The following is a 111,522-nucleotide window of genomic DNA, read 5'->3' as shown; positions in this document are numbered from 1 at the left end:
GTATGGCGGGGCGATCGGCATGGTCGGGTTCAATGGCGACATGAATACGGGGCTCACGCTGCGCACCGTGCGCATCAAGGACGGGATCGCCGAAGTCCGGGCAGGGGCGACCTTGCTCAACGATTCCATCCCAGAGGAAGAAGAAGCCGAAACCGAACTGAAGGCCTCCGCCATGCTCTCCGCCATCCGCGATGCCAAGGCCGGCAATACGGCCAAGGCCAGCCGCGACGTCGCCACTGTGGGCAAGGGCGTCAAGATCCTGCTCGTCGACCACGAAGACAGCTTCGTGCATACGCTGGCCAATTACTTCCGCCAGACGGGGGCCGAGGTCTCGACCGTGCGCTCGCCGGTGCCGGAAGAAATCTTCGACCGGCTCGATCCCGATCTCGTCGTGCTTTCGCCCGGTCCTGGCAACCCCAAGGATTTCGATTGCAAGGCGACGATCAAGAAGGCGCGCGCCCGCAACCTGCCGATCTTCGGCGTCTGCCTGGGGCTGCAGGCGATCGCCGAGGCCTATGGCGGCGAGCTGCGTCATCTGGCGCTTCCCATGCACGGCAAGCCGTCGCGCATCCGCGTGCTGGAGCCGGGCCTGGTGTTTTCAGGCCTCGGCAAGGAAGTCACCGTCGGCCGCTACCACTCGATCTTCGCCGACCCCTCGACCCTGCCGCGCGATTTCATCATCACGGCGGAGAGCGAGGATGGCACGATCATGGGCATCGAGCACGCCAACGAACCGATCGCGGCCGTGCAGTTCCATCCGGAATCGATCATGACGCTCGGCGGTGACGCCGGCATGCGGATGATCGAGAATGTGGTGGCGCATTTGTCGCGCAAGGCGAAGACGAAGGCGGCTTGAGGTCGGCTTCGACGAGCGGATAGGGGCCGCCATATTTATTTAAGAGGTTGGCGGGTGTGATACCCCCCTCTGCCCTGCCGGGCATCTCCCCCACAAGGGGGGAGATCGACTCGTTGCGGCGTCATCGCCAAAACGTTGAGGTAGGAGCGGGCGGCCGCGCCCAGCCAATCTCCCCACTTGTGGGGGAGATGGCCGGCAGGCCAGAGGGGGTAATCCTGGCACCAACGCCAGCGACATCCTTAGCCCAGCGCTCTTCACCCCCGCCGCTGCACAATCTTCACATTCATCCGGCTGCGCAGCCTGAAACCCAGCTGCTCGTAGAGCGCGATCGCCCCCGTATTGCTCGCATAGGCGTGCAGAAACACCTCTTCACTGCGCGCCGTGATCTCGCCGGCGACGAAGCGGAAGAGGAGGGTGCCGAGGCCGCGTTTTTGGAAATCGGGGTGGGTGCAGAGGCCACTCAATTCGGAGAGGCCGGGATGGCGCATGCGCTGGCCGGCCATGGCCGCCAGGCGGCCGTCGATCTTGACGCCCCAGAAAGTGCCGAGGCGCTGGGCGCCGAGGGTGAAGGGGCCGGGTTTGGTCAGCAGCGCCAGCGCCAGCATCTCTTCGGCATCATCAGGTGTCAGCGGCTCGATGCTCATGTCGTCGATGCGTTCGTAAGGACGGTCGCCGATCATCTGTACGAGCGTGCTTTCGATGAGCACGTCGTGATCTTCCGGGACTGTGATCGGGCCGGCCTCGACCAGCGCCATGATCTCGCCGGGCGCGGAAAGGGCCGCCAGCGCCCTCAAGCTTTCGGGCGTGTCGTCGCGTGGGGCGGCGAAGGGAACGATTGACGTCGGGTAGCGCATCGCGAGCGGACCGCCTTCGGCGAGATCGGCATGCACGGTCAGAAGCGCGTTCCAGGCGGGACGGTCGAGGCTGTGGGTCACTGGTGGTTCTCCCTAGTCGCGTTGCGGGCGTATCCGGGACGCAGGCCGCTCCGATGCACTTTCACTCAATTTAGAGCCGTTTGCCGATCAACGCCACGATGTCGATCGTTTCAATTTCCGCTCTTTGGGGTCTACTGGGACGGGGCGCAGCTCGGTTTGCTAGGGCTGTGGGTGTGATGCCCCCCTCTGCCCTGCCGGGCATCTCCCCCACAGGTGGGGAGATTGGCTGGGGGCAACCGCTCGCTCCCCGCTCATTGTTCAGGGATGCCGCCGCAACGAGTCGATCTCCCCCCTTGTGGGGGAGATGCCCGGCAGGGCAGAGGGGGGTAACGCAGCCTCGACCCATGCTTTCATCCAACCATACCATTGACATCCGCCCCCAAATCAGAACGTTTCAGGAACGATCAATCGGGAATCCTGCGCGTGTCCACTGGTGAAAAGTTTATCGTGATCCCCTACCGCAGCAATCGCGGCAAGCTGGTGCCCGGCGAGATGCGGCAGGCGTCGAACCCGATCAGCGCGGAGAAGATCGCGTCCGCCATGGCGGAGCGTTTCGCGGGTGTGGCGGCCTACGCGATCACGGTCGACGAAGAGACCGGCGACATGCTCTCGCCACGGCTCTTGGCGCAGTTCGGCGAGATCGCCGATCTCAATCCTTAAGCGTTACGATGGAGACCTCGCTCTATCTGCCGGTGAAGGCCTTTCTGGAGGCGGCGGGGTATGTCGTGAAGGGGGAGGTCGCGAGCTGCGATGTCGTGGGCTTGAGCGAAAGCGAGCCGCCGGTCGTGGTCGTCTGCGAATTGAAGATGTCGTTCAATCTCGAGCTTATCCTGCAGGCGGTCGACCGGGCGGCGATGGCCGATGAAGTCTGGATCGCTGCAAGGGTCTCGGCCAAGGGCCGGGGGCGGGAGGCGGACAGGCGGTATCGCGATCTTTGCCGGAGGATGGGGATCGGCATGCTCGGGATATCCGATACCGGCGAGGTCAGCATCATCGTCAGCTCCGTATCGCCGATGCCGAGGACGAACCCGAAGCGGCGCACGAGGCTGGTGAGAGAACACCGGAAGAGACAGGGCGATCCGGCGCTCGGCGGCGCCACGCGCTCGCCGATCATGACTGCCTACCGGCAGCAGGCCTTGATCTGCGCCTCGGCGCTGCAACAGGGGCTGGTGCGGCCGCGTGACATGAAACAATGGGCGCCGCAGGCGGGACGGATCCTGCTCGACAATGTCTATGGATGGTTCGAGCGGCAGGGGAAGGGCGTCTATGCGCTGAACGAGGCGGGCGAGGCGGCTTTGATGCGGTGGCCGCAGACGGTGGTGTTTGGTGATGCGGGTGTGGGTCAGGAGTAGTGGGGATAAGCCTACTGCAAGCATCCGGACCGGTTTTGGTAGCAACGTCTCTCCGTGTGCCCCCTCACCCTACCCTCTCCCCGAGGGGAGAGGGGAAGAGACCGCAGAGGGTGCCGCTTTCCCCTTCTCCCCGGCGGGGAGAAGGTGCCCAAAGGGTTCAGGTGCAACAAGTTGTACCGGGGATGAGGGGGCTCCGGATGCTGAGTTAGCTGCATCCAAGGGTCACTTGCGCACGAAGGCGCGAACCTCAGTGCGCGATTACATATCTGCGTTGCACAATAAGCAGTACGCGTTTGCCTGAAACAGGAGCATAAAGCGCGCAGTGCCGCACGTAAGGATATTTGTCATGGATTGGTTTCCCATAGTCTTCGTGATTTTCAAGGTTCTCGCGTTGGGCACGGGAATGTATTTCGCCATCAAGTGGCATTACGATCAGGTGGACAAGATCGAGAGAGGCTCGGTACTGCTCGCGGGCGGCAAGATCGCGGGAGCCTTCGTGCTGGCGCTGTTGGGTGTCGGGGCCGTCGCCTTCGTCATGAGCAGCATGCTTGGGTTGGACCTCGGTCTCTGATAGTCGCACCGTCGCCGTCGCCGTCGGTGGCCTTCATTGCGGTCTTTGTCCGCCGACGAAGCCCGTCGTGAAGCCTGCTGTGATTGAGGTGCGTCGGGAATTCTCGTGAAAAGTTCGCCCGGGCGACTTAGGCGCAAACCTAGCTAGGACTTTCCCGACATCAGAGAGAGCGCGGCACCGGGAGCCCTTTGGTGCGCCAGCCATTGCACCGGCGTCACGCCGACTTCGATGCGGAATGCCGTGCGTAGTGCATGGGCATCGGGGAAGCCGCTGCGCACGGCGACGTCGTCCAGCCCGCGTACGCCGGCCACCAACAGCTCCTTCGCCCGTGCCACGCGAACGCGCCTTATCCATTCGCCGAGACTACCTCCGGTCCGTGCCCTGATATGGCGCGTCAGGCTTCGGCGGCTCATGTTCGAGCGCTTGGCCAGTTCATCCAGCGAAGGCGGCGCGATGGGATCGGCGCGCAGGACTTCTAAAAGTTCGGTCACTCGCCGATCGGCAGTCGATCCGATCGCCGGTCGCTCGATCAGTTGCGGTTGTCCGCCCGCGCGCTGAGGGGCGACGACGAGATGGCGAGCGATCCGGTTTGCTTCACCAATCCCGCAAATCCGGCCAAGCAGATGCAGGCAGCAATCCAGCCCCGAAGCGACACCGGCGGACGTCAGGACGCGGCCTTCGTCCACGAACAGCGCGGCCGCATCGACCGTTACACGCGGATAGCGGGCCGCGAAGGTCTCCGCGTGTGCCCAATGGGTCGTTGCGCGCCGCCGATCCAGCAGTCCGGCCTCGGCAAGGCCGAAGGCGCCCAGGCACAAGCCCACGACGACGGATCCTCGAGCATCGGCCGCTTTCAGCTTGGCAACGATATCGGGCGATACGGGCTCGTCCACGCTCCGCCAACCCGGTAAAATGACGATATCGGCGTCATCGACCGCATCCAGCCGATGGGCGGCCTCGATGATCATGCCGCCGCTCGTGTTCAGCCGGAACTGATCCGAGCACACCTGAACCTGATGCCCACCCGCAAGGAGCTGCTCGCCAAACACGGCCAGCGGCGTGGACAGCATGAAAGGGCTGATATGGTCGTAAGCGATAATGGCGATGCGCATTGGCCCGATTTACACGATAAAAGGCAATCAGGCCACTCAACGGCGACGAAATCGGATGTCATCACTGTGAGCGAAACATCAAATGGAGCCTCCCGATGACCCGCACCCTTCTCGTGATCGACGTTCAGAACGACTATTTTCCCGGCGGCGCGCTGCCGCTCTGGGAGGCCGAAGAAACAGAGAAGCGGGTCGTCGAGGCGATCCGGCAAGCACGCGCAAGGGGTGACGGGATTGTTCTCGTTCGGCACGTTTCGACAGCGCCGACGGGCCTGTTTGCCGCCAACGGTGATGGTGTTGCAATCCGCCCGGCTGTTCTGACTGCGGCTGGCGATGCTCCGGTGGTGACGAAGCAGTATGCAGACGCATTTCAGGAGACGAGCCTCGCAGATCATTTGAGGGGAACGACGGAATTGCTGGTCTGCGGGATGATGACGCAGAACTGCGTGGTGTTTACGGCATTGTCACGCGCTGCGGAGAACTTCCAGATCAAGGTGATCGACGATCTTTGCACCGCTCCTCTGGAGGTCGTCCATCTGATCGCCTTGAGTGCCTTGCGGTCCAAGACGCAGGTGATCCATTCTTCCGAGGTTTGAGACGCGGCAAATACCGCCCGTCGACCTCCTGCCGCCACTTCCACTTTGACAAATCGCCATTTCTGGCCCATATCCTCCGCAACAGCCGCCTGCGCGATTTTCGCGCGGGCGGTTTTGCGTTTGAATGGCGTTGTTTCTGCAATTCGTTCGCATCCGCACCGGTATTGGACATCTAAGAAGGCAGAGGGACAGAGATGAGCGAACAGGGAAACCTTACGGTTCGGAAGCTGGCATTCTGGGGCATTCCGATGTCGCTTGGCGTCATGGGCCTGAAGATGGTGGCATGGTGGGTCACGGGGTCGGTGGCGCTCTTGTCCGACGGGCTGGAATCGACAGTCAACGTCGTTGCCGCCTTTATCGCTTTCTTCGTGATCCGCTACGCGCAGAAGCCGGCGGATCATGACCATCCTTTCGGGCACCACAAGGCGGAGTATCTCTCGGCGGTCACCGAGGGCGTGCTGATCGTTGTCGCAGCACTTCTGATCGTCAACGAGGCGGTGGGGCATCTCGCCGATCCCCGTATGCTCGAGGCGCCGGTGCTGGGTCTCGCCATCAACTTCGCGGCCGGCGTGATCAACGCCATCTGGGCGCGGCTTCTGATCACGACCGGGCGCAAGTATCGCTCGGCGGCGCTGACGGCGGATGGCCAGCATATCATGTCTGACGTCGTCACCTCCGTCGGCGTGCTGATCGGCCTGCTTTTGGCGATCGCCACCGGCTATGCGATCTTCGACCCCATCCTCGCCATTCTGGTCGCGATCAACATCCTCTATCAGGGCTGGAAGGTGATCTCGCATTCGATTGGCGGGCTGATGGACCAGGCGGTTGAGCCGCAGGAAGAAGAAGCGATCAAGGCTGCGATCGCCACGCATGCGACGGGTTCGCTGGGCGTGCATGATCTGAAGACGCGTCGCGCCGGCGCCGTCACTTTCATCGATTTCCATCTTGTCGTGCCGGCTGCAATGTCTGTAAGGCAGGCGCACGATATCTGCGATCGCCTTGAGGATGCCATCCGCGCCGTGCATCCGGGCTCCAGCATCGCCATTCACGTCGAGCCGGAGGGCGAAAAGGCCCACGGCATCCGCGTCAAAGTCATCAAGGAGGCTTGAATGCCCAATACAGACGTCTCCAGCCTGTCCATGCTGGGAAAACAGACCGAAGCGCCGACCTCGCCCGAGACGGCGGTGCTGGAAAAGGTGCCCGCCAGCAATGCCGGCACCGATTACGTGGTGCGCTTCACCGCGCCCGAATTTACCTCGCTCTGCCCGATGACCGGGCAGCCGGATTTCGCCCATATCGTCATCGATTACATCCCGAACGAATGGCTGGTGGAATCCAAGGCGCTAAAGCTCTTCCTGCACTCCTTCCGCAACCACGGCGCCTTTCATGAGGATTGCTCGATCTATATCGCCAAGCGCATCGTCGATCTGCTCGATCCGAAGTGGCTGAGGATCGGCGCCTACTGGTATCCGCGCGGCGGCATCCCGATCGACGTGTTCTGGCAGACCGGCAAGCCGCCCGAGGGCGTGTGGCTGCCCGACCAGGGCGTCGCGACCTATCGTGGTCGTGGCTAAGCTTAGTCAGCTTACTTGGCGGGATCGGCGGGGAAACTCGCCCTTTCCATGCGCAGCGGGCGCCGCTCGCTTCGGAGCCAGCCACGGACGAGGTTGCGGGCCTTGATCGCCTCCAGCTTCATCCTGAGCAGGTTCTTGCGCAGCTTGCTCGGCGTGAAGGCGCGGTCGATCGACTTGCGGATGAAAGCCGCCTTGTCGGCGCTGCCGTCGAGAAACTGCATCTGGATGACGGGGGCGGGCTCGATCTGGTAGGCCTTCAGCCAGGCGCGGTGCCACATATAGGCGTCGAGCAGGCCGTAGGTTTCGGTATCCTTCAACATGCGCGCGGCGGCACCGGGGCCGATGACATAGCCGGCCGTGCCGACGCGGTTCTGGAACACGCGCCGGGCGCTATAAGTCCCGTCGGTCCAGAGCGGATGTTTCGCGACGATATGATCGCGGGGCGCGAATTCGAGATCATAGGCGATATCGTCGCCATCGGCGCGCGCCTCGATGCCGGCAAGGGCGTCGGCGAAGCTCTCCGACAGCACGGCGTCGTCTTCCAGGATCAGCATCCGCTCACCGCTATCGATGATCCTGCGCCAGGCGATGCGGTGCGAGGTGAAGCAGGCGACATCTTCGCGCAACGTCGGGCTCGGCCAGCTGTCGGCGGCCTTCTGACATTCCTCGGGTGTGAGGTCGCGGGCCTCGAAGGCATCCAGAAACTCGAAATCGAGGCCCAGCGCCTGCATCTGCCGCGTCTGAAAGCGACGCCTTGTTTCCTCGGCCTTGCGGCTGATGATGAGGGTTTTCAATGCTCTGTCGTCCGCTCTGCGTTTCGTGATGTCAATGATCGCGGCGGACCATATCGATGCCAGGGAGGCTTATCAATCGGTCGCGGGGCGCATGCACCGAAAGCTTGCATAAGGCTGCGTTGCGACAACGACGCCACGGTCAAGTTAGGATTGTATAGATCGCCTCGTTCATTCGTAGGAGCCTCATCCTATCGGGGTAATTGCAGTCCTGAGTTTCATATCTAGTGTGGCGAAGGACAATTTCAGCGAGTGGGCAATTGCGAGCGGCGGTGCCCACTGTCAGCCACACGCTTTCACATATTGGGTGTTCGGATGCTTCGAAATCTTATTTTCGGATGTGCCGCATTGCTTGCGGTTTTTGTCTCCGGCGGCATGAGTGCCAAGCACGAGATGTTTCCCTGGCCCCAGCTTTCGGCGCTGAAACACCAGTTTACCGCGCCGGAGGCGGCGGCGCCCAGCCGCTACACGTTCGATGACAAGAAACGTCTGATCGGAGACGAGACGAAGATGGCGGTGTCGTGCCCGGTTCAGAGCGACCGCACCGCCGTTCTCCTGGTTCTCGGACAATCGAATGCTGCCAATGATGGCGGCCAGCGGCACAGGTCGCAGTATGGTGAGCGGGTGATCAACGAATTTGACGGCCATTGCTTCACTGCCGCATCGCCGCTTCTCGGCTCGACGGACACCAAGGGCGAGTACTGGACGGACATTGGCAATTCGCTGATCGCATCCGGGCGCTACGACAATGTCATCATCGCGCCGGTCGCTTACTCAGGCTCCGAGGTGGCGCGCTGGGCCGAAGGTGGCGATCTCAACCCCGTTCTCGCCGAAAGCACGAAGAAGCTTCACGACGCCGGCTATCGCGTGACCAACGTGCTTTGGGTGCAGGGCGAGGCCGATTTCGTTCTTGGCACGAGCTCCGAGATCTACGAACAGCGCTTCCTGTCGATGGTCGGAACGCTGCGCGGATTGGGGGTTGCAGCTCCCGTTTATATCTCGGTGGCGACCAAGTGCCTCGAACCCGCCAATGGCGGTTTCAAACAGCACACCGAAGACAATCCGGTATTGCGGGCGCAGCTTGCCTTGCCGAAGAGCGGCAACGGCATCGTACAGGGCGTGAACTCGGACGCGCTGCTCAATGGCGACGACCGTTACGATGATTGCCATATCGGCGGTTCGGGCGCGGAGAAGGTTGCGGCTGCATGGCGCGATCTGCTGCTCGCCGGTCCGCAGTTGCAGGCTTCATCGCAATAAGGGCGCGCAAGGCGCTGGCTTGGTGGGGGCCGCTTCAGCGCGGCCCCGATGGCGTTCGCGGCGGTCGTCAGACGTTGAAGCTGTCGTCGTTGCCGAAGTCGGACTGATCGTCGAAATTGTCGTCGTCGTTATCGTAATCGGCCTGCTGCAGGCCGCTGTCGTTGTTATCGTTGTTATCGGCGACGTTGTTGTCAGCGACCGTGCGGGTGTTGTCGGCCTGCTGGCTGCCGCCGTCATTGTTGTAATAGTTGTTGATGACGGTTTCTTCCGTCGGCGCGCTTGATGGCGTTGCGCCCGAGCCGAGGCCGAGCGAAGACATGTGGTTCCCGCTGAAGATGCCGCTCAGCGAATTGGCAAGCAGCATGCCGCCGGCCACACCGGCCGCGGTGCCGAGCGCGCCCTGCAGGAAGCTGCCGCCGGCAGATGGGGCAGACGCCTGCTGGCTCCAGGGGCCAGAGGGTTGCTGCTGCATGCGCGGGGCGGTGTCGAAGCCCTGGTTTTCACGGATCTGCTGGCGCGGGGCGCTGCCCCATGGGCCGCTGGGTGCGGCGTCCGAAGGTGTCGGCTGCGCCCGCTGCTGCGGCGGCTGGCTGCTGCCGAAGATGGAGGAAAGGAAGCCGCCGCCTTGTTCGGCCTTGTGGGTGTCGCTCTGGTTCGCCTCGAGCTGGCGGACGCGCTCTTCCAGCTCCTTGATGTGACTGGCGGCGGCCTCAAGGCCCTTCTCCTGCACGATCACGGCTTGCGCCAGATAATAGGCCGCGTATGGCTGTTCGCGGGTGCTCTGGTCGACCAGCTGTTCGGCGTCGCGGTCGCGCGGCGTTGCGGCTGCGGTGCGGACACGCTCGAAAAGGGCGGTCAGGAGTTGGCGTTCTTCGGGTGACATCGGCTGTCTCCTTTGGCGCTGGGCTCGCATATGGTCTCAAGTGGATCGCTTGAGAAGGACGTAGGAACGGATTGAGACTTTTCAAAGCCTCCACAAGTTACATTTCAGTAAGCCAACGACCCCTAACCATATCTTCACCCGTTCCGTGGCTTGTCTTTTTCACGCATTGTTTTACGCATTGAGTCGCACTATGTGCGGGGAACCCGAATTTACGTGAGAGAGGTTCGAATGAACGACGAAGACCAGGACGACAAGACGAAGGAACTGCCGCTCGGCAAGGAAACGGAGGCGAACCTTTTCAAGTCGCGTTCCATCTTCATCTATGGACCGATCAACCAGGAACTGGCGCAGAAGGTCTGCTCGCAGCTCGTGGCGCTTGCCGCGGCCAGCGACGAAGACATCCGCATCTACGTCAATTCGCCCGGCGGCCACGTCGAATCCGGCGATTCGATCCACGACATGATCAAGTTCATCAAGCCGAAGGTCTGGATGATTGGAACCGGCTGGGTCGCCTCGGCCGGCGCGCTGATCTACGTCGCCGCGCCCAAGGAGCAGCGCCTTTGCCTGCCCAACACCCGCTTCCTGCTGCACCAACCCTCGGGCGGCACGCGCGGCATGGCGTCCGACATCGAGATCCAGGCACGCGAGATCATCAAGATGAACGAGCGCCTGAACAAGATCATGGCTGACGCCACCGGCCAGTCTTACGAAAAGATCGCCGCCGACACCGACCGCGACTACTGGCTGTCGGCTGAGGAAGCCAAGGCCTACGGCCTGGTATCGCGCATCGTGACGTCGCAGAGCGATATCTGATCGGATTGAGATAGAAGCGCCCTCGGCTGCCGGATGATGGCGGGCGAGGGCGCTTTTTTGTGCGCATATCTTCCCCTCATCCCGGCCTTGTGCCGGGATCCAGCTACGGCGCGTTTGCGCCGCGAAAGAGCTGGTTAAAGCCAGGCGCCGAAAAAGAGTCTTCTCGCCGCGCGGACGCGCGTCGGCTGGATTCCCGCCACAAGGGCGAGAATGAGGGAGGTGGGGGGAGGCAACCGGCCCATCTGGCCTTGCGCCCCCGTTTGCGATACGGCTGCATGACGCCATTCTTCGCTCCGAGTCCCCCGCATGCTTAAAGACTTCTCCGTCCAGGCCCTGTTCATGGGCGTTCTCACCGCTTTCGTCGGTTTCGCCAGTTCGTTCGCCGTCGTGCTGCACGGGTTGCAGGCCGTTGGCGCCACGGAGGCGCAGGCGGCTTCGGGGTTGATGGCGTTGTCGGTCTCGCTCGGGATTTGCGCGATCGTGCTCAGCGTAACATCCAGACTGCCGATCAGTATGGCGTGGTCGACACCAGGGGGCGCGCTTCTGGCTGCGACCGGTGTGGTCGAGGGCGGGTTCAATGCGGCCGTTGGGGCCTTCATCATCTGCGCGTTGCTGATCGTGATCGCCGGGCTGTTTAAGCCGCTCGGGCGCGCGGTGGCGGCCATTCCGGCGCCGCTGGCCAATGCGATGCTGGCGGGCGTGCTGATCGGGCTCTGCTTCGCGCCGGTCAAGGCTGTCGGGTTCGATCCGCTGCTCGGGCTGCCGATCGTGCTTGCCTGGATTGTCGTCGGTGCCTTCAAGCGGCTGTGGGCTGTGCCGGCCGCGCTGGCGGCCTTCGTGCTGGTCGTGGTTTTCGGCGTCGATGTGCCCGTGGGCGCGCTTGATACCGTCAAGCGCTCGCTGGTGCCGACGGTCGAATTCGTCATGCCCGTGTTCAACGTGCCGGCCTTCGTGTCAATCGCTTTGCCGCTCTTCATCGTCACCATGGCCTCGCAGAATATTCCAGGCATCGCGGTCATGAAGGTCAACGGCTATGAGACCAAGCCCGGGTCGCTCTTTGCCTCGACCGGTTTCTTCTCGCTTCTGTCTGCGCCGTTCGGTGGCCATGCCGTCAATCTTGCGGCGATCACGGCGGCCATGTGCGCCGGGCCGGATGCGCATCCGGATCCGAAGCGACGCTACTGGGCCGTCATCGTCTGCGGTGTCTGCTATCTCATCCTCGGGCCGCTTGCGGGAGCCGTCACCGCATCCGTCGCACTGGCGCCGCCGATCCTGATCCAGGCGGTGGCGGGGCTGGCGCTGGTCGGCGCCTTCTCGGGCTCCGCCATGGCCGCCTTCCAGGCGCCCGATACGCGGGAAGCGGCTGCGATCACATTCCTGGTGACGGCATCCGGTGTCTCCTTCGGCGGCATTTCCGGAGCCTTCTGGGGGCTGCTGGCCGGCGGGCTGATGATGGCGTTGCAGCGATTTGTGCAGATGAGGAAAAAATAATCGAGCACTTGCCAGTTTTTCGCGCGGCGGCTATACAGGCCGGCATGAAGAGCACGGGCATCATGATTTCTGAGCAGATTGCACGCGGGCGTATCGCCCTGCGCGACAATACGCGCGCCCTGACCTCGCTTCTTCTCCTCGGCCTTACGCGCGGTTGCCGGGTCCGTTGAGGAGCGCCCGGCGGCCCAAAGCCCGCCGGCCATAGCTCCTCTTCACATATCCCAAAAATCGATCAACCGGACGCTTTGCGCCGGATTCGTCATCGCCAACAGGCAGGCCATGCGCTATGACGCGGCCAGATGACGGGAATAGGAAGAGAAGACATGGACACGAAGACCCGCTCCCACGGCATGCCTGACGCGGCGATGAAGTATCGCGCTTATCCGCAGGTCAACATCCCCGATCGCACATGGCCGACCAAGACGCTGACCAAGGCGCCGATCTGGTGTTCCGTGGACCTGCGCGACGGCAACCAGGCTCTGGTCGACCCGATGGGCCACGACCGCAAGGCGCGGATGTTCCAGCTGCTGCTCGACATGGGTTTTAAGGAAATCGAGATCGGATTCCCGTCGGCCTCGCAGACCGATTTCGACTTCGCGCGCTGGTGTGTCGAACAGGGCAATGTGCCCGACGACGTATCGCTGCAGGTGCTGGTGCAGTGCCGCCCCGAGCTGATCACGCGCACCTTTGAAGCCCTGGAAGGCGCCAACAAGCCGATCGTGCATTTCTACAACTCGACCAGCGAACTGCAGCGCCGCGTGGTTTTCGCCAAGGACGTCAACGGCATCAAGCAGATCGCGGTCGACGCGGCGAAGATGATTTCCGACATGGCGGCCAAGGCCGGCGGCGGCTATCGTTTCGAATACTCGCCGGAGAGCTTCACCGGCACCGAGCTGGAAGTTGCGCTGGAGATCTGCAACGCTGTCATCGGCGAAATGAAGCCGACGCCCGACAACAAGCTGATCATCAACCTGCCGTCCACCGTCGAAATGGCGACGCCGAACGTCTATGCCGACCAGATCGAGTGGATGTGCCGCAATCTCGACAATCGCGAAAATCTGATCATCTCGCTGCACCCGCATAACGACCGCGGCACCGGCATCGCCGCCGCCGAGCTGGCGTTGCTGGCGGGCGCCGATCGTGTCGAGGGCACGCTGTTTGGCAATGGCGAGCGCACCGGCAATGTCGACGTCGTGACGATGGCGCTCAACATGTTCACGCAGGGCGTTGATCCGGAGATCGACTGCTCGGATATCGTGCGCATGAAGGACGTGTTCGAATATTCCAACCAGATGCCGATCGGCGAGCGCCATCCTTACGTCGGCGAACTGGTCTATACGGCGTTTTCCGGCTCGCACCAGGACGCGATCAACAAGGGCATGAAGGCGATCAAGGTGGCCAATCACCCTGTCTGGGAAGTGCCGTATCTGCCGATCGATCCGCAGGACGTCGGCCGCTCTTACGAGGCGATCATCCGCATCAACTCGCAGTCGGGCAAGGGCGGCATCGCCTATATCCTGCAGCAGGATTACGGCCTGAACCTGCCGCGCAACCTGCAGGTGGAATATCGCGAGGAGATCCAGCGGATCACCGACGAAGAAGGCAAGGAACTGCCGTCGAAGCGGATCTACGACCACTTCATCGAGCGCTACGTGACGCAGCCGAAGGGCCGCATCAAGTTCGTAGATCACCAGACCTTCGCCGATCCCGAGCGCAAGGGCGTTCGCGTGGTTTCCGCCGAGATCACCGATAACGGCGTGACGAAGACGATCGAAGGGCGCGGCAACGGCCCGATCGACGGCTTCATCAATGCGCTCTCGGAGTATCTCGGGGTCGAGATGGCGGTGCAGGATTATTCCGAGCACTCGCTGCAGCACGGCTCGAACGCCTCGGCGATTTCCTATGTCGAGACGTCCTATCCGGGCGGCAAGCTCTTTGGCGCCGGTATCAGCACCAACATCGTCGGCGCGTCGCTGGAAGCGATCGTCTCGGCGGCGAACCGGGTGCTTGATGTGAGGGCCGGCAAGGCCTGATCGTAGGCTGGTTAGCGGGTCGCATCCCCATCATCTCCTCATCCCGGCCTTGTGCCGGGATCCAGCCGACGCGCGTCTGCGCGGCGAGAAGAGTCTTCCAACCCAAGGACTTGATCGCGCTGGATCCCTGTGACGAGCACAGGGATGAGGGTGGAGAGGTTTGCGGCGAGACACCAGGCGGCGAGCACGTTGACCGCCGCCGTTGACGACGCTTACTTCAAATCGCGGTGGCGATCTGCATGGCGAGCTGGCTGAGCGATGCCTCGGAGGAGGGGCCGATCAGCATGTAGGAGGTGCCGGCATTGTGCCAGGTGACTAGGCCGATCTCGTCGCGGATCGTTTCCTTGAAATCCTCGGCATCATCCGGCTGGTTGTCCTTGCGGAAGGCGATGGTGGCGAGGTCGCCGTCTGAGCTGGTGTAGACCAGCTGGCCGACCGGGCGGCCGTTTGCCAAGGTCACGCGGGCGCCCTGGAAGGTCCAGCCCTCGGAGACGAGATCGGGGACGCGGAAGGCGACGCCGACGGTTGTCGTGAGCCAGGTGGAGATTTCTTCCGGCTGCGTGGCCGGAACTTCGAAGATGTGGCGCGGCTGGCGGGCGAGCAGGCGCTGGTTGGCGAGCATGTCGCCCAGCCATTCCGTCGTTTCGCTCGCCTGCGCGGCATCGACGGCCTGCGCGGTCTGCGCCGCGGTGTGGCCGGTGCCGACGATATAGCCGATGCCGCAGCCGGCGACGAGAAGCACAATGCCGGCCACCAGCGCCTGCGGGCCTGACGGCGCGAATTTGAACGGCTGGCGCGACTGGCGCGGCGCGACCGGGGCCTTGGGCGGCTGCACGCTCTTGATCGAGCGCACCAGCGCCAGCGGAACCGGTTCCTTCAGGATGTCGTCGAGCCGGCGCTTGCCGAAATCGGCGCCGTTGCGCAGCTTGTCGTAGATTCGCCGCGCGCCGTCGTCGGTTGCCAGGCGCTGTTCCAGCTCGTGCTTCTGCTCGGGCGTTGTCTCGCCATCGAGAAGGGCGGTCAGCTGGGCATCGAGCGGCAGTTTCTTGAAGTCGAGCAAATCAGAACCTGTGGGAATGGTCGTCGGCGAGGCTGGCGAAGTGCAGTTTCGCCTGCGCCAGCTGCGACATGATGAGGGTGGGGGCGACGCCCATGATGTCGCCGGCCTGCTGGTAGCCATGGCCTTCGATCGATACCAGCAGGAAGGCGCTGGCGATGCCCTCGGGCATCTCCGCGATCATCCGATGGATCGCGTCGGAATCGACGATGGCGGCGCGGTCGCGCGTGGCCGTGCGGATATCGGTGACGTTGGTCTTGTTGACCGCATGCGGCTTGCGCTTGCGGTGGTCCTCGCTCCATTGCTGGCGCATCAGCGTGTAGACCCAGCTGTCGAGCCGGCCTTCGCCCTGCCATTGATTGCTCTTGGCAATCGCCCGCTGACAGCCGGCCTGTACGAGCTCGTCGGCGCCTGCCGCATCACCCGCGAGCGTCATCGCGAACCGCCGCAACCGGGGCAGAAGACCCACAAGATCGCGTCTGATGTCGATGGTCGTCACTGGTTGACGCATGGTTTTCCCAAGGTGAATGCCTGGCATCGGGAGCCGTTACGGAGCCGTGACCTAGCGCATGTGCGAATTATATCGTCTCTGTGTCCTTTATGAAACAAATCGCCGCTGCTTCGCAAGCAAAAGGCCACTTATCTCACGGGTTCCCAAAGCTTTTTTCGGGTGATCCCTCGGGCTCAATAGGTCCTGTAGCCGTGGAGCGACTGAAGGAGCGAGCGGTAGGCCCACGTGTTCTCGCCGCCGCGGTCGCGGATCTCGACCAGCTGCACGCGCGCGCCCTGCTCATCACCCTGTTCCATCAAAGCTTGGCCCATATATGACCGTGCGAGAATATAGTTACCGTCGGCCTGCAGCGCCTTGCGATAATAGGACATGCCAAGCTCCATCCGGCCGGCCTTGCGGTTGGCGTAGCCGAGGTAGTTCAGGATGCGCGGGTCGTTCTGGTTGCGGGCGAGATTGAGCACGGTGATGGCGTTGTCGTATTGGCCAGCATAGGCGAATTCGCGGGCGGCCTTGTAGAGATCATCGTCGTTGAAGGTCTGCTTGTTCGGCGTGACGCATTCCTTCTTCTTCTTGTCCCATACCTTGCCGTCGGCGCACTTGGTGGTGGTTTCGGTCTTTGGCGGCGGCTTGGTTTCGTCTGTCTCTTCGCCGGCGGCGAAGGCGGGGGCAGAGAAGGTGAGGGCGAGGCAGCCGGCGAGTGCCAGGCCTCGGAGCGGGGTCATGGATGGCATGCGACGTCTCCGAATATAAGATCGCTAATATAAGGAGTGTACGCCTAGATCGGGAAATACCAAGAGGCGATCGGTTGCGATTTATGGTTTTTCGCCCGAGTTCGCGCAGTGATTCAACTTGCCGCGAAACTGATTCCGGAAATGGCGCTAAAGCCTGAAGATATCGACGCTTTCCGGGTTGATGTCGTCGCCCGACGGGCTGAGGCTGAAGCGTTCGCCCTTGAGGCTCCAGGCGCCGGGGCCGCCATCGATGCTGAAGAGATTGTAGGCGGCGGGCGGTTTCGAGCCGCCGGGACCCTGCGAGCCCGAGGCGATGCCGACGACAGGAACCGGGCCTGTCTGGCCGCGCAGCCAGTGCACCGTGTTCAGGTGGGTGTGGCCATGCAGCACGAGTTCGGCGCCGCCGGTGGAGATGACGGCAGCGAAACGGCGGATGCCGATCATGCGCTTGTGGAAGGATGTGGCGCCACGGATCGGCGGATGGTGGATCATGACGACGCGAAACAGCCCGGCTTCGCCGGCGGCGCGCAGCATGTTCACTGTCTCGCGGGCCTGCCGCTCGCCGAAGAAGCCGCTGGCTGCGAAGGGCGGCGTTGCCACTGCCGTCGAGCAGCCGACGATCGCGACTTTTCCGCGAATGCGCAAGTAGGGGAAGATGTGCTTGTTTTCCTGCCATTCGGCAGGCGCGAGATCGCCGCGGACGTTATCGTACCAGGCGCGCATCGACTTCTCGTAGGCGCCGGGCACATAGGCGTCGTGATTGCCGGGGACGACGGAGTAGTCCTTGGGATCGCCGAGCTCGCGCAGCCAGCCGGCCGCGGCGCGGATTTCAAGGCCGCTTGCGAGATTGACGAGATCGCCTGTGATCGCCATGTGATCCGGCTGCTTTTCTCTTATATCGTCGAGCAGCAGATCCAGCGTGCCGCCGAAAAGGTGCTTGCGCCGATTGCGATGCCAGTTCACAAAGCCGGTGATACGCTTGGAAAAGAGTTCACGGAAAGAGATGTGGGGCAGCGGCCCGAGATGGACGTCTGAAATGTGCGCGAGCTTGAACATGGGTGCACACATAGCTCACGGCAGCCGTATTTCAAACACATCTCCTCGCACATCTGCTTGAACGGATTGATGGAATTGGAAGACGCGTGAAAGAAATCCGCCACTGGCAATCGCGCCTGATGATGCGCGTGGTGCATATCTACTTCGCCTTCGCGCGCGGAATGACCATGGGCGTGCGCGCCGCCTGCTTCGATGACAGGGGCTACGTGTTTTTGGTGCGGCACAGCTACGTGCCCGGCTGGCACATGCCGGGTGGCGGTATCGAGCGCAACGAGACGGCCGAGGACGCGCTCGTCAAGGAGCTGCGCGAGGAGGGCAATCTCGTGATTGTCGGACGGCCGGAGCTCGTTCAGGTCTATCTCAATACATCGGCCACGCGGCGCGACCATGTCGTGTTCTACCGCGCCAATGTCGAGCAGACGGCGCCGAGGGCGCCGGACCGTGAGATCGTCGAATGCGGTTTCTTCGCGCTCGACGCGCTGCCCGAGGGGACGACGGCGTCGACGCACCGTCGTCTTGCCGAGATCGCCGGAGAGCGGCAGCCCGACCAGGTTTGGTAGGCCGGGCGGCCTAATTAAGCGGCGGCGCGTTCGCCGCGACCGTGCGGGCGGTCGAGGTCCAGTTCCGGGCCGACGGGGACGATACCGGTCGGGTTGATCGTCTTGTGGCTGCGGTAATAGTGGTCCTTGATGTGGCGGAAGTCGACCGTCTCCTTGATCCCTGGTGTCTGGTAGAGATCGCGCAGATAGGCCGAGAGGTTCGGGTAATCGGCGATGCGGCGGATGTTGCACTTGAAGTGGCCGACATAGACAGGGTCGAAGCGCACCAGCGTGGTAAAGAGCCGCCAATCGGCCTCCGTCAGCCGGTCGCCAAAGAGATAGCGGCCCTTGCCGAGGCGGTCTTCCAGCATGTCGAGCGTTTCGAAGAGCTTGGCCACGCTTTCCGCATAGGCGTCCTGCGCGGTGGCAAAGCCTGCCTTGTAGACGCCGTTGTTGACGGTGTCGTAGATCAGCGCGTTCAGATCGTCGATCTCGGCGCTGAGGTCTTGCGGGTAGAAATCGGTGGTCGAGCCCGTCAGCGCGTCGAAGGCGCTGTTGAACATGCGGATGATCTCGGCGGATTCGTTGCTGACGATGGTGTTGGTCTTCTTGTCCCACAGGACGGGCACGGTGACGCGGCCGGAATAGTGCGGATCGGCCCTCACGTAGATGTCTGAGAGCGCCTTGGCGCCGAAGAGCGGATCGCCGGTGGTGCCGTCGCCGACCTTGAATTCCCAGCCCTTTTCCAGCATCAGCGGATCGACGACGGAGACCGAGATCAGGTCTTCCAGCCGCTTCAGCTTGCGGAAGATCAGCGTGCGGTGCGCCCAGGGACAGGCGAGGGATACGTAGAGATGATAGCGCCCGGCCTCGGCCTTGAAGCCTTCCTTGCCCGACGGACCGGTGCTGCCATCCGGCGTGATCCAGTTGCGGAACTGCGAGGCGGCGCGCTTGAAGTGACCCTTGGTCTCCTTCGTATCGTACCAGACGTCCTGCCAGACGCCGTCGACCAGCATACCCATGGTATCTACTCCTTCGATCTTTCGTTGCCCGTTAGATATCGCGCTTGGGCGGATTTTGCAGTGGGGCAAAGATTGAACAGTGCGTCACGCGCCGAATGCGCCCGGCGGTGCGATTGCTACTTGACGCTCAAAGCGGCGATCAGCGCGCGCAGCGCCGGCGGTGATTGGCGGCGGCTCGGGTGATAGAGGTGGAAGCCGGGGAAGGGCGGGCACCAGTCGTTAAGCACCTGCACCAGCGCGCCCGACGCGATCTCGTCGGCCACGTCGTGCTCCATCATATAGCCAAGCCCGACGCCGGCGCGAACGGCGGCCGCCGGAAGCTCGCCATCATTGACGATAAGCGGGCCGCTGGTGCGGATCTTGATTTCCTTGCCGTCCTTTTCGAACTCCCAGGGGAGCAGCCCGCCCGAGGTCGTCAGCCGGTAGCCGATGCAGGCGTGGCGTTCGAGATCGTAGGGCGTTTCCGGCGGCGGGATGCGGGCGAAGTAGGAAGGCGTGCCGACGACAACGGTGCGCAGTTCAGGCCCGACGCGGACCGCGATCATGTCCTTCGCCACCGTTTCGCCGAGGCGGATGCCGGCATCGAAGCCTGCGGCGACAATATCCGTCAGTCCGTCCTGGATGATCACCTCGACGTTGATATCGGGATGGGCGAGCAGGAAGGCGGGGAGCTTCGGCACCAGCACCATCCTGGCGGCATAGGCGAAGGTGGTGATGCGAACCGTGCCGGAGGGGTTGTCGCGCCATTCGGCCAGCGCGTCGAGGCCGCCTTCGATATCCGAGAGCGCCGGGTTGAGCGATTGCAGAAGCCGCTCGCCGGCCTCGGTCGGCGCCACGCTGCGGGTGGTGCGGGCAAGCAGGCGGACGCCCAGCCGCTCCTCCAGCCCGCGCATCGCGTGGCTGAGCGCCGAGGGCGACATGCCGAGGACGGCGGCTGCGCGGGTAAAGCTGCGCTCGCGGGCGACGGCGGCGAAGGCGAGGAGATCGTTGAGCGTTCCGCGTTCCATTGCTGCATTTTGCTCACAAGTTCATGCGACGGGCAACCGCTAATCCCGTGGAGTGCGTCGGCCTAAATGGTGGGTGTGAACAAGGAGCACGGATATGGACCTTACCAGCTATCGCACCCTCGGACGCTCGGGACTGATCGTCAGCCCGCTGGCGCTTGGCACCATGACCTTCGGCGCCGGGCGATGGGGCGCCAATGAGCAGACCTCGCGTGCGCTGTTCGACGCCTATGTCGATGCCGGCGGCAATTTCATCGATACGGCCGACATCTATTCGGCGGGCAAGAGCGAGGAGATGCTCGGCGCGTTTCTATCCGACAGCGGGCGGCGCGACCGGCTGGTGGTGGCGACCAAATCGGGATTTCCGCGCGGCGCGGGCACGCCGCTCTGGGGCGGCAACGGGGCGAAGAACATCCGCCTCGGCATCGAGGGCTCGCTGAAGAAGCTGCGCACCGACTATATCGACATGTACTGGATGCATGTGTGGGACCAGACGACGCCGGCCGATGAAGTTCTGCAGACGCTCTCCGACGCCGTGCGCGCCGGCAAGATCCTGCATTACGGCTTTTCCAACACGCCCGCCTGGTATGTAGCGCGGATCGCGACGCTTGCCGAGGCGCATGGGCTGCCGAAGCCGATCGGCCTGCAATATGCCTATTCGCTGATCGATCGTGGCGTCGAGCTCGACCTCATGCCCGCCGGCGCCGAATTCGGGCTTGGCATGGTGCCCTGGAGCCCGCTCGCGGCGGGGCTTTTGACCGGCAAATACGGCCGCGAGATGCTGGCCGAGGCCGGGCGCGCCACCGCCTTGCCGGACAAGACCTCGGAGACATCGGAAAGCGGCAGCAATGGCCGGCTGAACGGTGACAATCCTTTCGGCGGCATGCTGTTTACCGAGCGCAACTTCGATGTGGTCGATGTCGTGACGTCGGTCGCGGAAGAGGTCGGCCGGTCGGCAGCCGAGGTGGCGCTTGCCTGGGTGGCGCGGCGCGCCGGTGTCTCGTCGGTGCTGATCGGCGCCAGCCGGGTGGAGCAGCTGCAGCAGAACATCGCTTCGCTGGATGTTGATCTCGACGAGGCGATGCTGGAGAGGCTGGAGCAGGCAAGCGCGCTGCCGCTGCTCAACCCCTATTTCATCTTCCAGATGCCGACCAGCCGGCTGTTCGGCGGCCAGACGGTCGAGGGCTGGCCGAGGGGATGACAGCGCCCGCCCTCGGCCCTTGGTCGAGCGCAACATAGCGCAGGCTGGTCGCGATTGGCAGGTTCAAGACGCGATCAGCCATCCGTCGAGATGGTCAGGGCTTTCCACTCCTCGATCTCCTGCTGCAGCTCGCGAACGCGCTCGGAGACCAGCTTCAGGGCATCGCTGCCAAGCAGCAGTTGGGGCGGCGGTGCGTCGGCCTCGATCAAAGTGAGCACGGCTGCGGCAAGCTTGTCGGGGTCGCCCAGTTGCTTGCCGCTTTTTTCCTGCCGCGCGGTGCGGATCGGGTCGAAGATGGCGTCGTAGTCGGCGATGGACCTTTCCGTCCTGACCATGGAACGTCCGGCCCAATCGGTTCGGAATGAGCCGGGGCAAAGGGCGGTGACATGCACGCCGAAGGGCGCCATCTCGGCGCGCATCACCGCCGATATGCCCTGCAGCGCGAACTTGCTGCCGCAGTAGTAGGCGATGCCGGGCATGGTGATCATGCCGCCCATCGAGGTGACATTGACGATGAAACCCCGGCGGCGCTCGCGAAAGCGGGGGAGGAAGGCCTTGGCGACCGCGACGGCGCCAAAGACGTTGACGTCGAACTGGCGGCGCATCTCTTCGATCGGAGACTCCTCAAGCACCCCTTCATGGCCGTAGCCGGCGTTGTTGATGAGGATATCGATCGGGCCGTGATCGTCTTCGGCTTTCTCGACGACATCGGGGATGCGGTCGAAATCGGTGACGTCGCAAAGGGTGGTGATGACGCCGGGCAGCGCTTCGGCCAGGGTTTGGCGCGAGGCCTCGGAGCGGACGGTACCGATGACCTTGTGGCCCATTTTCACGGCGCGAGCAGCAATGGCGAGGCCGAAGCCGGAATTGGCGCCGGTGATGAATATGGTCTTGCGTGACATGATCAACAGGTCTCCTTGATATTGTGCGGATTGATAAATAATCTTGGAATCTGGCTGTTTCGATTGCGGATTGTCTGAGTATGTTGCCAAATCCTATCAAGATGGAGCGTGATGGCTCGGCGCGCCGCAGGCTGGTGGAACTCGCCGGGGCGCTTGCTCCCGCGCAGGGATATAATCTGACCGTGCTGCCCTCGGTGCGCTTGCTGCGGACGGAGGCGGTGCTTCACGACATCCCCGTGCTCTACAAGCCGGGGGCGGTTTTCGTGCTGCAGGGAAGCAAGCAGGGCATGCTCGAAGGGGAGGTCTATCTCTACGACGAGGATCACTATCTGGCGGTGTCGGTTCCCGTTCCCTTCCGGATGCGGTCGACCGCCAGCCCCGAGCGGCCGCTGCTTGCCGTCTATGTCGATTTCGACATGCAGATGGCGGCCGAGATCGCCATGCGGCTGGAGGCCCATGGCGAACTGGCGGACGAGAAGCCGCGCGGTTTGACGTCCAGCAGGATGTCACCCGACATCGAAGATGTGCTGCTGCGGCTTTTGACTGCGCTTCAGACACCTGCAGAAGTGGCGGTTCTCGGCGATGGGCTTATGCGGGAATTGCATTACCGGGTACTGATGGGCCCGCAAGGCGGAGCGATGATTGCCGCCCTTAAACGGCAGGGGGCGTCCGGCAAAGTGGTGCAGAGCCTGGGCTGGCTGCGGGAGAATTACGGCGCGGAGATATCGATCGCCGATCTGGCCAGGCAAGTAGGCATGAGCATTCCATCCTATCATCTTCGCTTCAAGGAACTGACCGGCAGCACCCCGATGCAGTATGTGAAGGCGATGCGGCTTCACGAGGCGCGGCTGATGATCGCCCGCCACAGCAGCACGATCGCGGAGATCGCGGTCTCGGTCGGCTATGCGAGCCCGGCGCAGTTCAGCCGCGACTTCAAGCGGCATTTCGGGCGGACCGCATCGGAGGAGGCGATGTGGGTGCGCCATCACCTCGGCGAAATCGTCTGAGTTTCATTCCGGGGCGGGGGCGGCTATCTTTTCCCATAGACGACCGATTTTTTTCCTGCTATCGGCCTTTCCACGATTTCAGGAACCCGATTTGATGTCCGCATCCAGAACCCTGCGACGACGCTGATGCTCCCGAACGCCCAAGGGCGTGTTCGAGAACCCATCATTTTGTCTATCCGGTTTCTGTCTCTTCATGCACAAGCACGATCTGGTCTACCTCACTGAGGACGCGTCGCACGACGCCGCTATCGAACACATCAACGAAGAAGCATTTGGCCCAGGCCGGCACACTCGTGCCGCCGCGCGCATTCGCGAGCAGGGGCCGCATGACCTGTCGCTCTCCTTCATCTGCGCCGATGACGGCGAGACGATCGCCTCCGTCCGGATGACACCCGTCATGGCCGGCGATGTGCCCGGCCATCTGCTGGGGCCGCTCGCCGTTCGCCCCTCGCACAAGAACCGCGGCATCGGCCGGGAACTGGTGCGGATCGCGGTGGAAGCGGCCAAGCGCAAGGGGTCCGAGGCCGTCATTCTCGTCGGCGATCCGCCCTATTACGGACCGCTCGGCTTCGAGAAGGTCGCCTATAACGCGCTGACCTTCCCGGGACCGGTCGATCCGGGCCGTGTGCTTGTTGTGCCGCTCGGCGAGGACGTGCATGGCCGGCTGAAGGGCTTAATCGGCTGGCGCAAATAGACCATCTGTTCTATTGAGCTATCTTAGGGTCGCCGGTTTTGGTGGTCTTTCAGATGCTTGAGGGGGAGAAGGCATGGCGCGCATTTCAATCGACGAGGCGCTGGATCGCGCGGGGACCGGACCGTTTCAGCGGCGGCTTCTCGGCATTTTTGGTCTCGTCTGGACGGCGGATGCGATGCAGGTGCTGGCAGTCGGCTTCACCGCCGCCTCGATCGCCGCGAGTTTCGGGCTGACGGTGCCGCAGGCGCTGCAGACGGGGACGCTGTTCTTCCTTGGCATGCTCATCGGCGCGTACGCCTTCGGCCGGCTGGCCGACAAGGTCGGGCGGCGCAATGTGCTGTTGCTTACCGTTGCCTGCGACGCGGTGTTCGGGGCGTTGTCGGTTTTCGCGCCGAGTTTCACCATCCTGCTTGTCCTGCGCTTTCTCACCGGTGTGGCCGTCGGCGGCACGCTGCCGGTCGATTATGCGATGATGGCGGAGTTCCTGCCGTCTAAAAGCCGCGGCCGCTGGCTGGTGGCGCTGGAGGGTTTCTGGGCGATCGGGACGCTGATCGTGGCGCTTGCGGCGTGGGCTGCCAGTGTCGCGGGCGTTCAGGATGCCTGGCGCTACATTTTCGCGGTGACGGCGGTGCCCGCCATCCTCGGGCTGGGGCTGCGCCTCTTCGTGCCGGAATCGCCGCTCTATCTCTTGCGCGGCGGTCGCGGGGAGGAGGCGAAGAAGACCATCAACCGGGTTCTTGTGGCGAATGGCAAGCCGGCACTTGGTGCCGACGACGAGCTGGTCTCGCCGTCGCATGCTGCCTCCGAAGGCGTGTTTTCGGGCGCGCTTCGCCGTCGCACCGTCATGATCCTGGCGATCTGGTTCCTTGTGTCGGTCTCCTATTACGGCGTCTTCACCTGGATGCCGGCGAAGCTTGCGGGCGATGGCTTCGGCTTCGTCCGGGGTTACGGCTTCCTGGTTTTCGTGGCGCTGGCGCAGATCCCCGGCTATGCGCTCGCCGCCTATGGCGTCGAGGCCTGGGGCCGCAAGCCGACGCTGATCGGCTTCTGCCTTCTGTCGGCGGCGGGCTGCCTGCTGTTCGTCGTCTCCAGCGTCGATATCATGGTCGGTGCGTCGCTGCTGATCATGAGCTTCGCGCTGCTCGGCACGTGGGGCGCGCTCTACGCCTATACGCCGGAACTCTACCCGACCGCGGTGCGGGCGACCGGCATGGGCACGGCGGGTGCCGTCGCGCGACTTGGCGGTCTTCTCGCGCCGTCGCTGATGGCGCTTGTCGTCTCCGAAGGGCTCGGCGTTGCGATCGGCCTCTTCGCCGGCTTCCTCGTCGTCTCGGCGCTGGCGGCGGTGGCGATCGATTCGGAGACGCGGCAAGTGGCGCTGAACTAGTCCCGGAGCGGCTGGTCAGGCTTTCTTGGCGCTGAAGAAATTGACCAGGCTATCGGGCGCTTCAGGGCCGAGGCACATCTTCAGGATCTCCGCTGACTCTGACGCTTCCGCTGCGCTGCGGACAAAAAGGTCGGCCTCGTAGGCCATCAGTGCCGCCTCGATATCGTTCGGATTGGCCGCGATCGCCTTGGCAAGTTCGGCGGCATCGAACATGGCGAGATTGGCGCCTTCGCCGGATGGCGACATCAGGTGCGCGGCGTCGCCGAGCAGGGTCACGCCCGGTACCCGCTGCCATTTGTGGTCGCTTGGCAGCGCATGGATCGGGCGCAGCGCGGGGCCGGTCTCTCCATCGGTAATGAGGGCGGTCAGCTCGGGCGCCCAGCCGTCGAACTCCTCGGCGATCCGCGCCAAGGCAGTTTCCCGGTCGGAAAAGTCGATCCGGGCGAACCAGTCCAGCGGCTTGTTCAATTGCACGTAGGTGTGCAACACGCCACTCGGCTCGCGATGGGCAGTGATGCCTTTGCCCGGTGCCAGCGCATACATGGCGCCGCCGCCGACGGCCTTGGCACTCGCGCTGTGCTTCGTGTCGCTGTCGAGCAGGTATGTCTCGATGAACGCGGTGCCGGCGTAGGTCGGCTTCGCGTCGGAGAGAAGCGGACGAACCCTCGACCAGGCGCCGTCGGCTCCGACGAGGAGATCGGTCACGACCGTCGATCCGTCGGCAAAGGCCAAAGCGTGCCGGCCGCCGCCGAGCGGCGCCGCTTCGATGAGCTTGCTTCCCCAGCGGATGGTATCGGCGGGAACGGCGTTCAGGAGGATGCGGCGCAGGTCGCCGCGGTGCACTTCGGGGCGACCGCCGGTGCCGTCGTCGGGATCGTCCCGGAGAACGATGCCGTTCTTGTCGAGGACCCGCGACGCTTGCCCACCGGGGTGGATGATCTCGAGGAACTGCTCGTAGAGACCAGCTTCCTTCAGTGCGGCCTGGCCGTTGTACTCGTGGATATCGAGCATGCCGCCTTGCGCGCGGGCCTCTGCCGATGCCTCGGCCTCATAAACGGTCGCAGCGATCCCGTGAACGTGGAGAACGCGGGCAAGCATCAGTCCGCCGAGGCCGGCCCCGATGATTGAAATTGAAGTGTTCATTCTTCTTCCTCGACTATGGAATGTCATTCCATAGTTGGAATATCGTTCCATTCATGTCAAGGTGAGACATGATAAAAACGGCTCATGGCAAGCAGCGGCGGGAAGATTCGCTTTCACGGGAGCGCATCGTCGAAGCGGCGATTGCGATCCTGGACAGCAGCGGAGAGGGCGCACTGACATTCAAGGCCTTGTCACAGCGGCTCGAAACCGGCGCAGGGGCCATCTACTGGCATATCGACAGCAAGGACGATCTGCTCATTGCCGCCTGCGACGCCATCGTTGCCCGGACGCTGGGTGGGCTGCCGGAAAACGCGGTCCCGGACGCGGCGATCCGCGCGCTCGCGCTCCACATGTTCGATGCGATCGACGCGCATCCGTGGGTCGGAGCGACGCTCGCGCGGGCTGCGGGGCAATTGCCGACGGTGCGGATTCTCGAGCGCGTCGGCCAGCAGGTTCGCGCGCTCGGCGTGCCTGATGACGTGCAGTGGGCAGCGGTATCGGCGTTGTTGAGCTACATTCTCGGCGTCAGCGGTCAGAACGCCGCCAACGCGCAGCTGGCTCGGGAGCGCAACCTCGACCGGGCTGATTTCCTTGGAGAAATGTCGTCCGTGTGGTCGAAGTTGGACCCTGCGGGGTACCCGTTCACGAACAGCATGGCGGCGCGACTGCCTGCTCACGATGACCGGGCGGATTTTCTTGCTGGCATCGACTTCATCCTCAACGGCATCGCCCGCCGCTAGTCTGGAGTCCGCATTGCGCGATGAGGTTCAGGACTGGCCGAGCGCCTTGCGCAGAAACGTCCGCGTACGGCCCTTCGGGAATTCCGGCAATTCGCCGAAGATTTCGTATCCCTGTTTCAGATAGGCCTTGAGCGCCGTTGGGCTGAAGGTGTCGATCCAGGCGCCGTGGCAGCCGCGATTGGCGGCTTCCTGTTCGGCCATCGAGAGCAGGCGGCCGGCGAGGCCGGTGCCGCGTTGTTTCTCGGGGATGAAGAGCAGCTGCGTGAAGAGCCAGCCCCAGGCGGTGTAGCCGGAGAGGCCGCCGATTACTTTTCCATCCTCGTTGCGGATGAGCACCGCCAGTGTCCGGCGATCGGCCGGGCCGACGTCGGCGTGGTTGAAGGCTGTGAGGGTCTCTCCGATGACCGCGAGGTCATCGGGGGAGGGCGTGGCGGTCAGTTCGAGTTGCGGCATTGCTCTAGCGGCCCTCGCGCCACCACATGGCGCCGAAGGCGAGCAGCAGGATGCCGACGCCGGCGAAGCCCGCGAAGAGCGGCAGCGTGTTGATGCCCTTCAGCACGGTCTCGTTGGTCAGGCGGATCTGCATGCGGTCGTTGTCGGCGACGCGGATCTGGCCGCGTACGGGCAGGATCGGCGGGATCTCGACATTGCCGTCGGTATCCGAGACGCGGGCGACGAGGCCTCTCGTTTTGTCCGATATCGGCTTCAGTACGTCAGGCGTCGAGATCATCGCCTTGAACTCCGGCGCATCGACGGCGCCGACATGCACGAGCGTGCTCATTTCACCGTTGCGGATTTCGAACAGGCCGATTTCGTCCATGCGCTTCTCGGCCTTGAAGAGGCCGGGCTCGGACTGGACGAGCGGCAGCGTCTCGGTCTTGCCGGAGGGGTAACGCACGGCGGCGTTGCCGGGATTGTCGCCGATGGTCTGGCGGGTGATCTCGAGCGTGCGGCCGGAGGCGCGGGCGGTCAGCGCTTCTTCTTCCAGCGCCGGTTCCTTCATCAGCCAGTGGGCGACGCGGCGATAGAGCGAGACGTGTGGGCCGCCGCCTTCGAAGCCACGGGCCCAGAGCCAGCCCTGATCGGACAGGAGCATGGCGACGCGGCCTTGGCCGGCGCGGTTCAGCACTAGGAGCGGATTGTTGTCGGCGCCGACCATGACGGTCTCGCCCTGTGGCGGCTCGACGCCGACCGAGCGGAACCAGCGGCCCCAATGCGGCGGTTCGTCGGTGGAGCCATCAAGGCCACGGGTCACGGGGTGCTTCTTGCCCTCGTCGGAGAGGCGCGGATAGAAGGCCTTTTCGACCATCTGGCCGGTCGGAGCGGCGGGGAGAACCGAGGAGAGCGGCGTCAGCGCGATCGAATCCGGGCCGGCATGCTCGGGACCGGCTGCGATCAGCAGCGCGCCGCCGTTTTCGACATATTGGGCGATGTAATCGTAGTAGAGGATCGGCAGCACGCCGCGATGCTGGTAGCGGTCGAAGATGATCAGGTCGAAATCCTTGATCTTGTCGACGAAGAGTTCTCGCGTGGGGAAGGCGATAAGCGACAGCTCGTTGATCGGCGTGCCGTCCTGCTTTTCCGGCGGGCGCAGGATGGTGAAGTGGACGAGATCGACGGAGGCGTCGGATTTCAGCAGGTTGCGCCAGGCGCGCTCGCCGGCATGCGGCTCACCGGAGACGAGCAGCACGCGCAGGTTCTCACGGATGCCGTCGATGACGTGAACGGCGCGGTTGTTGGCCTGCGTCACTTCTCCTGGCAGGGCGGCGACCGAGAATTCCAGCACGTTGCTGCCGCCGCGCTCGACCTTGAAGGAGAAGGGTGTGTCGCGGCCAGGTGTCGCCTGCAGCGTGGCGATCTCGTTGCCGTTGAGCTTGACCGTCACGTCGGCGGTGCCGCCGGGGCTCGGGCCGTCGTCGAAGACGCGCAGCACCAGCTGCTGCTCCTCGTTGACGATGCCGAAGCGCGGCGCCTTGATGACCTCGATGCGGCGGTCGAACTCGTTGGCCTTGCCGGTGATCAGGCCGTGGATCGGAGCGTCGAAGCCGAGCGCCTGGTTGACGCCGGGCACGTCGTGGATCTGGCCGTCGGTGAGCATGATGGCGCCGCCGATGCGGGCGGGCGGCACGTCGGCGACGGCGGCAGACAGCGCGTTGAAGAGGCGCGTCGAGGGGGCGTCGGAATCTTCCGGCTCCGTGGCGTCGACATAGCGTGGCTCGACATTCGGGAAGCGGGCGAGGCGGTCCTTCAGCGTGGCAAGCGCGTCGTCGGTCATCTTGATGCGCTCGGGCGTCTGCTGGCTCTGGCTGCGGTCGACGATAACGGGGACGACCGTCGAGAGCTGCTCGCGGTCTTCCTGCATCAGCAGCGGATTGGCGAGCGCTGCGAGCAGCGCCAGCGCCGCGACGGTGCGGATCCAGGCGCCGCGTACGCCCCTGACGATGGCGAGTGCTGCGATGGCGACGACGATGACGGTCAGGCCGGCAAGCAGCGGCCAGGGGATGAAGGGCGCGAAATCAACCGTCATGTCACTGCCCCAGCCGTTCGAGAAGGGCGGGGATGTGGACCTGGTCGGTCTTGTAGTTGCCTGTGAGCATATACATCATGATGTTGACGCCGCTGCGGTAGGCGTATTCGCGCTGCGCCTCGTCAGGGGGCACGGTCGGCAGCAGCGGGACGCCATTGTCGTCCACGGCCCATGCGCCGGCAAAGTCATTGCCCGTGATCAGGATCGGCGAGACGCCGTCGGCGGTTGCCGCTGACTTGGCGTTGTTGGAGCGGTTGTCCTGGCGCGCCTCGATCCAGAGCGGGCTGCCGGCATAGCGGCCGGGGAAGCTCGACAGAAGATAGAAGGACTTGGTGAGCACGTGGTCGGAAGGGACCGGCTCCAGCGGCGGGATGTCGAGATTGGCCAGAATCTGCTGCAGGCGCTCGCCATTGGCGCTGCTGCCGCCGCTGTTGTCGAGCGCGCTGAACTGGTCGCGCGTGTCGAAGAGCACGGTGCCGCCGGCGCGCATATAGGCGTCGATGCGGTTGATCGAGGCGGCAGACGGCATGGGCGCGGTGGCCGAGATCGGCCAGTAGATGATCGGATAGAAGGAGAGCTCGTCCTTGGTCAGGTCGAGGCCGACGGGGGCGGCCGGCTCCAGCGTGGTGCGGAAGGTCAGATATTCCGTGAGGCCCTCGAGGCCGCGCTCGGAGATGCGATCGACCTCGGCCTCGCCGGTGACGACATAGGCGAGGTGGGTGTTGTCGAGCCGCTGGAAGATCTGCTCGTCGCCGGGCTTGCTGTCGTCGGCGCGTGACTGGCTGGGCTGCACCAGGAAAGCGGCGCTGACGGCGACCGCGATCATCGCTGCCGTGCGGGCGGCCGGGCGCAGGCGCGAGAAGGCGCCGCTCATGAACATCACGATCAGGCTGTCGGCAAGCAACAGCAAGAAGGCGATGAGGAAGAGCGAGGGCTTGGCCGACCACGTCTCGCCGCCGATCAGGCCTTCGCGCACCAGCGTCACACCCGAGGCATCGAGAGGTTTCAGTTCGGCGTTTGCGGGCAGAACATTCAAGGCTGTGAACCCTTCCTCGGAGCCATAGAGGCCCGGCGGATTTTCGAAGCTGGCCACAGGGGCGGCCTTGGCGTTGGGGATCAGCGGACGCGCGGCGCCGGTCTCGGTGGTGAGCGCGCCCTTGGCGGTCAGGAGCCGGAAGGGCGGCAGCGCTTCGGCGGTTGTGGCGCCGCCGGATTGCGAGGTGACGCCACCGGAGCGCGACAGTTGCACGAGACGGCGCAGCATCTCGACGAAATTCCCTGATATCGGCAGGTCGGACCATGTGGCCTCGGCGCTGACGTGGAAGAGCACGATGCGGCCTGACGTCATCGGCTTCATCGTTACCAGCGGCGTGCCGTCGGCAAGGCTAGCCCAGGTGCGCTCGGCGAGATCAGGCGTCGGCTCGGCCAGTACCTGGCGCTTGACGGTAACGTCGGTCGGGCGCGCCATGCCGGCGAAGGGGCCGAAATTGGGGAATTCGGCGAGCTGCTGCGGTTCGGCCCAGGAGAGCGCGCCGCCAAGCGCGCGTTCGCCCTGGCGAAGCGTCACCGGCACCAGCGGATCGTCGGCTGGGGCGGCGGCGAGGCGCGGGCCGGCGAAGCGGATGAGCGTGCCGCCATTGTTGATCCAGCGCTGCAGCGGATCATAGGTCTCCTGCGGCAGGCGGCCGATATCGGCCATGACGATGACGGAGGGGTTCTGGGCCAGCAGGTCGGGAATGGAGGTCGCGAGATCGGGCGCATTCGGCTCGATCAGGTCGGCATAGGGCTGCAGGGCGCGCTGGATGTAATAGAGCGGCGACAGCAGCGGCTGGAAGCTGTCGCTGGCCTCGCCGGACAGAAGCACGACGCGGCGGCGCTTGAAGCCGTCGTCGAGAAGATGGACGGCGCCCGCCGTTGCGTGGTTGTCGATGCTGAGCCGCGCGAAGTCGTTGCGCATCTCGAAGGGGGCGGTGATCGAGCCCGAAGCGATGGACTGGCCGGGCTGGAAGGAGACGGAGCCCGACGCGATGGCGCGGCCCTGCGCGTCCTGGGCGGTCAGCGGCAGGGTGGCGGCCGAGGCGCCGTCGAGGCGGGTCGCGGTGACGGTCATGGCGTCGGCGGCGTTGTTCGCGCCTGTTATTGCAACCGTCTGCGCGGCGTCGCCGGCGATCAGGCGCAGTTGGCCGGGCTGCAGGTCGGAAAGTTGGCGCACCGTGGCGTCGTTGTCGTTGGCTGCTGCGCCGTCGGTCAGGAAGGCCAGCGTGCCGGGATGCACGCCGTTCAGCGCCGCGCGCAACGCCTCGAAGGCGCGCTGGCGGTCGGGAACGAGCGGCTGCGGCTCGGCGGCGCGCAGTTTTTCGCGGGCGACGGCTGCGGTGCCGGCGACGGCATCGTTGCTCGGATCGGCGGTGAAGGTGATGGAGACGGGCAGGCCGGCGCTATCGGCGTCGTCGATCAGCGCCTCGGCGGTCTGTACGCGGCGTTCCCAGTCGGGCGCGGTCGCCCAGCCATTATCGACGAAGAGCACGAGCGGGCCGCCCGCGGCGATCGAGCTGGTGCGCGGGTTGAAGACCGGGTCGGCGATGGCGAGGATGACGGCTGCGGCGAGCAGCATGCGCAGCAGCGTCAGCCACCAAGGGCTCTGCGCCGGCGTTTCCTCGCGCTTCAAAACGGTGGCGAGGATGCGCAGCGGCGGGAAGACCTCCGTCTTCGGGCGCGGCGGGGTCAGGCGCAGCAGCCACCAGATGACGGGAAGCGCCACGAGGGCGCCGAGAATTGCCGGATAGGCAAAGGCGAAGGGAAGCGCGTTCACAGCTGGCCTCCATGCGTTGCCTTGCCGGGCAAGCTCGTCTTGCCGGGCATTCCGGAGAGATGCATGTGGACGGCGACCAGCGCCTCGGAGGCGAGGTGATCGGTGCGGTGGCTGACAAAGGTCCAGCCGAGGTGGCGCAGGCTCTGGCCAAGGCCATCGCGGCGGCCGAGATAGGCGCGCGTATAGGCGTCGCGGATGTTTTCGGCGCGGCCGGAGGTGAGCTTCGAGCCGGTCTCGGGATCGGTGAACTCGGTACGGCCGGTATAGGGAAACAGCTCCTCAGCGGGATCGGCCACCTCGATGACATGGCCACGCAGGCCTCGACGGGCGAGCGGGCCAATGCGGGCCATCACGGCCTCGGCATCGTCGAGAAAATCGCCGATCAACACGAGGTCGCTGGAGCCGCGGATCATGGCGGTATCGGGCAGGCCGCCGGTGAGCGGCGCGTGCATCAGCGCGACGGCGAGGCGTTCGGCGGCGTTGCGGGCGGAGATCGGTTCCATCACGCCGGGGCAGCCGACGCGTTCACCGGAGCGGGCGAGGATTTCGGCGAGCGCCAGCATGATGACGAGCGCACGGCTTTCCTTGGAGACGCTGCCGAAGGTCGACTTGTACATCATCGACGGCGACATGTCGGCCCAGAGCCAGATGGTGTGGGCGGCTTCCCATTCGCGGTCGCGGATATAGGTGTGGTCGTCGCGGGCAGAGCGGCGCCAGTCGATGCGCGCCAGGCTCTCGCCTTCGCTATAAGGCCGGAACTGCCAGAAATTCTCGCCGATCCCACGCTTGCGGCGGCCATGCCAGCCGGCGATCACGGTGTTGGCGATCCGCTTGGCCTCGACGAGGCAATCCGGCAGCAGGCTGGCGCGCTGCCTTGCTCGTGCAAGGGCATCGCTGCCTGGGGTCGGAGTGACGGTCTGTCCGATCGATGCCACGCGTGAGGCTTCCTTCCTGAGCTTCTTAGCCCTTGGCCTGCTTCACCAGCCCGGCGATCACGTCGCGCACCGACATGCCCTCGGCACGGGCGGCGAAGGTCAGCGCCATGCGGTGCTGCAGCACGGGTTCGGCCAGCGCGTGGACATCGTCGAGCGACGGGGCGAGGCGGCCTTCGTACAGCGCGCGTGCGCGGGCGCAAAGCATCATTGCCTGGCCGGCGCGCGGGCCGGGGCCCCAGGCGACGTTCTTGTCGGTGGCGGCGTTGCCCTGGCCTGGGCGAGCGGAGCGCACGAGCGCCAGGATGCCATCGACCACCTTGTCGCTGACGGGCATCTGGCGGATCAGCGTCTGGATCTCGATCAGGCGCTCGGCGCTGAGCACGGCCTGCGGCTTGGTTTCGGCAAGACCCGTGGTGTCGAGCAGGATCTGCCGTTCGGCGGCGAGTTCCGGGTAGTTGACGTCCACCTGCAGCAGGAAGCGGTCGAGCTGTGCCTCGGGAAGCGGATAGGTGCCTTCCTGCTCCAGCGGGTTCTGGGTGGCGAGAACATGGAAGGGCGTCGGCAGGTCGTAGCGCTGGCCGGCGACGGTGATGTGGTACTCCTGCATCGCCTGCAGCAGCGCCGACTGGGTGCGCGGCGAGGCGCGGTTGATTTCGTCGGCCATCAGCAGCTGGGCGAAGACGGGGCCCTTGACGAAGCGGAAGGAGCGGCGGCCGGTCTCGTCCTGGTCCATCACTTCGGAGCCGAGGATATCGGAAGGCATCAGGTCGGGCGTGAACTGGATGCGGTTGGCGCCGAGGCCGAGCACTTCGCCGAGCGTGGTGACCAGCTTGGTCTTGGCGAGGCCGGGGACGCCGACGAGCAGGGCGTGGCCTCCCGAGAGAACGGCAAGCAGCGTGTTTTCGACGACGCTTTCCTGGCCGAAGATCACCTTGGCGACCTCGCTCCTCACTGTGGCGATATCGGCAAGCGCTTTTTCTGCTGCGGCGACGATCGCCTTTTCATCGAGGGGGGCTTCGGTCTTCATCATACCCATCAGGCATCTCTCCAGCGGCTGATCTCATTCGTCGCGAATCGTCGGACTTTTACACGTGTGCCTCATACCCGATAGAGTTATGAAGATGTTGCGGGCTGACAAGTTCGTTTCGAATGACTATCTCGTGACATTCCTGCGTTAAGTGCAAACAGAGACGGAACAATGGCAACCGAAGAGATCAACGCAGCGACCGATGCCGCGGATCTGGCCGCGCTGATTTCGCGCGCCGCGGGCGATGGTGGCGATGCGAAACGCGGTCTTCCGCCCGTCGAGAAATGGAATCCGCCGTTCTGTGGCGATATCGACATGGAGATCCGCGCCGACGGGACATGGTTCTACATGGGGACGCCGATCGGCCGGGCGCCGCTGGTGCGGCTGTTTTCTACGGTTCTGCGCAAGGATGAGGATGGCAAGACATACCTCGTAACTCCTGTGGAAAAAGTCGGTATCCGGATCATCGATGCTCCGTTCCTCGCTGTCGAGATGAACGCCTCCGTCAGGGACGGGCAGGCGGTGCTGACCTTTCGCACCAATGTCGGCGATGTCATCGAGGCTGGCAAGGCGCATCCGATCCGGTTCGTCATTCACGGTGATAACAATGAGTTGAAGCCGTATCTGCACGTGCGCGGTCGCCTGGAAGCGCTGGTGTCGCGGGCTGTGATGTACCAGCTCGTGGAGCTGGGCGAGACTGTTGATGTCGATGGCGTCGCAATGTTCTGCCTGCGCTCGGGCGGCGAGACCTTTCCCGTCATGCCGGCGGCCGAGCTGGATGCGCTGTCGCGATGATCGAGGTCCAGACCAGAGACGGCGCGCTTTATTCCGCAGCCGAATTCAGACGCCGGGCAATGCACCAGATGGGCGGGCCGGTCGACCTGTCGTGGCGCGAGCATGGCGACCATATCCTGAACCCCGAAATCATCGCCAAGGTGGAGAGCTTCAAGCTCCGCGATGCCGCCGTGCTGGTGCCTGTCATCGATGACGGCGACGAGGCGCGGGTGATCTTTACGCTGCGCACCTCGACGCTGCGAGAGCATTCCGGCCAGATCGCCTTTCCCGGCGGCAAGATCGATGGCGCGGACGAGACGCCGGAGCAGGCCGCCGTGCGCGAGGCCGACGAGGAGATCGGGCTGAAGGGTTCGTTCGTCGAGACGGTGGCGCGGCTGCCTGTTTATCTGGCCTCGACGGGGTTTCGCATCACGCCCGTGCTGGCGGTGGTGCAGCCGGGCTTTGCTCTCAAGCTCAATCCCGACGAGGTCGACGATGTCTTCGAGGTGCCGCTCTCTTTCCTGATGGCGCCCGGCAACCACATTCGCGACAAGCGAATGATCGACGGGCTCGACCGACATTTCTATCGCATGCCCTATGAAACCAGAATGATCTGGGGCATCACCGCGGGCATTGTCCGCACGCTTTACGAAAGGCTTTACGCATGACCAACCTTGCTCACGAAGCATGGTTCAACGACCCGGCGCTGAAGCGCGTTTTCTCGCTGCTGAACGCCGATGGCGGCGAGGGGCGCGTGGTGGGTGGCGCCGTGCGCAACAGCCTGATGGGGCTCGCGGTCAGCGATATCGACGTGGCGACGACGCTGACGCCCGATGTGGTGATCGAGCGCGCCAAGCAGGCCGGGATTAAGGCTGTGCCGACGGGTGTCGAGCATGGCACGGTCACGCTCGTCATCGACCGCAAGCCGTTCGAGGTGACGACGCTGCGCGCCGATGTGGAGACTGACGGGCGGCGGGCGACGGTGGCGTTCAGCACGGACTGGCAGACGGATGCCGAGCGGCGCGACCTCACGATCAACGCGCTTTACGTGGGCGAGGACGGCGAGGTGGTCGATCTCGTCGGCGGGCTTGCCGATATCGAGAAGCGCAACATCCGCTTCATCGGCGATGCCGCGACCAGGATCAAGGAAGACTATCTGCGCATCCTGCGCTTCTTCCGCTTCTTTGCCTATTACGGCTCTGGGCGGCCGGATGCGGATGGGTTGCGGGCGGCCGCGGCGGCCCGCTCCAAGCTTTCGACGCTGTCTTCCGAGCGGGTGTGGTCGGAGATGCGCAAGCTGTTGTCGGCGGAAGATCCGGGGCGCGCGCTGTTGTGGATGCGTACGGTGGGCGCGTTGACGGAAATTCTGCCGGAGACCGAAAAGTGGGGCATCGACGCGATCCCGGCGCTGATTGCGACCGAGAAGGCGCTCGGCTGGACGCCGGATCCGTTGCTGAGGTTGGCTTCTATCGTGCCGCCCGACGCCAAGCGGCTGGAGGCGATGGCCGCGCGGCTGAAGCTTGCCAATGCGGAAGCGGCGGTCTTCAAGGCGTGGGCGAACGCGGCGCCCATCAACGACGAGATGTCGACGGCCGCCTTCGACCGGCTGCTTTATCGCAATGGCGCCGAAGGCATCACCACGCGGCTGAAGCTGGCGCTCGCGCTGGCGCGCGGGAAGGCTGAGGGCGACATGGCGGAGATGGCTCGATCGGCACGGCTGAACAAGCTGCTCGATCAAGCCGCAGCCTGGATCAAGCCGAGCTTTCCTGTCAATGGCGGGGATGTTATGGCGGCAGGCGTTCCGTCGGGCCGGCAGGTCGGGGAGACGCTGGCCGCGTTGGAACATCAGTGGGTGGAGGAGAACTTCGCCTCCGACCGGGCGACGTTGCTCGCCCGGCTTTCAGATCGCGTGAAATAAGGCGATCGCATCAGATGATCAGGCCGCGTTCGCTTCGTTGCGGATGCGGGCCTTGATGTTGTCGACCATGTTTTCGCGGATGATGGTTTCGCCATGCGCGGATTTCATATGGTCGACGGCGCGGCGCACGACTTCGGCGTCGTCGGCTGCGCGTGTATGCCAGCTGCATCCGGGGACCAGCGTTCCACATTCGAAAAGTCTCATCGTCTCCTCCTGACTTGAGTTCTCAATGACGCTTATGCGTTTTGTGGGAATGCTCCAGGGACGGGAAGGTTCCGGCCGGTTGTCGCACCGGCCGTAGGGATCGCATGTTTCACGCGATCATCGATGTGTCCGTTCCCCGGACTGCTTGCCCGATTACTCGGGCATCGCCCATGCGCGGTAGCAATCCGTGTGGGCGCTGTTGTTCTGGCCCTTGGTGCGGCGCGACAACTCCTCGGCGGACAGGCCGCCGGCGAGTTGCAGCTTGACCTGTTCCACAAAGCAGGAAAGGGGCAGATCGGACCCGCTCTTGGCTTTCAGCGCTTCGGCCAGCCTGTTGAGCATCTCGGGTGTGTCGATTGGGCGGGGTGGCGGTTGGACACCTGCCGCCGCCGGTGTTCCACTCTGTATCGTCATGACAATCCTCCTCCGATTGTTGAACGCTTACATGCATGAAATGGGTATCCGGTCCGCTTATTAAAAGCCTCTCACGATCAAATTGCCGATCTTTCCTCCCAGTTACGGCCAGCGAACGGCGGGGGGTAGCGATGAGAGAATGGACTCGACATTCCCACCCGTTTTCAAGCCGAAGATCGTTCCCCGGTCATATAGCAGATTGAACTCGACATATCGCCCACGGCGAATCAATTGTTCTTCACGATCTTGTTCTGTCCACTGTTTATTGAAGTTGGAGCGAACAATCCGTGGATAAACCATGGCGAAGGCGCGGCCGACATCGCGGGTGAAGGCGAAATCGGCGCTCCAGCCGCCCGCTTCCTCGCTCGAATGCAGCCAGTCGTAGAAGATGCCGCCCGTGCCGCGCGCTTCGTTGCGGTGCTTGAGGAAGAAGTATTCGTCGCACCACTTCTTGTAGGCGTCGTAATCGGCGACGCCCGCGTGGCTGCGGCAGGCGATTTCCATCGCCTTGTGGAACAGACGCGTGTCGTCGTCTTCCTGGGTGCGGCGGCGGTCGAGCACCGGCGTCAGGTCGGCGCCGCCGCCGAACCAGCGGCTCGATGTCACCACCATGCGGGTGTTCATGTGCACGGCGGGGACGTTGGGGTTCACGGGGTGGGCGATCAGCGAGATGCCGGAAGCCCAGAAACGCGGATCGTCCTTGGCGCCGGGCATCTGGGCGCGCAGGTCGGCGCTGAATTCGCCGTAGACGGTGGAGGTGTGGACGCCGACCTTCTCGAAGACGCGGCCTTCCATCATCGACATGCGACCGCCGCCACCGGCGCCGTTCTCGCGCTTCCAATCCTTGGCGACGAAACGGCCCGGCTCACGATCGGAAAGCGGTCCTGCGAGTTCATCCTCGATCGCTTCGAAAGAGGCGCAGATCTGGTCGCGCAAGCCCTCGAACCAGGTGCGGGCCATCTCCTTCTTGTCCTCGATATCCGCGGGCAGGCCGATCGGAAGTTCGGGTCGTTCCATAGTCGTCGTCTCCGGTACGCGCGCGGGCAAAATTCGAGTCATGCCCGCTTCAATCGCCCCTGATAGCAGGTCGTTTGGCATAGCGCCAACAGCCCAACGGCGTTGGTGAGCAGGCTTCAGATTCGACTCGCAATATTCAGGCGTCGATACTACCTTTCCATTAGAGGTAGGTTGTATGACGAAGATCCCAGGACCGCCGTCATTTGACGGCTTGAAACGAAGGATTGCCAAGCACCGGGCCGAGGGCACGCCGCGCAAGAACGACCGGTTCGTGCGGCAGACCTATTGCCTGGCGCTGCTCGATGCGCGCGCCAAGGCCCGCGAGTGGTTCGACGAATATCCCAAGGCCGCCTACTGGACCGAGGTCGAGAGCTGGCGGCAGCTCGACGGCGACCAGATCGAGTTCACCATGCGACGTCTGCCATCGGCCGACTGAGGTCTATTCGGCTGCGTCGCGCAGGCGGCTTTCGATCAGGAGGCCGCTTTCATCCAGGATCGGATGTGCGACCGAGACGATATGGGCGTTGATGCGCTTCAGATCGCGCAGCATGTCGAGATGCAGCGAGCTCGTCTGCAGGCTGTCGGCGCGGCCGTCGCGCAGGCGCTCCAGATGGCGCTCGGAGGATTGCTTCTCCATGCGGCGCACTTCCACTTTCACTTCCATCAGCTGACGGGCGAGATTGAAATCGCGGGTGACGAAGATCGTCTGGGCGATGCGGAGATTCTCCAGCGTCAGATGGAAGAGCTTGCTGAGTTCCTCGTAGCCGTCCTCGGAGAATTTCAGGCCGAGCGAGACCTTCTTGGCGACCTGCGGCAGCAGGCCCTTTTCGATGATGTCGCCGATATGCTCGAGATTGATGGCGTAGTCGATGATGACGATGGAGCGGCGTCCGTCCTCTTCGCTGAGGCCGCCGCGACCGAGCTTGGAGAGGTAGATCTTCACCTCCTGCTGCAAGCTGTCTACGCGCTTTTCGAGGCTCGCGATCTCCGTCAGCTTCGACATGTTGTTGCGCTCGAAGGCGTCGGCCGCGCGTTGCAGCATGCGCTCGATGAGGTCGCCGACACCAAGCACTTCGCGGGTGGCGCTGGCGAGCGCCACGACCGGCGTCGAGAGTTCCTGTGGATCGAGATAGCGCGGCGCGTTATCCGGCTGCTCGTCCTCGGGGACGAGCTTCAGCATAAGGCGCGACAGCAGCCGCGAGAAGGGCCAGGCGAGGGCTGCGAGCAGGAGGTTGAAGCCGAGATGGGCATCGACCGGCAGCTTGGCTGGTGATAGCGGCAGGGTTTCCAGCAGATCGGCACCGAAGCCGGCGAGCGGCAGCGCGATCAGGCAGCCGATGGCGCGCACGATGAGATTGCCGAGCGTGACGCGCTTGACCGAGGCGGGGCCGGAAAGCGAGGCGATGACGGGCGGGATGGCGCCGCCGAGATTGGCGCCGAGCACCAGTACGATCACAAGGCCGGCCGACAGGATGCCCGTCGAGGCGAGTGACAGGATGAGGACGACGGCGGCGAGGCTGGAGGAGGAGATGAAGGCGATGCAGGCCGAAAAAGCGAGCGCCACCGGCCAGGCATTGTCGAGCAGGCCGATGAAGGCGGACAGCGCCGGCGACTGGCGCATCGGCTCGGTGGCGCTGCTCAAGAGGTGCAGCGACAGCAGCATGAGGCCGATGCCGATCAGCGCCTGACCGCCGCCCTGACGCGAGGTCGAGCCGCCGCGATAGAGCACGATGCCGGCGAGGATGACCAGCGGCGACAGCCACTCGATGCCCGTCGCGACGATCCAGGCGGTGACGGCGGTGCCGACATTGGCGCCCAGAAGCACGATCTGCGCCATGCGCGGCTTCACCAGCTCGCGCTCGACGAAGGAGGCAACCATCAGGGCGGTCGCGGTGGAGCTCTGCAGCGCAATGGTCGCAACGAAACCGGAGACGAACGAGCGCAGGCCGCTCTTGGTGCCGGAGGCAAGCCCGGTCCTGAGCCGCGCGCCGAAAGCGCGCGATACGCCATCCTTCACCTGCGACAGGCCGAACAGCAGCAGGGCTACGGCGCCGAACAGGTTGATCATGACGATTGTGGATTCCATGCGGGCTTGTCTTTTTCTATCTTTTGGCGCCTTCAGTGGCGCGTTTTGCGACTCTCTGGTTGCGGCAAATCATTGAAATATCGGCATATCGTCCGATTTTTTGTTTGCCCGGCTAAAAATTATACGCCTGATCGGCGATTTCACAACGCCGTTCGCGACATTATGCGCCGCTGAACCGGCATTTCCGTGGCAGGGTCAGGACCAGACGGTCTGGCGCATGGCTTCGCCCGTGATCATAGCGGCTGATACCGCGACATTGATCGAGCGTTGGCCCTCGATCATCGGCACCAGGATGCGGGCATCGGCGGTGTCGTGCACATGATCGGGCACGCCGGCGCTTTCACGGCCGAAGAGCAGGATATCGTCGGCGTGGAAGCGGAAGTCGGTGTAGCGGCCGGATGCCTTGGTGGAGGCCAGCACGAGGCGGCGGCCGGTGGTTTTGCGCCAGTCCTCGAACTGTTCGAAATTGACATGGCGGGTGAGGGCGGCGGCGGCGATGTAATCCATGCCGGCGCGTTTGAGGTTGCGATCCGAGATGTCGAAACCGGCGGGCTCGATGATATCGACGGCAAAGCCGAGGCAGGCGGCGAGCCGCAGGATGGTGCCGGTGTTGCCAGGAATATCGGGCTGATAGAGTGCTATTCTGAGGTCCGCCATGATCGCCCTGTTTGATCGCTTCTGTCCGGCCTGACCTAGTGCAAGTGCGGTATTGGTGCAACAGCCTGCTTTTTGGGCGCGAATCTTCGGCTTTCGGCAAGTTTGGGCTGGAAAACCCATCAATTTCGCGTTATCGGTGCACATCTTCAATCGCCAACAAGGGAGCGTCAAGATGAATGCATTGCCGTATGTCAGCCTCCCGTCCGCCAATTCGCGGATCATGGCGACCCGACGCTCCTAAAGCGTCCTTTTCTTTCTGATCTCCCTTTCGTAATCCATTGCGCGGCCATGTTGGCCTCGTCCCTTGAACGTCCACTGCCCATATAAGCCGTTGCGCGTCTGTGCCGGCGAAGGCAGGAACGCTGAAGTTCGGAGCATTTTCATGTTTGGCTGGTTTGAACAGCGTCTCAATCCTTTCCCCTCCGAGGAGCCCGGCGTTCCTCCCAAGGGGCTGTTTGCCTTCTGCTGGCACTATACGAAGCCCGCGGCCCCCTGGCTTGCGGCCATGGCCGTGCTGACGATGCTGATCGCCGTCGGCGAAGTCGCGCTGTTCCAGTTCCTCGGCAATATCGTCGACTGGCTGACGCATGCCGATCCGAAGACCTTCCTCGAGACCGAGGGCTACAAGCTCTACTGGATGGGCGCGCTGATCCTGATCGGCCTGCCTCTGGCGGCGGTTGCGGATTCGGTCATCATGCACCAGGTGCTGATCGGCAACTATCCGATGATCGCCCGCTGGCAGATGCACCGTTTCCTCATGCGTCACAGCATGACCTTCTTCGCCAACGAGTTCGCCGGACGCGTGGCCACCAAGGTGATGCAGACGTCGCTTGCCGTGCGCGAGACGGTGATGAAGATCCTCGACGTCTTCGTCTATGTCGTCAGCTACTTCATCTCGATGATTGTCGTCATCGCGGCGGCCGACTGGCGGCTGATGATCCCGATCCTCGCATGGCTTGGCGTCTATATCGCCATCGTTGCCTATTTCGTGCCGCGTTTGCGCAAGATCGCGGCGATGCAGGCGGATGCGCGTTCGCTGATGACCGGCCGCGTCGTCGACAGCTACACCAACATCGCGACGGTGAAGCTGTTCTCGCATGCGGGCCGCGAGGAGACCTATGCCAAGGAGGGCATGGACGGCTTCCTGCAGACCGTGCATCAGCAGATGCGCAAGGTCACGATGTTCCACGCATCGGTTTATATCAACAACTGCGTGGCGCTGTTCGTGATTTCGGGCCTGTCGATCTGGTTCTGGCTGAACGGCGGCATCTCGGTCGGCGCGATCGCGATTGCCATCGGTCTTGCCATGCGCGTCAACGGCATGTCGCAGTGGATCATGTGGGAAGTCTCGGCGCTGTTCGAGAATATCGGCACGGTCTATGACGGCATGGAGATGATGACGAAGGAGCACGACATCATCGACAAGCCTGGCGCTTCGTCTCTGACGGCCAAGAAGGGCGCGATCCATTACGACCGGATCGGCTTCCACTACGGGAAGGGCAAGGGCATCATCGAAAACCTGTCGCTCGACATCAAGGCGGGCGAGAAGGTTGGTCTGGTCGGTCGCTCCGGCGCCGGCAAGACGACGCTGATGAACCTGTTGCTGCGCTTCTATGATCTCGAAGGCGGTCGCATCACGATCGACGGTCAGGACATCTCGCATGTCTCGCAAGAGAGTCTGCGTGAACTGATCGGCGTCGTCACGCAGGACACGTCGCTGCTGCACCGCTCGATCCGCGACAACATCGCCTATGGCCGTCCGGATGCGACGGATGCGGAGATCATCGAGGCGGCCAAGCGTGCCAACGCCTGGGACTTCGTCGAGGGCCTCGTCGACATGCAGGGGCGCAAGGCGCTCGATGCGCAGGTCGGCGAGCGCGGTGTGAAGCTCTCGGGCGGCCAGCGCCAGCGTATCGCGATCGCCCGCGTCTTCCTCAAGGACGCGCCGATCCTGGTGCTCGACGAGGCGACCTCGGCGCTCGATTCCGAAGTCGAGGCCGCGATCCAGGAGAACCTGTTCGCGCTGATGGAGGGCAAGACGGTCATCGCGATTGCACACCGTCTGTCGACGCTGACGGAGATGGACCGGTTGGTCGTGCTCGACAAGGGCAAGATCATCGAGGCCGGCTCGCATGTCGAACTGGTGGGTGAGGGCGGCGTCTATGCCGACCTCTGGAACCGCCAGTCGGGCGGCTTCCTTGCCGATCACTCGGACGAGGATGGCGTCCGGAAAGAGGCTGCGGCCGAATAACGCGGACCTCCCCGCTCCGCCATGTGTGTGGAGCGGGCGAATTTGACGAATGTCAAAAATAGCACGGCGGGCGTGTGGCAGATCAGCGATTGCGACATAAAAGCACGCGGCGGTGGTAAGTTTTTGTTTAGCGGAGACTGGCACAAGGGTTTCATCAATTTAGCATTGTTTGAAATTTTCAGGTGCCAGCCATGAGCTCTCTCAAGATCAAGATTCTTCTGCCCGTTCTCTTTGCCTTCATCGTCATCATCCTGATCGCCCAGGGCGCTGCCGGCATGCGGTCGGTGTGGCAGCTCAACAGCCAGGCCGAAAGCATCAGCCTGCGGATGGACAAGTCGCTGATGATCGCGGAGATGGAGCGTCGCGTATCGGATGTCCGTCGCCTCTATCTCGCGGTGCTCGCTGCCGTCACCGGTGAAGAGCAGAAGACGCTTCTGGCTCAGATCAAGACCGCCACGGCGGCCCGCGAAAGCGCGATCAAGACGTTTGAAGACGCGCAGTCGGGCGGTCCTCGGCCACGGTTCGAGCAGCTTAAGGGCATTATCGCTGACTACGACAAGCTTGGAGACCAGTTCTTCAGCCTGCTCGGCAGTGCAAGAACCAGCGATGCCAAGGCCGTCATCGAAAAGATGACGCCGATGGGCAACAGCGCCGGTGAAATCCTGCAAGGGATGATCTCAGACAATCGCGCCGCTGCCGGCAACGACAAGAAGGCCGCAGCCGATGCGACCGAGATCGTGACCATCGCAACGATAGCAGGTGTTGCGATCGCCGTGCTTCTCGCGATCGGCGCTGCCGTGCTCAGCCTCGTTCGCGTCACGCGGCCGATCGGGGTGATCACGCAGTCGATGAACGCGCTGGCAGCGGGCGACAACCAGGCGGCCATTCCCTATGCCGGCCGGCACGACGAGATCGGCGAAATGGCCGCTGCCGTTGCCGTATTCCGCGACAACGCGCTGGAGCGCGAACGCCTTGAGCGGGAGACGGAAGCCAATCGCTCGATGAGCGAAAGCGAGCGGATTGCGCGCGAGAAACAGAAGGCGCGCGAGGCGGCAGAAGTGTCGTTTGCCGTCGACAATCTGGCCCGCGGCCTGAAGAGCCTCTCCGACGGCGACCTGACTTTCCGTATCGAGCAGAGCTTTGCCGGTCAGCTCGACCAGCTGCGCACCAACTTCAACGAATCGGTACACGGCCTGGAACGCGTGTTGCGGGTGGTGGGCGAAAATGCTCGCAAGATCGACGCCGGCGCCAACGAGATCCGCGCAGCGTCCGACGATCTGTCTAAGCGCACCGAGCAGCAGGCTGCGTCGGTCGAGGAGACGGCGTCGTCGCTCGAGCAGGTAACGACGGCGGTCCGGGATACGGCTCAACGCGCCGGGCAGGCGGGCGAACTGGTCGAGACGACCCGCAGCGGCGCCGAGCGCTCCGGCGCGATCGTCGAGCAGGCGGTTGCTGCCATGGAGGCCATCGAAAGCTCTTCCAGCGCGATCTCCAACATCATCGGCGTCATCGACGATATCGCCTTCCAGACCAACCTGCTCGCGCTGAATGCCGGTGTCGAGGCAGCACGTGCCGGTGATGCCGGCAAGGGCTTCGCGGTCGTCGCGCAGGAAGTGCGCGAACTCGCCCAGCGCTCCGCCAATGCCGCCAAGGAAATCAAGGCGCTCATCACCAAGTCGGGCGATCAGGTGCGCCAGGGTGTTGAGCTCGTCGGCGAGACCGGCCGGCAGCTTGCGGTGATCGTGTCGGAGGTTCAGGCAATCAACGGCAACGTGTCGGCCATCGTCGGCAGCTCACGCGAACAGTCGACCGGCCTCAGCGAGATCAATGTCGCCGTCAACCACATGGATCAGGGCATCCAGAAGAATGCGGCGATGGTCGAGCAGACGACGGCAGCTACCCACAGCCTGGCGCGCGAAGCGGCAGCGCTGATCGAGCTTCTCTCGCAGTTCAAGCTGAGCGAAAGCCAGGCCGCCGCGATGCGTATTGCTTCGGAGGCGAGCCACCAGCCCGTCCAATCGCCGGCCCGCGCGCTCGGTGCCCGTGTTGCCCGCGCCTACGGCTGACCACTGGACATAAAGCACAATTGAAAACGCCCTCCCTGGGATATCGGGAGGGCGTTTTTATTTTGTAATCAGTCGCTTGGATGTGTCTGCTCAGTGCCTGTCGGCACTCAGGCTGTCCGCCCAATCCATGACGCGGTGACCTTCGACCGCCATGCTGCTGGCAAAGGCGAGCGTACGCAACGTCATGAGCCGACGCTGCTCTTCATTATCGATCCAAGCGGCAACGGCTTCCGCCACGACCTGGTCGTGCGCTACACCGAGCTGCTCAATAACCGCATCGAGTCTTTCCGCCAAAGGCAACGGTATGCTCGACACGAGTGTCCTCTTTTGCATTGTGGCCGTCTCCCGTGAAATCTCATGCTATTCCCACATTGTGGCAGGACATGTCTCATTCAACGACGATGCCGTCGATGTTACCAATCATTACGAAAATATTAGGCTGGTCCGGCGAACGGATTGCTTTCCCCATCCGGCGGATAAGCCTATATCGCAAATATGCTCCTAAATCGACTCTTTCGTGCCTTTGAAACCTGGATTGATCCCTTCCAACCGCGCGACAACATTCAGCCGCCGCGGTCGACGACGGGCTTCATCTGGTTCTATATCGGCCAGGCCAAGCTCCCCTTCATCGCCATGCTGGTTCTCGGCGGCATGTCTGCCGCCATCGAGGCGGCGCTTTTCTGGTTCGTCGGGCGGGTCGTGGATATTCTCGCCAGCATCAAGCCGGATGTTGGCTGGCACGGCCTGCTTGCCGCGCACGGCTTTGAGCTGTTCGGCATGCTCTTCCTCATCGGGCTCGTGCGCTTCATCGTGCAGCTGGTGATCGCGCTGGTCGATCAGCAGGTGATCACGCCGGGATTCTACAATCTCGCCCGCTGGCAATCCTACCTGCATGTGTCGCGGCAATCGCTGTCCTTCTTCCAGAGCGACTTCTCCGGGCGGATCGTCACGAAGGTTTGGTCGGCGGGGCAGGCGACGGGCGATCTGGTGACATCGTTGATGGAGAGCGTCTGGTTCGTCGGCATATATGCGGCGACGACGCTGGTGCTTGTCGCGCGTCTCGACCTTTCGCTGGCGGTGGTTGTGCTCTGCTGGCTGGTGGCCTTCGGGGTTCTCGCGCGCTACTTCGTGCCGCGCATCCGTCGCCACTCGCGCGATACGGCCGAATCCGCCTCGATGCTCAACGGGCGCATGGTGGATGCCTATAGCAATATCCAGACGCTGAAGCTCTTTGCCCGCGACGAGGAGACCGATCGCTACATGCGGCAGGGCTTCGATACGTTCCAGGCGACCGTGCTGCTCTTCACCCGCTTCATCACCGGCGTGCGCGCCTCCATGGCGCTGCTGTCGGGCATCATGATCGTGACCATGGCCGGACTCAGCGTGCATTTGTGGCTGCAGGGGCTTATCAGCTCGGGCGCCGTCGCGTTTTCGCTGGCGCTGGTGCTCAGGCTGAACTTCCTGCTCGGACGCCTGATGACGCAGTTCAACGGCATCATGCGCAATCTCGGCACGATCCAGAACTCGGCGGAACTGATCTCCAAGCCGCTCGGTCTCGTCGACAAGCCGGATGCGCCGGATCTCGTCATCGCCGAGCCGGGCATCCGTTTCGACGACGTGTCCTTCCACTATGGCAAGGGCAGCGGTGTGATCGACCATTTCTCGCTGACGATCGCTCCGGGCGAAAAGGTCGGCATCGTCGGGCGCTCCGGTGCCGGCAAGTCGACGCTCGTGAACCTTCTGCTTCGGCTCTACGATCTTGAAGGCGGGCGTATCCTGATCGACGGGCAGGATATCGCCGGCGTCAGGCAGGAATCGCTGAGGATGCAGATCGGCGTCGTCAGCCAGGACACGTCGCTGCTGCACCGCTCGGTGCGTGACAACATCCTCTTCGGCCGCCCGGATGCGGGCGAAGCGGGATTGATCGAGGCGGCGCGGCGGGCCGAGGCGATGGGCTTCATCCAGCGGCTGGAGGATCAGCAGGGGCGCAAGGGGTTCGACGCGCATGTCGGGGAACGCGGGGTCAAGCTCTCCGGCGGGCAGCGGCAGCGGATCGCGATCGCTCGGGTCATGCTCAAGGACGCGCCGATCCTGGTTCTCGACGAGGCGACGTCTGCGCTGGATTCAGAAGTTGAAGAGGCGATCCAGACGAACCTCAACCGGATCATGGACGGCAAGACGGTTCTGGCCATCGCGCACCGGCTGTCGACGATCGCGGCGCTCGACAGGCTGATCGTCGTCGACAAGGGGCGCATCATCCAGGAGGGCACGCACGAGGCGCTGCTTCGCGACGGCGGGCTCTATGCCGAACTCTGGGCCCGGCAATCGGGCGGTTTCCTGGCGGCTGATCTGGAAGAGGTGTAAGCCTCCTACTTGTCCGCTATCAGCGATCGATGGCGATCTCGGCCATCAGCCCATAGTGGTTGGAGCCGGCATTGTCTTCGATCTGTTTCACCGAGACCAGCCGCAGCGGCGGGCGGGTGAGCACGTGGTCGATGGCGATGCCGAGCTTGCCGGCTCGGGTCGGCCATGTCGCGGGCTCCGGGAAAACGGTGTTGAGGCCGGTGGAGCGGACGAAATCCTGGATATGCGGATCGATGATGGCCGAGTTGAAATCTCCGGCCACGATGAGCGGCCCATCCGTTCTCTTGACGATCCCACGCAGATCCCAGAGTTCGTCGACCTGGAAATCGTCGAAATAGGGCTTGGCAAGGTGGACGGAGGCAAGGTGAACAGGCGTTCCGTCGACATCGATCGTCACCTGGACGAGCCGGTTGGGCCACAGATCGCCGAGGGTCTTGATCGCCTGGTCGATGAAAGGCCGTTTGGAGAGCACCAGCGTATCGCATCCCGGCGTGCCGACGCCGCAGCCGATGCGATAGGGGTAGGTCGCTGACAGCCGGGGAAGTTCCTGAAGCAGCGGTATGGCCTCGAGGATGTTGACGACATCCGCGCCGGAGGCGATCACGGCGTCAGCGATGCGGCGGCTGTTTTTGAAATTGTCGTTTTCGATGTTGAAGGACATCAGCCGCAGCAGGGGGCGCGACGCAGTCTTGGGCGGCGCGGCCTCGAATTCCTTCAGCATCAGCACGCCGTGGCCGGCAAGCACCGCGGAAACGGTGACCAGCAGATAGGCGTACCAATGGCGCCTGATGAGGATCAGCACGAGGCTTGCGGCGAGTGCTGCGAGCGCGAAATGGACCTGGAAGCTGTAGACGAAGGCAAGCAACCAAGTGTGCGTGAGATAACGCAAAGAAATGGCGGCAAGCAGCAGCGAGACGAGAACACTGCCCACGCAGAATAAAGTGTGTCTCATAGGATGGCACCGGGCGTGAGCGAGTAATATTTGGGCGACGTAACACGTAGCCGGATATGTTGCAACGCAACACTGTTGCAGCCGCGCGATTGTCCTAAAGAATCAACTCTCAAGGGGCGCGACATTGTGCCCACTTGCCCTGCCGAGGCTGGACATAATTGATGATCGATAATAGAACGCGCCTTAGTGGGTGGGGAATCTAAGTTCGAATATCTGTATGACAGATTCGTCGCCTTGGAGGGATGGCACGGAAAATTCCGTGAAATTTGGGCAGAGGATGTTAAGCCGTGAGCGAACACGAAACGACAGGCGGGGTCTCTAGCGAGCCCACACGCCGTGATTTCCTTTATTTAACCACGGGTATGGCAGGCGCTGTCGGCGCCGTCTCTGTCGCATGGCCGTTTATCGACCAGATGCGTCCCGACGCTTCGACGCTGGCTCTCGCTTCCATCGAAGTCGACGTGTCGAGCCTCGAGCCTGGCATGTCGCTCACCGCAAAGTGGCGCGGCAAGCCGATCTTCATCCGCAACCGTACACCTGAGGAAGTGAAGGCTGCAGATGACGTTCCCATGGCGGAGCTCAAGGATCCGATCGCGCGCAACGCCAACCTCGCCGCCGATGCGCAGGCGACGGGCGTCGACCGTTCGGCCGGCAAGGATAAGGAAAACTGGATCGTCATGATCGGGTCCTGCACCCATCTTGGCTGCGTTCCGCTCGGCCAGGCCGGCGAATACAACGGGTGGTTCTGTCCCTGTCATGGCTCGGTCTACGATACGGCCGGCCGCATACGGAAAGGCCCGGCACCGCAGAATCTCGCGATTCCGACCTATTCGTTCGTTTCCGACAAAGTTATCAAAATCGGTTGAGGGGGACTGATTTATGAGTGGCCATTCCAGCTACGAGCCATCAACCGGCCTTGAGAAGTGGATCGATGCACGCCTGCCGCTGCCTCGTCTCGTCTATGACAGCTTCGTCGCCTATCCGGTTCCGCGTAACCTGAACTATGCCTATACCTTCGGCGCCATGCTGTCGGTGATGCTGATCGTGCAGATGCTGACCGGCATCGTGCTCGCCATGCATTATGCGGCGGAAACATCCGTTGCCTTCAATTCCGTCGAAAAGATCATGCGCGACGTCAACCACGGTTGGCTGCTGCGCTACATGCACGCCAACGGCGCGTCGTTCTTCTTCGTCGCGGTCTATCTGCATATCGCCCGCGGCCTCTACTACGGCTCGTACAAGGCGCCGCGCGAAATCCTCTGGATCCTCGGCGTTCTCATCTATCTCCTGATGATGGCGACCGGCTTCATGGGCTACGTGCTGCCCTGGGGCCAGATGTCCTTCTGGGGTGCTACGGTTATCACCGGCTTCTTCTCGGCATTCCCGCTGGTCGGCGAATGGGTGCAGCAGTTCCTGCTCGGCGGCTTCGCGGTCGACAATCCGACGCTGAACCGCTTCTTCTCGCTGCACTATCTGTTGCCGTTCGTCATTGCCGGCGTCGTCGTCCTGCACATCTGGGCGCTGCACGTCACGGGCCAGACCAACCCGACCGGCGTTGAGGTCAAGACCAAGACGGATACGGTGCGGTTCACGCCCTACGCGACGCTCAAGGATGCGCTCGGCGTTTCGGTGTTCCTGCTGGTTTACGCCTATTTCGTCTTCTACCTGCCGAACTTCCTCGGCCACGCCGACAACTATATCCCGGCCGACCCGTTGAAGACGCCGGCGCATATCGTTCCGGAATGGTACTTCCTGCCGTTCTACGCGATGCTGCGCTCGATCACCTTCAATATCGGGCCGATCGATTCCAAGCTGGCTGGCGTTCTCGTCATGTTCGGCGCCATCATCGTCTTGTTCTTCCTGCCGTGGCTCGACACCTCGAAGGTTCGTTCCGCGGTCTATCGCCCGTGGTACAAGATGGCCTACTGGCTGTTCGTGATCAATGCGATCATCCTCGGCTGGCTCGGTTCGCAGCCGGCGGAAGGCCTCTACACCACGATCTCGCAGATTTGCACGCTGCTCTACTTCGCCTTCTTCCTGATCGTCATGCCGGTCCTGGGTCTCGTCGAGACGCCGCGCCGGGTGCCGAACTCGATCACCGAGGCGGTGCTGGAGAAGCGCAACAAGTCGGTCGCTGCCGAAGCGGCCAAGGCATGAGCGGGCGGCGAGAGGGAACACACACCATGAAAAAGCTTGTTGCAAGCATCCTGTCACTCGCAGTTGTCGGCTGTCTCGGGAGCGCGGCTGTCGCGCAGGAGGCAAAGCCCGCCGAACATCACGAGGCGGCGACCCCGCACTATCCGCTGAAGGAGCCAAGGGAGGTCGACTGGACCTTCGCCGGTCCCTTCGGCCACTACGACAAGGGCCAGCTGCAGCGCGGCCTGAAGGTCTACACCGAAGTCTGCGCCGCCTGCCACTCCATGCATCTCGTGCCGTTCCGCATGCTGGGCGATCTCGGCTACTCGGAAGCGCAGGTCAAGGCATTCGCCGCCAACTACGAAGTGCAGGACGGCCCGAACGCGGCGGGCGACATGTATAGCCGCAAGGCCGTGCCGTCGGACTACTTCCCGTCGCCGTTTGCCAACGCCGAAGCGGCGGCTGCCTCCAACAACGGTGCAGCACCGCCGGACTTCTCGCTGATCGCGAAAGCCCGCGAAGTCGAGCGCGGCTTCCCGCGCTTCATCTTCGATATCTTCACGCAGTACCAGGAAGGCGGGCCGGATTACATCTACTCGCTGCTGACCGGATACGAAAACCCGCCGGCAGGCACGACGGTGTCGCAGGGCCAGCACTACAACCCGTACTTCCACGCCGCCTCCGTCCTCGCCATGCCACCGCCGCTGTCGGATGGCCAGGTGACCTATGACGACGGCACTGCCGGTACGGTCGACCAGTATGCCAAGGACGTGGCCTCGTTCCTGATGTGGGCCGCCGAGCCGCATCTGGTCGAGCGCAAGCACACCGGCTTCATGGTGATGATCTTCCTGTTGATCTTCACCGTGCTGATCTACCTCACCAAGCGGTCGGTCTACGCCCGCAAGGACCACTGAGGGTATCAAAGGCTTGATCGGAAAGGCGCTCTTCGGGGCGCCTTTTTTGTTGGGAAGGGGACGGGGGCTAGCGGCTAGAGATCACCGAAGGCTTCTTCGTCTTCAGGGCTTTCCCATTCCGGGAAAAGACTGGTCGCGGAAGCCAGATCATCGCTGACGTCTTCCTCGTCCTCCGGCAGGTTCGGGCCTTCGATGCGCTTAGACCAGATCGCGACGTCGGTTATCTTCACGCGTCGCTGCATGGGTACGCCCCCATGGCCTGTCGTATGGTCGATATGGCATGATAGCCCAGCCTGAAATTGAATCAATCGGCTGCCGGCTGCCCGCATTTGTCGAGGATGCGGCGAAACGGCTATGGACAATCGGCGCTCGGCGGATCAGTTTGCGCGCAGACTCTTCTAGGAATAAGGCATTCATCCGCCCATGGCTCACGCAGTAGACAACGAACTCGTCAAGGCGATCCGCTCCATCCGGGATTACCCAAAGCCCGGCATCATCTTCCGCGACATCACCACGCTGCTAGGCGACGCGCGGGCGTTTCGGCGGGCGGTGGATGAGCTGGTGCAGCCTTATGCGGGGATGAAGATCGACAAGATCGCCGGCATGGAGGCGCGGGGCTTCATTCTTGGCGGTGCCGTGGCGCATCAGCTTTCGGCGGGCTTTGTGCCAATCCGCAAGAAGGGCAAGCTGCCGCATGATACCGTGCGCATCGCCTACAGCCTGGAATACGGCGTCGACGAGATGGAGATGCACATCGACGCGGTGAAGCCGGGCGAGAAGGTGATCCTTGTCGACGATCTGATCGCGACGGGCGGAACGGCAGTGGGCGCGACCCAATTGCTGCGCCAGATGGGCGCCGAGGTCGTGTCGGCCTGCTTCGTCATCGATTTGCCGGATCTCGGCGGGCGGGCGAAGCTGGAAGCGCTCGGCGTCGACGTGCGTACGCTGGTCGAATTTTCGGGCCACTGACCTCGCTGTCGGGTGAGCGCGCTATCCGGCGCGCTACTCGAATTCGAGCACGCTGCTTTCGAACCTGACAACCGGGTCGCCCGCGACATATCCTTCGCAGAGGATGGTGTTGAGGATGCGGCCCGGGCGCGAGGCCATCGGACGGCTCGACAGCAGGGTGACGGCGTAATCGACGGTTTCGCCGGCGAAGACCGGGCGGATCCACTGCAGGTTCTTGAAGCCCGCGGCCGGGCCGAGCTTGGGCGGCGTTTGGCCCTCGCGGGCGATTTTCTTGCTCTCGGCGATCCAGTAGGCGACGAATGTCGTCATCCAGCCCGCGCATGTGTGCCAGCCGGAGGCGCAAAGATCGCCGAACAGGCTTTCGCGCGCGGCTTGCCTATCCACATGGAAGCGCTGCGGATCATAGCGGGTGGCGAAGCGGATGATGTTTTCCTCGGTGAAGGCGTAGCTTCCCGTCTCGGTCTTTTCGCCGAGCGCATAGCGATCGAGCATCCTCATGCGCTTGCTCCCGTTTGCGCTTCGGTCGCGGTGGCCATGCGGAACATGATCGGATTTTCCGAGACGCAGACCGTTTCGCCGCGCTGGTTTTCGAGCTCGTGGCGGAACTTGACGATGCCGATACCCGGGCGGGAGCGCAGGGCGCGCGCCTCGAGCACGGTCGAGTGGCCGCAGAGCGTGTCGCCAGCGATCACAGGCCGGCGCCATTCCATGATGTCGATGCCGGGTGCGCCCTCGGAGAGCGAATTCAGCAAATAGCTGTCGATCATCATCCGCATCAGCATCGCCGACGTGTGCCAGCCCGATGCGGCGAGCCCGCCGAGAATGCTCGCGCGTCCGGCCGCTTCGTCTGTGTGCATCGGCTGCGGGTCGAACTCGCTGGCGAATTCGATGATTTCCGCGGCCGAGACTGTGACAGGTCCGAGCGCGAAGCGGCGGCCGGGATGAAAGTCCTCGTAGGCGAGTGTCTGATCGGACAAATTCGTCTCCACGTCATAGGCGTTTCAACACGATTACAATAGCATGCGGCGTCACTCAACGATTCCAGCGAGAATTCCGCATGTCCGAACTGAAGGCGATCCTTGACGAGGCTGAACGAGAAGGGATCATTCCATCGCAGGCTTCCGAGCGGCTGTTGTCGTTTCTCTTGGCGCGTGGCGTCAGGGCGGATGCCGCGGTGTCGACCGCGCGGGATGAAGCAGCGGGTGGTGCCGCGTTTTCGGATACGGAGACGCCGAGCTTCGTGCGCGGGTTCCACGATGTGCTGATCACCATCGGCATCGTCGTGGCGCTTGCCGGGCTCTGGGGCATCGGTTCCATCTACGCGGTGTTTCCCGCCATCATCGTGCTTGCCGAAATCCTTGTACGCCGCCAGCGGCTGGCGCTGCCTGCGGTGGCGCTGACGATTGCGCTGGCGCTCTGGACGGGTGCCGTGTCGGCGATGCTGCTGCAGGGCTCGCCTCAGATCATCGGGATCGGCGACAATAATGAGGGGCTGCAATACACGCTGGCCTTTCCGGTCGTGCTCGGCCTCTTCTACCTGCTTTACCGGATACCGCTCGCCTTTGCGCTGGCGATCATGGGCGCCGTGGTCGTGGCGCTGCAGCTCGTGCTCCGCCTGCTCGGCTGGGTGAGCGGCGATCCGCTCTATGCGGTCACGCATGGCGGCGTGCTGTCGATGCTCGCGGTTGCCTGCGCGGTCGGGCTGTTTGCGCTCGCCATGCGCTTCGATCTCAGGGATCCGCTGCGCCGGACTGTCAATTCCGACATTGCCTTCTGGCTGCATCTCGGCGCCGCACCGGCGCTGCTTTACAGCATCCTGTGGCTCTCCGGCGGCGGGCCGGGGGCGCTCAGCGGGCTCGACACGGTGTCGATGCGCACGCCTGTCGTGGTGATCACAGTCATGGCGCTGATGCTGGTGGGGCTGATCATCGACCGACGCGCCTTCGTGACGTCGGGACTGGTATCGCTGGGGGCAGCACTCTACGGGATCTTCCGCCAGGGCAATGCGCAGGTGGATACCTACATCTTCGTCACGCTGCTGGCGGTGGGCGTGATCGTTCTTGTCATCGGCACCGGCTGGATGCCGCTTCGGCGCGCCGTCGTGCGCCGGCTTTCGCCGCGTCTGCAAAAAAGACTGCCGCCAGCTTAGGCGGCAGTCCTAATGTTCGAAATCAGGTGTTGAAGCGGAAGTGGATGACGTCGCCGTCCTGGACGACGTATTCCTTGCCTTCGTCGCGGCCCTTGCCGGCTTCCTTCGCGCCGACTTCACCCTTGAAGTTGATGTAGTCGTCGTAGCCGATGGTGAAGGCGCGGATGAAGCCGCGTTCGAAATCGGTGTGGATGACGCCGGCCGCCGCCGGGGCCTTGGTGCCGCGGCGGATGGTCCAGGCGCGGGTTTCCTTGGGGCCGACGGTGAAATAGGTGATCAGGTCGAGCAGGTGGTAGCCGGCGCGGATCAGACGGTCGAGACCGGCTTCCGTGAGGCCAAGCGCCGAGAGGAACTCGGTTGCTTCTTCTTCCGGCAGCTGCGCCACTTCGGCTTCGATCGCAGCCGAGATGATGACGCATTCCGCGCCCTGCTTCTCGGCCATCTCGGCCACGGCCTTGGTGTGCTCGTTGCCGTCGACGGCATCGCCTTCGGCGACGTTGCAGACGTAGAGGACCGGGTGCGAGGTGAGGAGGTTGAGGCCCTTCAGGATCTCGATCTCTTCCGGCGCCAGCGTCTTCAGGAGAAGACGAGCAGGCTTGCCTTCGTTGAGGAGCTTGATGACCGCTTCCATGACGGGAAGCTGGGCCAGCGATTCCTTGTCCTTGGATGCGGCGCGCTTGCGGGTCTGCTCGACGCGGCGCTCCAGGCTTTCGAGGTCGGCGAGCATCAGCTCGGTCTCGATCGTGTCGGCGTCGCCGACAGGATTGATGCGACCCTCGACGTGGGTGATGTCGTCATCCTCGAAGCAGCGCAGCACATGGACCACGGCGTCGACTTCGCGGATGTTGGCGAGGAACTTGTTGCCGAGGCCTTCACCCTTGGACGCGCCGCGCACGAGGCCGGCGATGTCGACGAAGGAGATGCGCGTCGGAATGATTTCCTTGGAGCCGGCGATACCCGCCAGCTTCTGCATGCGCGGATCGGGAACGGCGACTTCGCCGGTGTTCGGCTCGATCGTGCAGAAGGGATAGTTCGCCGCCTGCGCCGCCGCCGTCTTGGTGAGTGCGTTGAAGAGGGTCGACTTGCCGACATTCGGCAGACCGACGATACCGCATTTGAAGCCCATGGCTGAAACCTGCTGTTCTTGAATTCCTTGGCCGTGCGTATGGGGTAAAAGCCGCCTCCGGGTCAAGCTTTTCGAGCACATCTTGCGTGATCAAAGCGGCTTTGGCTTGAAAGCGGTGCTTGCGGTGCAATATATTGTGTGGGCTGAGCATGGCTCGCCCTCTTTCCTGTCATCAACGGATGGACTGCCCGATGAGTGACAACGATGTCGCCCTGAAACCGAAAGTGAAGTCGAAGCCGAAGCTCGATCGGCCGAAGCTCTACAAGGTGATCCTCGTCAACGACGATTTCACGCCGCGCGAATTCGTGACGGCTGTCTTGAAGATCGTCTTCCGGATGAGCGAGGAAGCCGGATACCGGGTGATGATGACCGCGCACAAGCTTGGTACCGCCGTGGTGGTCGTCTGCGCCAAGGATATCGCCGAGACAAAGGCCAAGGAGGCCATGGATTTCGGCAAGGAGGCGGGTTTCCCGCTGATGTTTACGACAGAGCCCGAGGAATAGGCCTCAAGAGACGCGTTAGGCGCTTCTTCTGATCTGGAAGCCTGTCTTGTTCTGCACGAAGCCGCAGCTTTCGTAGAAGCGATAGATGCCGGGATCGGTGCGGCCGGTGAGCAGCATCACCTTGTAGCATCCCGCCTGCCAGGCGAGCTCGATCGCATGCGCGATCAGGGCGCTGGCATAGCCGCGCCGGCGATGCGGCGTTGAGGTGGCGACGTTTTCGATCAGCGCATAGGGCGCGCCGCCGCGGGTGAGGTTGGGCATGGTGATCAGCGTGACGGAAGCCGCCAACGCATCGTCGGCCATGCCCACCAGGACGCGCATGCCGGGATAGGCCTGCATGGAGGCGAAGCGCTCCTGGGCTACCGTCGGATCGATGGCGGGGTCGCCGGGGTTCATGTCCTTGTAGAGCGCGAGAAGCGCTGGCAGGTCTCCCGCTTCGGCGGTGCGGATCGCGAGAGGCGAGGGGGACATGGTCAGTCTTCCTTGTTGCCGAACATCTTCTTCAGCATCTCGGCCATCGGTCCCGTCGTCGGCAGCTTTTTCGGCTGGGCGCTGTTGCGGGCCTGATGGATGTGCGACTTGCCGGCAGGCTTCTGAGCAGCTGCGTTCGCACCTGATGGCTTGGCGGGCTTCGGCTTGTCCTCGTCTTCCTTGCCACCGACGGCGAGCGCCAGCTTGTTCATCAGCTGCGAATCCTCGCGTTTGACCAGCATCTCGAGATTGTCGGCGAGCGCGTCGAGCATCGGTTCCAGCCACTGCTGGTCGACCTTGGCGAAATCACCGAGCACGTAGTTGTGCACCAGATCCTTGTTGCCGGGATGGCCGATGCCGAGGCGCAGGCGGCGGTAGTCCCTGCCGCAATGGGCGTCGAGCGACTTCACGCCATTATGGCCGCCATGGCCGCCGCCGACCTTGATGCGGGCCTTGGCGGGCGCGAGGTCGAGTTCATCGTAAATGGCGACGATGTCCGATGGCTGCAGCTTGTAGAAGCGCATCGCCTCGCCGACGGATTCGCCTGAGAGGTTCATGTAGGTCTGCGGCTTGATCAGCAGCACCTTCTCGCCCGCGATCTCGCCTTCGGAGATCTCGGCCTTGAACTTCTTCGACCAGGGCGAAAACGAGTGGCGGCGGTGGATGGCGTCCACGGCCATGAAGCCGATGTTGTGGCGGTTGCCGGCATATTGTCTGCCGGGATTGCCGAGGCCGGCGATAACAAGCATGGCGCGTTCATTCCTGGACGTTTCAAGTTTTCAAGCACGTTCACCACCGCGAAACGGCGCCGGAGTCAAGCGCAAGCGTGTCTATCGTGGATAAAATCAGTTTTGGAGATGCAGGCCATATTTGGCGAAGATCGCGCGCTGCGTGCCGTCAGCGATCAAGTCGTCGAGCGCCTGCTGCATCCTGGCCCTGATATCCTCGGGAAAGCTCTTTTCGCAGGCGATGCCCAGCGATTGGGAGGAGAGCGTTGCGACGCGCACGAGGGGGTGATCGACCTTGAGCTTCTCGAAGTAGATCTCCGAGATGGGCATGAGGTCGATGCGGCCGTTCATGAGCTTGCGCAGCGTCGAGGGGAAGTCGCTGGCGATGTCGACCTTGGCGTAGCCCTTTTCCTTCAGCAGTTTCTCGGTGTAGTCGCCGCGATGCGTGCCGATGACGTAGCGCCGGGTGTCGTCCAGATCGGTTTCGCGAATGCCTGAGGAGGCGGTGGCCACGAGAATGTTGGCGTCCACCAGCAGTGGCTCGACCCATTTGAACAGCTTGTCACGCTCGGGGCTATGGGCCGTGGTGAAGAGGCAGGTCATCGGGGTCCCCTGAGCTGCGGCATAGGCGCGGGTCCAGGGCATGATCTCGATATGCATATCGATGCCGGCCTTCTGCATCAGCATCTGCACCTGCTCGACCGATGCGCCTTTCAGGGTGTCGCCTTCGCGGTAGCTGAAGGGCGGGTATTCCTCGGTGACGAAATTGACGGTGGCGGCGCGTGCCGGAGCCGCGAGGGGCAGGCTCAGGAGAGCGAGAAGCAGCAGTGGTTTGATCATCTCGGCTTCTCTTTTTGCGATTATGAGGCGCGGGCGAGCGTGTGCGCATCCGCCAGCCGACTTGCCAGCTGGTCGACGGTCTGCGGACGGTGGAAGAGATAGCCCTGGCCGTAGTCGAGACCCATCTCGCAGAGCGTGTGGCATTCCTGCTCGGTCTCGATGCCTTCGGCGATCACCGTGCAGCCCATCTTGTGCGAGAGGGTGGTGATGCTTTCGACGAGCGTGCGGCTTTTCTGGCGGATATCCTCGTTGGCATCATTGATCGAGCGGGTAAACGACTGGTCGATCTTGATGATGTCGACGGGGAAGCGGTTGAGATAGCTGAGCGAGGAGTAGCCGGTGCCGAAGTCATCGAGCGCGATGCGGCAGCCGAACTGGCGCATGTCGCTGACGATCTTGCGGATTTCGGGGTTGTTGTGCATCAGCACCGCCTCGGTGATCTCGACCACGATCCGCTCGGGGCGAATGTTGTAGCGCATCAGCAGCGAGGCCAGACGTGCGGGCAGCGACGGCTCGAACTGCAGCGGCGAGAAGTTGATGGCGAGGTAGCTGCTCTCAAGGCCCGGCAGCGCCGAGAGCGTGGCCAGATGCTCGATCGCCTTCTCCATGATGACGTTGCCGACTCGGATGATCTTTCCGGTCTCCTCGGCGACGTTGATGATCGCGGCCGGTGCCATCAGGCCCTTCACCGGGTGATTGAGGCGCATCAGCGCTTCGAAGCCGGCGACGCCGCGACCGTTGAGATTGACGATCGGCTGGAGGAAGGCCGCGAACCAGTCCTCGATCAGGCCGATCTCGATGCAGCTTTCGATCTCGGCGCGGGCGCGGGCGTGATCGACCATGCCGTTATCGAAGTGCTGGGCGCCGTTCTTGCCGTCACGCTTCTTGGCATACATTGCCATGTCGGATTTCTGCAGCAGTTCGGCCGCATTGTCGGCGTGGCGCGGATAGATGGCGATGCCGACGCTGGCGCTCAGATGCATGTCAGTGCCGAAGGGCTCGTTGAAGATGGAGGCGAGCATTTCGGCCATCAGGTCGGCACGCTCGGCGGCGTTGCCGGATGGCAGCAGGATGGCGAACTCGTCACCGCCGAGGCGGGCGGCTACATCCGTCGGCGCGAGCTTGCTCTTGAGACGGCCGACGAATTCCCGCAGCGCCTTGTCGCCCTCGGCGTGGCCGAGGTTGTCGTTGATCCACTTGAAGCGGTCGAGGTCGACGAAGAGGCAGGCGAGCTCCTGGTTGGCGGCGTCCGCCTCGCGGATCTTGCCGTCGAGCACGGTCTCGAAGCCCTGGCGATTGAGGAGGCCAGTCAGATGGTCGGTGATCGCCTGCTTGTGGTTGCGCGCTTCCGAGGCCTTCAGCGCAGTCACATCGGTCATGACGGACAGCGACAGGCCGCCCTGGCCGCCGGTGGCAGCCTTCGATTCCAGGATCAGCACGTCCATGACGCGGCCGTCGGCGCAGAGGAACTTGACGGTGACATCGACAGTCGCGCCGCCATTCAGCTCACCCTTGCGGCCGAGGAAGGCGCTGCGGGTGTCCGGGGTGACGAGATCGATGAAGCGGTTGCCGATGATATCGTCGCGCTCGTAGCCGGTGGCGGCGAGCCAATAGTCGCTGACGGCTGTGATGTGGCCGTTCTCGTCGAGCGAGAAGAGCATCGCGGGCGTCAGATTGTAGATGTCGATTGCGCGGCGGTGCGCGAGCTTCAGCTCCTGTTCCTCGCTCTCCAGCTTGGACTGCATGGTGTTGAAGCTCTTGGCAAGGCGGCCCATCTCGTCGTTGGAGCGCCAATCGACATGATGGCGCGAGCCGAGCTGGCCGGTGGCCTCGATGGCCGCGATCAGGCGCATCAGCGGGCGAACGAGGACGATGCGGTTGCCGATGAGGGCGGCGCAGAAGACGATGAGGACGGCGAAGACGAAGATCGACAGGAAGATGATCTCTTCATTCTTCAAGCCGGAAAACAGGCCCGGCGCGGGATAGAAGACCGAGATCGTGCCCAGTTTCTTCGGGCCATCGAGCGTGGTGTAGGTGATGGCGTGCGAGACTTCGACCAGTTCGCCGTCGTAGGAGGCGGGGATCGTCGACTGGGTGACGTCAAGCTGGCCGGATGCGTCGCGGACCTGAACCTTGACGATCGTGCCCTGCGAGACGACCGCGGCGCTAATCTGCGCGACGCTGTCCTCATCCAGATCCCAGAGCGGCTTTGCCAGCGCCTGCGAGTTCGCGACGAGAAGAACGGAGATGTGGTCGCGGATTTCCTTTTCGGCACGTCCCGAGGACAGGAAAAGGAACAGAACAAAAAGCGGGGCTACGAGCAGAACCAATGCGGCGAACACGATTCCTAGAAATCTGTTCTGAACGGAATTATGCATTTTCCTGCGTCTGCCCCTTGCCGCGAAATTTCTTCGTTCAGAACAAAACCTGCTCTGGAACGATGGGGCATGCTTCCACGAAATGTCTTAATCGAAGTTGAAGCGCTTATCTCTGTAGAAATGAAAAGACCCGCTTTCCGGAGAAAGCGGGTCTTATACTTTACAAAGCGTTCAAGCGATCAAAGGATCAAGCTTCAGCTTCGCCAGCTTCTTCTTCTTCCGATACGCCAGCTGCCGGAGCAACGATCGTAGCGATGGTGAAGTCGCGGTCGATAACCGTGGTCACGCCCTTCGGCAGAGTGACTTCGGAGATGTGGATGCTGTCGCCGATCTTCTTGCCGCTGAGGTCAACGTTGAAGAATTCCGGGATCGCGTCAGCCGGGCAATGAACTTCGACGTCGTGACGAACGATGTTCAGAACGCCGCCGACCTTGAGGCCCTGGGACTTTTCTTCGTTGATGAAGTGAACCGGGATCGCAACGGTAACGGCGGTGTTGCCGGATACGCGCAGGAAGTCCACGTGCATGGTGAAGTCGCGGACCGGATCGAGCTGGTAGTCCTTCGGCAGAACCTTGTACTTCTTGCCGTCGACGTCGATCGTAGCGATGGTGGTCATGAAACCGCCAGCGTGGATGCGCTTCGTTACCTCATTGGTGCTGAGGGAGATCGAAACTGGGGCCTGCTTGTCACCATAGATGACAGCCGGGATGAGACCATTGCGGCGAAGTTCACGGGCGGACCCCTTACCAACCCGTTCGCGCGCCTCGGCCTTGAGCTCGTAGCTTTCGTGGCTCATGACTTTTCCTTCCGAGGTTATTTGGAGAGCTCGGCGCAGGCATCGCCTGTCGCTGAACTGGAGGCGGGTTTCCCCATCCTCATCCGCATTGCCTCCAAGGGTGTCTGTGCGGACGCGTGCGCTATAGTCTAGTTGCGGCGGAATGGCAAGAGTTGCGGCGCGCAAGAGGAGTGCAGATGCAGCGATGCCGCGCATCTGTTCTTTAGCATGGGCTGATGCAACTTAAGCATCCGCGCCGCGCGCCAATCAAAACCCAAGATCAGCCGCCGTTGACGGAGCATTAATGACAGTTGCGATTAGCAATCGTCAAGAATTCTTGGGGTGCCGGAATTATTGGTTTCTTAAGCGGCCGCATATGAAAGCGAAACGGCAAATTGGTCCGGATATCTCATGTTTACCGTTTTTAACTGCATTGCCTACATGCACGATCTCAGGCTGGTCGTTTTGGCCGGATGCCTGTGCTTACTATCGAGCCTCGCCGCGCTGACGCTGCTGCAAAGAGCGCGGAGTACCGTCAAGGTCGCGCGCCTGATCTGGCTTCTGATGGGCGGTGCCGCCGGCGGCTTCGGCATATGGGCAACGCATTTCGTGGCGATGCTGGCTTATGACAGCGGCGTGGTGGTCGGTTACGACACGTCGGAGACATTGACGTCGCTGGTGCTCGTCGTTGTCGCGACGCTCGCGGCGGTGGCGTTTGCGGCTGGCGCGGAGAGCAGGGTGCGGCGGGGTTTCGCGGGTGTGTTGTTTGGCGTCGGCGTTACGTCCATGCATTTCCTCGGCATGATGGCCGTGCAGTTTCCCGGCAGCATGCTCTGGGACCAGTCGCTGGTGCTTGCCTCTATGGGTTGCGCGGTGGTCATCTCGGCCATCGGCTTCTATCTGCTTCCCGATATCAAGGCTGACGCGCGCAAGCTGCTTGTGCCGGCCGCGACCGTCTGCGCCGCGATCGTGGCCATGCACTTCACCGCCATGGCGGCACTGACGATCGTGCCCGGTCCGGGACCGGCGATCGATCCGAGCGAGACGATGTCCACCGGCTTCATGGTCGTCACGCTGCTGTCGGTCTCGTTGTCGATGATTGCGTCCGGTTTCGCCGCGGCCCTGTTCGCGATGCGGGCGGAGAGCTCGACGAAGGAGAGCGAGGCGCGTTTCGAGATGCTCGTGCAGGGCGTGACCGACTACGCGATCTACATGCTCGACAAGGATGGCCGGGTCGCCAACTGGAATGCGGGTGCCGAGCGCGCCAAGGGATACACAGCCGACGAAATCATCGGCGAGGATTTCGGGCGGTTCTATTCCGAAGAGGAACGCGCGGCTGGCCTGCCGCAGCGCGCGCTTTTGAGGGCACGCACCGAGGGGAAATTCGAGCAAGAGGGCAGGCGGTTCCGCAAGGATGGAACGTCATTCTGGGCGCATGTCGTGATCGATCCCATCTGGGGTGCAGACGGCGAGATCGCCGGTTACGCGAAGATCACCAAGGACGTGACCGAGCAGAAGGCCGACCGCGACCGCCTCAAGGAGGTCTCGCGCAATCTCGATCTCGCGCTCGAGAACGTCTCGCAGGGCATCTGCCTGTTCGATGCCGAGGAACGCCTCGTGCTTGCCAACTGCCGCTACAGCGAGATCTTCGAATTCGAGCGGGGAGCGATCCGCCCCGGCATGACCTACAAGGAGATCATCACGATCGGCTACGAGATTCATTTCTCGGATCCCGAGGTCGTGGCCAAGCGCGCGTCCGAGCATTACGAAAAGCTGATGCGTGCGCTAAGATCTGGCGAGCGTTCGATCGTGCACAAGGCGGCTGAGGGCCGGTCGATCCAGCTGAACCTGAACATGCTTCTCGATGGCGGCTGGGTCGCCACCTATGAAGACATCACGGAACGACTGCTCTCGGAAGAGAAGATCGCTTTCATGGCGCGTCACGACGCGTTGACGGGATTGCCCAACCGCTCCGAATTTTCCGAGCGCCTGTTGCAGGATCTGGCGGTCGCCAAGCGTGCCGGGACGAAGGTTGCCGTCATCGGCATCGATCTCGACAAGTTCAAGGAAATCAACGATCAGCGCGGCCATCACGCCGGCGACCAGGTGCTGGTCACCTTGTCCGACCGCATGAGTGCGCTTCTCGGTGAAGACGAATTCGTCGCCCGGTTCGGCGGCGATGAATTCGCGGCTTTGAAGCAGTTTTCCGATATCGCCGATCTGCATGATTTCGTGGCACGGCTGGAGGCGAGCCTGACGGGCGAGTTCAAGATCGAAGGCTTCGACATCAACCCCGACGCCAGCATCGGCGTCGCCATCTATCCGCAGGACGGCTCGACCGGCGAAATGCTGCTCGCCAATGCCGATCTTGCCATGTACCGCGCAAAGGCGACTCTTTCCGAGCGCATCTGCTTCTATGAAGTGGCAATGGACGAGGCGGCGCGAGACCGCCGCAAGATGGCGAGCGACTTGTGGCTGGCCATCGAACGCAACGAGTTGCACCTGCACTACCAGGTGCAGAAATCGGTATCGAGTGGCGAGATCACCGGCTACGAGGTGCTGCTGCGCTGGAACCATCCGACGCGGGGCAACGTACCGCCGGGCGAGTTCATCTCGGTTGCCGAGGAATGCGGCGCGATCGTTCCGATCGGCGAATGGGTGCTGCGCGAAGCCTGCAAGGAGGCTGCCGGCTGGGCCGACAAGCACAAAATCGCCGTCAATCTGTCGCCCGTCCAGATCGGTCACCAGGATATCGCGCATCTCGTGCACGCGGTCCTGTTCGAGACCGGGCTCGAGCCATGGCGCCTGGAGCTCGAGATCACCGAATCGTCGATCATCGTCGACAAGGACCGCGCACTGCTGACGCTGCGTCAGGTCAAGAATCTCGGCGTATCGATCGCCATCGACGATTTCGGTACGGGGTATTCGTCGCTGGAAACGCTGCGCGCGTTTCCGTTCGACAAGATCAAGCTCGACCGCAGCTTCATGAACGAGGTCGAGACCAGCGAACAGGCCAAGGCGATCATCCGCGCTATCCTGGCGCTCGGGCAAAGCCTCAACATTCCAGTCCTCGCGGAAGGTGTCGAGACGGATGTTCAGCTTGGGATATTGCTCAACGAAGGCTGCGACGAGGCGCAGGGCTATCTGCTCGGCCGGCCGATGCCGATGCGTCCGCGCAAGATCGCCGCCTGAGACCGCGCATGCAACTGCCGGGTTGACAGGGCGGGGGCCTAGCCGTCACATGCGACCTCAAATCGTACGGGAGAAATTCAGCATGCAACTCAAGACCCTAACGGCGACGGCTGTCGTTCTTCTCGGTTTGGTTTCGACGTCTCAGGCGGTCGATATCAACCAGAAGGGCGCCAAGGAGATCGAGGCGAACCTGTCGAAGCTCTTGCCGAAGGATGCAGCCAAGGGCTTCGTGACCGTCAACCCGGCCGGCACGCGCTACGAGATCGTCTACGACTTCGCGGCGCTGTTGAAGAAGGCCGACCCGAAGAATTTCTCCATCAAGGGCCTGAACCCGTGGTCGATCTTCGCGACGCCCGAAGAGAGCGGCCTGTGGACGATCGAGGGCAACAACTCGCTCGACGTCACCGGCACGTTCAAGGCGCCCGGCCAGCCGAACACCGAATTCACCTACGTCATCGATTCCCTGATTTCGAACGGCGTCTTCGACCCGGCGATCAGCTATCTCAAGTCCGGCGACTTCTCCAGCAAGGCGCTTCGTTTCTCGTCGAAGACCGAGCAGGAAGAGGTGAGCGTCGAGACCGGCTCGTCGACTTACAAGATGACCTCGTCGGACGGCGAGATGAAGGGCCGCACCAATTTCGCCGGCAGCGGCACGATGAACGGCTTTGTCGAGAAGATCAGCGGCAAGGAAGTGCCGCCGGTTGAAATCCGCGCCGACTCGGTGGATTTCGCGGCTGCCGTGAATGGCGTTTCCATCAACGATTTCCGCGCGATCCTCGCCTTCATCATCGAACACGCCGATGAGAAGAAGCTCAAGCGCGCCGAGAGCGAAGAGATCAAGGAGCTGGTGCGCAAGTCGTTCCCGCTGATGTCGAGCCTCAACGAGACGGTGACCATGAACAAGGTCAGCGTGTCGAGCGTTGCCGGCAGCGGTGGCGCCGACAGCGTCGATTACACGATCGGCATGAGCGGTCCGAGCGATGCGATGCGCTTCGATGTCGGCATGGCTGCCAAGCAGATCAGCTTCAACAGCGCTCTGCTGCCTGAGATGTATGCGCCCTTCGTTCCCGAAGAGGTGGACATGCAGTTCGCCTTTCCGGAACTCAACATCGCGGCCGTCGGCGACGAACTGATGAAGGTCGATTTCACAGACGACAAGAAGAGCAAGGCGGAAAGCGACAAGGCTTTCGAGAAGCTCCTGACCAATGGCGAGTTCGTCGTTGCCTTCCCGAAGATTTCGGCGCGCTCCAGCGTCTACGATGCGGAGATCTCGGGTGATGTTCGCGGCATTCCGGAGTCGACCACGGCCTATTCGTTGAACGCCTCGATTGTCGCGCGCGACTTCGACAAGACGATCACCGCTATCCAGGAACTGGCCAAGAGCAATCCCGACCTCAACCAGGTTTCCTTCGGCCTGATGATGGTCAAGGGCTTTGGCAAGACCGATCCGGATGGTCGTCAGCGCTGGGACGTCAACGTCGCACGCGATGGGTCGATCACGGTCAACGGCCAGGTAATCAAGGGCGCGAACTGAGCCCCAAGTCGTTTCCGGCCCCATTCGTGGGCCGGAAACCTGCTGCGGGTCAGAGCATTTCAGCCTTTCTTCGAAACGCAGAAATGCTCTATCTATTTGTTATTACGCAATTCCGGACGCAAACCGCGCTGCACTTTTGCTGGAATTGCTCACTGGAGTAGCGCAATCAGCGGCGGCATTCGCCCTGACCGACGATGCGGAAGCCCGCATTGCCTGCCTCGCATGAATTCGAAAATGTCCTGATCTCTCTGCCGCGCTCGCCGCAAACGGGCCGGTATTCGCGCGTGCAGATGCCACCCGGCCGCTGTGGCGGCATCGGGTCTTCATGGGGAGGGCGCGGACGGGGCGGGCGAGGGCCGGGTCCCGGCGTCATCGGCGGGCCGGCGCGGCATTCGCCGCGACCGACGATCCTGAAGCCGCTGCTGTTGGCTTGGCAGGCATTGCCGAAGGTCTGCGTGCGTCCGCCACGTTCGCCACAGACGGGCGCGTATTCCATGGTGCACATTTGCGGCTGCGGTGGGCGAGGGCGCGGCGGTGGCGCCGGACGAACTGGGCCCGGTCCGGGTCCGTAACCAGGGCCTGGTCCATAGCCGGGACCCATGTCCGCGGTGCAGGCGGAGAGGGCTGGAAGGATGACCAGCATCGCCAGTCTGATCGGAGATTTCAGTAGTCTTGCCATGCCTCTTCCTCCCGCCGGCTGGATATCATTGATAATCCTAGCCGAATTGGAGCGGGGGAGGAAGGGCGGAGAGAAAGTCCTGATAGCCTCAGTCGAAGAGGCTGGAGACGGATTCTTCCTGGCTGGTGCGGTTGATGGCTTCGCCGATCAGCGTCGCGGTGGTCAGCACGCGGATATTGTGCGCCGACTGGACAGCCGTCGTCGGCTGGATGGAGTCGGTGATGACCAGCTCGCGCAGCTTCGAATTGGTGATGCGGGTCACAGCACCGCCCGACAGAACGCCATGGGTGATGTAGGCGGTAACGCTTGCGGCACCCTTGGCCAGCAGCGCGTCGGCCGCGTTGCAGAGTGTGCCGCCGGAATCGACGATATCGTCGATCAGCAGGCAGTCCTTACCGGTGACGTCGCCGATGATGTTCATGACTTCGGATTCACCCGGGCGATCGCGGCGCTTGTCCACGATCGACAGCAGACAGTCGAGCCGTTTGGCGAGCGCGCGGGCGCGCACGACGCCGCCGACATCAGGCGAAACGACCATGACGTTGGAGATGTCGTAATTGGCCTTGATGTCGCGCGTCAGGATCGGCACGGCATAGAGGTTGTCGGTCGGGATGTCGAAGAAGCCCTGGATCTGACCGGCGTGGAGATCAAGCGTCAGGACGCGATCGGCACCGGCTTCGGTGATCAGGTTGGCGACGAGCTTGGCCGAGATCGGCGTGCGACCCGAAGCGCGGCGGTCCTGGCGTGCGTAGCCGAAGTAGGGAAGGACCGCGGTGATGCGGCGGGCCGACGAGCGGCGCATCGCATCGATCATGATGAGCAATTCCATCAGGTGGTCGTTCGTCGGGAAGGACGTCGACTGGACGAGGAAGACATCCTCGCCGCGTACGTTTTCCTGGACTTCCACGAAGATTTCCTGGTCGGCAAATCTTCGGACCGTTGCTCTGCCCAAGGGCACTTTAAGATAGTTGCAGATCTCTTCGGCGAGGTGCCGGTTCGAATTGCCTGCGAAAACCTTCATCTTGGTCCGCCTGTTGCCTGCTGATAGCCGCGCTTTTTAGCCAGCTTGTTCCCGAATGCAAGGGTAAAGGCGACTTGCGCCTTTATATTTCCAAAAAGCTTGTGGCTTAACCGCCACGGGCGTCCCGCCACGAGGAAAACTCGGTGATCGTCTTGGACGCAATCTGCTGCATGACGGAGGCCGGAACCACGGCCCAGGGATCCTGGGCCTGCGAGGGAACGCTCTCCTGTCCCTGGATGCGGTGCAGCCGGGCGCCGCTGTTGTCGAGCACATCCCAGACATAGACCACCGTGACCTTGCCGCTGTCGGAAAAGGCCGAGAGGTAACCCTTGAGGATGAAGGCGGTGCTGTTGTCGTTGGAGCTCTTGATGGAGAGACCGTGCGAGCGGGCCTCGGCGCCGAGCTGCCGCGACAGGGGCGTCACGGCCTGCACCGGAGCGCCGATGATCGGCAGGAAGCGGACGGTCGATGCGCCTGATGGCGTCAGCATCGCCGTGCGCTTCGGCTCGGTTGCCTTTTCCTTGGCTTCCGCGTCGGCAATGTCCTGCTCTTCGGCCTGGGCGTTGGATACAGGTTCGGAAACGGTGTCGGAGACCGGCTCGGAGAGAGGCTGGCTGCGGATGGCGGCAGACGCTCTTGGCGATTGCTCTGTCTGGCCATCCAGCGCGTAGGCCTGGGCCTGCATCGTCGTCGGCGGAGCGCCGCGACCCGATATGGGGCCGGATGTGGTGTCCTGCTCGACATAGGCGGGGTGATAGCCGCCCTCGCGCGGCGAAGACGCAAAAGCCTGGGCGCGGTGCGGCGTGCCGGCCATGCGCTCGACCTCGCCCTGGGTGACCGGCGTCGAACGGATGCTGCCCGAGGTGTCGCCGATGTCGACGAGGGGCGTGAGGGCATCCGTGGTGTTGCAGGCGGAAAGCAGGGCAAGGCAGGCGATGAGCGTGGGCGCTGTCGCAAGTCGCGTCATCCCTCGTGTCATCCTTCTTTCCGTGCGCGTGTCTCCACGCGGCATATGCCCCGGCCAACTTTATGACGGTCGGGGCACTGCAATGTCAATTGTCGATTCTAAAGGGTGGTCACTCAGAGGTTGATGAAGTCGAGCGGGTGACGCGACAGCGCCTTTGGCTCGTCGGCCGTCGTGAGATAGGTCTGGCCCAGCGTCATGGCCGTTCCGCTGTCGGAATCCATGATGATCATGTGGACGAAGAGCGACATGCCAGGTTCGATCGGCTGCGGATTGCCGACGTGGAACATCTGGTGCTCCATCCAGGAGGGCGAGAAGCGGGCGCCGAGCGAGTAGCCGCAGGCGTTCAGGCGGTGACGCGAGAGGCCGCGCTCCTCCATGATTTTCGAGTGGACATCGAAGACATCACCGAATGTATGTCCCGGCTTCAGCACGGTTTCGATGGCCTGGATGTTTTCAAGGCAGGCATTGTAGAGCTCGCGGTGGCGATAGCTCGGTTCGCCGATGACGATCGTGCGCATCATCGCGGCGTGGTAATGCGCGTAGGCGCCGGCCCATTCCAGCGTCAGCTGGTCGTTGGCATCGAGCCTGCGGCGACCGGCCTTGTAGCGGCAGAGCAGGGCATCGACGCCGGAGCCGATGATGAATTCGTTGGCGGGATAATCGCCGCCGCCGGCAAAGACCGCGCCCTGCATGGCAGCGAGGATAGCTGCCTCATCAGCGCCTGCCTTTGTCAGCGAAAGGGCCGCGTCCAGTGCATCGTCGGCAAGGGCTGCCGCGCGCTCGACATAGGCGATCTCCGTCGGGCTCTTGATCAGGCGCAGGCGGCTGACGAGGTAGGAGGCGTCGGAGATCTGGCCGAAGGCCATCAGCTGCGTGTCGAGAAGCCTTGCGATGCGGCCGGTCATGCCATGGGTGTCGTATTCGACGCCGATGCGCGCGCCGAGCAGGTCCATCTCGACCAGCAGGTTCTTGAGATCGACCGTCGGGTCGGCGTTGACGCGATCGACCCAGATATGAATGTTCTCGATGATCGACGTCTGCCGCGCCTGGCGCAGGTCGGCCGAACGGGTGAGGAGCGCCATGGTGCCGTCGGCCTTGACGACCAGCGTCTGGAAGAAGCAGTAGCCGAAGGTATCGTAACCCGTCAGCCAGTACATGCTTTCCTGGGCGAAGAGGAGGAGGGCATCGAGCTTCTCCTCCTGCATCTGTTGCGTCAGCCGCACGAGGCGATCGGCGAATTCGGAGGTTTCGAAGTGTAGGCCCATACCGGTCACATCTCCCTTATGGCAATTGCCGAAATCTGTCGGCCGTAGTCCGGTTCCTGGCTGTGTGTCGTTCGTCGGTAGGAAAAGAAGCGTTCGCTGTCGGGATAGGTGCAGACGCCGAGGCTTTCGGCCTTGACGCCGGCGGCGCGTAGCCGATCGATGGTGAAGGACGGGAGGTCGAACATCGAATGGCCGGGCTTTTCCGACGGGGTGAAGTAGCGCTGGTAGTCACCGTTTTCGCTGACGAAGCGCTCGACGAATTCGGGACCGACCTCGTAGCTTGCCTTGCTGATCGATGGGCCCAGGCAGGCGACGATCGCCTCGCGCTTGGCGCCGAGCTTGATCATGGCATCGATGGTGTTTTCGAGCACGCCGGTAAAGGCACCCTTCCAGCCGGCATGGGCCGCGCCGACAACCCTGTTTTCCGGATCGGCGAACAGGATCGGGCCGCAATCGGCGGCGAGCACGCCGAGCGCGATGCCGGGGGTTGCGGTCACCAGCGCGTCGGCCGGCTGGCGGGTGCCGTCATAGGAGGCATCGACCACCACGACGTCGGGCGAATGCACCTGATGCACGGTTGCCAGCCGCTCGACCGGCAGATCGAACCAGCCGGCGACGCGCCTGCGGTTTTCCTCGACCTTGGCGCGCTCATCGTTGGAGCCGAGGCCGACATTGAGGCCGCGATAGATGCCGTCGGAGACGCCGCCCTGGCGGGTGAAATAGCCGTGCTGGATTGTGTCGCCCGTCGCTTCGTTCAGCAGCGCGCTTTGGATCGGTTCCGGGGAGGGCGCATGTGTCATCGGTCATTCCAAGATTTGCTTTAGCGACGCCCAGACGGTGTGCCGGACGAAGCGCTGTCGATTGCGGCGATGTTGACCCCGCCGCGCGCGCCCTGTCAATCCACGGAACGGAACGGCATCAGATCGATGGCGGGATGGGAAACGGCCATCACCTTGAAGAGTTCCCCCATCTTTCCCTCGCCTTCGCCGGCCAGGCGGTCGACGGCGGCCTGGATGATCTGCTGGGTGCGGGGTTCGCGGTCACGGCCGAGGGCTGCGGCGCGTTCGAGGATGCCGAGGCCCACCAGGAAGTCGCCCTGATGCAGCTGGCCGTTGACGTGGAGCCCGGCCGCCACGGCAGTCTCGCCAAGTGCCTGGAAATCGACGTGGCTGGTGAGATCGGCTTCGCCTGGGTGGGCGAGCGGCGGGTCGAATTCATGCATGCGCACGGCCTGCAGCGTATCGCCGAAGCCGGTGATCAGGTGGCCGTAGTCGAGCGCCAGCGCCGTGCCGCCAAAGGCCTTCAGCCGATCGGCGATGGCGACCATGACGGACTCGCGGGCAGGGGCGATCTCGAAGAGGGTGCCGAGCGGCACGGTCGCTGCCTGCTCAGGGAGCAGTTGCGGGTCGATACCCGCGACGCCGGTTCCGAAGGACAGTTCGTCATCGATGTCGAGGCCGACCATGCGTTCGCGAAAGCCGGTGGCGGTCTTCACGAACTGGCGGATGGGGATGGCGTCGAAAAGTTCGTTTGCGGCGATCAGGGTGAGGCCCGGCGGGATTTCGTCGAAGCCGTCGTGCCAGCTGATCCTGCCCTGATGGGCGGCGAGCGTCTCCGCCTGCACCTCGCGCAGGCGCGGGCTGGTTTCGACGAGATGGACGCTCATCGTTTCGAAGAGCGGCGGTGCGAGGCGCTCGATGACACGAAGCATGTCCGACATCATCGTGCCGCGCCCGGGGCCGATCTCTACCAGCTTCACATCCGACGGCGTGCCGTGGCGCTGCCATGCGTGGACGATGAAGACGCCGATCATCTCGCCGAAGAGCTGGCTGACCTCGGGCGCGGTGACGAAGTCGCCGGAGCTGCCGAAGGGTTCCTTCGTCTTGTAATATCCGTATTCGGGATCGGCGAGGCACAGCGAAAAATAATCGGTGACGCTGATCGGACCGTTCGCCTGAATGATCGCCTTGATCTTCTCACCGAGTGCGGTGGTCATGTTCTCCTCCTCCGGTGCCGCGATCAGGACTGCAGGGCAGCCTGACGACGGGCGCGGATCATGGCCCAGAGGCCCAGCAGGATCATCGGCGAAGACAGGACCATGCCCATCGTCAGCCAGTTGGTGCCGAGAAGGTAGCCGAGTTGTGCGTCAGGTTCACGGAAGAACTCGACGAAGATGCGCGACAGCGCATAGCCGCAGACGAAGACGCCGGCGACGAAGCCTGGGGTCTTCAGCGCCTTCATGCCGTAGATGAGGGCGGCGAGCACGAGAACCAGCACGATGCCTTCGAGGCCCGCTTCATAAAGCTGGCTCGGATGGCGCGCGAAAGGGCCGCCGGTCGGGAAGACCACGGCCCACGGCACGTCCGTCAACCGGCCCCAGAGCTCGCCATTGATAAAATTGGCGATGCGGCCGAAGAAGAGGCCGACGGGAACGACGGCGGCGACGATGTCGAAGAGGTTCCAGAGCGGGATCTTGTTGCGCTTGGCGAAGATGATCATGGCGATCGTCGTGCCGGTCAGGCCGCCATGGAAGGACATGCCGCCGTTCCAGATCTGGATGGCGCGGATCGGGCTCTCGATGATCGCAGGCATGTCGTAGAAAAGGATATAACCGATGCGGCCGCCGAGGACGACGCCTAGCGCCACCCAGACGACGAAATCGTCGAGCTGCGCCTTGGTGATCGGCGAGACATTGCCGGGCCAAAGGCTGTCGTTCGCGGCGATGAGGCGCGCGTAGTACCAGCCGATCATGATGCCGGCGACATAGGCCAGGCCGTACCAGTGAATGGCCACGGGCCCGATTGCAAAGGCGATCGGGTCGATATTGGGGAACGGCATGATGGCCATAAGGTCGGCAGCTGTCTGCAAGGTAATCCCATCCGTTGATGTGGGCGGAAGATGGCCTTGCCATAACAGCGGGTCAAGTTGATTGTTAGTGATGCGAGATAAGTGCGACCGCTTATCCAGTGCAAAGCGCTTGCATCCTTAACGGCGAAGCCCTACCTCATTCCTGAGGGCCGAGAGCGGCCGGAAGCCATTATTTCAAAGGGAGTAAACCGCCATGACGACAGGCGCAAACCGCATCATGGACGAGTTCGCAAAGCTGATGACAGATGCCGCAGGTGCCGCCCAGGGCGTGCGCAAGGAAGTCGAGACGATGTTCAACGCGCAGGCCGAACGCTGGCTGAACAGCATGGACGTGGTCAAGCGGGAAGAGTTCGAGGTCGTGCGCGAGATGGCGATCAAGGCGCGTGACGAAAATGATGCGTTGCTGGCGCGTATCGCCGCGCTCGAGGCGAAGCTCGAATCCAAGCCGGCCGCCAAGGGCAAGTAAATCCCGTTTGGGGACAGGGCGCGGTGTGGCCTTTGAGAGACACACCGCTGCTTCGGCTAAAAAAGCGGGTGTGTTTATCCACCTGTGGACACTGCCAAAAAAGCCAATGGGCAGAGTCGTTTATACCCTCCTTCTGAATCCAATTCCCAACACCTTTCCACAGTGGCGTTCCCTAAAACGGCCCTCAGGGGGCTGGCACACCACCGGGTGCGTTATACACTGATTTTAAATGATGATTCGAAGCAGTTGGTAAGCTCCGGGCAGGTTCACTGCGTAAGTCTGGTAGCGGTTCAACGGTCATCTGGGTTGGTGGTTTCCGGGTTAGTTGCGTGTGTTCGCTTGTGTCTCGTTGGACGAAGTCGTTACGCATTCACTCCGGTCAAGAAGGTGCTGCATGAGCCTCATGGAATTGGAAGTCGAGCGTCAATCGAACCCGGTCGATATGATCGAGTACGTCGCCGCCCACAACGACTGGGCTTTCGAGCGGTCGGGTGACGACGAAATCGCGATGACGGTCGAGGGCAAGTGGACGGATTATCACGTCTCCTTTTCCTGGATGGAGGAATTCGAGGCGCTGCATCTCGGCTGCGCCTTCGACATCAAGATCCCCGAACAGCGCATGAATGAAGTGACGAAGCTTCTGGCCGGTATCAACGGTCAGGTGCTGATGGGTCACTTCGACGTCTGGCGTCAGGAGGATGTGATCATCTTCCGCCAGTCGCTGCTGCTTGCCGGCGGCGCTGAGCCGACGAACCGCCAGGTGGAAGTGCTGCTCGCGAGCGCGCTCGATACCTGCGAGACCTATTATCAGGCGTTCCAGTTCGTGATCTGGTCCGGCATGGACGCCAACCGCGCCATGGAAGCCGTGTTGTTCGAAACCGTGGGTGAAGCGTAACATGTCCGGTCTGTCGTCCTCGGGTCCAATCGTTCTTGTCGGCGCCGGCAACATGGGGGGCGCGATGCTCTCCGGCTGGCTGAAGAACGGTGTGCCCGGTGCCTCCGTCGTCGTCGTCGATCCCGGCCCCTCGGCCCAGATGATGGCAACGATCAACGAGGCGGGCGCCAGGCATGTGACGGCGCTTCCCGCCGAACTGAAGGCCGGTGTGCTGTTTCTGGCAGTGAAGCCGCAGGTGATGGACGCCGTGCTTCCCTCCGTGAAGAGCGCCGTCGCCGACGATACGGTCGTGGTTTCGGTTGCGGCGGGCAAGACGCTCGGTTTCCTCGAATCCCATCTCGGCGAAGCGGCAATGGTTCGCGCCATGCCGAACACGCCGGCCATGGTCGGCCGCGGCGTCACCGGCGCGTTTGCCAATCAACGCGTTGGCCAGAACCAGCGTGATCAGGTGCATGCGCTGCTCAGGGTCTCCGGACCCGTGGAGTGGGTGCCTTCCGAATCCGATATCGATGCCGTTACAGCCCTTTCGGGCAGTGGTCCTGCGTATGTCTTCTATCTCGTGGAGTGCATGGCAGAAGCAGGCCGCAAACTTGGCCTGCAGGCGGACCTTGCCATGCGGCTTGCACGGGAAACTGTCGCGGGGGCTGGTGAACTCTTGCACCAGTCCCCCGACGACGCATCGAAGCTTCGCCAGAACGTGACGTCGCCAGGCGGCACGACGGCGGCGGCGCTTTCGGTGCTGATGGCTGACGATGCGATGCAGCCGCTGTTCGACAAGGCGCTTTCGGCCGCTCGCAAGCGCGCCGAGGAACTCGCAGACTGAGGCGATTTTTATGACCGAAGAAATTACCTACGGCGATTTCGAGCGGGTCGACATCCGTGTCGGCACCGTGATCGAGGCCAATCCGTTTCCGGAGGCGCGCAAGCCGGCCTTCAAGCTGCTGATCGACTTCGGACCCGAGATCGGCGTCAAGAAGTCCTCGGCGCAGATCACCGTGCACTATACGCTTGAGACGCTCGTCGGTCGGCAGGTGCTGTGCGTGGTCAATTTCCCGCCACGGCAGATCGGGCCGTTCCGCTCCGAGGTTCTGACGCTCGGCTTCGAGGACGAGGCCGGCGCCATCGTGCTCGCGGCGCCGGACAAGCCGGTGCCAAACGGCAAGAAGATCATGTGATTGCTGGAGCGCCGTGGCCTTGTGCCCGGCGTTTCAATACCGACGGTCTAGTGAATGTCGCGCGAGATCGGGTCCGACAGGCTGAAGTCGTGGAACGTGGCTTCGAAACCGGCGCGCTGCGGTGAGCAGAAGACGGGGCCGACCATCAATTCCGCAAATTTCGGGTCGAACCAGGCGAGGCGCGCCATGCGCCAATCCGCCATCATGTCCGTGCTGTACTGGATGAACAGCGCATCGCCATTGCGCGTGACCCGCACCGACAGCCTTGCGAAATCATGGTCAATGCGAAATGCCGACCAATCGGAATTGCCGTTGGTGACGACGACGCTGAAGTGGCGGGCGCCGTCGGTATATTCGATCCCGCATTTCATCCAGTGCGTCGCGTCGGCGCGCAGCATGATGCCCGCCTGATCGTAGAGCGCCTGGTAATCCGCCGAAAAGCTCAGCTCAGCGGTGAAGTCGCCGTCGCGGGACCGATGGAGGAAATGGCCATCGTCGCGGTGGAAGCCGTAATAGGTTCCCTGCCAGAAATCAGTCTTCTCGCCGGAGCGCACGTGCAGGCCGTCGTCGCGCTGCTCGGCGAGGGGTGGCGGGTTGAGCCAGGTCATGTCCGTCAAATCGATCGCCATCGTGACCTCAGGCCGGGATGCGAATGACGGCGCGCAGGCCGCCTGCGGGGCTGTCGCCGAGCGTGACGTTGCCGCCATGGCTGCGGGCGATGTCGCGGGCGATGGCAAGGCCGAGACCCGTTCCCGATGCATCGAGATTGCGTGCCTCGTCGAGGCGGAAGAAGGGCTTGAAGACGTCCTCGCGGTTCTGTTCGGGAATGCCGGGGCCGTCGTCGTCAAACACGATCGTCAGCCACTTGGCGCCGTGCTTGGCCTCAATGTTGAGGGTCGCGGCGTAGCGGCGCGCATTTGAAGCAAGGTTGGTGACGAGGCGCGTGAATGCGTTCGGCCGGACCACGATATCGTCGTCGCCCTCGATTGAATAAGTGAGCGTCTTCTTGTGCAGGGCAAAGTCCGGCTCAAGCTTCAACAGCAGCTCGCTCAGCTTCAGCTCGCCGACATCTTCCTCGACCTCGCTGCGGGCGAAAGCCATGTAGGCTTCCAGCATCGATTGCATGTCGTTGACGTCGTCGCTCATGCCCTGCAGGTCGGGATTGTCGCCGGCGAGCGCCAGCTGCAACTTGAAGCGCGTGAGGATGGTGCGCAGGTCGTGACTGACGCCTGTCAGCATCGCCGTTCTCTGTTCCATCTGGCGCTCGATGCGCTCGCGCATGAGGATGAAGGCGAGGCCGGCGCGGCGGACTTCATCAGCGCCGCGCGGGTAGAAGTTTTCGGCCTTCTGGCCCTTGCCGAAGCTTTCGGCGGCGGCCGCCAGTTTCTGGATCGGGCGGATCTGGCCTCTGAGGAACAGGATGGAAATGGTGATCAGCACCAGCGATGCGCCGACCATCCAAACGATGAAGATATGGGTGTTGGAGGCGTAGGTCTGATTGCGCTTGGCGAGCACGCGCAGGATCTTGCCGTCTAGCTTTACGCGGATTTCGACGAGATTGGAATCGCCGACCGTGTCGATCCAGAAGGGGCGTTTGATCTGGTCGCGGATTTCGTCGCTCAGAATCCCATCGAGAATGGAGAAGAACGGTTTGATGCGGGGCGGGGGGAGCTCGCCATCGGGCTCGATCGAGATCTGCAGGCCGAGCTGGTCGCGGGCGATGCGGGTGGCCTCGCTGTAGTCCGTATCCTGCGGGTAGGTCTCGATCATCTGGATGATCGCGGCAATATCGGCGGTCACGGCCATCGACAGGCGCTGGGTGACCATCTGCCAGTGCCGCTCCATGAAGACGGCGGCGACGACGGACTGCAGGAGCACCATCGGCATGATGATGATGATCAGCGAGCGGACGTAAAGGCCCTTGGGCAGCTGGCGGCGCAGCAGGCGGGTGAACCAACGCCAGCCGGAAACCGGCGAGCGGTCCTCGCGTCGCAGGGAATCGAATGTTACCATCTAGAGCCTTTCCGGGTCCCGGATCATCAATCGATGCTCAGGCGGTATCCTATACCACGAACCGTCTGGAGCCAGACCGGATTTGACGGGTCGTCCTCGATTTTGCGGCGCAGGCGGTTGATCTGCACGTCGATCGTGCGCTCGCCGACATCGACATCGTTGCCGATCAGTTCGTGGCGGGGAATGGTGTCGCCGGCGCGCTTGGCGAAAAGCAGCATGATTTCCTGCTCGCGGTCGGTCAGGCGCACGATCTCGGCAGCCTTCTTGAGCTCGCGGCGGGTGAGCGAGAATGTGTAGGGGCCGAACATGACCTGTTCGATCTTGGGCGCATCGCCGGAGACGTTGCGGCGCAGGATGTTGTTGATGCGAAGCACGAGTTCGCGCGGATCGAAGGGCTTGGGCAGGTAATCGTCGGCTCCTGCCTCTAGGCCGGCAATGCGGCTGTCGGATTCGGCGAGCGCTGTCAGCATGATGATCGGCACGTTCTTGATGATGCGCAGATTCTTGGTGACGTCGATGCCGGATTCGCCGGGCATCATCACGTCCATGATGATCAGATCGAAATCGAGGCCGCCAAGCTTGCGGCGTGCTTCGGCGCCGTCGGCCGCAACCGTCACACGGAAGCCGTTCTCGCTCAGATAGCGGTTGAGCAGCGCGCGAATGCGCGTGTCGTCATCCACAACGAGCAAGTGTGCCGCATCGTCCGAAATCACTATCTTCGCCGCCATTCAGTCCGCTTTCGAGTTTTGTCTGTTCTGCATGCCACTCAGGAAGGCCTTGACGCCAGCCCTTATCTCCGGAGACGCCCCGTCGAATGCTCTCTCAATACGGCGCGATTGCGGCTCGGCGAGTGCAAGCACCAGATCCCGGCCAGTGGCGGTGGGATAGAGCTTGCGCTGGCGTCGGTCCTCAGGCCCCGCTTTTTGTTGAATATACCCCGAATCGATAAGCTGTTTGAGTACCCTTGCGAGACTCTGTTTGGTTATCTTCAACGTATCCAGGAGATCGGCAACGGTCATGCCGGGGTTTCGGTTAACGAAATGCACCACGCGGTGATGCGCACGTCCAAAGCCGCTCTTTGCCAGGATGGCATCCGGATCGGAGACGAAGTCCCGATAGGAGAAAAACAGGAGCTCGATGATGTCGAAGTCGATGGTTTCGGTGTTTTCCAACGGCTTGGTCAAAGGCTCCGGCTTGGGCTCCTGCCTGCCGGCTCTCGGGCTGCTCTGTCGTGCCAATTTGGCATTTCCTTTCCTAGTCTGCGCCGTTTGGCCGGAGCACGCGGGACCATAGGTCAGCAATGATGACATATGTTCCAGTGTCTGTCGGTTTCCGGCTTTCGCGCGTGCAAAGAAGATCGGTGTTGTCAGTCGAACCGAGATGCCCCGCGCAAAACTCCCCATGCGATACGCAATTCCCCTGCGTGATTGGATTAAGAGGCATATTTGCGGCAACAATCAACAGGCATGACGCGAGCGTTGCGGCGAGTTCACAGCCGTCTGGCGAGCGCGCATGAAAAAGGCGGCCGGGTGGCCGCCTTTGCTGTCCGTGAATTCAGGTCTTAGTTGTAGACGTAGACGATACGGCGCGTGCCCGGATCGACCAGTACAGGACGGTCGTTGATGCGAGCGTAGCGGTACTGGTAGTCAGGGATTTCCTGGAAGGTCACGGTGCCGGGAACCTGTGCGCCGACCACGACGTCACCGCCGATATCGACCGTGCGGCCAGGGTTGCTCTCGATATAGGTAGTGACCGTCTGGGGCGGTTCGATCGTCTCGACCGAGCCGACCGGGCCGAGCAGTTCGTCGCCCGGAGCTGGTTCGGCGGGGCCGGTCGCTGCCGTGGTTTCATAGGTCACAACGGGGATATCGAGATCGGACTGGTGCTGCTGGACGATCACCTGGTTGCCGTCCTGGTCCATCTGCAGATACTGGGCGTAAACCCAGCCGCGCATGCCGTTGACATCGACACGACACCACTGGCTGCCGGCGACGCAGCCGTCGAGGATGGTTTCGGAGCCGCGCGTCGCAACGCCGACAGCGGGATACTGCTCGCCGGGGCCGGCGTGAATGGTCAGATCGTTGATGGCCGTTGCGGCCATTTCCGCGCGGGCGAGGCCGGCGGACGCCAGAACCATTGCGCCTGCCAGGAAAAGATTTCGCTTCATGGTCATCGTGGGTCTCCTTTTATAGACGGGTTGGTAACGCCCGGAACAAGGGGAGGTTCCGCCGACCGCGATCACAGGAGATTACACTTGTCGTTGCGGCGTGACGGAGCGCTCGGCAAAATCGAGGCTGCACGCGCCGGCGTTTGCGACTATATCGACATCGAGACGGACGAACTGCGCAAGACATAAAGCGAGGCACCCCATGAGCATGCTCCAGGCCGGGATCATTCCGGTGACAGCGTTTCAGCAGAACTGCACGATCTTTTTCGATGAAGCGACGAAGGAAGGCGTGGTGATCGATCCGGGCGGGGATGTCGCCAATATCCTGCAGGGGATCGAGCAGAATGGGCTGAAGATCAAGGCGATCTGGCTGACCCACGGCCATCTCGACCATGCCGGCGGGGCCAAGGAGCTCAAGGAAGCGCTTGGTGTCGATATCATCGGCCCGCACGAGGACGACCTGCCGCTGCTGCAACGGATCGAGACGCAGGCGGAGAAATACGGGCTGCCAGCTGGCCAGATGCAGAATGTCGAGCCGGATCTCTGGCTGAAGGATGGCGATACGGTGTCTTTCGGCGAGCATGTGTTCGAGGTCTATCACACGCCGGGCCACGCGCCGGGGCATGTCATCTATTTCAACCGGGCGCAGAAGTTCGCGCATCTGGGCGACGTTCTGTTCAACGGCTCGATCGGCCGCACCGATCTTCCCGGCGGAAACCACCAGCAGTTGCTCGATTCCATCCGCGACAAGGTGCTGCCGCTGGGCGACGAGGTCGGCTTCATCTGCGGCCATGGCCCGGGCAGCCGGATCGGCGACGAGCGGCGCGGCAATCCTTATCTGCAGGGGCTTTGAGCCGGGCAGGGGATCAGAGCGGGCAAAGTCCGCACAAAACAAAAGCGCCGCTGAAAAGCGGCGCTTCGTGCATGAACGATCGGCGTTCGATCAGTTGGCGACGCAGAAGTGGCTGCGGCCGTCGTTGCCGATGAAGGTGCCGCTGCGCGGGTCGAACGAACGGTAACGGTAGGAGCAGTAACGTTCCCACTGTGGGGTCCACGGCTCGACGCCGACGCGAACCGGAGCCGGCTGGTAGTAGCGCACCGGTGCCGGGCGATAATAGCGGGGAGGTGCTGCGTAGACCGGACCGTCGTCATAGGCGTAGGGCGGATCGATGTAGCGGGGTTCGTCGTAGCGCGGAGCATTGGCGATCGCCGAGCCGACGATCAACCCTGTTGCCAGACCGACAGCGCCGCCGACCCATGCATCATTGTTATGGTGGTGGCGATAGCGCCAGTCGTCAGCCGATGCGACGCCGATCGACGAGAATGTGATGGCAGCCGCGGTTGCCGTCAGAAGAAGGGTCTTGGCAAGGCTATTCATGTGTTCTGTCCTGTTCAAACTCTTAGCCGGTTTTGCACCTTGATGATGGCAAGTTAACGGCTGGCGGCTGAATGCAGGCTGAACGATAAAACCCGGCGGCCCGCCGGGCTTCAACTCGATTGCAAGAGTGGCTCTATCAGCCGTCGATCTGCAGGTTGACGGCCTTCGGGCCCTTGCCGCGACGATCCGGTTCGGTGTCGAAGCTAACCTTCTGGTTTTCCGTCAGTCCGGCCAATCCGGAAGCCTGCACGGCGGAAATGTGAACGAAGATGTCCGCGCCGCCCTTGTCAGGCTTGATGAATCCGAAGCCCTTGTCGGTGTTGAAGAATTTTACAGTCCCAGTCTCGGCCATGCGTCAGGTCCTTTGATCTCTGCCCGCCATCCACACGGGCAGCATACTGATATTGCCTCCTCACGGAGACGCTAACAGGCAATTATTGAATTGTGAGAAAAAGGTCCCCTCTAAATCAGTATAGTTCTCCGCAGAACTTCCGCCTGCTTATTTAGAACCAACCGACCGGAGTATTAGCGTCTCCGGCGCGCACAATCTTAAGGACTTCCCATGCTCGCAAAATGCCCGAACGCCACGAGATTGCTGCGATTATTCACTTTTGGCAAGCAAAAGTTTTCCGACGCAACGCTGCCTCGCGCGCCAATTCCGGGTGGGTTCTGCGCTCTGACGAAAAAAAGCACTCATCAGTCGCCTCTGGATAACGTTTTGTATCGCGAGCAATATATTTTAGGAGCAGATTTTGCCAAAATTACAACGTGTGCGCGACCTCGCGAACGTTAAACTTTTTTTCATATTTTCGGCTTCAGCCCGGATTTTGGCTGATAAGCAGGCCGTTTTGACGACGTCGACGCGCTATCTCGGGGACGATTTCAACTAGAAGCATTGCCGCGAACATCAGCGCGCAGCCGACATAGCCGAGGGGCGAGATCTTCTCGCCCAGCACCAGAGCGCCGAGTGCCGCGCCGAACAGCGCTTCGGACGACAGGAAGATGGCCGCCTGCGAGGAGGTGGTGTAGCGCTGGCCGATGATCTGCAGCGAGAAGGCGACGCCCGATGAGAAGATGCCGACATAGAGGATTTCCGGCGCCGCGTCCCAGATCGCTGCCCAGCTGATGGGTTCGACAATGACAGCGGCGCCCAGCGCCAGGACGGCGGTGACGGCGAACTGCGCCACCGACAGCGTCAAGGCTCGGCCGGTCTCGGAGACAATGATGCCCGCAAGCGTGATCTGCCCGGCGGAGAAGACCGCGCAGAAGATCGTCAGGATATCGCCGCGCGACAGGGCCGACATGTCGCCGCCTGACAGCAGATAGATGCCGGTCAAGGCCATCAAGGCGCCCGGCCAGACGATCCAGTGTGGCGCCCGGCGCAGGAAAACCACGGCGATGATCGGAACGATCACGACGTAGAGCCCGGTGAGGAAGCTCGAATTGGTGACCGTCGTCGTCTGGAGGCCGATCTGCTGGGTGATCATGACGCCGAAGAGGGTGAGGCCGATCAGCAGATAGAGCATCGTGTGGCGCCCGCTGGTCTTGACCTTACTCTTGCGCGCCTCGATCAGCGCGAAGGGGAGCACGGCGACGGTGGCAATGGCGAAGCGCAGGCCGACGAACCAGAGCGGCCCGATCGTTTCCATCGCCGTCGACTGCGCGACAAAGCCGCCGCCCCAGATGGCGCCGGCCAGCAATAGAACAAGGTTCGCCTGTATGCGCGTCATGTAAGCCTCAATCTGGGAGGTCGGCCAGACGGGGTTAGCGCTTTGCGGCCGAAAAGGAACTGGTCGAGATGGGCGACCGTTACCAGTTTCGTTCGACCGCAGCAAGGCGACGTTGGCGGCCTAGATCAGCCGTTGTTGGCGGGTGCCCGGGAGACGCGCAGCAGCGTGCCGTCGTCCTCGTCGGTGACGATCAGAAGCGCGCCATCGGGCGCCACCACGACATCGCGCATGCGGCCATAGGCGCCGTCGAAGATGCGCTCCTCGGCGACGAAAGCGCCGCTGTCATCGCGCTGCATGCGCGACAGGAGTTGGAATTTCAGTGCTGCGACCAGGAAGTCGCCATTCCATTCCGGAAACATCTTGCCGCGATAGATGGCGACAGCGCCCGGTGCGATCGAGGGGTCCCAATAATAGAGTGGTTGCTCCAGGCCCTTCTTGGCGGTGCCTTCGCCGATCTCGGCGCCGGAATAGTCGCGGCCGTAGGTGATGATCGGCCAGCCGTAGTTCTTGCCCGGCTCGATGCCGTTGATCTCGTCGCCGCCGCGCGCGCCGTGCTCGACGGTATAGAGCTTGCCGTCGGCGCTATCGAAGGTGATGCCCTGCGGGTTCCTGTGGCCCTTCGACCAGATTTCCGGCAGCGCCTTGGCGCCATCCTTGAAGGGGTTGTCACTCGGGATGCTGCCGTCGGCGTTGATATGGACGATCGAGCCGGCATCGTCCTGCCAATCCTGCGAGCGGTCGCGATCGCCGCGGTCGCCAACGCTGATGAAGAGCGAGCCATCCTTGGCGATGGCGATGCGCGAGCCATACTGGATGCCGCCGCTGGTGAACTTGCGCATCTTGAAGATCGACTTGACGTTCTCAAGTGCGGTTCCGTCGGCTGAAAGCGTGGCGCTGAAGGCTTCGGTGCCGGAGCCGCCGTCACCCGGGGTCGCGGCCGTGAGATAGAGGGTTCGCGAGGTCGCGAAATCGGGTGCCAGTTCCACATCCATCAGACCGCCCTGGCTTCTGGCGTAGACCTTGGGGACGCCGGATATCGGCGCTGAGAGCTTGCCGTCGCGGACGATCCGCAAACGGCCCGGGCGTTCGGTCACGAGATAGCCGCCGTCAGGAAGGACAGCCACCGCCCATGGATGCTCCAGCCCCGAGGCGATCGTTTCGACCTGAACCTGCACCTTCCTGGTCTCGACCGTGTCGGCCGCCATGACGGGCGCGGACTGCACGATGACCGCAGCCAGCGCCACGCCTAATCCAAGTGTCGAAACTGATCTCATTCCCCATCCCCTAATGCCAGCTTACAAATGTCAATTCGCATGAGACTTGGAGGAGCGGGTGCTTCGGTTCAACCCTCAAGGGGCGGAGGATAACGGCATTGTGTTTCGGCCTTGAATGGAACCGGTCGTTTTCGCATCCACAAGCTCAGCATCAACGATGTAACGGAGCGGCCCGCGTTCGGTGGCGCCGAAGGGCCAGCAGGTTGCCAGTACGAGGTTACGGCCATGCGCGGTCGGGTCGATGCCGCTGTCGTCCCAGGAGACGACACGGCCTTCGCCGGCCTTGAAGATCAGGCGTTCGCCGTCGCGGCGCGTCACCTCGATCTCATCGCCCGGCTTGACGTCCTTGAGCCAGCGGAAGTGGGTGTCGCGGTGGGCGGCGATGACGGATGTGCCTTCGTCGCCGGGCTGCGGCGTGTTGGTGAGCCATGCGGGGCCGAAGGCAAGGGCTTCGCCGGAGGCGCCGGAGAGAACGATCGCCTGCTTGCCGAGGCGCGGGGCGCTGACCTTCGCCTCGGTGGTGAAGTCGGCCCAGGGCCATGGCTTGGCATCCTCGCCGCGCAGCTCGGCGGCGAAGGCGCGGGCGAGCAGGAATTGCGACAGCTGCGCCTTCGCCTTGATGTAGATGCCGTCGCCGATCAGGATCATCCCGTAGATCGCCAGGATGGCGATGCCTGCAGCGATCACCTTCTCGACCACGGAAAAGCGCGGCAATAGCGCTGATGGCTGCTTGTTGTCGGGTGCGTCGAAGGCGGTTGCCGCCGCCGTCGCCATGGCGAGTTCCAGATAGGTGGGAAGCGGGCCGAAATCATCGGCCGGCCCGGCTCCGCTGGTTCTGGCTGATCTAATGGCCACGGCGGGTTCCTCCCGCCATGGCGTTGCGGCGTCTCCACGCCATCAGACCGCTTGCGGCCACCAGCGCCAGGATCATCATCGTCACGCCACGGGCGATCTGCTCGTCGGCGCGCGTCGCAGTCTGCGGCAGCTGGATGGAGGCCGAGCGCTGGGCGATCAGGTTGGCGGCCTTGGGTGTGGGAGCGGCCGCCATGCGGGTTGCTGCAAGCTCGGCCACCTGCTGCAGCGGTGCGGCCATGGCGTGGTCGGGTCCGTTGCCCGAAGGTGCCTGCGGGGCAGGGGCGGTCTCGCCGTAGACTTTCTCGAAGTCCCAGCCATCGGGCAGGTTAAGCGGGAGCTTGGCGGAGTCCAGAGGCTTGTCCGAAGGGCGCGATGGGGTGACATCGACGGCGACGAGGCTGGTCATGCGGGAGACCAAGTGATGGGCAAGCGCCACGGTCTCGACATCCTTGTCGAGGGCCGTTGGGTCCTGGCGCTCATAGGCGCGGGCTTCGAGGTCGTCGATCTTGCGGCGCGCCCAGAGCTTGGAGATGCCCTGGCCGTCGGCGGCATTGGCGATCTCCATCTCGACCCGCCAGGGCTGGGCGCCTGTCTTGCCCGCTATCTGCAGTTTGCCCGTCGGCTTGGTGTCCGGCAGTTCTGCCGTCAGCACCACGGGTTCGCCGGTGTAGAGGTCGGGCATCGGGTTGGGGGTGATGTCCTCGGCCTTGGCGTTTTCGAAAGTCGCCGCGATATCGGTCATCGCGGGGTTCTGCAGCTTCTGGAACAGCTCGGCCATGCGCGTGGCGATCTGGTCGGTGGAGCCGATCTGAGTGAAGGTGCCGCGGCCCATCTCGGCGGCCTTGGTCATGAAGTAGGAGTTGGGCGCCGAGCCGATGCCGACGGTGAAGACACGGGCGTCGCCACGGTTCTGGGTGATCTCGGTGAAGAGTTGCTGTTCGTTGCCGATCGCGCCGTCGGTAAGGAAGACGACCTGGCGCAATGCGCCCGCTGCGACCGAGCCCTGGTTGCGGAGCGCATCCTGCAACGCGGGCAGCATTTCGGTGCCGCCATCGGCATTCAGGCTCCTGACATAGGATATCGTTTTTTCGCGATTGTCGGGGGAGGCGGCGACGAGGCCGTTGAAATAGTCGGTCATCGTGTCGTCGAAGCCAGCTTCACGGTCAGCGCGACAGGGTTGATCTTGGCGTTTTCACGCGGATCGAGCACCGGTGCGGTGATCTTCTCGCGGTTTTCGACCGGATTGGACGGGACGGCGAAGCCGGCGCCGTTGTTGAATTCGACGGTCTGGACGATCGGCGCCGGATTGTAGCGGGGTGCGACGACCATCGGGAAGCGCAGCGAGAACTCGCCGCCGGACTGGTGCACCGTCTGCTGGTATTCGACCTGCACGACGATGGTTTCGCCGGGGCCGATATTGGCGACCTGGTTGGTGAAGATGTTGGGACGCTGCTGTTCCAGAAGAGCGGTCTTCTTGCCCTCGGCTTTGGCCTGCTCGTAGATCTCACGGGCTTCCTGGCGCGGCTTGATCTGGCCTTCGATGAAGCGATCGCCGATCTGCATCTTCAGGACGTCCACGGCGGAATTTTCAGGCAGCGGGAAGACGTAGGTGCCTTCGACCCAACCCTTGCTCGGGTTCTGGAAACGCTGCGTGACCTTGACGCGGGCGATGGGGCCGGTGACATCCATCTCGACGTCGGTCTTCAGGCGCGGCGCCTCGACGAAGAAGCCGGGTTCCTTGGCGGGAAAGAGCAGGGAGCCGCTGTTGACGTCGTTCGGCTTGATCAGGCCGGCGATCTCGCGGGCTTTCGGCTGGCTTTCCTCGGCGGCATAGGCGGCCGTCACCAGTCCTGATGTAACCAGGATGGAAGCGGCGAATGCCACGAATGCGATCAGCAGGGATATGGAAACGCGGGCGGCGCGCAGCCGCCTCAAGGTGACTTCATCTTCCAGAAACATGGCATGCCCTCAGTAACCAATTTCGGAGATGCAAGAATGCGGCTTCGATCTCGGCGGGCTCGCGACCGAATTGCGGCATGGCACGGCATTTGTTGCGGCCAATTCGTGGCGAAGGGCCAATTTGGCGAAGTTTTTGATTTCAGGGCGTAAATCGGAACCGCGTCGATGAGGCGGCTTCGGATTATGCGAATCACGATCTCGATGGCGCGAATGATCACGAAGAATCATCCGATTCATCACCCCTTTGGCCTTGAAAAGCCTGCCTACATTGGACATAGACCGTAGCGCAGAAATCCGGCCCCGGCCGTCTGCTAAAATCAACCGTATAGGACCGATATCATGGCCTTTCTTGCCGATGCTCTTTCCCGTGTGAAGCCTTCCGCCACCATCGCCGTTTCCCAGAAAGCGCGCGAGTTGAAAGCAAAAGGCCGTGACGTGATCGGTCTTGGCGCCGGTGAGCCGGACTTCGATACGCCCGACAATATCAAGCAGGCAGCGATCGACGCTATCAACCGCGGCGAGACGAAGTACACGCCGGTTTCCGGTATCCCTGAACTGCGCAAGGCGATCGCCGCGAAGTTCAAGCGCGAGAACGGCCTGGACTATTCCTGGGAGCAGACGATCGTCGGCACCGGCGGAAAGCAGATTCTTTTCAACGCCTTCATGGCAACGCTGAATGCCGGCGATGAAGTCGTTATCCCGGCTCCTTACTGGGTGTCGTATCCTGAAATGGTGGCGCTGTGCGGCGGTACGCCGGTTACCGTCATGACGACGCAGGAAAACAACTTCAAGCTCCAGGCAGCCGATCTCGACAAGGCGATCACGCCGAAGACGAAGTGGTTCATCTTCAACTCGCCGTCCAACCCGTCGGGTGCCGCCTATACGCATGACGAACTGAAGGCTCTGACCGACGTGCTGCTCAAGCATCCGCATGTCTGGATCCTGACCGACGACATGTATGAACACCTGACCTATGGCGACTTCAAGTTCGTCACGCCGGTCGAAGTCGAGCCGAAGCTCTATGACCGCACGCTCACCATGAACGGCGTTTCGAAGGCTTACGCGATGACCGGCTGGCGTATCGGCTACGCAGCGGGCCCGATCCAGCTGATCAAGGCCATGGACATGATCCAGGGCCAGCAGACCTCCGGCGCATCGTCGATCGCGCAGTGGGCCGCTGTCGAGGCGCTGAACGGCACGCAGGCGTTCATTCCCGAGAACAAGAAGATCTTCGAAGGCCGCCGCGACCTCGTCGTGTCGATGCTGAACCAGGCCAAGGGCATTTCGTGCCCGAACCCGGAAGGCGCCTTCTACGTCTACCCGTCCTGCGCCGGCCTGATCGGCAAGACGGCCCCGACGGGCAAGGTCATCGAGACGGATGAGGACTTCGTGTCCGAGCTGCTGGAATCGGAAGGCGTTGCCGTGGTTCACGGCTCGGCCTTCGGCCTCGGCCCGAACTTCCGCATCTCCTACGCGACCTCGGAAGCACTGCTGGAAGAAGCCTGCAAGCGCATCCAGCGCTTCTGCGGCGCCTGCAAGTAAGCAGCCTCGCTTTGAACTTCGAAACCCGCCGGCGACGGCGGGTTTTTTATTGCAGGTGTGTTTTGCTGCCGCCCATTTAAAGATCGCTAATGACTGCCGCCTATTGGTGCGCTGTTTTTATAGATTTCATTGCTTTTGGTATCATGACGCTTCAATCCTTCCAGCTCGACTTCGCAACGGTTCTCCTGTTGCACCAATGCTCGTTTCTCGTCGGCGCTCTCTGCTTTCTCTATACGCGCTGGCAGTCGAAGCGCGGTGAGGGGTTGGGCACTCTGGCGATCGGCTTCCTGTCGCTGGCGATGTCGTCGACCTTGGCGGGGCTGGGCGAGCGTTCGGTGCTCTCCCATGAAATATGGACGTTCGGCACCTTCGTATTCGGCCTGATCGGCTATTCGGTTTTCTGGGTCGGAATGCGCCAGCTCAGCAGCGGTCGGCGGCGGCGGATCGATTGGCTGGTGCTGATCATTCCAGCGGCGCTGATCGTGATTGCGTTCGCGACGCGATTCTATCTGGACGACGCTATTCGCGGTGCCGTCAGCAACTTCATCTCCTTCCTTTCGCTTGCGGCAGCCACAGCCACCGTGCTGCATGATCGGCGGCCGGAACGGCTGCCGGTGCGGATCGTGCTGTCTTGCGTGATCGCGCTGTCGTCGCTTCTGGCCTTGCTCATCGTCGTTGCCATGCTGACGCCGGCGATCGCTCCGATGACGCCGCGCTGGGCGTTCTTCATCCGCATCATTTGCCATTTCGCGATCGCGCTTTTCGTGATCATCCTCGTGAAGGAGCGTGCCGAGGCGGCGCTGCGGCATGTGGCCGATACGGATATGCTGACCGGTGTCGGCAACCGCCGCTGGTTTACCTCGCGAATGCCGAAGGTCATGCGTGGGGACGATGCGCTGCTGTTGATGGATCTCGACCTGTTCAAGCAGGTCAACGACCGCTTCGGTCACGATACCGGCGATCAGGTGCTCGTCAGCTTCGCCGATGCGATCAGCCGCAACCTTAAAACTGACGGCAGTTTTGCGCGCCTCGGCGGCGAGGAGTTCGCGGCCTATCTGCCGAAGACGAATGCCTTGGAGGCCATGAAGGCGGCCGAGCGTCTGGTCGATCTGATCGGTAAGCTCGAAGTGGATAGCAACGGTCAGCGTGTGCCGCTCACCGTCAGCATCGGCGTTGCAACGAGCGCGGATGCGGGCCGCTCCTGGAGCGATCTGCTCAAGATGGCCGATGCGGCTCTTTATGCCGCCAAGGACAGCGGCCGCAATCGCGCCGTTCTCTATGACAAGATCGCGGCATAATCGGCTTTCCGGCTTGGCAATCCGATTCAGGTTTTCGCCCTAAGGCGTTGATTTCGGATTCTATCTGCCGCTATAGCCCCAGGCTTGCCAGCATCAGGAACGTTGCGAAGAGGATGAAGTGCGTCATCCCCTCGATGGCGTTGGTCTCGCCGTCGTTGAGGTTGATGGCGGCGGCGATCAGGGTGATGGTGACCATCACCGTCTGCACCGGCGTCATCGCCATGATGAAGGGCTGGCCGGTGTAGAGGGCGATTGCCTCCATGACCGGGACTGTCAGGATGACGGTCGAGAGCGAGGCACCCATGGCGATGTTGACGGTTGCCTGCATGCGGTTCTTCAACGCGGCGCGAAGCGCGGTCAGGATCTCGGGCGCGGCCGATATGGTCGCGACGACGAGCGCTGTGAGGCCGATCGGCGCGCCGGTGTCCTTGAGGCCCGTCGTCATGAAGGCCGACATGAACTCGGCGAGTGCGCCGATGATGACGACGCCCGCCAGGATCGTGGCGATCGAGACTGCCGTCGATCCTTCGTCGCCATGGTCCTCCGATGTGTCCTGCTTGCGCTCGGCGCGAGGGTAGCTGTAGCTGAAGAAATAGCTGTGCTGGCCGACCTGCATGCGCAGGAAAAGCGCGTAGAGCGCGATCATCGCGACGATGGTGAAGGCGGAATAATAGTGCCATTTCTCGTCGGGCACGAATTCCGGGACGATCATCGATATGCCGATCGCCGTCAGGATCATGACGCCATAGGTCTTGCCGGAATTGTCGTTATAGGGCTGCTCGCCGTGCTTCAGGCCGCCGAGCAAGGCGGCAAGGCCAAGGATGCCGTTGATATCCAGCATCAGCGCCGAATAGATCGTGTCGCGCACCAGCGTCGGGGAGCTTTCGCCGGCCATCATGATGGCGAGGATGATGACCTCGACGGCAACAGCCGAGAGCGTCAGGATCATCGTGCCATAGGGATCGCCGACCTTGATGGCGAGGATTTCGGCGTGATGGGCCACACGCATCGAGGCGAGCACGATGGTGACGACGAGGGCGACGGCCGCGATGAGTGCCGCGCCCTGGCCCATCTCCATGATCGCGTGTTCCGATAGAAACGCCGCCACGCCGACCGCAATCGCGATCAGCAGGTACCGTTCGGTTTTCAGGCGTGACACTATCCCCAACGTCGAGCTCCGATCTTGATTCATCTCTCAAGTCTAAGGCGATGATTTCACATATCAAGTCGGCGATTGCGCGGGGCAGGTTTGCAGTCTTGGGCATTTAATGGAATACTGCCTCATCGGTCAGCCGGAAGCATATCGCGGCGCCTCTCGTCTTTTTGCCAAGTGGCACCGCGCTAAACAGGATCAGATCCTGTCGGTTCGGTGTGTTGAACCAAGCAAAAGAGGAGTGAAGTGCATGGTCAAGGTGGTCTATGAAGTCGTCCAGCACGATGGCGGCTGGGCCTACCGGCTGGGAAACGTGTATTCCGAGGCCTTCCCGACACATTCCGAAGCGCTTGAGGCGGCCCGTATCGTGGCGGCCGAGCAGCAGGTCGGCGGCGATTCCGCCGAGATCAGTTGGCAGGACGACAAGGGCAAGTGGCATGAGGAATATGCCGAAGGTGGCGACCGTCCGGAGACCGAGGTGGTCGATGGCAACTGGAAGACCCACCAGGCCGCAACGTCGCCACGCGCCTGACCGATCGCGCCTTTCTTGACGCGTTCCGTCAGTCCCGGCGGCCGAGCGCTCCTTCCCTGATATAATCGAGCAGGCCCGTGACCAGCGCATCGAAGGTGACGCGGTAGCGCGGTGAGGTCCTGATCGCCTCGTGCATCACCACCCAAGTCGCGAGGGGAATCTGAAACGCCTGCGGCAGAACGTGGACGAGATTTTCATCCGACGCCGCCAGTCCTGTCTGGCACATACCAATCCCCAATCCCGACCGGATCGCCGCCATCTGCGCCAACGTGCTATCGGCCTTGAAGCCGAAGGCGAGGTCGGCGAAGACAGGGTAGCGTTTCAGCATCGTCCTGACATAGCCGGTGTGCCGGTCGAAGCCGATCAGGCGGTGGTTACCTAGATCGGCCATGGTCTCCGGCGTGCCGCGATGGTCGAGATAGCGGCGATGGGCGTGGAAGCCGAGCGGAATGTCGCCGATGCGGCGCACCACCAGCGCTTCCTGTGTCGGCTCGCTCATCCGCACGGCGATATCGGCTTCGCGGCTCAGCAGATCCTCGACCGCGTCGGAGGCGGAGAGCTCGATCTCGAGTTCCGGATATTGTTCCATCAGCGGTGCCAGGATTGAGGGCAGCACCTCGACGCCGATCACCTCGCTGGCGCTGATGCGGACTGGGCCGGCGATGCGGTCGCGATGACCAGAGGCGGTGCGCAGTAGCGCCGCGGAGGTTGAGGCGAGCGTTTCGGCATAGGGCTTGAGCTCGAGGGCGGCTTCGGTCGGCATCAGGCCGCTCTGCGAGCGGACGAAGAGCTGGGTGCCGACGATCTCTTCCAGCGCGTCGATATGGCGGCCGATGGTCGGCTGCGTCAACCCGAGCTCGCGGGCGGCGGCCGATAGCGAGCCGTGGTGGAGCACGGCGAGAAGAGTGCGGTAGAAATCCCAGCTCGGCTCTATTGTCATTCAAATACGTATAGATGAGATACGAATTTCGTCAATTTCGTTTATCTCTTCAAGAGCGCATCATCTCTTCATCAACAGATGGAGACGATGATGACACAGCAGATCGCACTTGTACTCGGAGCAACCGGTGGCATTGGCGGCGCGGTTGCCCGCAAGCTGGTTTCGCGCGGCTGGCATGTCCGCGCGCTGAACCGCAATGTGGAGAAGGCGCGCGCCGCCGAGCCCTGTTTGAACTGGGTGCAGGGTGACGCGATGCGTGCGGCCGATGTGATGGCCGCCGCTGAAGGGGCAAGCCTGATCGTGCACGCCGTCAATCCGCCCGGCTATCGCGATTGGAAAAAGCTGGTGCTGCCGATGCTCGACAATACGATCGCGGCCGCCAGGGCGGTCGGTGCAACGATCGTGCTTCCCGGCACGGTCTACAATTTCGGGCCGGATGCCTTTCCTGTTCTGCGCGAGGACAGCCCGCAGCATCCGGTGACGAAGAAGGGTGCCATCCGCGTCGAGATGGAAAAGCGGCTGGAGGCCGGATCGCGTGATGGGGCGCCCGTCATCATTGTCAGGGCCGGCGATTTCTTCGGGCCGGGGGCGGCGAGCAGCTGGTTTTCGCAGGGGATGATCACGCCAGGCAAGCCCGTTTCCACTGTGACCAACCCGGCGCGCAAGGGTGTGGGGCATCAGTGGGCTTATCTGCCCGATGTGGCGGAGACGATGGTCCAATTCATCGAGCGCCGCGAGCGGCTGCCTGATTTTGCCGTCTATCATATGGACGGCTTCTGGGATCACGATGGGCAGCAGATGGTCGAAGCGATCAGGCGCGCCGTTGGCGGTCGGGTGAAGGTGCGGAGCTTTCCCTGGTTCGTCGTACCGCTGGCAGCACCCTTCGTGACTTTCATGCGCGAGTTGAAGGAGATGCGTTATCTCTGGCGCGATCCGATCCGGATGAGCAATGACCGTCTGGTGGCGGAACTCGGCTTCGAGCCGCGCACGCCTGTTGATGAGGCCATCAGGACGACCTTGCTGTCGCTCGGCTGCCTTGAAGAGCGGATGGACGATGAGGTGGCGGGCGCGTTGGCGCCGCGTGGCTAGCCTTGGCTGAGTTCCGTGAGCGCGATGCCGGCGACGGTGAGCGGGCTCTGCGCTTCCTGTGACATGCTGTCGTCGAGAAACCAGGCGGCGGAGAGACCGCAATAGGCGGCGATCCAGCGCAGCAGGCGCGCGGGGTCGATGTTGGCGGCAGCCGATACAATCGGCAGCTGGCGGCGGAGCCGATAGGGATCGGTGACCGTCGAGAGCTCCGGGTTGGCGAAGATGTTGGCGTAGTCGAAGCCACGCTCGCCAACCAGGCCCTTTGGATCGATCGCCAGCCAGCCGTGTTCTTCGAAGTCGAGGACATTGCCGTGGTGGATATCGCCGTGCAGGACGGTCTCGTCGCGCGGTTCGGCGAGCAGGGCGCTGGCGATGTCGTGGCACTCGGTGAGCACGCCGCCGTATTTGCCGGCGGCCGGAGCGAGGTCGCGGAACCATCTGGCAAGGGGAATGAGCGGTGGCTTCGCTGTTTGGCGTGGCGTATGCAGTCTGGCGACGGTGTCGCAGAGGATGCAGCTTGCCTCGTCATCTTCGCCTTCAGCGGCCATGGCGAGCAGCGAGCGGCCACCTTGGGCGCGCTCAAGCACGATTGCATCGGCGTCGTGGCAATAGACCTTGGCCGCACCGCTTCCGTCCCACCAGTGCATCACCGCGGCGCCCGATCGCTCGGCTTCGTCGGCGCTCAGCTTCAGCATGGCCGGCTTGCCGCGCCACAGCACGGGCAGAAGGTTGCTGGAGTGGGTGACGACAGGCTCGCCTTCAGGGGTGAGGTGCCAGCGGTCGAGATAGGGCTTGAACATGAGGGGATGCTAGCCGGTCGCGGCCGGAAAGGGAAATGACGTCGACCCAGAATGACATGGGCCAGAAAGAGAAATCCCGCCGGATGGCGGGATTTCGAGGCTTGGTGTCGATCAGGCGACCTTTTCGAGGACAGGGTAGTCGATGTAGCCCTTCGGGCCGCCGCCATAGAGGGTGGCCTGGTCGATTTCGTTGAGCGGGGCGTTGGCCTTGAGGCGCTCGACGAGGTCAGGGTTGGCGATGAACGGCTTGCCGAACGCGATCAGGTCGGCCTTGCCGCTTTCGGCGGTGTCGATGGCGAGCTGGCGATCATAGCCGTTGTTGACCATCCAGCTTGCCTTGCCGCCGGCCTTTTCATAGGCGGCGCGCAGGCCCGCATAGTCGAAGGGCTTGTCGCCCTGCTGGAAGTTGCGGTCGCCGCCGGTGGCACCCTCGATGATGTGGATGAAGGCGAGGTCGTACTTAGCCAGACCCTCAACGACGTAGTCGAACAGCGGCTGAGGGGCAGCGTCGGATGCGTCGTTGGCAGGGGTGACCGGCGAGATGCGGATGCCGGTGACGCGCGGGCCGATTTCCTTGGTGATCGCATCGACCACTTCGAACAGGAAGCGGGCGCGGTTTTCGATCGAGCCGCCATACTGGTCGGTGCGGTCGTTGATGTCGGCGCGCAGGAACTGGTCGATCAGGTAGCCGTTGGCTGCGTGGATCTCGACGCCATCGAAGCCGGCGTCGATCGCGGCGCGCGCGGCCTTGCGGTAGTCCTCGACGATGCCGGCGATTTCGGCGGTTTCAAGCGCGCGGGGCTCGGAGGTCTCGGCGAAGCTGCCGGTGCCGTCTGAATTGACGAGGTAGGTCTTCGACTTGGCGGTCTTGTTGCTTGATGAGACCGGCTTGCCGCCGTTCGGCTGCAGCGTCGTGTGCGAGATACGGCCGACATGCCACATCTGGACGACGATCTTGCCGCCATGGGCGTGCACGGCGTCGGTCACGCGCTTCCAGCCATCCAAAGCTTCCTTGCTGTAGAGGCCGGGGACGTCGGCATAGCCCTGGCCCTGATGGGTGATCGCCGTCGCTTCGGTGACGATCAGGCCGGCGGAGGCGCGCTGCGTGTAATATTCGACGTTGAGGTCGTTCGGCACGGCGCCCGGCGAGCGGTTGCGGGTCAGCGGGGCCATGACGATGCGGTTCTTGACGGCGATGTCGCCAACCTGCGTCGGTTCGAAGAGCTTGCTCATGGAAAGTCCTTTCGGTGGTGCTAGTGGTTTGGGGGCGTTGGAAGGATCATTCAGCCGGGGCGGGCATGGCTGCCTTGCCCTTGGCGGAGAGATAGGTAAGTGCCGTGACGACGAGGCCGATCAGGGCCATGAAGGCGGCGACCAGCGGTACGCGGGTCATGTCGAAGCCGAGCTCGATGGCCATGCCGCCAGCCCAGGCGCCGAGCGCGTTGCCGGTGTTGAAGGCGCCGATATTGATCGTCGAGACAAGATTGGGCGCATCCTTGCCGAAGTGCACGACACCGACCTGCAGGGCGGGGACGGCAGCGAAGGTCGCGACGGCCCAGACGAAGAGGGTGATTTCGGCGGCGATGAAATAGGGGCTGGTAAAGCCGAAGGCGACAGAGGTCACGGCGATCATCGCGAAGACGCCGGCGAGCGTCGGCCCGAGCTTCCAGTCGGCGAGCTTGCCGCCGAGAAGATTGCCGACGGTGAGGCCGAGGCCGATCAGGAACAGCGTCCAGGTAACGCCCTGAGGCGACAGGCCGGTGACATCACGCAGCAGCGGCGCGATGTAGGTGAAGAGTGCGAACATCGAGGCGGCGAAGAAGACGGTGGTCGACAGCGCCAGCCAGAGGTGGCCGTTCTTCAGGGCGGCGATCTCGCGGAAGATGTTGCCTTGTTCCTCCTGCTTGTCCTTGGGGAGCATGGCGATCAGGCCGGCGATGGTGATGACGCCAAGTACGGTGACGACCGCGAAGGTCGAGCGCCAGCCGAATGCCTGGCCGATCGCGGTGCCGAGCGGCACGCCCAAGACGTTTGCGAGCGTCAGGCCGGTGAACATCAGCGCCACGGCGCGGGCGCGGCGATCCGGCGCCACGAGGTTTGCGGCGACGACGGAGCCGATGCCGAAGAAGGCGCCGTGGCAGAGCGCGGTGACGACGCGGGCGATCATCAGCACCCAGTAGCTCGGCGCCAGCGCGCAGAGCAGATTGCCGGCGATGAAGAAGGCCATGAGCGCGATCAGCGCCGTGCGGCGTTTCAGGTGCGCGGTGGAGACCGCCATGACGGGGGCGCCGACGGCGACCGCGAGTGCATAACCGGTGACGAGCCAGCCGGCCTGCGGGATCGTCACCGCAAGGTCGGTGGCGACTTCGGGCAGCAGGCCCATGATGACGAATTCGGTGGTGCCAATCGCAAAAGCGCTGAGCGCCAGGACGAGGAGAGCGAGGGGCATGTTCAGAGATCCTGTGCCAGTTGCTTGAGGAAGGCAGCGATGGTTTCTTCGTTGCGCTTGTAGAAGATCCACTGACCGACTCGGCGCGTGGTCACGAGATTGGCACGGCTGAGCGTGCCCAAGTGAGCGGAGACGGTCGATTGCGAGAGGCCGCAGCGTTCGAACTGGCTGGCGCAGACACCCATCTCGAGCGGGTGCTCCTGCGAAGAGAAATGCTCTTCGGGGTTCTTCAGCCAGTTCAGAATCTCCATCCGCTTGGGATGAGATATCGCTTTCAGGATTTCGTCGTTGTCCATCGTCGTTTGCCGAACCATAAATCGTTTCTGACCGATATATGGATCGACGATTTTCGATGTTCAAGACATGCGCGAGCGGCGCGTGCGATTTTTTCCGCGGTTAAATTTTAAGCAAAAAAAGAGGGCCACCGAATGAACGGGGCCCTTTAAGGTGTGAAGGTTATTCAACCTCCAGAGGGGAACAGCTAATGCAGCGGCACTGGGAGAGAACCGCCATGTGCATCAACTGAGTGCGATATGATGCTTTGACGGGCAGATTTCAATGCCCTTTTGCGCATGCCTGCTATGCAATGCAGCATTTTTTGCTGCGATGCGAAAAATTAGGGCAAATCAAGGCAAAAAAAGAGGGCCACCGAAAGCTCGGGGCCCTTTATAGGTATGAAGGTCTAAACCTCCAGAGGGGAACAGCTAATGCGGTGGAACTGGGAGGAAAAGCCACCGTGTGCATCAGCTGATGTTGATATGGTGTTTTAATGTGCAGCCGGCAACCAATTTTTGTGCATGTCAGGCATGCGTGCTCTGCACGGCTGCGAATTTCGTCGCAAAAACAGTTAGAAACTCCAGTTTCTGGCCTTGCTGACGATGAAGTCGCGGAAAGCCTTGAGCTTGGCGGCGTTCTTCATTTCGTCGGGATAGCAGAAATAGGTGTCGAAGGACGGCACGTCGGCGTTGATCGGCAGCTGAATCAGGCCCGGGTCGCGGCCGACGATATAGTCGGGCAGGCAGGCGACGCCCATGCCGAGAAGGCAGGCGCGCTTGATCGAGGTCTGGCTGTTGATCTGCAGGTGCGGAATGCGCTTGTTGTCCGACGAGCGGCCGGCGATTTCAAGCCAGTTCACGTCGAGCAAGTAGTTCGGCGCGGGTTCGCCGAAGGTGATGATTCGGTGATTGTCGAGATCCTCGACCGCCTGCGGCTCGCCATATCGGTTGATATAGGAGGGGGCCGCATAGACGTGCATGTGCACGGTAAACAGCTTGCGCTGAATGAGGTCGGATTGCTGCGGCTGGCGAAGACGAATCGCGCAGTCGGCGTAGCGCATGTTCACATCCACTTCCTCGTTGTCGAGGATGAGCTGGATCTGGACATCCGGATAGAGCTGCATGAACTCCTGGATCTTGTCCGTGAGCCAGCCCTGGCCGAGACCGACGGTCGTCGTGACACGGAGCTTACCCGACGGCGTTTCCGTCGTCTCGGTGAGCTGCATCTTCACGGTTTCGAGCTTCAGGAGCACGTCATGGGCGGTGCGGTAGAGCAGCTCGCCCTGTTCGGTGAGTATGAGGCCGCGGGCGTGGCGGTGGAACAGCTTGGTGCCGACATCCTGCTCCAGCGCGCTCACCTGACGGCTGATCGCGGATTGGGACAGGTGCAGCTTGTCGGCCGCGTGCGTGAACGAACCGGCTTCGGCAGCTGCGTGAAAGATACGCAGCTTGTCCCAGTCCAACGGCATTCCACCACCCCTCATGCCGATATTACTCCGCAGCTACGGCGACGGGCACAAGGCCCGTGAGATAACGTTCGGCCTCGAGCGCTGCCATGCAGCCCATGCCGGCGGCTGTGATCGCCTGGCGGAAGGTGTCGTCGGTGACATCGCCGGCCGCGTAAACGCCCTCGACCGAGGTCGCGGTCGAATCCGGCGCGGTCCAGAGGTAGCCGTTGTCCTTCAGCTTCAGCTTGCCCTTGAAGAGCTCGGTCGCCGGCGCATGGCCGATGGCCACGAAGACGCCGTCGATCGTGTGGTCGGCAACAGTGCCGGTGCGGGTGTCGCGCAGGCGAACGCCTGATACCGACGGCGGCATCGGCGGCTTGGCCGGCGCGCCGGTGATTTCGGCGATCTCGGTGTTCCAGAGGATCTTGACGTTCTCCTTGGCGAAGATGCGTTCCTGCAGGATCTTTTCCGAGCGGAAACTGTCGCGGCGATGCACGACCGTGACGGTCTTGGCGATGTTCGAGAGATACAGCGCTTCCTCGACGGCAGAGTTGCCGCCGCCAACCACGATCACGTCCTTGTTGCGATAGAAGAAGCCGTCGCAGGTGGCGCAGGCGGAAACGCCGAAGCCCTGGAAAGTCTGCTCGCTCTCGATGCCGAGCCACTTGGCCTTGGCGCCGGTGGCGATGATCAGCGTGTCGGCGGTCCAGACCTGGCCGCTATCGGTGCGGGCGACGAAGGGGCGCTGGTTCATCTCGACTTCGGTGACGATGTCGTTGACGATCTCGGCGCCAACGTGCTTGGCCTGCTGCAGCATCTGGTCCATCAGCCAGGGGCCCTGGATCGGATCGGCGAAGCCCGGATAGTTCTCGACATCCGTCGTGATCATCAGCTGTCCGCCTTGCTCCATCCCTGCAATCAGGACCGGCTTCAGCATCGCGCGTGCCGCATAGACGGCAGCGGTATAGCCGGCGGGGCCGGAACCGATGATGAGCACCTTGGTGTGGCGGGCGGACATGAGACTTCCTTTCAACTGGCTGGACGCGCTGGATATAAGGCGAATACGGCCATCACGCGTCCATGCGTTATTTATGAACGACCAATGCTTTTATTCAAGGGCAGCCTTGCGTTACCAACAAGGCATTCGGTGTGGATGTGCAAGATTCCGTCATCTCAGGGAAAGATTCTTGCGTATTGTGCCGCTTTATATAGAAGCTGGATTCACGATTTTAAAGAAAGGCACTCGCTTGGTTCGCGCTGAACTGGACGCCATCGATATCAAGATCTTGCGTGAGCTGCAGGCGGATGGACGCATGACCAACGTCGAGCTCGCCGACCGGGTCGGCATCTCGGCGCCGCCCTGTCTTCGGCGCGTGCGCAAGCTGGAAGAGTCCGGCGTCATCGAAGGCTACCATGCGATGCTGAACAGCCCGAAGCTGGGCTTCGATCTCGTCGCCTTCTGCATGGTCGGTCTCAAGCATCAGTCGGAAGCCAACCTCAAGGCGTTTGCCGCGGCGACGACACAGTGGCCGCTGGTGCGCCAGGCCTGGATGGTTTCGGGCGACAGCGACTTCCTGCTGCACTGCGTGGCTGAAAACCTGACGCGGTTCCAGGATTTCGTCATCGAGGTGCTGACCGCCAACGAGCATGTCGACACCGTGCGCACCATGCTGACGATCCGCCAGATCAAGAAGCTCGGATTGACCGAAGTCTGAGTTGTCTCAGCCGAGGCTGTCGTAGACGGCCTTCAGCTTCGTGGCTTCGCCTTCGATACGGAAGCTTTCCATAACATGCGTCGGGGCATTGGCGGCGAGCCGCGCCAGGCGGCTTTCATCATCCATGAGGTCCGAAACGGCCTTTGCCATCGCATCGAGATCGTCGCGGGCAATGAGCATGCCTGCGCCTTGGTCGCCCGTGGTGACGATCTCGGGAAAAGCGCCGACATCGGTTGCCACGACAGGCACGCCCGAGGCCATGGCTTCAAGCGGCGTCAGGCCGAAGCCTTCCCAGCGCTGCGGCGCGACGAAGAGATCGAGCGCGCGGTACCAGTCGTTGATGTTCGTATGCTCGCCGACGAAGAGGATGCGGTCTGAAAGGCCGGCGGCGGCGACCTTTGCCTTCAGGCCGTTTTCGAACTCGACATGCTGGGCCGTGGCGCGGCCGGCGATGATGGCGCTCCACTCAGGATGATCGGGGAGAAGCCGCAGCATGGTATCGACGAAGAGGTCGGTGCCCTTCTGGTGGCGGACGCGGCCGAAGCAGCCGGCGATCTTCTTGTCCGGGTCGAGGCCGCATTCACGCTTGGCCTGCGCCTTATCGGATGGAGGCGAGAAGCGGGCGGTGTCGATGCCGTGCAGGATGACGGTGCTTGGAACTTCCAGATAGTTCGCCGTCTTGCCCGAGGTCGCGATTACGGCGTCCATCTTCGAGACGAGGAACTTCGTCCAGCCGCTGTGCTTGCGCTGCGAGGCGGAGGTGAAGACGATCTTCAGCTTCATGCGCAGGAGGTCGCGCATGATGAGGGCAGGGAGCATTTCGATATTGCGGCGGGCGTGCCACACGCGGAAGGGCCGGGTCGAGGGTGCGCGCCATAGTTTTGAAAGGTCGCGGAAGCGGATATGCGGGATCGAGGCCGGCAGGCCCGGCCCGAGCGCCGCGATCTTCTGACCGAGCGCCCGCTGGACCGGGATAAGCTGGATGATCGTCGAGGTGACGCCTGACAGACGCTTCTTGAAGTTCGGCGCTATGATTTCGACGTCAGCGATATCAACGATGTGCGATCGGCCGCGATCCGCCAAGGTCCTCAGCCCCAGGTGATGGCCAGAACTTCGTAAGCCTTGGAGCCGCCGGGCGCGTTGACTTCGATGGAATCGCCGACTTCCTTGCCGATCAGCGCACGGGCGATCGGGGAGGAGATGGAGATGCGGCCGGCCTTCACGTCGGCTTCCTGGTCGCCGACGATCTGGTAGGTCTTCTCTTCCTCGGTGTCCTCATCGACGAGCTTCACCTTGGCGCCGAACTTGATCGTGCTGCCGGACATCTTGGAGAGGTCGATGACTTCGGCGCGCGCTGTCAGATCCTCGAGCTCGCCGATGCGGCCTTCGTTGTGGCTCTGGGCTTCCTTGGCGGCGTGGTACTCGGCGTTTTCCGAGAGGTCGCCGTGTGCGCGGGCCTCGGCAATCGCCTCGATGATTCGCGGGCGTTCTTCCTGCTGACGCCAGCGCAGCTCTTCCTGCAGCTTGACGAAACCACCCTGCGTCATCGGTACCTTATCAACCATTTTCTTGTCCTTCAGTCTTTGTGTCGGCTAGGCAGAGACACAAAAGAAAACAGGTCCCGAAGGGGAACTTCGGAACCATGCAAAAACTCTATCTGCTTCGTTTATAGCAGATTGCCTCCGTCGATTTCCAGAGAATTCGATGAAGCGACTTGCAACCCCTCATGGCTTTTCGCGTCAAACTTGAAAAACATCAATCGGAAGCGGCTTTTCTTGACTGTTAGTGATAGAACATATAGTGAACATAGGCATGAAGAAGTCACTCGAAGAGCGGTTGGCCATCCTCTCGGACGCGGCCAAATATGACGCCTCCTGCGCCTCCAGCGGAACCACCAAGCGCGATTCCGGCAAGAGCGGTGGGCTTGGTTCGACTGAAGGTGCGGGCATCTGCCATGCCTATACGCCGGATGGACGATGCATTTCGCTGCTCAAGATCCTGCTCACCAACTTCTGCATCTACGACTGTGCCTACTGCATCAACCGTTCATCCAGCAATGTGGAGCGGGCGCGGTTCACGCCCGAGGAGGTTATCTGGCTGACGCTGGAGTTCTACCGGCGCAATTATATCGAGGGGCTGTTCCTGTCCTCAGGGATCATCCGCTCCTCCGACCACACGATGGAAGAGATGGTGAGGATAGTGCGCGAGTTGCGCACCACGCATAATTTCCGGGGCTATATTCATCTGAAATCCATTCCCGAGGCGTCGGCGCATCTGATCGAGGAAGCCGGGCTCTATGCCGACCGTCTGTCGCTCAATATCGAGCTACCGACCGACCGCGGCATCGCGAAACTGGCGCCGGAAAAGAAGCCGGCCAGCATTCGCCGCTCGATGGGTGATCTCCGATTGAAGATCGAGGCGGCTTCCGAGCCGACGCTGCAGACCAAGCGGCGCAAGCGTTTCGTGCCGGGCGGGCAGAGTACGCAGATGATCGTCGGGGCCGACGGGGCCAATGATGCGACCATTCTCGGGACCAGCGCGCAGCTTTACGGAAGCTACGGGCTGAGGCGCGTCTATTACTCGGCCTTCAGCCCCATTCCCGACTCGTCGAAGAACCTACCGCTGATCAAGCCGCCGCTGATGCGTGAACACCGGCTCTATCAGGCCGACTGGCTCTATCGTTTCTATGGTTTTGGGATCGACGAGATCACGTCCTCGCAGGAGGGCGGCATGCTCGACCTCAATCTCGACCCGAAGCTTGCCTGGGCGCTCGGCAATCGCAACGACTTCCCCGTCGACATCAACAGGGCGCCGCGCGAGACCTTGCTTCGCGTGCCGGGGCTGGGGACGAAGACGGTAAAATCGATCCTGTCGGCGCGCCGTTTCAGAAGGCTGCGGATCGAGGACCTGACGCGGCTTGGCGTGTCGATCAAGAAGGTGCAGGCGTTCATCTCGGCCGAGGGCTGGTCGCCGCGCCGGCTGATCGACCGACCGGATCTGAGGGCGATGTTCGAGCCGAAGCCGGAACAATTGTCGTTGCTGTGATGATTACCGTGTTGCTGGAGGGCCGGGGGGAATTGGCCGAGTGGCGCGACGCGGCGCGGCGGCTGGCTGCCTCGGGTGTCGTGCCAGAGGAGATTGACTGGCGGGAGCGTCATCGCGAGACGGATCTGTTTGCCGCGCCTGAAGCGTCGTCGAAGCTGCCGGCGCTTGATGCTTCCAAACCGCTGACGGTGCCGCCCGCCTTTATCGGGCTTGCGGAGGCGGTGATCTGCCATAGCGATCCGATGCGCTTCTATCTGCTCTACCGGCTGCTCTGGCGGCTGCAGAGTGATCGGTCGCTGCTCGACGTCGCCTCGGACGAAGACGTGGCGCGGGCGCGGGCGATGGACAAGAGCGTTCGCCGCGACGCCCACAAGATGACGGCCTTCGTGCGCTTCAAGGAGGTGGGCTCGGGGATATCGCTCAATGGGCGGCGGAAGTTTCTCGCCTGGTTCGAGCCTGATCATCACATCGTCGCCCGCAAGGCGCCGTTCTTCCAGAAGCGGTTCAACGACATGGACTGGGTGATCGCGACGCCCAAAGGCTCGGCTGCCTGGGATGGCGAGAAGCTGACCGTCAGCCATGACCCTTGCGAGAAGCCCGATCTCACTGATCCGGCCGACCAGCTGTGGCGGACCTATTATGCCAACATCTTCAATCCGGCGCGTCTCAAGGTGAAGGCGATGCAGGCGGAAATGCCGAAGAAATACTGGAAGAACCTACCCGAGGCCGATCTCATTCCCGGCATGATCGCAGATGCGGAAAGCAAGGTTCTGACGATGGCGAAACGTCAGGCGAGCGAGCCACTGCCGTTTCACGACCGGCTCCAGGAAGCCGCGCGCCGGGTGCCCGCAGCGCCAAGAGCGCCGGTGGGCACGCTGGCGGCGCTGCGCGAGGACGCCGCCGTCTGCACCCGCTGTCCGCTGCACGAGAAGGCGACGCAGACGGTTTTCGGCGAAGGGCCTGAGAATGCGAACGTGATGTTCGTCGGTGAGCAGCCTGGAGATCAGGAGGATCTCGCCGGGCGGCCGTTTGTCGGGCCCGCGGGCAAGGTGTTCGATCAGGTGGCGGGCGAGGCGGGGATCGACCGGCAGTCGGTCTATGTGACCAATGCGGTGAAGCACTTCAAATACGAGCCGCGCGGCAAGCGCCGCATCCACCAGAGGCCGAATATGGGCGAGGTCACGCATTGTCGCTGGTGGCTCAATCTGGAGATCGAACTCATCAAGCCGAAGCTGATCGTCGCCATGGGCGCCACCGCGCTGACGGCGCTGACGGATACGAAGCACAAGCTGTCCGATATCCGAGGACAGCCGATCAGGATGGGGAAGGAACGAACACTGTTCGTCACCGTCCATCCGTCCTATCTGCTGCGCATTCCAGACGAGCGGCTGAAGGCGGAGGAGATGGTGCTGTTTCGGGCGGATATGGTGCGGGTGCGGGAGTTGATGGCCGGGATGGCTGCCTGACGATCGCTCGGTTTGCGAATTGCCATGGCGCTTCGGCGCGAATGTTGTAGCGTTGCCGGCAATGGCAATCGGGAGACCGTTTATGTTCGATCATGTGTCGATTGGTGTGAAGAGCCTTGAGAAGTCGCAGGCGTTCTACGATGCCGCGCTGGCGCCGCTCGGCTATGAGCGGTTGACGAATTTCGGCAATGTCAGCGGTTATGGCGCCGATCGGGTGGGGCTCTGGGTCGGCGAGGTGGCGCGGCCTGTGGCGCCTGATATGGAGTCTGGGCTGCATTTTTGCTTCGTGGCGCCGTCTGAAGAGTCCGTCGATGCGTTTTATGCGGCAGGCCTTGCCAATGGCGGAACCGACAATGGCGCGCCGGGCGTGCGGCCGGATTACAGCCAGTTCTACTATGCCGCCTTCGTCATCGATCCTGATGGGTATCGGCTCGAGGCCTATTTCAAGCGGCCGGAGTGATCGGAACCACCTCCGAATTTTCTGATGGTGGCGGGCCGTCGTTGCTCCAGGGCTCCGCCTCGAAGCGTAGGGGCAGGTTCGGCGGGGCGTAGGGCGGCGCTGTTGCCGATGACAATCGGTCGATGACGGATTGGTGCAGCGAGGCGCCGTCGGGGATGAAGCGGCGGTCGGCCAGCGGCAGGTAGATGCGCGTCGTGTCGCCACGCTTGCGCCAGGAGGTGATCGGCACCCGTCTCGGCACATATTCGAGCAGCTTCCACGCCCAGTTCATGGAGTCGTGCAGCGGTGCCGTCGGGGCCGGCCGGACATAGCTCTTCGTCGGATTGTCGCCATGGACGAGTTCGTTCACGGCGTCCTCGTTATAGGTGAGGCCGGTGCTTCGGGTCTCGGCTATCATCCAGGCGAGCGGTATCTTGATCGCCGCACTCTCCGCTTCCGGATAGCCGCCCCCGATATCGCCGTGAACACCTGAGAACCAGACTTCCTTCACATTCTGCGGGGGTGGTTTCGGTGGCTTGAAGGGGCCGCCCCAATAGTCCTGTCCCTGCCGCCATGGCAGCGGATTGAACATGGTTCGCCGCTCGTCGATGGCGAGCGCCTGGCGCACCACTTCGACGCTCGGATTGCGATCGGTGAAGGGAAGCGTCAGCAGCTGCGGGCGCCATTTGCCCCAGACGATGACCGAGGACACGGTGTCGAAGAGACCGAGCAGCTTGATCGGCGGGCGATCTGTCTTCAGCGCGCGCTCGTAGAGGCGCATGGTCTTGAAGGCCGAGGGCGCATCCCAATCGACATCGGCGGCATCCGCTCCGCCCTGTTGCTGCTCGCTTTCGGAGATGCCCTTGTAGGTGTTGTAGGCGTAGTCGATCAGGTTGACGTGGTATTTGCTCATCAGCCCGAGCGAATGGACGAAGCCTGCCAACACCCGCGCCGTATAGGCGCCGCGGCTGAAGCCGAAGATGTAGATGTTGTCGCGGTCCCGATACTCTTGATCGTCCCCCGGTTCGCCGGGCTCGTAATTGTCGACGAGGAAGCGGTAGGCCTCCTTGACGTTCTGGTCGAGGCCCCAGCCGGTTGCCAGGCCCCAGAGCTCGACCGTCTTGCGGTAGGCGTTGGACCATGCATTGGCGGCACCGAAGGTGCCGACGCCGGGATCGTAATAGACGATCTGTTTGTCGCTGCGGTCGAGAACGCCGAACAGCCTCAGAATATTGGTGCGGTCGGCGGAGATTTCGTTCGACGTGCCATCGAACAGAATGACGATATTCTTGCCCATCGATGCCCCTCACGTGTGGGCACATCGTAACATGATCGCGAAGGGTTTGAAATCTCAGGTGGATTGTCGCGTTTTGCGACACTTCGGCGTGTTGTGACAGTGGCTTCGTACGCCGGAAAAGCCGGCCGTGAAGGGTCACGGCCGGCCTTGATGTCTTAGGCGAAGTAGCTCTGCAGCGGGCGAACCTCGAGGTTGCCGGCCTTCAGCGCCTTGATCGCCTGGGCGGCTGCCTCGGCGCCGGCCATGGTGGTGTAATAAGGCACCTTCTGCATCAGCGTCGCGCGGCGCAGCGACTTGGAGTCGGAGATCGCCTTGTTGCTATCGGTCGTGTTGATGACCAGCTGGACCTGACGGTTGCGGATGGCGTCCTCGATGTGCGGACGGCCCTCGAGCACCTTGTTGATCTTCACGGCCTCGATGCCGTTTTCGGCGAGGAAGCGGGCGGTGCCGCCGGTGGCCAGAACCTTGAAGCCCTGTTCGACCAGCATGCGGATCGCGGGAAGGACGCGCGGCTTGTCGTCGTCGCGTACCGATACGAAGACCGTTCCGTCACGCGGCAGTTCGACGCTGGCGCCGAGCTGCGACTTGGCGAAGGCCAGTGCGAAATCGGTGTCGAGGCCGATGACTTCGCCGGTCGAGCGCATTTCCGGGCCGAGCAGCGTGTCGACGCCGGGGAAGCGGGCGAACGGGAAGACGGCTTCCTTGACGGCGATGTGCTTCAGGTTGCGCGGGTCCGGCTTCTCTCCGTAGGCGGCAAACAGCGGATCGAGCTTTTCGCCGGCCATGGCGCGGGCGGCGATCTTGGCGATCGGGGCGCCGATGGTCTTGGCGACGAAGGGAACGGTACGCGAGGCGCGCGGGTTCACTTCGAGCACGTAGACGGTGCCGTCCTTGATGGCGAACTGCACGTTCATCAGGCCGACGACGTTGAGAGCCTTGGCCATCGACTTCGCCTGACGCTCGAGTTCGTCGATCATCTCGGGCGAGAGCGTGCGCGGGGGCAGCGAGCAAGCCGAGTCACCGGAGTGAATGCCGGCTTCCTCGATATGCTCCATGATGCCGGCGATGAAGGCGTCCTTGCCGTCGGAGAGGCAGTCGACGTCGACTTCGATGGCGTTCGACAGGTAGCTGTCGAAGAGCAGCGGGTTCTTGCCGAGCAGCGTGTTGATCTGGCCGGTCTTGTCGTTCGGGTAGCGCTGCTTGATGTCCTCAGGCACCAGCTCCGGAACGGTGTCGAGCAGGTAGGTCTGCAGCATGCTCTCGTTGTGGATGATCTGCATGGCGCGGCCACCCAGAACGTAGGACGGGCGAACGACCAGCGGGAAGCCGATTTCGGTGGCGACCAGGCGAGCCTGTTCGACCGAGTAGGCGATGCCGTTGTTCGGCTGTGTCAGGTCGAGCTTGATCAGGAGCTTCTGGAAGCGATCGCGGTCTTCGGCGAGGTCGATCATGTCGGGCGCGGTGCCGAGGATCGGGATGCCGTTCTTTTCCAGCGCTTCGGCTAGCTTCAGCGGGGTCTGGCCGCCGAACTGCACGATGACGCCGACGACTTCGCCCTTTTCCTGCTCAGCGCGCAGGATTTCGATCACGTCTTCGGCCGTCAGCGGCTCGAAGTAGAGGCGATCGGAGGTGTCGTAGTCGGTCGAGACCGTTTCCGGGTTGCAGTTGATCATGATGGCTTCATAGCCGGCGTCGCGCAGGGCGAATGCGGCATGGCAGCAGCAATAGTCGAACTCGATGCCCTGGCCGATACGGTTCGGACCGCCGCCGAGGATGACGACCTTCTTGCGGTCGGAGATTTCGGCCTCCGAGCGGGCGGCGCCGACAAAGGGCGTCTCGTAGCTCGAATACATGTAGGCGGTCGGCGAGGCGAATTCGGCGGCGCAGGTGTCGATACGCTTGAAGACCGGTCGGACGTTCAGCGAATTACGCAGTTCGGCCACTTCCTTCGGGCGCTTGCCGGAGAGGGTTGCGAGACGGGCGTCGGAGAAGCCCATGGCCTTCAGCGTGCGCAGGTTTGCGGCATCGGTGGGCAGGCCGTGTTCGCGAACGCGGGCTTCCATGTCGATGATCGCCTTGAACTGGGCGATGAACCACGGGTCGATCTTGCAGCCTTCGTGCACTTCTTCTGGGCTCATGCCCATGCGCAGCGCCTGGGCGACCATGCGCAGGCGATCCGGCGTCGGCGTGCCGATGGCGGCGCGGATGGCGTTCTGGCTGCCTTCGCCTTCCTCGACGCCGGGGATTTCGATTTCGTCGAGGCCGGTGAGGCCCGTTTCGAGGCCGCGCAGCGCCTTCTGCAGCGATTCGGCGAAGGTGCGGCCGATTGCCATGACTTCGCCGACCGACTTCATTGCGGTGGTCAGAACCGGCGAGGCGCCCGGGAACTTCTCGAATGCAAAACGCGGGATCTTGGTGACGACGTAGTCGATCGACGGCTCGAACGAGGCAGGCGTCGCACCGCCGGTGATGTCGTTGTCGAGTTCGTCGAGCGTGTAGCCGATGGCGAGCTTGGCGGCGACCTTGGCGATCGGGAAGCCGGTGGCCTTCGATGCGAGAGCCGAGGAGCGCGAGACGCGCGGGTTCATCTCGATGACGACGAGGCGGCCGTCCTTCGGGTTGACGGCGAACTGGACGTTCGAACCGCCGGTTTCAACGCCGATCTCGCGCAGAACCGCGATCGAGGCGTTGCGCATCATCTGGTATTCCTTGTCGGTCAGCGTCAGTGCCGGCGCGACGGTGATGGAATCGCCCGTGTGGACGCCCATCGGGTCGATGTTTTCGATCGAGCAGATGATGATGCAATTGTCCGCCTTATCGCGGACGACTTCCATTTCATATTCCTTCCAGCCGAGAACCGATTCCTCGATCAGGACTTCCGTCGTCGGCGAGGCATCGAGGCCGCCGCCGATGATCTCGAAGAACTCCGAGCGGTTATAGGCAATGCCGCCGCCGGTGCCGCCCATGGTGAAGGAGGGGCGGATGATGGCGGGCAGGCCGACGACGTCGATCGCCTGGGCGGCAATCGCCATGGCGTGGCTGATGTAGCGCTGCTTGCGGTCGGTCTCGCCGAGGTTCCACTGGTTTTCCAGCGCGTCGAGCGCCTTGTCGAGCTCTGCGCCCGAGAGGCTTTCCTTCAGCTTGTTGCGCTCGGCTTCATGCGTCTTGCGGTCGGCATCCTTGATGTCGGTGGCGTTGGCGAGCATCGAACGCGGGGTTTCGAGGCCGATGCGGTCCATGGCTTCGCGGAACAGGGCGCGGTCCTCAGCCATGTCGATGGCGGCCGGCTTGGCGCCGATCATCTCGACATTGTAACGGTCGAGAACGCCCATACGCTTGAGAGAAAGCGCGGTGTTGAGCGCGGTCTGGCCGCCCATGGTCGGCAGCAGCGCGTCGGGGCGCTCCTTGGCGATGATCTTGGCGACGACCTCAGGGGTGATCGGCTCGACATAGGTTGCGTCGGCGAGACCCGGGTCGGTCATGATCGTGGCCGGGTTGGAGTTGACGAGGATGACGCGGTAGCCTTCCTCCTTCAGCGCCTTGCAGGCCTGGGTGCCGGAATAGTCGAATTCGCATGCCTGGCCAATGACGATCGGTCCTGCGCCGATGATGAGGATCGATTTGATATCTTGGCGCTTCGGCATGGGCTTTTTTCCGTTTCCTAGCTGCGCAGAAAGCCGGCCAGGGTGGGAGGCACCGGCCGGGTCGCGCATATGATGGTCTTTTCAGGCTAGAAGCGGCTTATAGGCAAATGTATCCGTGAACGGAACCCCATAATTTTCGGAATCGACAGGAATCGGAAAGGGCTAGCCGAGGCTCGGCATAACGAGGGCACGAATCTCGCCAGGAAGGGCCGGATTGCTGATCGCTTCCACCGCCTCGCCAAGGCCGATGCGGCGCGAAATCAGCGCTTCGACCTTGATCGCGCCTGATGCGATCAGGTCGGCGGCGCGCCGGTGTGTGAAGGGGTTGATGAACGAGCCGATCAGCCTGATTTCGCGAAACAGCAGGTCGAAGGGCTCGATCGACACTTTCGATCCCTGCGGCATGACGCCGAGAATCACGACTGTGCCGCCATGACGGGCAAGGGCAGGGGCCTGCTCGACGGTCTCGGCGACGCCGGCGCATTCGATGACGACATCGGCGCCGCCCGGTAGCAGGCCATCCGGCGCGGTGATGTGTTTGATGATCTCGCCATCACCAGGGTCGGCGGTCGCCGTCGCGCCGAGTCTTTCGGCCAGCCGCCGCTTGTCGGCGCTGCGGGTGACGAGCACGACGTCGGTGGCGCCGGCAAGGCGCGCGAGTTGCACGACCAGCAGGCCGATGACGCCGCCGCCCAATACGACCA

Annotated in this window: 108 protein-coding genes and 2 pseudogenes (2 of these 110 only partly in view); 45 read left to right on the top strand and 65 right to left on the bottom strand. The window is 62.8% G+C overall.

The annotated features are described in order from the left end of the window. Positions 1-856, top strand: partial view of an anthranilate synthase gene (locus QTL96_RS05975; protein ID WP_289727042.1) — the end only. The gene continues 1,334 nt to the left of window position 1, outside the view; only the last 856 of its 2,190 coding nucleotides appear in the window; its start codon lies beyond the left edge, outside the window; the stop codon is at positions 854-856. 254 nt (positions 857-1,110) lie between these two features. On the opposite strand, the gene QTL96_RS05970 is transcribed toward QTL96_RS05975, so the two are convergent. Both QTL96_RS05970 and QTL96_RS05965 read right to left on the bottom strand, forming a co-directional pair. Continuing rightward, on the bottom strand, positions 1,111-1,791 hold the full coding sequence (locus QTL96_RS05970; RefSeq protein ID WP_289727041.1) for a GNAT family N-acetyltransferase: 681 nt from the start codon (positions 1,789-1,791) through the stop codon (positions 1,111-1,113). A gap of 178 nt (positions 1,792-1,969) precedes the next feature. Beyond that, a pseudogene (locus QTL96_RS05965) lies at positions 1,970-2,127 on the bottom strand (riboflavin biosynthesis protein RibD); the annotation flags it as partial. An 87-nt stretch (positions 2,128-2,214) separates the two neighbouring features. Between QTL96_RS05965 and QTL96_RS05960 the strand changes: the two are divergent. The 3 genes from QTL96_RS05960 to QTL96_RS05950 all read left to right on the top strand — a co-directional run bounded on the left by QTL96_RS05960 (position 2,215) and on the right by QTL96_RS05950 (position 3,714). Further along, positions 2,215-2,451, top strand: coding sequence for a hypothetical protein (locus QTL96_RS05960; RefSeq protein ID WP_183899375.1), 237 nt, complete (start codon positions 2,215-2,217; stop codon positions 2,449-2,451). Positions 2,452-2,459: 8 nt separating this feature from the next. Continuing rightward, positions 2,460-3,143, top strand: a complete 684-nt coding sequence (locus QTL96_RS05955) for a DUF2161 family putative PD-(D/E)XK-type phosphodiesterase (RefSeq protein WP_289727040.1) — start codon at positions 2,460-2,462, stop codon at positions 3,141-3,143. A gap of 346 nt (positions 3,144-3,489) precedes the next feature. After that, positions 3,490-3,714, top strand: coding sequence for a hypothetical protein (locus QTL96_RS05950; RefSeq protein ID WP_112980179.1), 225 nt, complete (start codon positions 3,490-3,492; stop codon positions 3,712-3,714). A gap of 143 nt (positions 3,715-3,857) precedes the next feature. On the opposite strand, the gene QTL96_RS05945 is transcribed toward QTL96_RS05950, so the two are convergent. Next, positions 3,858-4,826 carry a helix-turn-helix domain-containing protein gene (locus QTL96_RS05945; RefSeq protein WP_289727039.1) on the bottom strand — a complete coding sequence of 323 codons (969 nt, stop codon included), beginning with the start codon at positions 4,824-4,826 and terminating at the stop codon, positions 3,858-3,860. A gap of 95 nt (positions 4,827-4,921) precedes the next feature. On the opposite strand from QTL96_RS05945, the gene QTL96_RS05940 reads away from it, so the two are divergent. The 3 genes from QTL96_RS05940 to queF all read left to right on the top strand — a co-directional run bounded on the left by QTL96_RS05940 (position 4,922) and on the right by queF (position 6,993). Continuing rightward, positions 4,922-5,419 carry an isochorismatase family protein gene (locus tag QTL96_RS05940; protein ID WP_289727038.1) on the top strand — a complete coding sequence of 166 codons (498 nt, stop codon included), beginning with the start codon at positions 4,922-4,924 and terminating at the stop codon, positions 5,417-5,419. A 194-nt stretch (positions 5,420-5,613) separates the two neighbouring features. Further along, entirely contained in the window at positions 5,614-6,528 is a 915-nt protein-coding gene (gene emfA / locus QTL96_RS05935; protein ID WP_289727037.1) for a CDF family cation efflux transporter EmfA, read from the top strand. After that, on the top strand, positions 6,529-6,993 hold the full coding sequence (gene queF / locus QTL96_RS05930) for a preQ(1) synthase (RefSeq protein ID WP_113010298.1): 465 nt from the start codon (positions 6,529-6,531) through the stop codon (positions 6,991-6,993). A gap of 11 nt (positions 6,994-7,004) precedes the next feature. Here the strand turns inward: queF and QTL96_RS05925 are convergent, their stop codons facing one another. Next, positions 7,005-7,787, bottom strand: coding sequence for a glycosyltransferase family 25 protein (locus QTL96_RS05925; RefSeq protein WP_289727036.1), 783 nt, complete (start codon positions 7,785-7,787; stop codon positions 7,005-7,007). Between the two features lie 312 nt (positions 7,788-8,099). Between QTL96_RS05925 and QTL96_RS05920 the strand changes: the two genes are divergently transcribed. Continuing rightward, positions 8,100-9,041, top strand: a complete 942-nt coding sequence (locus tag QTL96_RS05920) for a sialate O-acetylesterase (protein WP_289727035.1) — start codon at positions 8,100-8,102, stop codon at positions 9,039-9,041. A gap of 67 nt (positions 9,042-9,108) precedes the next feature. Here the strand turns inward: QTL96_RS05920 and QTL96_RS05915 are convergent, their stop codons facing one another. Further along, on the bottom strand, positions 9,109-9,924 hold the full coding sequence (locus tag QTL96_RS05915; protein WP_289727034.1) for a DUF2076 domain-containing protein: 816 nt from the start codon (positions 9,922-9,924) through the stop codon (positions 9,109-9,111). A gap of 228 nt (positions 9,925-10,152) precedes the next feature. On the opposite strand from QTL96_RS05915, the gene QTL96_RS05910 reads away from it, so the two are divergent. The 3 genes from QTL96_RS05910 to leuA all read left to right on the top strand — a co-directional run bounded on the left by QTL96_RS05910 (position 10,153) and on the right by leuA (position 14,261). Next, complete coding sequence (locus tag QTL96_RS05910; RefSeq protein ID WP_018897336.1) at positions 10,153-10,737, top strand: ATP-dependent Clp protease proteolytic subunit; 585 nt, start codon at positions 10,153-10,155, stop codon at positions 10,735-10,737. A gap of 306 nt (positions 10,738-11,043) precedes the next feature. Further along, the gene (locus QTL96_RS05905; protein WP_289727033.1) at positions 11,044-12,228 is read left to right on the top strand and encodes a benzoate/H(+) symporter BenE family transporter; all 1,185 of its coding nucleotides are present in this window, start codon (positions 11,044-11,046) and stop codon (positions 12,226-12,228) included. 323 nt (positions 12,229-12,551) lie between these two features. Then, on the top strand, positions 12,552-14,261 hold the full coding sequence (gene leuA / locus QTL96_RS05900; RefSeq protein WP_289727032.1) for a 2-isopropylmalate synthase: 1,710 nt from the start codon (positions 12,552-12,554) through the stop codon (positions 14,259-14,261). A gap of 217 nt (positions 14,262-14,478) precedes the next feature. Here the strand turns inward: leuA and QTL96_RS05895 are convergent, their stop codons facing one another. From QTL96_RS05895 to QTL96_RS05880, 4 genes are all read right to left on the bottom strand, one after another. Then, a complete protein-coding gene (locus QTL96_RS05895) occupies positions 14,479-15,321 on the bottom strand; it encodes an anti-sigma factor (protein ID WP_289727031.1) in 843 nt (280 codons plus the stop codon). A 1-nt stretch (position 15,322) separates the two neighbouring features. Then, positions 15,323-15,829, bottom strand: a complete 507-nt coding sequence (locus QTL96_RS05890; RefSeq protein WP_112980169.1) for an RNA polymerase sigma factor — start codon at positions 15,827-15,829, stop codon at positions 15,323-15,325. A gap of 173 nt (positions 15,830-16,002) precedes the next feature. Continuing rightward, complete coding sequence (locus QTL96_RS05885) at positions 16,003-16,551, bottom strand: hypothetical protein (protein WP_289727183.1); 549 nt, start codon at positions 16,549-16,551, stop codon at positions 16,003-16,005. Between the two features lie 156 nt (positions 16,552-16,707). After that, entirely contained in the window at positions 16,708-17,616 is a 909-nt protein-coding gene (locus tag QTL96_RS05880) for a metallophosphoesterase (protein WP_289727030.1), read from the bottom strand. Between the two features lie 122 nt (positions 17,617-17,738). Here QTL96_RS05880 and QTL96_RS05875 point away from each other — a divergent pair, with 122 nt between their 5' ends. Next, the gene (locus QTL96_RS05875; RefSeq protein WP_289727182.1) at positions 17,739-18,176 is read left to right on the top strand and encodes an NUDIX domain-containing protein; all 438 of its coding nucleotides are present in this window, start codon (positions 17,739-17,741) and stop codon (positions 18,174-18,176) included. A 14-nt stretch (positions 18,177-18,190) separates the two neighbouring features. Here QTL96_RS05875 and QTL96_RS05870 read toward each other — a convergent pair whose 3' ends face one another. Both QTL96_RS05870 and QTL96_RS05865 read right to left on the bottom strand, forming a co-directional pair. Then, the gene (locus QTL96_RS05870; protein WP_289727029.1) at positions 18,191-19,177 is read right to left on the bottom strand and encodes a glutathione S-transferase family protein; all 987 of its coding nucleotides are present in this window, start codon (positions 19,175-19,177) and stop codon (positions 18,191-18,193) included. Between the two features lie 116 nt (positions 19,178-19,293). Then, on the bottom strand, positions 19,294-20,184 hold the full coding sequence (locus QTL96_RS05865; protein WP_289727028.1) for a LysR family transcriptional regulator: 891 nt from the start codon (positions 20,182-20,184) through the stop codon (positions 19,294-19,296). 94 nt (positions 20,185-20,278) lie between these two features. Here QTL96_RS05865 and QTL96_RS05860 point away from each other — a divergent pair, with 94 nt between their 5' ends. Further along, positions 20,279-21,382: an aldo/keto reductase gene (locus QTL96_RS05860; RefSeq protein ID WP_289727027.1), complete on the top strand. Its 1,104-nt coding sequence runs from the start codon at positions 20,279-20,281 to the stop codon at positions 21,380-21,382. A 74-nt stretch (positions 21,383-21,456) separates the two neighbouring features. Here the strand turns inward: QTL96_RS05860 and QTL96_RS05855 are convergent, their stop codons facing one another. Next, the gene (locus QTL96_RS05855) at positions 21,457-22,284 is read right to left on the bottom strand and encodes an oxidoreductase (protein WP_289727026.1); all 828 of its coding nucleotides are present in this window, start codon (positions 22,282-22,284) and stop codon (positions 21,457-21,459) included. An 80-nt stretch (positions 22,285-22,364) separates the two neighbouring features. On the opposite strand from QTL96_RS05855, the gene QTL96_RS05850 reads away from it, so the two are divergent. From QTL96_RS05850 to QTL96_RS05840, 3 genes are all read left to right on the top strand, one after another. Then, positions 22,365-23,291, top strand: coding sequence for an AraC family transcriptional regulator (locus QTL96_RS05850; protein ID WP_289727025.1), 927 nt, complete (start codon positions 22,365-22,367; stop codon positions 23,289-23,291). A gap of 193 nt (positions 23,292-23,484) precedes the next feature. Beyond that, positions 23,485-23,985: an N-acetyltransferase gene (locus QTL96_RS05845; protein WP_113010285.1), complete on the top strand. Its 501-nt coding sequence runs from the start codon at positions 23,485-23,487 to the stop codon at positions 23,983-23,985. 73 nt (positions 23,986-24,058) lie between these two features. Continuing rightward, entirely contained in the window at positions 24,059-25,372 is a 1,314-nt protein-coding gene (locus tag QTL96_RS05840; protein ID WP_289727024.1) for an MFS transporter, read from the top strand. A 15-nt stretch (positions 25,373-25,387) separates the two neighbouring features. On the opposite strand, the gene QTL96_RS05835 is transcribed toward QTL96_RS05840, so the two are convergent. Continuing rightward, positions 25,388-26,515 (bottom strand): NAD(P)/FAD-dependent oxidoreductase, encoded by a 1,128-nt coding sequence (locus tag QTL96_RS05835; protein ID WP_289727023.1) that lies wholly within the window; start codon positions 26,513-26,515, stop codon positions 25,388-25,390. 68 nt (positions 26,516-26,583) lie between these two features. On the opposite strand from QTL96_RS05835, the gene QTL96_RS05830 reads away from it, so the two are divergent. Further along, positions 26,584-27,255: a TetR/AcrR family transcriptional regulator gene (locus QTL96_RS05830; protein WP_289727022.1), complete on the top strand. Its 672-nt coding sequence runs from the start codon at positions 26,584-26,586 to the stop codon at positions 27,253-27,255. 27 nt (positions 27,256-27,282) lie between these two features. Here QTL96_RS05830 and QTL96_RS05825 read toward each other — a convergent pair whose 3' ends face one another. From QTL96_RS05825 to QTL96_RS05805, 5 genes are read right to left on the bottom strand one after another with little or no spacing between them, the layout of a single operon-like run. After that, positions 27,283-27,708, bottom strand: coding sequence for a GNAT family N-acetyltransferase (locus QTL96_RS05825; RefSeq protein WP_289727021.1), 426 nt, complete (start codon positions 27,706-27,708; stop codon positions 27,283-27,285). A gap of 4 nt (positions 27,709-27,712) precedes the next feature. Beyond that, on the bottom strand, positions 27,713-29,782 hold the full coding sequence (locus QTL96_RS05820) for a hypothetical protein (RefSeq protein WP_289727020.1): 2,070 nt from the start codon (positions 29,780-29,782) through the stop codon (positions 27,713-27,715). A 1-nt stretch (position 29,783) separates the two neighbouring features. Beyond that, positions 29,784-32,594, bottom strand: a complete 2,811-nt coding sequence (locus tag QTL96_RS05815) for a DUF4159 domain-containing protein (protein ID WP_289727019.1) — start codon at positions 32,592-32,594, stop codon at positions 29,784-29,786. Then, positions 32,591-33,529: a DUF58 domain-containing protein gene (locus QTL96_RS05810; protein ID WP_289727018.1), complete on the bottom strand. Its 939-nt coding sequence runs from the start codon at positions 33,527-33,529 to the stop codon at positions 32,591-32,593. The genes QTL96_RS05815 and QTL96_RS05810 overlap by 4 nt, the downstream gene beginning before the upstream one ends. A gap of 25 nt (positions 33,530-33,554) precedes the next feature. Continuing rightward, positions 33,555-34,565, bottom strand: a complete 1,011-nt coding sequence (locus tag QTL96_RS05805) for a MoxR family ATPase (protein ID WP_113010278.1) — start codon at positions 34,563-34,565, stop codon at positions 33,555-33,557. Positions 34,566-34,727: 162 nt separating this feature from the next. Between QTL96_RS05805 and QTL96_RS05800 the strand changes: the two genes are divergently transcribed. The 3 genes from QTL96_RS05800 to QTL96_RS05790 are packed head-to-tail and all read left to right on the top strand — an operon-like array spanning position 34,728 to position 37,248. Then, a complete protein-coding gene (locus tag QTL96_RS05800; protein ID WP_289727017.1) occupies positions 34,728-35,351 on the top strand; it encodes a DUF1285 domain-containing protein in 624 nt (207 codons plus the stop codon). Then, positions 35,348-35,998, top strand: a complete 651-nt coding sequence (locus QTL96_RS05795) for a CoA pyrophosphatase (protein WP_289727016.1) — start codon at positions 35,348-35,350, stop codon at positions 35,996-35,998. The genes QTL96_RS05800 and QTL96_RS05795 overlap by 4 nt, the downstream gene beginning before the upstream one ends. After that, entirely contained in the window at positions 35,995-37,248 is a 1,254-nt protein-coding gene (locus QTL96_RS05790; protein WP_289727015.1) for a CCA tRNA nucleotidyltransferase, read from the top strand. The genes QTL96_RS05795 and QTL96_RS05790 overlap by 4 nt, the downstream gene beginning before the upstream one ends. 18 nt (positions 37,249-37,266) lie before the next feature. On the opposite strand, the gene QTL96_RS05785 is transcribed toward QTL96_RS05790, so the two are convergent. The 3 genes from QTL96_RS05785 to hemF all read right to left on the bottom strand — a co-directional run bounded on the left by QTL96_RS05785 (position 37,267) and on the right by hemF (position 38,883). Then, positions 37,267-37,452, bottom strand: a complete 186-nt coding sequence (locus QTL96_RS05785; protein WP_047506129.1) for a DUF1059 domain-containing protein — start codon at positions 37,450-37,452, stop codon at positions 37,267-37,269. Between the two features lie 153 nt (positions 37,453-37,605). Continuing rightward, positions 37,606-37,866 (bottom strand): hypothetical protein, encoded by a 261-nt coding sequence (locus QTL96_RS05780; protein ID WP_289727014.1) that lies wholly within the window; start codon positions 37,864-37,866, stop codon positions 37,606-37,608. 102 nt (positions 37,867-37,968) lie between these two features. Then, a complete protein-coding gene (hemF, locus tag QTL96_RS05775; RefSeq protein WP_209191190.1) occupies positions 37,969-38,883 on the bottom strand; it encodes an oxygen-dependent coproporphyrinogen oxidase in 915 nt (304 codons plus the stop codon). 175 nt (positions 38,884-39,058) lie between these two features. Here hemF and QTL96_RS05770 point away from each other — a divergent pair, with 175 nt between their 5' ends. Beyond that, entirely contained in the window at positions 39,059-39,319 is a 261-nt protein-coding gene (locus QTL96_RS05770) for a hypothetical protein (RefSeq protein WP_018897365.1), read from the top strand. 3 nt (positions 39,320-39,322) lie between these two features. Here QTL96_RS05770 and QTL96_RS05765 read toward each other — a convergent pair whose 3' ends face one another. Together QTL96_RS05765 and QTL96_RS05760 are read right to left on the bottom strand one after the other, a co-directional pair. Continuing rightward, entirely contained in the window at positions 39,323-40,969 is a 1,647-nt protein-coding gene (locus QTL96_RS05765; protein ID WP_289727013.1) for a Na/Pi cotransporter family protein, read from the bottom strand. Between the two features lie 195 nt (positions 40,970-41,164). Beyond that, entirely contained in the window at positions 41,165-41,626 is a 462-nt protein-coding gene (locus QTL96_RS05760) for a tRNA (cytidine(34)-2'-O)-methyltransferase (protein ID WP_289727012.1), read from the bottom strand. Positions 41,627-42,008: 382 nt separating this feature from the next. Here QTL96_RS05760 and QTL96_RS05755 point away from each other — a divergent pair, with 382 nt between their 5' ends. Further along, positions 42,009-43,877, top strand: coding sequence for an ABC transporter ATP-binding protein (locus tag QTL96_RS05755; RefSeq protein WP_289727011.1), 1,869 nt, complete (start codon positions 42,009-42,011; stop codon positions 43,875-43,877). 191 nt (positions 43,878-44,068) lie between these two features. Continuing rightward, positions 44,069-45,943: a methyl-accepting chemotaxis protein gene (locus tag QTL96_RS05750; protein WP_289727010.1), complete on the top strand. Its 1,875-nt coding sequence runs from the start codon at positions 44,069-44,071 to the stop codon at positions 45,941-45,943. 90 nt (positions 45,944-46,033) lie between these two features. Here the strand turns inward: QTL96_RS05750 and QTL96_RS05745 are convergent, their stop codons facing one another. Beyond that, positions 46,034-46,276: a hypothetical protein gene (locus QTL96_RS05745; protein WP_289727009.1), complete on the bottom strand. Its 243-nt coding sequence runs from the start codon at positions 46,274-46,276 to the stop codon at positions 46,034-46,036. A 162-nt stretch (positions 46,277-46,438) separates the two neighbouring features. On the opposite strand from QTL96_RS05745, the gene QTL96_RS05740 reads away from it, so the two are divergent. Next, positions 46,439-48,307 carry an ABC transporter ATP-binding protein gene (locus QTL96_RS05740; RefSeq protein WP_113237323.1) on the top strand — a complete coding sequence of 623 codons (1,869 nt, stop codon included), beginning with the start codon at positions 46,439-46,441 and terminating at the stop codon, positions 48,305-48,307. A 19-nt stretch (positions 48,308-48,326) separates the two neighbouring features. Here QTL96_RS05740 and QTL96_RS05735 read toward each other — a convergent pair whose 3' ends face one another. Then, positions 48,327-49,259, bottom strand: a complete 933-nt coding sequence (locus QTL96_RS05735; RefSeq protein ID WP_289727008.1) for an endonuclease/exonuclease/phosphatase family protein — start codon at positions 49,257-49,259, stop codon at positions 48,327-48,329. Positions 49,260-49,546: 287 nt separating this feature from the next. On the opposite strand from QTL96_RS05735, the gene petA reads away from it, so the two are divergent. The 3 genes from petA to QTL96_RS05720 are packed head-to-tail and all read left to right on the top strand — an operon-like array spanning position 49,547 to position 52,309. Beyond that, the gene (gene petA / locus QTL96_RS05730) at positions 49,547-50,125 is read left to right on the top strand and encodes a ubiquinol-cytochrome c reductase iron-sulfur subunit (protein WP_026282791.1); all 579 of its coding nucleotides are present in this window, start codon (positions 49,547-49,549) and stop codon (positions 50,123-50,125) included. Between the two features lie 13 nt (positions 50,126-50,138). Beyond that, positions 50,139-51,416, top strand: a complete 1,278-nt coding sequence (locus tag QTL96_RS05725) for a cytochrome b N-terminal domain-containing protein (RefSeq protein ID WP_018897374.1) — start codon at positions 50,139-50,141, stop codon at positions 51,414-51,416. Positions 51,417-51,442: 26 nt separating this feature from the next. Then, positions 51,443-52,309, top strand: coding sequence for a cytochrome c1 (locus QTL96_RS05720; RefSeq protein ID WP_289727007.1), 867 nt, complete (start codon positions 51,443-51,445; stop codon positions 52,307-52,309). 74 nt (positions 52,310-52,383) lie between these two features. On the opposite strand, the gene QTL96_RS05715 is transcribed toward QTL96_RS05720, so the two are convergent. Next, positions 52,384-52,551, bottom strand: a complete 168-nt coding sequence (locus QTL96_RS05715) for a hypothetical protein (protein WP_289727006.1) — start codon at positions 52,549-52,551, stop codon at positions 52,384-52,386. Positions 52,552-52,732: 181 nt separating this feature from the next. On the opposite strand from QTL96_RS05715, the gene QTL96_RS05710 reads away from it, so the two are divergent. Further along, the gene (locus tag QTL96_RS05710; protein ID WP_018897378.1) at positions 52,733-53,278 is read left to right on the top strand and encodes an adenine phosphoribosyltransferase; all 546 of its coding nucleotides are present in this window, start codon (positions 52,733-52,735) and stop codon (positions 53,276-53,278) included. 33 nt (positions 53,279-53,311) lie between these two features. On the opposite strand, the gene QTL96_RS05705 is transcribed toward QTL96_RS05710, so the two are convergent. Next, the gene (locus QTL96_RS05705) at positions 53,312-53,776 is read right to left on the bottom strand and encodes a MaoC/PaaZ C-terminal domain-containing protein (RefSeq protein WP_289727005.1); all 465 of its coding nucleotides are present in this window, start codon (positions 53,774-53,776) and stop codon (positions 53,312-53,314) included. Continuing rightward, a complete protein-coding gene (locus QTL96_RS05700) occupies positions 53,773-54,255 on the bottom strand; it encodes a MaoC family dehydratase (RefSeq protein ID WP_289727004.1) in 483 nt (160 codons plus the stop codon). The genes QTL96_RS05705 and QTL96_RS05700 overlap by 4 nt, the downstream gene beginning before the upstream one ends. Positions 54,256-54,335: 80 nt before the next feature. Between QTL96_RS05700 and QTL96_RS05695 the strand changes: the two genes are divergently transcribed. Continuing rightward, positions 54,336-55,427, top strand: coding sequence for a hypothetical protein (locus QTL96_RS05695; protein WP_289727003.1), 1,092 nt, complete (start codon positions 54,336-54,338; stop codon positions 55,425-55,427). A 22-nt stretch (positions 55,428-55,449) separates the two neighbouring features. Here the strand turns inward: QTL96_RS05695 and ychF are convergent, their stop codons facing one another. Next, positions 55,450-56,553: a redox-regulated ATPase YchF gene (gene ychF / locus QTL96_RS05690; protein WP_018897382.1), complete on the bottom strand. Its 1,104-nt coding sequence runs from the start codon at positions 56,551-56,553 to the stop codon at positions 55,450-55,452. Positions 56,554-56,744: 191 nt separating this feature from the next. On the opposite strand from ychF, the gene clpS reads away from it, so the two are divergent. Then, complete coding sequence (gene clpS, locus QTL96_RS05685) at positions 56,745-57,056, top strand: ATP-dependent Clp protease adapter ClpS (RefSeq protein WP_018897383.1); 312 nt, start codon at positions 56,745-56,747, stop codon at positions 57,054-57,056. A gap of 15 nt (positions 57,057-57,071) precedes the next feature. On the opposite strand, the gene QTL96_RS05680 is transcribed toward clpS, so the two are convergent. The 5 genes from QTL96_RS05680 to QTL96_RS05660 form a co-directional block, all read right to left on the bottom strand. Then, positions 57,072-57,527, bottom strand: a complete 456-nt coding sequence (locus QTL96_RS05680; RefSeq protein WP_289727002.1) for a GNAT family N-acetyltransferase — start codon at positions 57,525-57,527, stop codon at positions 57,072-57,074. A gap of 2 nt (positions 57,528-57,529) precedes the next feature. Next, the gene (gene pth / locus QTL96_RS05675; RefSeq protein WP_289727001.1) at positions 57,530-58,276 is read right to left on the bottom strand and encodes an aminoacyl-tRNA hydrolase; all 747 of its coding nucleotides are present in this window, start codon (positions 58,274-58,276) and stop codon (positions 57,530-57,532) included. A 96-nt stretch (positions 58,277-58,372) separates the two neighbouring features. Further along, positions 58,373-59,092, bottom strand: coding sequence for a transporter substrate-binding domain-containing protein (locus tag QTL96_RS05670; RefSeq protein WP_289727181.1), 720 nt, complete (start codon positions 59,090-59,092; stop codon positions 58,373-58,375). A 23-nt stretch (positions 59,093-59,115) separates the two neighbouring features. Then, a complete protein-coding gene (locus QTL96_RS05665; RefSeq protein ID WP_289727000.1) occupies positions 59,116-61,473 on the bottom strand; it encodes an EAL domain-containing protein in 2,358 nt (785 codons plus the stop codon). Positions 61,474-61,660: 187 nt separating this feature from the next. Then, the gene (locus tag QTL96_RS05660; RefSeq protein WP_289726999.1) at positions 61,661-62,269 is read right to left on the bottom strand and encodes a 50S ribosomal protein L25/general stress protein Ctc; all 609 of its coding nucleotides are present in this window, start codon (positions 62,267-62,269) and stop codon (positions 61,661-61,663) included. A gap of 390 nt (positions 62,270-62,659) precedes the next feature. Here QTL96_RS05660 and QTL96_RS05655 point away from each other — a divergent pair, with 390 nt between their 5' ends. Together QTL96_RS05655 and QTL96_RS05650 are read left to right on the top strand one after the other, a co-directional pair. Next, complete coding sequence (locus QTL96_RS05655; RefSeq protein ID WP_289726998.1) at positions 62,660-65,440, top strand: EAL domain-containing protein; 2,781 nt, start codon at positions 62,660-62,662, stop codon at positions 65,438-65,440. An 82-nt stretch (positions 65,441-65,522) separates the two neighbouring features. Further along, entirely contained in the window at positions 65,523-66,974 is a 1,452-nt protein-coding gene (locus QTL96_RS05650; RefSeq protein ID WP_289726997.1) for a hypothetical protein, read from the top strand. 166 nt (positions 66,975-67,140) lie between these two features. Here the strand turns inward: QTL96_RS05650 and QTL96_RS05645 are convergent, their stop codons facing one another. The 7 genes from QTL96_RS05645 to lgt all read right to left on the bottom strand — a co-directional run bounded on the left by QTL96_RS05645 (position 67,141) and on the right by lgt (position 73,774). Then, positions 67,141-67,653 carry a Kazal-type serine protease inhibitor gene (locus QTL96_RS05645; RefSeq protein ID WP_289726996.1) on the bottom strand — a complete coding sequence of 171 codons (513 nt, stop codon included), beginning with the start codon at positions 67,651-67,653 and terminating at the stop codon, positions 67,141-67,143. An 88-nt stretch (positions 67,654-67,741) separates the two neighbouring features. After that, entirely contained in the window at positions 67,742-68,674 is a 933-nt protein-coding gene (locus QTL96_RS05640) for a ribose-phosphate pyrophosphokinase (protein ID WP_018897392.1), read from the bottom strand. 106 nt (positions 68,675-68,780) lie between these two features. Further along, positions 68,781-69,641 carry a hypothetical protein gene (locus tag QTL96_RS05635; RefSeq protein ID WP_289726995.1) on the bottom strand — a complete coding sequence of 287 codons (861 nt, stop codon included), beginning with the start codon at positions 69,639-69,641 and terminating at the stop codon, positions 68,781-68,783. Positions 69,642-69,754: 113 nt separating this feature from the next. Then, entirely contained in the window at positions 69,755-70,906 is a 1,152-nt protein-coding gene (locus QTL96_RS05630; RefSeq protein WP_289726994.1) for a Xaa-Pro peptidase family protein, read from the bottom strand. A gap of 5 nt (positions 70,907-70,911) precedes the next feature. Beyond that, the gene (gene pgeF, locus QTL96_RS05625; RefSeq protein WP_112980137.1) at positions 70,912-71,706 is read right to left on the bottom strand and encodes a peptidoglycan editing factor PgeF; all 795 of its coding nucleotides are present in this window, start codon (positions 71,704-71,706) and stop codon (positions 70,912-70,914) included. A 95-nt stretch (positions 71,707-71,801) separates the two neighbouring features. Then, entirely contained in the window at positions 71,802-72,902 is a 1,101-nt protein-coding gene (locus tag QTL96_RS05620; RefSeq protein WP_289726993.1) for a class I SAM-dependent methyltransferase, read from the bottom strand. A gap of 23 nt (positions 72,903-72,925) precedes the next feature. Continuing rightward, positions 72,926-73,774: a prolipoprotein diacylglyceryl transferase gene (gene lgt, locus QTL96_RS05615; protein ID WP_181459272.1), complete on the bottom strand. Its 849-nt coding sequence runs from the start codon at positions 73,772-73,774 to the stop codon at positions 72,926-72,928. A gap of 193 nt (positions 73,775-73,967) precedes the next feature. On the opposite strand from lgt, the gene QTL96_RS05610 reads away from it, so the two are divergent. The 4 genes from QTL96_RS05610 to QTL96_RS05595 all read left to right on the top strand — a co-directional run bounded on the left by QTL96_RS05610 (position 73,968) and on the right by QTL96_RS05595 (position 76,310). Beyond that, entirely contained in the window at positions 73,968-74,240 is a 273-nt protein-coding gene (locus QTL96_RS05610; RefSeq protein ID WP_047506065.1) for an accessory factor UbiK family protein, read from the top strand. A gap of 394 nt (positions 74,241-74,634) precedes the next feature. Continuing rightward, positions 74,635-75,135, top strand: a complete 501-nt coding sequence (locus QTL96_RS05605; protein WP_026282796.1) for a YbjN domain-containing protein — start codon at positions 74,635-74,637, stop codon at positions 75,133-75,135. A 1-nt stretch (position 75,136) separates the two neighbouring features. Next, positions 75,137-75,958: a pyrroline-5-carboxylate reductase gene (gene proC / locus QTL96_RS05600; protein WP_289726992.1), complete on the top strand. Its 822-nt coding sequence runs from the start codon at positions 75,137-75,139 to the stop codon at positions 75,956-75,958. Between the two features lie 10 nt (positions 75,959-75,968). Beyond that, positions 75,969-76,310, top strand: a complete 342-nt coding sequence (locus QTL96_RS05595; RefSeq protein ID WP_018897401.1) for a tRNA-binding protein — start codon at positions 75,969-75,971, stop codon at positions 76,308-76,310. Positions 76,311-76,357: 47 nt separating this feature from the next. Here QTL96_RS05595 and QTL96_RS05590 read toward each other — a convergent pair whose 3' ends face one another. The 5 genes from QTL96_RS05590 to QTL96_RS05570 all read right to left on the bottom strand — a co-directional run bounded on the left by QTL96_RS05590 (position 76,358) and on the right by QTL96_RS05570 (position 80,496). Next, on the bottom strand, positions 76,358-76,939 hold the full coding sequence (locus QTL96_RS05590) for a DUF1349 domain-containing protein (protein ID WP_289726991.1): 582 nt from the start codon (positions 76,937-76,939) through the stop codon (positions 76,358-76,360). A 7-nt stretch (positions 76,940-76,946) separates the two neighbouring features. After that, complete coding sequence (locus tag QTL96_RS05585; RefSeq protein WP_289726990.1) at positions 76,947-78,323, bottom strand: HAMP domain-containing sensor histidine kinase; 1,377 nt, start codon at positions 78,321-78,323, stop codon at positions 76,947-76,949. A 26-nt stretch (positions 78,324-78,349) separates the two neighbouring features. Then, positions 78,350-79,051 (bottom strand): response regulator transcription factor, encoded by a 702-nt coding sequence (locus QTL96_RS05580; RefSeq protein ID WP_289726989.1) that lies wholly within the window; start codon positions 79,049-79,051, stop codon positions 78,350-78,352. Next, positions 79,052-79,561 (bottom strand): MarR family transcriptional regulator, encoded by a 510-nt coding sequence (locus tag QTL96_RS05575; RefSeq protein ID WP_026282797.1) that lies wholly within the window; start codon positions 79,559-79,561, stop codon positions 79,052-79,054. It lies immediately after the preceding gene. Positions 79,562-79,884: 323 nt separating this feature from the next. Next, complete coding sequence (locus QTL96_RS05570) at positions 79,885-80,496, bottom strand: DUF1236 domain-containing protein (RefSeq protein WP_289726988.1); 612 nt, start codon at positions 80,494-80,496, stop codon at positions 79,885-79,887. A gap of 196 nt (positions 80,497-80,692) precedes the next feature. Here QTL96_RS05570 and QTL96_RS05565 point away from each other — a divergent pair, with 196 nt between their 5' ends. Beyond that, positions 80,693-81,343 carry an MBL fold metallo-hydrolase gene (locus QTL96_RS05565; RefSeq protein WP_289726987.1) on the top strand — a complete coding sequence of 217 codons (651 nt, stop codon included), beginning with the start codon at positions 80,693-80,695 and terminating at the stop codon, positions 81,341-81,343. A gap of 90 nt (positions 81,344-81,433) precedes the next feature. On the opposite strand, the gene QTL96_RS05560 is transcribed toward QTL96_RS05565, so the two are convergent. From QTL96_RS05560 to QTL96_RS05535, 6 genes and pseudogenes are all read right to left on the bottom strand, one after another. Continuing rightward, complete coding sequence (locus tag QTL96_RS05560; RefSeq protein ID WP_018897409.1) at positions 81,434-81,868, bottom strand: BA14K family protein; 435 nt, start codon at positions 81,866-81,868, stop codon at positions 81,434-81,436. A 136-nt stretch (positions 81,869-82,004) separates the two neighbouring features. Next, positions 82,005-82,220: a cold-shock protein gene (locus tag QTL96_RS05555; protein ID WP_018897410.1), complete on the bottom strand. Its 216-nt coding sequence runs from the start codon at positions 82,218-82,220 to the stop codon at positions 82,005-82,007. A gap of 463 nt (positions 82,221-82,683) precedes the next feature. Further along, complete coding sequence (locus QTL96_RS05550; RefSeq protein ID WP_289726986.1) at positions 82,684-83,598, bottom strand: DMT family transporter; 915 nt, start codon at positions 83,596-83,598, stop codon at positions 82,684-82,686. Between the two features lie 125 nt (positions 83,599-83,723). Further along, positions 83,724-84,872: a PQQ-dependent sugar dehydrogenase gene (locus QTL96_RS05545; RefSeq protein WP_289726985.1), complete on the bottom strand. Its 1,149-nt coding sequence runs from the start codon at positions 84,870-84,872 to the stop codon at positions 83,724-83,726. 75 nt (positions 84,873-84,947) lie between these two features. Further along, complete coding sequence (locus QTL96_RS05540; RefSeq protein WP_289727180.1) at positions 84,948-85,721, bottom strand: class GN sortase; 774 nt, start codon at positions 85,719-85,721, stop codon at positions 84,948-84,950. Continuing rightward, a pseudogene (locus QTL96_RS05535) lies at positions 85,717-87,686 on the bottom strand (VIT domain-containing protein). The gene QTL96_RS05540 and the pseudogene QTL96_RS05535 overlap by 5 nt, the downstream one beginning before the upstream one ends. Positions 87,687-88,025: 339 nt before the next feature. On the opposite strand from QTL96_RS05535, the gene QTL96_RS05530 reads away from it, so the two are divergent. Together QTL96_RS05530 and QTL96_RS05525 are read left to right on the top strand one after the other, a co-directional pair. Then, on the top strand, positions 88,026-89,228 hold the full coding sequence (locus QTL96_RS05530) for a pyridoxal phosphate-dependent aminotransferase (protein WP_018897416.1): 1,203 nt from the start codon (positions 88,026-88,028) through the stop codon (positions 89,226-89,228). Between the two features lie 143 nt (positions 89,229-89,371). After that, the gene (locus QTL96_RS05525; RefSeq protein ID WP_289726984.1) at positions 89,372-90,526 is read left to right on the top strand and encodes a GGDEF domain-containing protein; all 1,155 of its coding nucleotides are present in this window, start codon (positions 89,372-89,374) and stop codon (positions 90,524-90,526) included. 70 nt (positions 90,527-90,596) lie between these two features. Here QTL96_RS05525 and QTL96_RS05520 read toward each other — a convergent pair whose 3' ends face one another. Further along, entirely contained in the window at positions 90,597-91,694 is a 1,098-nt protein-coding gene (locus tag QTL96_RS05520; protein ID WP_289726983.1) for a calcium:proton antiporter, read from the bottom strand. A 235-nt stretch (positions 91,695-91,929) separates the two neighbouring features. Between QTL96_RS05520 and QTL96_RS05515 the strand changes: the two genes are divergently transcribed. Beyond that, positions 91,930-92,211 (top strand): DUF2188 domain-containing protein, encoded by a 282-nt coding sequence (locus QTL96_RS05515; RefSeq protein WP_018897419.1) that lies wholly within the window; start codon positions 91,930-91,932, stop codon positions 92,209-92,211. A gap of 28 nt (positions 92,212-92,239) precedes the next feature. Here QTL96_RS05515 and QTL96_RS05510 read toward each other — a convergent pair whose 3' ends face one another. Then, complete coding sequence (locus tag QTL96_RS05510; RefSeq protein WP_289726982.1) at positions 92,240-93,151, bottom strand: LysR family transcriptional regulator; 912 nt, start codon at positions 93,149-93,151, stop codon at positions 92,240-92,242. A gap of 90 nt (positions 93,152-93,241) precedes the next feature. Here QTL96_RS05510 and QTL96_RS05505 point away from each other — a divergent pair, with 90 nt between their 5' ends. Further along, positions 93,242-94,240, top strand: coding sequence for an SDR family NAD(P)-dependent oxidoreductase (locus QTL96_RS05505; protein WP_289726981.1), 999 nt, complete (start codon positions 93,242-93,244; stop codon positions 94,238-94,240). Here the strand turns inward: QTL96_RS05505 and QTL96_RS05500 are convergent. From QTL96_RS05500 to trxB, 6 genes are all read right to left on the bottom strand, one after another. Beyond that, positions 94,237-95,040: an aminoglycoside phosphotransferase family protein gene (locus QTL96_RS05500; protein ID WP_289726980.1), complete on the bottom strand. Its 804-nt coding sequence runs from the start codon at positions 95,038-95,040 to the stop codon at positions 94,237-94,239. The two genes, QTL96_RS05505 and QTL96_RS05500, sit on opposite strands and share 4 nt — an antisense overlap. 111 nt (positions 95,041-95,151) lie before the next feature. After that, a complete protein-coding gene (locus QTL96_RS05495; protein WP_289726979.1) occupies positions 95,152-96,273 on the bottom strand; it encodes an alkene reductase in 1,122 nt (373 codons plus the stop codon). Positions 96,274-96,319: 46 nt separating this feature from the next. Next, positions 96,320-97,489 carry an MFS transporter gene (locus QTL96_RS05490; RefSeq protein WP_289726978.1) on the bottom strand — a complete coding sequence of 390 codons (1,170 nt, stop codon included), beginning with the start codon at positions 97,487-97,489 and terminating at the stop codon, positions 96,320-96,322. 2 nt (positions 97,490-97,491) lie between these two features. Continuing rightward, on the bottom strand, positions 97,492-97,785 hold the full coding sequence (locus QTL96_RS05485) for a metalloregulator ArsR/SmtB family transcription factor (protein WP_047506019.1): 294 nt from the start codon (positions 97,783-97,785) through the stop codon (positions 97,492-97,494). A gap of 551 nt (positions 97,786-98,336) precedes the next feature. After that, positions 98,337-99,233 carry a LysR family transcriptional regulator VtlR gene (locus tag QTL96_RS05480; RefSeq protein ID WP_018897426.1) on the bottom strand — a complete coding sequence of 299 codons (897 nt, stop codon included), beginning with the start codon at positions 99,231-99,233 and terminating at the stop codon, positions 98,337-98,339. Between the two features lie 22 nt (positions 99,234-99,255). Next, positions 99,256-100,230: a thioredoxin-disulfide reductase gene (gene trxB / locus QTL96_RS05475; RefSeq protein WP_047506017.1), complete on the bottom strand. Its 975-nt coding sequence runs from the start codon at positions 100,228-100,230 to the stop codon at positions 99,256-99,258. 229 nt (positions 100,231-100,459) lie between these two features. On the opposite strand from trxB, the gene QTL96_RS05470 reads away from it, so the two are divergent. Continuing rightward, entirely contained in the window at positions 100,460-100,927 is a 468-nt protein-coding gene (locus tag QTL96_RS05470; RefSeq protein WP_018897428.1) for an Lrp/AsnC family transcriptional regulator, read from the top strand. A gap of 6 nt (positions 100,928-100,933) precedes the next feature. Here the strand turns inward: QTL96_RS05470 and QTL96_RS05465 are convergent, their stop codons facing one another. Together QTL96_RS05465 and greA are read right to left on the bottom strand one after the other, a co-directional pair. Then, positions 100,934-101,986, bottom strand: coding sequence for a glycosyltransferase family 4 protein (locus tag QTL96_RS05465; RefSeq protein ID WP_289727179.1), 1,053 nt, complete (start codon positions 101,984-101,986; stop codon positions 100,934-100,936). A 29-nt stretch (positions 101,987-102,015) separates the two neighbouring features. Beyond that, the gene (greA, locus tag QTL96_RS05460) at positions 102,016-102,492 is read right to left on the bottom strand and encodes a transcription elongation factor GreA (protein WP_018897430.1); all 477 of its coding nucleotides are present in this window, start codon (positions 102,490-102,492) and stop codon (positions 102,016-102,018) included. Between the two features lie 247 nt (positions 102,493-102,739). Here greA and QTL96_RS05455 point away from each other — a divergent pair, with 247 nt between their 5' ends. From QTL96_RS05455 to QTL96_RS05445, 3 genes are all read left to right on the top strand, one after another. After that, the gene (locus tag QTL96_RS05455; protein ID WP_289726977.1) at positions 102,740-103,972 is read left to right on the top strand and encodes a putative DNA modification/repair radical SAM protein; all 1,233 of its coding nucleotides are present in this window, start codon (positions 102,740-102,742) and stop codon (positions 103,970-103,972) included. Beyond that, complete coding sequence (locus QTL96_RS05450) at positions 103,972-105,438, top strand: UdgX family uracil-DNA binding protein (protein WP_289726976.1); 1,467 nt, start codon at positions 103,972-103,974, stop codon at positions 105,436-105,438. Before QTL96_RS05455 ends, QTL96_RS05450 begins: the two co-directional genes overlap by 1 nt. A gap of 82 nt (positions 105,439-105,520) precedes the next feature. Further along, complete coding sequence (locus QTL96_RS05445; RefSeq protein WP_283194206.1) at positions 105,521-105,898, top strand: VOC family protein; 378 nt, start codon at positions 105,521-105,523, stop codon at positions 105,896-105,898. Here QTL96_RS05445 and QTL96_RS05440 read toward each other — a convergent pair. From QTL96_RS05440 to QTL96_RS05430, 3 genes are all read right to left on the bottom strand, one after another. Next, positions 105,882-107,174 carry a DUF2235 domain-containing protein gene (locus QTL96_RS05440; RefSeq protein ID WP_289726975.1) on the bottom strand — a complete coding sequence of 431 codons (1,293 nt, stop codon included), beginning with the start codon at positions 107,172-107,174 and terminating at the stop codon, positions 105,882-105,884. The genes QTL96_RS05445 and QTL96_RS05440 overlap by 17 nt on opposite strands. A gap of 155 nt (positions 107,175-107,329) precedes the next feature. Beyond that, the gene (gene carB, locus QTL96_RS05435) at positions 107,330-110,818 is read right to left on the bottom strand and encodes a carbamoyl-phosphate synthase large subunit (RefSeq protein WP_047506004.1); all 3,489 of its coding nucleotides are present in this window, start codon (positions 110,816-110,818) and stop codon (positions 107,330-107,332) included. A 162-nt stretch (positions 110,819-110,980) separates the two neighbouring features. After that, positions 110,981-111,522, bottom strand: partial view of a zinc-dependent alcohol dehydrogenase family protein gene (locus QTL96_RS05430; RefSeq protein WP_289726974.1) — the 3' portion only. Its footprint extends 487 nt past the window's final position; only the last 542 of its 1,029 coding nucleotides appear in the window; its start codon lies beyond the right edge, outside the window; its stop codon occupies positions 110,981-110,983.

Origin of the sequence: Rhizobium sp. S163, from assembly GCF_030380805.1 — a bacterium.
Lineage (GTDB): Bacteria > Pseudomonadota > Alphaproteobacteria > Rhizobiales > Rhizobiaceae > Rhizobium.
Note: the sequence above shows the minus strand (reverse complement) of the source record. Positions and strands in the feature narration are given on the sequence as shown.

What these genes read in the sequence shown, in the direction of transcription:
- QTL96_RS05605 (WP_026282796.1), top strand. Translation starts at nt 74,635, where the DNA reads ATGAGCCTCATGGAATTGGAAGTCGAGCGTCAATCGAACCCGGTCGAT.
- QTL96_RS05580 (WP_289726989.1), bottom strand. Translation starts at nt 79,051, where the DNA reads ATGGCGGCGAAGATAGTGATTTCGGACGATGCGGCACACTTGCTCGTT.
- QTL96_RS05850 (WP_289727025.1), top strand. Translation starts at nt 22,365, where the DNA reads ATGTTGCCAAATCCTATCAAGATGGAGCGTGATGGCTCGGCGCGCCGC.
- QTL96_RS05785 (WP_047506129.1), bottom strand. Translation starts at nt 37,452, where the DNA reads ATGAGACTTTTCGAATGTGGAACGCTGGTCCCCGGATGCAGCTGGCAT.
- QTL96_RS05560 (WP_018897409.1), bottom strand. Translation starts at nt 81,868, where the DNA reads ATGAATAGCCTTGCCAAGACCCTTCTTCTGACGGCAACCGCGGCTGCC.
- QTL96_RS05640 (WP_018897392.1), bottom strand. Translation starts at nt 68,674, where the DNA reads ATGAAGGTTTTCGCAGGCAATTCGAACCGGCACCTCGCCGAAGAGATC.
- pgeF (WP_112980137.1), bottom strand. Translation starts at nt 71,706, where the DNA reads ATGACACATGCGCCCTCCCCGGAACCGATCCAAAGCGCGCTGCTGAAC.
- QTL96_RS05505 (WP_289726981.1), top strand. Translation starts at nt 93,242, where the DNA reads ATGACACAGCAGATCGCACTTGTACTCGGAGCAACCGGTGGCATTGGC.
- QTL96_RS05760 (WP_289727012.1), bottom strand. Translation starts at nt 41,626, where the DNA reads ATGGCGGACCTCAGAATAGCACTCTATCAGCCCGATATTCCTGGCAAC.
- QTL96_RS05570 (WP_289726988.1), bottom strand. Translation starts at nt 80,496, where the DNA reads ATGACCATGAAGCGAAATCTTTTCCTGGCAGGCGCAATGGTTCTGGCG.
- QTL96_RS05820 (WP_289727020.1), bottom strand. Translation starts at nt 29,782, where the DNA reads ATGACGGTTGATTTCGCGCCCTTCATCCCCTGGCCGCTGCTTGCCGGC.
- QTL96_RS05800 (WP_289727017.1), top strand. Translation starts at nt 34,728, where the DNA reads ATGGCAACCGAAGAGATCAACGCAGCGACCGATGCCGCGGATCTGGCC.
- QTL96_RS05565 (WP_289726987.1), top strand. Translation starts at nt 80,693, where the DNA reads ATGAGCATGCTCCAGGCCGGGATCATTCCGGTGACAGCGTTTCAGCAG.
- QTL96_RS05645 (WP_289726996.1), bottom strand. Translation starts at nt 67,653, where the DNA reads ATGGCAAGACTACTGAAATCTCCGATCAGACTGGCGATGCTGGTCATC.
- QTL96_RS05455 (WP_289726977.1), top strand. Translation starts at nt 102,740, where the DNA reads ATGAAGAAGTCACTCGAAGAGCGGTTGGCCATCCTCTCGGACGCGGCC.
- QTL96_RS05940 (WP_289727038.1), top strand. Translation starts at nt 4,922, where the DNA reads ATGACCCGCACCCTTCTCGTGATCGACGTTCAGAACGACTATTTTCCC.
- QTL96_RS05875 (WP_289727182.1), top strand. Translation starts at nt 17,739, where the DNA reads ATGCGCGTGGTGCATATCTACTTCGCCTTCGCGCGCGGAATGACCATG.
- proC (WP_289726992.1), top strand. Translation starts at nt 75,137, where the DNA reads ATGTCCGGTCTGTCGTCCTCGGGTCCAATCGTTCTTGTCGGCGCCGGC.
- QTL96_RS05610 (WP_047506065.1), top strand. Translation starts at nt 73,968, where the DNA reads ATGACGACAGGCGCAAACCGCATCATGGACGAGTTCGCAAAGCTGATG.
- QTL96_RS05905 (WP_289727033.1), top strand. Translation starts at nt 11,044, where the DNA reads ATGCTTAAAGACTTCTCCGTCCAGGCCCTGTTCATGGGCGTTCTCACC.
- QTL96_RS05585 (WP_289726990.1), bottom strand. Translation starts at nt 78,323, where the DNA reads ATGGTAACATTCGATTCCCTGCGACGCGAGGACCGCTCGCCGGTTTCC.
- QTL96_RS05770 (WP_018897365.1), top strand. Translation starts at nt 39,059, where the DNA reads ATGACGAAGATCCCAGGACCGCCGTCATTTGACGGCTTGAAACGAAGG.
- QTL96_RS05480 (WP_018897426.1), bottom strand. Translation starts at nt 99,233, where the DNA reads ATGCCGTTGGACTGGGACAAGCTGCGTATCTTTCACGCAGCTGCCGAA.
- QTL96_RS05835 (WP_289727023.1), bottom strand. Translation starts at nt 26,515, where the DNA reads ATGAACACTTCAATTTCAATCATCGGGGCCGGCCTCGGCGGACTGATG.
- QTL96_RS05525 (WP_289726984.1), top strand. Translation starts at nt 89,372, where the DNA reads ATGACGCTTCAATCCTTCCAGCTCGACTTCGCAACGGTTCTCCTGTTG.
- QTL96_RS05910 (WP_018897336.1), top strand. Translation starts at nt 10,153, where the DNA reads ATGAACGACGAAGACCAGGACGACAAGACGAAGGAACTGCCGCTCGGC.
- QTL96_RS05485 (WP_047506019.1), bottom strand. Translation starts at nt 97,785, where the DNA reads ATGGACAACGACGAAATCCTGAAAGCGATATCTCATCCCAAGCGGATG.
- QTL96_RS05765 (WP_289727013.1), bottom strand. Translation starts at nt 40,969, where the DNA reads ATGGAATCCACAATCGTCATGATCAACCTGTTCGGCGCCGTAGCCCTG.
- QTL96_RS05530 (WP_018897416.1), top strand. Translation starts at nt 88,026, where the DNA reads ATGGCCTTTCTTGCCGATGCTCTTTCCCGTGTGAAGCCTTCCGCCACC.
- QTL96_RS05950 (WP_112980179.1), top strand. Translation starts at nt 3,490, where the DNA reads ATGGATTGGTTTCCCATAGTCTTCGTGATTTTCAAGGTTCTCGCGTTG.
- carB (WP_047506004.1), bottom strand. Translation starts at nt 110,818, where the DNA reads ATGCCGAAGCGCCAAGATATCAAATCGATCCTCATCATCGGCGCAGGA.
- pth (WP_289727001.1), bottom strand. Translation starts at nt 58,276, where the DNA reads ATGCTTGTTATCGCCGGCCTCGGCAATCCCGGCAGACAATATGCCGGC.
- QTL96_RS05665 (WP_289727000.1), bottom strand. Translation starts at nt 61,473, where the DNA reads ATGCATAATTCCGTTCAGAACAGATTTCTAGGAATCGTGTTCGCCGCA.
- QTL96_RS05710 (WP_018897378.1), top strand. Translation starts at nt 52,733, where the DNA reads ATGGCTCACGCAGTAGACAACGAACTCGTCAAGGCGATCCGCTCCATC.
- QTL96_RS05620 (WP_289726993.1), bottom strand. Translation starts at nt 72,902, where the DNA reads ATGACCACCGCACTCGGTGAGAAGATCAAGGCGATCATTCAGGCGAAC.
- QTL96_RS05595 (WP_018897401.1), top strand. Translation starts at nt 75,969, where the DNA reads ATGACCGAAGAAATTACCTACGGCGATTTCGAGCGGGTCGACATCCGT.
- emfA (WP_289727037.1), top strand. Translation starts at nt 5,614, where the DNA reads ATGAGCGAACAGGGAAACCTTACGGTTCGGAAGCTGGCATTCTGGGGC.
- QTL96_RS05870 (WP_289727029.1), bottom strand. Translation starts at nt 19,177, where the DNA reads ATGGGTATGCTGGTCGACGGCGTCTGGCAGGACGTCTGGTACGATACG.
- QTL96_RS05705 (WP_289727005.1), bottom strand. Translation starts at nt 53,776, where the DNA reads ATGAGGATGCTCGATCGCTATGCGCTCGGCGAAAAGACCGAGACGGGA.
- QTL96_RS05445 (WP_283194206.1), top strand. Translation starts at nt 105,521, where the DNA reads ATGTTCGATCATGTGTCGATTGGTGTGAAGAGCCTTGAGAAGTCGCAG.
- QTL96_RS05845 (WP_113010285.1), top strand. Translation starts at nt 23,485, where the DNA reads ATGCACAAGCACGATCTGGTCTACCTCACTGAGGACGCGTCGCACGAC.
- QTL96_RS05655 (WP_289726998.1), top strand. Translation starts at nt 62,660, where the DNA reads ATGTTTACCGTTTTTAACTGCATTGCCTACATGCACGATCTCAGGCTG.
- QTL96_RS05805 (WP_113010278.1), bottom strand. Translation starts at nt 34,565, where the DNA reads ATGGGTATGATGAAGACCGAAGCCCCCCTCGATGAAAAGGCGATCGTC.
- QTL96_RS05695 (WP_289727003.1), top strand. Translation starts at nt 54,336, where the DNA reads ATGTCCGAACTGAAGGCGATCCTTGACGAGGCTGAACGAGAAGGGATC.
- QTL96_RS05745 (WP_289727009.1), bottom strand. Translation starts at nt 46,276, where the DNA reads ATGCAAAAGAGGACACTCGTGTCGAGCATACCGTTGCCTTTGGCGGAA.
- QTL96_RS05880 (WP_289727030.1), bottom strand. Translation starts at nt 17,616, where the DNA reads ATGTTCAAGCTCGCGCACATTTCAGACGTCCATCTCGGGCCGCTGCCC.
- QTL96_RS05830 (WP_289727022.1), top strand. Translation starts at nt 26,584, where the DNA reads ATGATAAAAACGGCTCATGGCAAGCAGCGGCGGGAAGATTCGCTTTCA.
- QTL96_RS05790 (WP_289727015.1), top strand. Translation starts at nt 35,995, where the DNA reads ATGACCAACCTTGCTCACGAAGCATGGTTCAACGACCCGGCGCTGAAG.
- QTL96_RS05450 (WP_289726976.1), top strand. Translation starts at nt 103,972, where the DNA reads ATGATTACCGTGTTGCTGGAGGGCCGGGGGGAATTGGCCGAGTGGCGC.
- QTL96_RS05860 (WP_289727027.1), top strand. Translation starts at nt 20,279, where the DNA reads ATGGACCTTACCAGCTATCGCACCCTCGGACGCTCGGGACTGATCGTC.
- QTL96_RS05715 (WP_289727006.1), bottom strand. Translation starts at nt 52,551, where the DNA reads ATGCAGCGACGCGTGAAGATAACCGACGTCGCGATCTGGTCTAAGCGC.
- QTL96_RS05490 (WP_289726978.1), bottom strand. Translation starts at nt 97,489, where the DNA reads ATGCCCCTCGCTCTCCTCGTCCTGGCGCTCAGCGCTTTTGCGATTGGC.
- hemF (WP_209191190.1), bottom strand. Translation starts at nt 38,883, where the DNA reads ATGGAACGACCCGAACTTCCGATCGGCCTGCCCGCGGATATCGAGGAC.
- QTL96_RS05890 (WP_112980169.1), bottom strand. Translation starts at nt 15,829, where the DNA reads ATGCGTCAACCAGTGACGACCATCGACATCAGACGCGATCTTGTGGGT.
- queF (WP_113010298.1), top strand. Translation starts at nt 6,529, where the DNA reads ATGCCCAATACAGACGTCTCCAGCCTGTCCATGCTGGGAAAACAGACC.
- QTL96_RS05550 (WP_289726986.1), bottom strand. Translation starts at nt 83,598, where the DNA reads ATGACGCGCATACAGGCGAACCTTGTTCTATTGCTGGCCGGCGCCATC.
- QTL96_RS05635 (WP_289726995.1), bottom strand. Translation starts at nt 69,641, where the DNA reads ATGACGCGACTTGCGACAGCGCCCACGCTCATCGCCTGCCTTGCCCTG.
- ychF (WP_018897382.1), bottom strand. Translation starts at nt 56,553, where the DNA reads ATGGGCTTCAAATGCGGTATCGTCGGTCTGCCGAATGTCGGCAAGTCG.
- clpS (WP_018897383.1), top strand. Translation starts at nt 56,745, where the DNA reads ATGAGTGACAACGATGTCGCCCTGAAACCGAAAGTGAAGTCGAAGCCG.
- QTL96_RS05840 (WP_289727024.1), top strand. Translation starts at nt 24,059, where the DNA reads ATGGCGCGCATTTCAATCGACGAGGCGCTGGATCGCGCGGGGACCGGA.
- QTL96_RS05855 (WP_289727026.1), bottom strand. Translation starts at nt 22,284, where the DNA reads ATGTCACGCAAGACCATATTCATCACCGGCGCCAATTCCGGCTTCGGC.
- trxB (WP_047506017.1), bottom strand. Translation starts at nt 100,230, where the DNA reads ATGTCCGCCCGCCACACCAAGGTGCTCATCATCGGTTCCGGCCCCGCC.
- QTL96_RS05630 (WP_289726994.1), bottom strand. Translation starts at nt 70,906, where the DNA reads ATGGGCCTACACTTCGAAACCTCCGAATTCGCCGATCGCCTCGTGCGG.
- QTL96_RS05735 (WP_289727008.1), bottom strand. Translation starts at nt 49,259, where the DNA reads ATGAGACACACTTTATTCTGCGTGGGCAGTGTTCTCGTCTCGCTGCTG.
- QTL96_RS05945 (WP_289727039.1), bottom strand. Translation starts at nt 4,826, where the DNA reads ATGCGCATCGCCATTATCGCTTACGACCATATCAGCCCTTTCATGCTG.
- QTL96_RS05920 (WP_289727035.1), top strand. Translation starts at nt 8,100, where the DNA reads ATGCTTCGAAATCTTATTTTCGGATGTGCCGCATTGCTTGCGGTTTTT.
- QTL96_RS05915 (WP_289727034.1), bottom strand. Translation starts at nt 9,924, where the DNA reads ATGTCACCCGAAGAACGCCAACTCCTGACCGCCCTTTTCGAGCGTGTC.
- QTL96_RS05720 (WP_289727007.1), top strand. Translation starts at nt 51,443, where the DNA reads ATGAAAAAGCTTGTTGCAAGCATCCTGTCACTCGCAGTTGTCGGCTGT.
- QTL96_RS05780 (WP_289727014.1), bottom strand. Translation starts at nt 37,866, where the DNA reads ATGACGATACAGAGTGGAACACCGGCGGCGGCAGGTGTCCAACCGCCA.
- QTL96_RS05680 (WP_289727002.1), bottom strand. Translation starts at nt 57,527, where the DNA reads ATGTCCCCCTCGCCTCTCGCGATCCGCACCGCCGAAGCGGGAGACCTG.
- QTL96_RS05865 (WP_289727028.1), bottom strand. Translation starts at nt 20,184, where the DNA reads ATGGAACGCGGAACGCTCAACGATCTCCTCGCCTTCGCCGCCGTCGCC.
- QTL96_RS05650 (WP_289726997.1), top strand. Translation starts at nt 65,523, where the DNA reads ATGCAACTCAAGACCCTAACGGCGACGGCTGTCGTTCTTCTCGGTTTG.
- QTL96_RS05590 (WP_289726991.1), bottom strand. Translation starts at nt 76,939, where the DNA reads ATGGCGATCGATTTGACGGACATGACCTGGCTCAACCCGCCACCCCTC.
- QTL96_RS05750 (WP_289727010.1), top strand. Translation starts at nt 44,069, where the DNA reads ATGAGCTCTCTCAAGATCAAGATTCTTCTGCCCGTTCTCTTTGCCTTC.
- QTL96_RS05510 (WP_289726982.1), bottom strand. Translation starts at nt 93,151, where the DNA reads ATGACAATAGAGCCGAGCTGGGATTTCTACCGCACTCTTCTCGCCGTG.
- QTL96_RS05660 (WP_289726999.1), bottom strand. Translation starts at nt 62,269, where the DNA reads ATGAGCCACGAAAGCTACGAGCTCAAGGCCGAGGCGCGCGAACGGGTT.
- QTL96_RS05500 (WP_289726980.1), bottom strand. Translation starts at nt 95,040, where the DNA reads ATGTTCAAGCCCTATCTCGACCGCTGGCACCTCACCCCTGAAGGCGAG.
- greA (WP_018897430.1), bottom strand. Translation starts at nt 102,492, where the DNA reads ATGGTTGATAAGGTACCGATGACGCAGGGTGGTTTCGTCAAGCTGCAG.
- QTL96_RS05555 (WP_018897410.1), bottom strand. Translation starts at nt 82,220, where the DNA reads ATGGCCGAGACTGGGACTGTAAAATTCTTCAACACCGACAAGGGCTTC.
- QTL96_RS05955 (WP_289727040.1), top strand. Translation starts at nt 2,460, where the DNA reads ATGGAGACCTCGCTCTATCTGCCGGTGAAGGCCTTTCTGGAGGCGGCG.
- QTL96_RS05515 (WP_018897419.1), top strand. Translation starts at nt 91,930, where the DNA reads ATGGTCAAGGTGGTCTATGAAGTCGTCCAGCACGATGGCGGCTGGGCC.
- QTL96_RS05725 (WP_018897374.1), top strand. Translation starts at nt 50,139, where the DNA reads ATGAGTGGCCATTCCAGCTACGAGCCATCAACCGGCCTTGAGAAGTGG.
- QTL96_RS05755 (WP_289727011.1), top strand. Translation starts at nt 42,009, where the DNA reads ATGTTTGGCTGGTTTGAACAGCGTCTCAATCCTTTCCCCTCCGAGGAG.
- QTL96_RS05825 (WP_289727021.1), bottom strand. Translation starts at nt 27,708, where the DNA reads ATGCCGCAACTCGAACTGACCGCCACGCCCTCCCCCGATGACCTCGCG.
- QTL96_RS05795 (WP_289727016.1), top strand. Translation starts at nt 35,348, where the DNA reads ATGATCGAGGTCCAGACCAGAGACGGCGCGCTTTATTCCGCAGCCGAA.
- QTL96_RS05440 (WP_289726975.1), bottom strand. Translation starts at nt 107,174, where the DNA reads ATGGGCAAGAATATCGTCATTCTGTTCGATGGCACGTCGAACGAAATC.
- QTL96_RS05885 (WP_289727183.1), bottom strand. Translation starts at nt 16,551, where the DNA reads ATGACCCCGCTCCGAGGCCTGGCACTCGCCGGCTGCCTCGCCCTCACC.
- leuA (WP_289727032.1), top strand. Translation starts at nt 12,552, where the DNA reads ATGGACACGAAGACCCGCTCCCACGGCATGCCTGACGCGGCGATGAAG.
- QTL96_RS05740 (WP_113237323.1), top strand. Translation starts at nt 46,439, where the DNA reads ATGCTCCTAAATCGACTCTTTCGTGCCTTTGAAACCTGGATTGATCCC.
- QTL96_RS05495 (WP_289726979.1), bottom strand. Translation starts at nt 96,273, where the DNA reads ATGAGCAAGCTCTTCGAACCGACGCAGGTTGGCGACATCGCCGTCAAG.
- QTL96_RS05545 (WP_289726985.1), bottom strand. Translation starts at nt 84,872, where the DNA reads ATGAGATCAGTTTCGACACTTGGATTAGGCGTGGCGCTGGCTGCGGTC.